The organism is Paraburkholderia sp. RHO2 (genome assembly GCF_050955445.1).
GTDB classification, from domain to species: Bacteria; Actinomycetota; Actinomycetes; order Mycobacteriales; family Mycobacteriaceae; genus Prescottella; species Prescottella agglutinans_A.
Window position 1 is genome coordinate 802,593 of record NZ_CP162617.1, and the last position, 115,343, is coordinate 917,935.

Genomic DNA, 115,343 nt, shown 5'->3' on the forward strand with positions numbered 1-115,343 from the left:
AACGTCACGATCATCGAGCGCATCCAGGGCTAGTTCTCCCGCTCGCGAATGCCCTGCCGTTTCGATATCAGACCGGCAGGGCATTCGTCGTCTCGGGACTCGTCACGATTGCCGGGTCGCGTCCCGGGCCCCACGTTTCGCGCATTTTCCGCGCGCCGGGCGGCCGAGGGACGCGACAAGTGCGCAAAACGCGAGTCAGGCGCCGAAGGGTGTGACGGCGTCGAGGTGTGGACGCGACGTCAGCTGCTCTCGGCGGCGGGTTCGGGTCGATCCCGGCTCGGGTCGATCGGTGCCTCGGTAGCCGTGCCCCGGCTGATCAGCCATCCGACGGCGGCAGCGGCCGGGAACATCACGACGCCGTAGACGGCGCCGGGGATCGCGATGTCGACGCTGTCGAGGACACTGATCGCGATCGCGATCGCGAGGGTGCTGTTGTGGACGCCGATCTCCATCGAGCACGCGATCGACTGGCGCTTGTCGGCGCCCAGGAGTTTCGGAATCCAGTAGCCCACGGTGAGACTGGCGATGCAGAACAGGATCGTGATCGCCCCGACGTCGGCGAGATAGCTGCCGACGTTCTCGCGTTCGGCGGCGATGGTGCCGACGATGACGAGCACCAGCACGACCGCCGACGCGATCCGGACGGGCTTGTCCATGCGGTGCGCGAAGTCCGCCCACCGCGCGCGCACGAACATGCCGACCGCGACCGGGACGAGCACGATGGCGAACACCTGCAGGACCTTGCCGAACTGCAGGCCCATCGTTGCCCCGGTGTCGGGGTCGAAGTAACCGAGCGCGAAGTTCGTGACGATGGGCAGTGTCGCGACCGCGACCACCGAATTGACCGCTGTCAGTGTGATGTTCAGGGCAACGTCGCCGCGGTAGAGGTGGCTGAAGAGGTTCGCGGTGGTGCCGCCGGGGGAAGCCGCCAGCACCATCATGCCGACGGCGAGCAGCGGCGACAGATCGAACAGCAGTACCAGTCCGAACGCGACCGCGGGCAGGATCAGCAGCTGGCAGGCGAGCGCGATCGTGACGATGCGGGGATGTCGTGCGACGCGGGCGAAATCGGTGACCGTCAGCGACAGGCCGAGCCCGAACATGATGATCGCGAGCGCGGCGGGCAGGGCCACGGTGGCCAGGGATGAGTCCATGTCGTTCGCCGTTTCTCGTGTGCGGATGTGACGCGCACAGTAGCGGCGCTTTCGAGGCCGGGTGTGTGGAATGTCCGAATGCGAAGAGTGCGAGGAGGTCCCGGGTCGGAAATGCTGGTGAGGCCGGCGAGGCGTCCGTCAGCCGCGTTTGCAGGCGACGCCGGCGATCTGGGAGTTGGCCGGCAGGAAGGGGGAGTGCAGCTGATAGGCCTCGATGGTCGTCTCGGCGAATCCGGCGGCCTCGATGGCTGCCTGCAGGTCCCGCTCGCAGGAGCAGCCCTCGAAGGTCCAGCTCCAGGGCCGGCGTACGGCCCGCTGCAGGCGGCGGAGCGCTGTCCGCTCCGGAGCGGCGACGTGTTCGAGGAAGGCGTACTGCCCGCCGGGACGCAGGATGCGGTGGATCTCGGTGAGCACGGCACCGGGGTCGGCCACGGTGCAGAGCACGAGGCTGGATATCACCGCGTCCACCGATGCGTCGGGCAGATCGAGTCGTTCGGCGCCGGTGGTGTGCAGTTCCAGATCGATGTGGGCGCGAGCGGCTCGCGCACGCAGGCGATCATGCATCGCCGGGTTCGGCTCGACGGCGATCAACCGGGTGCCGGCGCGGAGATAGCGCAGGTTGGCACCCACACCGGGCCCCAGTTCGACGATGGTGGCGGGAAGGTTGTCGAAGAGGGATCGCTTGTGCGACCGCAGCAGGCGATCCAGGTACCGGTCGAGGGCGGTGAAGAACAAGGCGTTGAACGGCCCACGGAGTGGATGGGGCCGGAAGGCGTCCGGTGTGGTCGGTGCAGGCTCCTTCGTCGCGAAGGGCAACACGTCGTGGCTGGCGTTCATGGCTGACGCTCCTGTCGGGGTTCGTGGTCGGTCGATATGACGACAAGCCTCGCGGAGGTGCGCACCGGCGGATAGGCGGGAATCACCCCTGCCGGTACCTCAATCCGGTACCCCGGCATCGCCGGCGGGACCGGGCGAGACGTGTCGAGCCCACCATGCGGCGACCTGTGCGCGGGACGTCACGCCGAGCCGGAGCCGGATGCGCTCGACGTGCCCCTCGGCGGAGCGCTCCTCGATGCCCAGCCGCTCCGCGATCTGCCGGTTGGTCATGCCGTCGGCGACGAGCGCCGCCACCTGGAGTTGCCGCGCGGTCAACTCGGCTGAGGTCGCGGACGGACGATCCGTCGCGGGCACGATGGGACTGCTCCCCAGGAATTCCAGGATCGCCCGCACGACGGCGGCGGCATCGCCGACGAACGGGAAATGGCTGCTGCCGGGCAGCGTGACCAGCCGCGCGCCCGGGATGGATGCCGCCAGCTCGCGGCCGGCGCGGTAGGGGATCGCCCGGTCCCCGCGCCGGTGCACCACCAGCGTCGGTGCGGCGACCTGGGCGACCAGATCGGTGACGTCGGCGTCGTAGCACTGCGCGAGCAAGTCGGCCGCGAGGCGGGGCGATGCCGCTTCCTGCTGCAATCGGGCGAAGAGGGCCTTGGTCTCGGCATTGCCGTCCGGCAGGAAGATGTCGGCCAGCAGCTCCGATCCCAACCCCCAGTGGGCCCGGATCATGCCCAGCATGGCGGTGCGAACTTCGGGCGTGGCGATGTCGGAGCCGTCGGCGTAACCGCCGTACAGGATCAGCCGGTCGACCCGTTCGGGGAAACGTGCGGCAAAGGCGACGGACACCGGGGCGCCCAGTGAGATTCCCAGCAGATCGACGCGCTCCAGGTCCAGGTGATCGGCAATGGCCCGGAGGTGCGCCACGTCGGTGTCCAGACCCTGGGCTTCCCGCCAGGGATCGGAAAGCCCGCAACCGGGCCGGTCGTACTGCACCACCGTGCGGGCCGCCGACAGCGGCGTGAAGAAGGCGCGGTAGGCCGGGTCCCGCCACAGCAGCTCCAGGTGGCTGATCCACGCGGCGGGAACCAGCAGCGCTTTTCCCCGCCCCATGGAGGCGTAGGCGATCCGCGCGCCGGTCGGGGCCGTGCAGAAGCGAACCGGGCGGCGCGGCTCGAGTGCCTCCCGCGAGAACGGTTGGCCCATGTGGGCCTCCAGTCTTCGACGACTACGCCAACACCATCATGCCCGAAGACATCGCGGTGCGGTGCGACGTAGCGTCGTTCATCCGCGATCGCGCGGACGAAGTCTCAATGTGAAGTCGACCGGCATGAGCGTCAGGCGCTCCTGGATGCGCAGCTGGTAATCGGGATCCGCGGAGAAGTCGTAGCGGCGCAGGATCGTCCCGAGCACGAGGACGGCCTCGTGGATCGCGAATTGCCTACCGATGCAGGCGCGTTCACCGGTGCCGAAAGGCTTGTAGATGTGCGGTGCCCGACCTCGCACGTGCTCGGGCGAGAAGCGGTCCGGATCGAAGCGTTCGGGGTCCTCGCCCCACGCCGGATCGCGGTGGAGCGCCGGAATGAGGACCAGGACCCAGTCGCCCGCCCTCATCGGGTACCGGCCGGCGAGCACGGTGTCCTCCCTCGCCTCGCGCGCGTACGCGGGCGCCGTCGGCCACAGGCGCAGCGTCTCGTCGAGGATGCGTCGGACGTAGCGCAGTTTCGCCACCTTCTCGAAGGCGGGTACCTCGTCGCCCCACACCGCGTCCACCTCGGTACGCGCCCTCGCCAGCACCTCCGGATTGCGGGCGAGGTAGTGCAGAGCAAAAGACAATGCGCCGGAGGTGGTTTCGTGTCCGGCCACGAGGAACGTCACCACCTGATTGCGAATGTTCACCTCGTCGAGGCGGTTCGGGTCGTCCTCCCGCGCCGCGCGCAGCATGATCTCGAGCAGATCCTCGGGGCCTTCCTCGGCGCTGTCCCGGCGCTGCCGGATCACCTCGTCGACCACGTGTGCCATGTACGCGGTGTCCGCCGCGTTCTGCTGATCGGACTTGCGGTACAAGAACTTCGAGACGAGCGGCACGTTGCGGAAGGTGCGGCGCTGCGCGTGCGTGAGGGCCCGGACCATCGCCTCGACGAACGGGTGCGGCAGCTCGCGGTGGAACGAGTCGAACGAATAGCTGAAGCCGGTGCGCCCGATGGTCTCGAGGGTCAGCTTCGTCATGTCCGACGACACGTCCACGGCCGCGCCACCGACCCGTGCGTCCCAGTGCTCGGTGAGTTCACCGGCCACCTGCACCATGATGTCGTGGTACGAGCGCATGGCGGCCTGCGTGAACGCCGGGCGCAGCAGATTGTGCGCCTTGGCCCAGTTCGGCTCCTCGTTGTACGCGGTGAACAGGCCGTCGCCGCCGATCCCGCGCAACTCCGCGATCCCGGGTGCGACATTCTTCGCGAAGCGGGACTCGTCGGACAGTTCCGCGACCATGTCGGCGCCGGACACGAAGACGAACCGGTGACCGAGCGCGTTGCGCTCGAAAATCGGTCCCAGCTGGCGTCCGAGCCGCATCGAGTCCTGGACCGGGGTATGAAGCGAGACCCCGAGGACATCGCCGAGCAGGGGCAGACGGCGCGGCGGATGGGGAATGGCCGTGGTGGCGGTGTTCGTGCTCTCTACGACGTGCATCGTGCCCCCCGCGGTCGCCGTCCGATGTCTGATACCGAAAGTACGCGGTACCCGTCCCGTGGAACAGCCTTTCGCGCCGACCGACACGGGGTTACCGTTCGAGGCATGTGCCGAAACATCACCGAGCTGCGCGGGCTCGAACCGGCAGCCACACCCGAGGAGATCGAGGCCGCGGCCCGACAGTACGTCCGCAAGGTCAGCGGTATCCAGAAGCTGTCCGACGCCAACCGCGACGCCTTCGAGAGGGCCGTCGAGGAGGTGACCGCGACGACGATGGAGCTGCTCGCCGCCCTGCCGCCGCGACGGCAACCACCCAAGACCGTCCCGCCGCTGCGGCGGCCCGAGGTGCGGGAGCGGATCGCCGCACGGGGCGCCGCCGCGCGTTCCTGACGGGTTTCGACGGGCACCGCTGGCGTCGCCGAGGGGGCCGGTCGATTCGGTCGGCGCGCCCGGGTACTATTTCGTTTCGCAATTGTCCGGCCTAGGGGATTTCGGTCGGCGGGGGAAGATCATCGAGATAGGGGCGGCATCGTTGCCGAGGGGGGTGCCGGGCGTTCGCGTGCCCGGGCGGGGGCGCTTCGACTGCCCGCCGCGTCCACATCCTCCTCTTCACGAACCAGCCGTACTTCTCTTCCCTTGTCGTGCCGCTGCCTTCGGGCCGGGTCGATCGTGACTTCGTTTCCGGACACCAAGGGGGATTTCGTAGATGGGTAAGCACCACAAGTCGCGCGTGGGGACGGTTGCGCGCGTTGCGATCGTTCCGTCCGCTGCCGCCGCCGTTCTCGTGGCCGCGTCGGGCGCGGCGCAGGCGGCACCGAACGAGCTGCCCTCGCAGGGTGGTGTCACCTCCGCTCCCTCGACGCAGGGCGGCGTGACGTCGGCGCCGTCCACGCAGGGTGGCGTCACCTCGGGTCCCGAGCAGCCCGAGCCGGTGTACTGGGTGGAGCCGCCGGCCCAGTACCAGAACATCGAGTACCAGCCACTCGAGAACTACGACTACGACACCAACACCTACGACGCGCCCGACGACTACTACGTCGCGCCGCTCCAGGTCCAGGACCTGCACCTGCCGACCTACGTCGAGCCCACCGCGCCGATCATCGCGCCGCGAGAGACGCTGCGTATCGGCGATTATCATCTTGCGCAGCCGAACTGGGTGACCGACGAGGATCTCGCGCGTACCAACAACACTTCCGCCGTCATCGAGGCCGAGGTATCGACATTCTGGCGGTCGATCGGCATCGAGACCACTCGCGCGAATCGTCTTGCCGCGGCACAGCTCGGTCTCGGTGCCGCTGGAGCAGTCAGTGGTGCTGCACTGGGTGCCATTCCGGGTGCGCTGCTGGGTGGCACCATCGGAGGTGTCCAGGGCGCTGCCATCGGCGGAGTCATCCCGCTACCGATCCCGGTCCTGCCCGAGGTCACGACGGGTGTTGCAGGCACCGCGGCGGGCGCCGCGATCGGCGGTGCAATCACTGCAGTTCCCGGTGCAGTAATCGGTGGGGCCCTGGGCGTCGCCAGCGGTACTGCGTTCGGAGCCGGTGACCTGGGTGAGCCCATCGAGGTCACGGTGCCCGACATCGACAAGCCGGCCATTGCGGCTTGGACGGAGGAGACCCTCGCGCAGTGGGAGACGAACCCCGCCGGTGGCGCCGCGGCGGCGGCGGTGCGTAACACGGTCGCTGCGGCGCCCGGAATCGACCGTCAGGCACGCGATTTCGTCGCCTCCCAGCCCGGCGGTGACCAGGCGCTCGATCAGGTGGATGCACGCCTGGCGACGTTCTTCGCCGATTCGACGCCCGGAGTCGCGTCGAACATGATCAGCGACGCCGTCGGAGACGGCATCCAGGTTTGAGACAGGGGTGGGGCGGGCTCGGACGCGGGCCCGCCCCACCAGCAGGAGGACACATGGCGACGGACAACCGGACCGAGCACCCGCTGTTCCCGGACGTGACCGAGCACTACGAACGGGAAACGGCTACAGCGGAATCCGCGCCGCAGCAATCTTCGCCCGTGCAGGTGGTCGAACCGGCCCCCGTTCCGACCGCCGAACCGGCGGTCGATCAGGCCCGGGTTCCGGTCCCCGAACCGGCCCGAGAAGCGTCACCGGGTGAGCTGCCGGCCGATGCCGTGCATCCCCATCCTGATGCCTCCCCGGAGCCGGATCCGGGGGCAGGCCTGCCTGCCGAATTCGACCAGATGCCTACCTGGTTGGTGTCACCGGAATCGCCGACTGCCGAGCCGAAGAAACGCAAGAAGCGCGACAAACGAGACAAACGCGAGAAGGCCGAGAAGCCCGAGAACGTCGAGCCGCTCGAGAAGGCTGAGCCGCTCGATAAGGCCGAGAAGGTCGAGCAGATCGAGCAGGCCGAGACGAAGGCGTCCGAGTCCGGCGGCCGGAAACCGCTGCTGATCGGTGGCGTCGCGGTCGCACTCGTCGCGATCGCGTCGGCCGCAACTGTGGTCGTCCTCCAGGGCGGCGACACGGCTACCGAGGGCACACCGAAACCAGTTGCCGCGGCGACGACGTCGGTAACGTCCTCGACGTCGACAAGTCCGGAGGCGGCCGCTCCAGCCCCTGTCTGGTGTGCGGAATCGACAGCCGACGGCCGCAGCGTCGGCCGCGGCCCAGGCAGTACATCCGACGGACCCGGCGTCATCCGCGCCTTCGACCACGCCTACTACGTCGAACGTGACGGCGCACGGGTCGCCTCGCTCATGGTCGCGCCCAACGCCGTCCCGGAGATCCAGAAGTTCATCGACGGTGTCTCCCTCGGCACCGAGCACTGCGTCACCATCGCCTCCACCCCGGATCCGAACGTCTACAACGTCGACCTCCTACTGCGCTCGCCGGGTGCCTCGGACGGCGTGATCCGCCAACGGATCACCGTTGCCCCCTCACCCGAGGGTTTCAAGATTGCGAAGGTGGAGGACATTAAATGAGCAACGTGGTCTCGCTCCGACGTGTGCCGAACATGCCGGAGCCCGAACGGGTGTCCGCAGTGGTCGTCGCGGGTTCGGGCGGCGCGGCCACCACGACGACCGCGTACGGCCTCGCGACCGCGCTGCGATTGGGTACCGGCAACGAGGTCTCGGCGGTCGATGCGACCAGCGACGGCGGAAACCTGCTCTCCCGAACGGGCTTCGAGATGGTGGACCCCGCGCGGTCGATCCGGCAGTTCGAGTCGCGCATGGCGTTGACGTCGGCCGGCGTCGTCGTGGTCGGCGGCAGCGACGGTCAGCCCAGCGACCCGGCGATCGTCGACGAACTCCTCGCGGCCCGTCACAGTGCCCGCATCCACGACGTCGGCACGGCACTGCGGTCGCCGCGGCTGGCGCCGCTGATCAGGTCCGGCGCTGCGGTGGTGATGGTGGCACCCGCCCGATCCGAGCCGCTCAGCCGTATGCGCGACGCGCTCACCTGGATCATGTCGACGTACGGCGCGCAGACACTCGGTGACGCGATCATCGTCGTCTCCCACCAATTGCCCGACGCCCCGGTCGATCTGGGGCCGATCCGGGATGCGCTGGCACCCCGCGTCGCCGGGTTCGTCGAAGTTCCGTTCGACTCGGCGCTCGCGCAGCCCGGTGTACTCGACCACCGCAGGCTGGCGCCCGCGACCCTCGATTCCTGGGCCGGCGCCCTCGACGTCCTCGGCGGGCTCCTGTCGCGTTCGGAGCAGGGAGCGAAGTCCGGCAGCGAACTCGCCTAGTCGGCGAGTTCGCGCGGTTCGTCAGAAAGTCGCGAGAGATCGTGGAGGCGTAGACTTTCCCCGGAGACAGAGTCGCCGGCAGGCGACAGTTCGGCGGTCCGACATGACGGTCAAGGCGGGCAACCTGCCGTTCGAACTGACCAGTTTCGTCGGTCGGCGGTCAGAGGTTATAGAGGCGCGGCGCCTCGTCTCGGAATCACGCCTGGTGACGTTCACCGGTCTCGGGGGTGTGGGAAAGACACGACTTGCGCTCCGCGTCGCGGAGGACGTGCGCAGGGGCTTCGACGGTGGGGCATGGCTCGTCGAACTGGGCGAACTGCAGGATCCAGCGCTCCTCGAACAGACTGTGATCAGTGCCCTCGGTATCCAGGACCGGTCGACCCGTGCACTGCGTGCCGTCCTGGTCGACCACCTGGGCGACGGTCGAGTCCTGTTGGTGCTGGACAACTGTGAGCATCTCGTGGCGCCCGTCGCGGACCTGACGGCGGAGTTGCTCCGGCACTGTCCGGGACTGAGCGTCCTGGCGACGAGTCGAGAACCGCTCGGCGTGCCCGGCGAGATCGTGATGCGGGTCCCGCCGATGGAGGTGCCCGGCGAATCCGGATCCCCGTCGTCTCCGGCCGAGTCATCGCACAGCGACGCGGTTGCGCTGTTCGAACAGCGCGCGCAGTCCGCGCTGCCGGACTTTCGGATCACCGAGGAGAACCGCGCCGCTGTCGAACGGATCTGCCGACAGCTGGAGGGCCTACCCCTGCCGATCGAACTGGCTGCCGCGCGGCTGCGCGCGATGTCGGTCGACGAGATCCTGAGCCGACTGGACGATCGCTTCCAACTGCTGACCCGCGGCAGCCGGAATGCGCCGAACCGGCAGCAGGCGCTCAAATTGAGCATCGACTGGGGCTACGACCTGTGCACTCCGCAGGAACAGTGGCTGTGGGCGCACCTCACCGTTTTCGCAGGCAGCTTCGATCTGGAGGCGATCGAGGGCATTCTCTCCGGCGAAGCGGTGTTCGGCGAACTGATCGACCTCGTGACGTCGCTGGTCGACAAGTCGGTCCTCATTCGCGAGGAGGCCGACGCGACCGTCCGGTTCCGCATGCTCGAGACGCTTCGCGACTACGGTCGCGGACTGCTGCGCGACGAGGAGTGGACGGCGCTGCAGCGTCGGCACCGCGACTGGTACCAGCAGGTGGTGCTCTGGGCGAGAGCCGACTGGATCGGGCCCCGGCAGCTCGAGTGGATGACGCGGCTGGACTGGGAGGCGCCCAACGTGCGGAGCTCGTTGGAGTTCAGCCTCACCGATCCCGATTCGGTCGGGGACGCACTGTGCGTCGCGAGTGCTCTGCACGACTACTGCCTTCCGCGCGGCCAATTCAGTGAGGGACGCTACTGGGTGGAGCGCGCCCTGGCGCGGGTACCGACGACCACCGTGGGCGATCTCGGGGCAGCCGTGATCGAGGCGGCGGTGACGGGCAGTCTGCTGGCGGCGCTCCAGCAGGACATCCCCGCGGCGACAGCCCTGGCCGAGGACGCACGTCGCCGCGCCGACGAGTTGTCCGACGAGGGTGCGGCGGCGTTGGCGACCTACGCGGTCGGATTCGTCGCCGTGGCCGGCGATGACCTTCCTCGCGGCGCGGAGCACCTGGAGCGGGCGATCCGGACGTTCCGGGCCGACGACGATATCGTCCGACTGGTTCCCGCGCTGTACTGGTTCGCGTTCGTGATCGACGCTCTGGGAGACGCGGACCGAGCCGCGCGCGTCTACGAGGAAGAACTTGCACTCACCGAGTCGCACGGCGAGATCATGTGGCGTGCAATGACGATGTCGGACTACGGTTCCGCGCTGTGGCGGTGGGGGAACCGTTCCCGAGGGACCGCAATGCTCGAGGATTCCCTCGGACTGCTGCGCCGACTAGGCAATCTCTTCGGCTGCGCGTGGTGCTTCGAGGAGCTGGCTTGGACGGCGGTGGAACGGGACCCCGAACTCGCGGCCGTCCTGATGGGTGCGGCCGACGCCCAGTTCACGGCCACGGGAAGCCCCATGGCGACGTTCGGCAGTCTGGTCACCTATCACGACGCGTGCATGGCGGCAGCACGTAACGCACTCGGGGACAGGGCAATCGAGAAGGCGCTTGCTCGGGGGAGGGCGCTGAGCCTGGACGCCGCGATCGCCCGCGCACTCGAGGAGCAGCCGCTCGACGAATCGCCGGCACCCACGGCGGCTCCCGTCTCGCTCACCCGGCGGGAGCAGCAGGTGGCCGACCTCGTCGCACAGGGCATGACGAACAAGGCGATCGCCGATCGACTCGTGATCTCGCAACGGACCGTCGAGGGGCACGTCGAGCGCATCCGCGAGAAGCTCGGCTTCACCTCGCGCACCCAGATCGCCACCTGGGTCGTCCAGCGGGACCCGGACTCCTGAGACTCGTCCGACCCTCGACGAGCGAAGGGACCCTCCACTGAACTGCTCCCCGGAAGTTGGACTGAGAAATTCGGTTCCGATGTCCGGGGAGCAGTTTTATGCGTGCACGAAGTTCACTGTCCGAGGATCAGCGGGTGGTGGCTGTAGCGTTGTTCGAGGTCGGTGTGGGTGACCGCACGGTCGCGACGAGGTTGGGCGTGGGTCGGCCAGCCGTCAGACGGTTGTATGACCGGTGGCGGGTTCGCGGAAGAGGAGTTCTGGTGGCCAAACCTCGGGACAGACGGTCGTTCTCGTTCGAGTTGAAACTCGACGTAGTGCGCCGCGCTATCGCCGGCGAGGCGAAGGTCGACCTCGCCCGCGAGTTCGACCTGTCCTCGCCGAAACTGATCGAGACGTGGGTGCGCAAGTACCGCAACGAGGGCGAGGACGGGCTGCGCCCGAAGCGGGCCGGGCGTCCCCCGAAACCCGCCGATCCCGGGCCGGACGAGGTCAGTGAGCTCGAGCAGCTGCGCCGCGAGAACGAGGTGCTGCGGGCGCAGGTCGCCTACCTGGGAAAATTACGGGCCTTGAGGGCGCAACAACGACGGTGAAGGTCGCTGCCGTCGTCTCCCTCAAGGCCGAACACCGCATCGATGTGCTGCTCGAGGCCACCGGGGTGGCCCGGTCGACGTTCTTCTATCACCAGGCGCGTCTGCGGGCACCGGACCCGAACGCCGAGTTGAAGGCCGCGATCACCGAGGCGTTCGTGCGCAGCCGCGGCCGCTACGGGCACCGTCGCATCCACCACGCACTGACCCGTGCCGGCTGGCGGGTGGCGAAGAAGACGGTGCTGACGCTGATGCGCACGCTCGGGCTGGCCTGCCGGGTCCGACGCAAGCGCAAGTACGTCGCCTATCAGGGCCAGGTCGGCACGATCGCGGCGAACCTGCTCGACCGCGACTTCACCGCCGACGCCCCGAACCGCAAGTGGGTCACCGACGTGACCGAGTTCCGCATCGGCGACGACAAGCTGTATCTGTCACCGGTCATGGACCTGTTCGACCGGCAGATCGTCGCCCACTCGATCGGCCCGTCACCGACGCTGCAACTGACCAACAGTTCGCTGCAAGCCGCGCTCGCGACCCTCGACGACGGGCAGGCCCCGCTCGTGCACTCGGATCAGGGATTCCAGTACCAGCACTCGTCCTGGCGACGGCTGCTCGCTGAAGCCGCTGCGACCCAATCGATGTCGCGCAAGGCCAACTGCTACGACAACGCCGTGATGGAGAACTTCTTCGGCCACCTCAAAGCCGAGCTCTTCGACCACACCCGATACCCCGACACCGAGGCGCTGACCACCGCGATCGACGACTACATCGACTGGTACAACACCGAACGGATCTCCACAAAACTCGAGGGCCTGAGCCCGGTGCAATACCGGACCCAGGCCCTCGCGGCTTAGGCTCCCACTTAGCCAGTCCAACAATCGGGGACCAGTTCACACGCGCTGGTGGCGCATGAAGGGTCCCTTCAGACGAAAACCCGGACCGATCAGGCCTTGAGGTCTCCAAGAGCATCGATGCGCGCCGTGGCGTCGGCCATGATGCGGTCGATCAGTTCCTTGCAGCTCGGCAGGTCGTCGATCATGCCGACCACCTGACCGGACGCGAGCACGCCGGCCTCCGTGTTGCCCTCGACCAGACCGGCCTTGAGCAGCATCGGGGTGTTGGCGGCCATGATGATCTGCTGCCACGTGCGGTCGCCCGCCTTCTTCATGGCGAGCCCGTCCTTGGCGAGGGTGGACCACTTCATGCCCGTCATCGCCTTGAACTTCATGGCGTTCTTGGTGGCCGCGACGAGCCCCTTTGCGTAGCTGGACTTCTCGAGTGCGTTCACCAGGTCGGTGTTGAGCACGCGGTGCGGCATGCCGTCGACCTTCACGGACACCGTGGTGTCCGTCAGGCTGCGCTTGAGGTACTCCTGCTTGACCGAGTCGGGCACCGCCGAATCGCTCGTGAGCAGGAAGCGGGTGCCCATCGCGACACCCGCGGCGCCGTACGACAGCGCTGCTGCCAGGCCGCGACCGTCGAAGAAGCCGCCGCCGGCGACGACCGGGATGTCCACGGCGTCGAGCACGGACGGCAGCAGCAGCGTCGTCGCGACACCGCCGGTGTGGCCACCGCCCTCACCGCCCTGCACGACCACCGCGTCGGCGCCCCACGAGGCCACCTTCACGGCGTGCTTGGCGGCGCCGATCGACGGGATCACGACGATCCCGTTGTCCTTGAGCTTGGCGATCAGGTCCTTCTTGGGCGCCAACGCGAACGAGGCAACCTTGACGCCCTCGCGGATCAGCAGGTCGCAGCGCTTGGCCGCGTCCGACGCGTCGGCACGCATGTTGACACCGAACGGCTTGTCGGTGAGCTGCTTGGTCTTCTTGATCGCAGCCTCGAGCTCCTCGTACGTCATCGTCGCCGAGGCGAGGATGCCGAGACCGCCCGCGTTCGCGGTGGCCGCGGTCAGGCGCGGGCCGGAGACCCAGCCCATGCCCGTCTGCACGATGGGATGCTCGACGCCCACCAGCTCGGTGAACGGCGTCTTCAGCACCTGGCTCACAGCGAGACCTCGCGGTCACGCAGGCTCTTCGGATCCAGGACCTCGCGGATGATGCGCAGTTCCTCGGCGGTGGGCTCGCGGGTGATCCCGACCGAATCCAGGCCCTCCACCTCGAACGAGGTGTTGGACGCGACGTCCTCGGCGGTGACGCCCGGGTGCAGCGACAGCGCGCGGAACGCGTGGTTCTCGCCACCGAAGTCGAAGACACCGAGGTTGGTGACGACACGATGCAGGTGCAGGTACTTGTACGCGGGGTTGTCCGGGTCGACCTTGTCGTAGCCGACACCCGAGACGACGTCGACCTTGTCGACGAAGACGCGCGCGGAGTGCTTGCCGACCCAGTAGCTGGTGGCGTGGTTGATCGTGTTGCCCGGGGCGCCGCGAACACCGAACATCTGACGGGTCGGCTGCTGCAGCGGGCCGAACGCCGACAGGTTCTGGTTGCCGTAGCGGTCGATCTGGTTGGCGCCCATGACGACGTGGCGGCGGCCGCCGGCGACGACGTCGAACACCTTGCGGAACGGCATCCAGCCCTCGATGGCGCCCTTCTTGCCGACCGCGGGGGTGTCCGCGAAGATCAGCGCCTCACCGTCGGTGATGAGCAGATCCGGCTCGGAGGTCAGACGCGCGAGGCGGGCGCCGATGAGCGGCAGCGTCGCCATCGGGCTGGCCATGATCTCGCCTGCGCCGGCGAAGATCTCGGCGCACGCGATCGCGCAGTACTCCGCCCGAGTGACCGTGCGAGTGTCGGTGTTTTCCGTGGAGGTCATGCCTGCTCCTCTGCGAACTTCTTGACGGCGGCCTGGTAGTCGTCCTCGGATCCGGACAGGAACCGGTCGACGAACGCCTGCCACGTCTCGGGGGTCTTGGCGGCGTCGGCGTAGTGACGCTGGAACTTCTCGTCGCGGCCGTAGCTCTCGCCGGCGAGGGTGAAGTGCGCGCCGCCCGGTGCCTCGACGACACCGTCGACCATCATGCGGTTGAGGATCAGCTGCTGCAGCGGAACCTCCTTGACGAGCTGCTCGGTCTCGACGACCTTCTCGACGGAGACGTAGCGCTTCTCGGCGGCCATGCAGTACAGGTCGTCGAAGTAGGGGTCGACGCCCTGGTAGCCGGCGTTGCCGTGCGCGTCACCGATGTTCAGGTGCACGAACGAGGCGTCCAGGTTCAGTGCCGGCATCGCGATGAGCGTCTCGGTCTTGCCGGACTCGTCCGCGTACGGCGAGGTGACCGTCTTCAGCTCGTCGCCCCAGAAGTTCAGGACGTCCGAGCCGAGACCGGCGCGGATCGGCAGGAACGGCAAGCGCGCCGCGGCGGCCTCGAGGCCGCACTTGACCATGCCCTCGTCCATTTCCCGAGATTCGATGCTGCCCTCGAGTCGACGCTTGGCGAACCACGGGTCGTAGAACGGGGCCGAGTCCAGGGACACGAAGCCGTAGTAGGCCTTCTTGACCTTGCCTGCCGAGCACAGCAGGCCCAGGTCCGGTCCGCCGTAGGTGACGACGGTCAGGTCCGTGATGTCCGAACGCAGGATTGCGCGGACGAAAGCCATCGGCTTGCGACGCGAACCCCAGCCGCCCAGGCCGATGGTCATTCCACTGCGCAGTTCGCCGACGACCTCGTCGAGCGACATCCTCTTGTCACGCATGTTGTTCACTCCCTACTTGTTCGCACGCGGCTTGCCGGTGGCGACGAACTCGTCGCGGTGCTCGTCGGCGATGCCGGCGAGGTTGAGCTCGAACGTGAAGCCCTGCTCGATCCGGTAGCTCGTGTGCACGTCCACCACGTCGATGCGGTTGATGGCTTCCTTGGCACGCCGGATGACCCGGGTGTCCTTGGCCGCGATCTCGCCGGCGATCGTGCGGGCGCACTCGTCGAGCTCGGCGCGCGGGACCACGTCGTACACGGAACCGAAGTGCTTGAGCGTCTGGGCGTCGACGTTCTTGGCCGTGTAGTACAGCGTGCGCATCATGTGCTGCGGAACCAGGCGGGCGAGGTGCGTGGCCGCACCGAGTGCGCCGCGGTCCACCTCGGGCAGGCCGAAGACGGCGTCGTCGGACGCGACGATGACGTCCGCGTTGCCGACCAGGCCGATGCCGCCGCCGACGCAGAAGCCGTTGACGGCGACCACGACGGGAACCTCGCAGTCGTAGACCGCGGAGAAGGCCGCTGCGCAGCCGCGGTTGGCGTCGATCAGGGCGCCGTGACCCTCGGTGGCCTGCATCTCCTTGATGTCGACGCCCGCGTTGAAGCCGCGTCCCTCGGCTCGCAGGATCACCACGTGGGTCTCGGGATCCTTGCCCGCCGCGACGATGGCGTCGGCCAACTCGAACCAGCCCTTGGAGGGGATGGCGTTCACCGGCGGGTAGTCGACGGTGACCGTGGTGATCCCGGCACCGTCCGAGGTCGAAGTGATGCCCATGGCATGTTCCTTACGTCTGTTGACCGAACCAAGCGATTGCTTGGTAAGTTATCACAGACGGGTGCGAATGGCCCGTGCCGCTTCAGGGAGGAACAACGTGGATCTCGGTCTCGAAGGCAAGGTCGTGCTGGTGACCGGTGGAGTGCGCGGAATCGGAGCCGGGATCAGCCGGTCGTTCCTGCGTGCGGGAGCAACGGTGGTCACGTGCGCACGGCGCCCGAGGGAAGACACCGCCGAGCCCATCGAGGTCGACGGTCGCGGTGTCGACTTCATCGCGTGCGACGTCCGGGACGCCGAGCAGGTGCAGTCGATGATCGATCAGATCGTCGCGAAGTACGGCCGGCTCGACACCGTGGTCAACAACGCCGGCGGTGCGCCGTTCGCGATGGCCGCCGACGCCAGTCCCAAGTTCCACTCCAAGATCGTCGAGCTGAATCTGCTCGCGCCCCTGCTGATCTCGCAGATCGCCAACGAGGTGATGCAGAAGCAGGAGGACGGTGGATCGATCGTCATGATCTCCAGCGTCAGCGGCAGTCGCCCCTCGCCCGGCACCGCGGCCTACGGCGCGGCCAAGGCCGGCATCGACTCGCTGGCGTCGAGCCTGTCCGTCGAGTGGGCGCCCAAGGTGCGGGTCAACTCGATCATCGTCGGCCTGGTGCAGACCGAGCTGAGCCACCTGCACTACGGCGACGACGCCGGTATCGAGGCCGTCGGCGCCACCGTCCCGCTGGGTCGGATGGCACGCCCCGAGGACATCGGCAACTGTGCGACATTCCTGGCATCCCCGTTGGCGGCCTACGTCAGCGGTTCCACCCTTACCGTCCACGGCGGCGGCGAGCGCCCGGCCTTCCTGGCCGCGGCTACTACAGAGGAGAACAAGTGAGCGGATTGCTTGACGGCCGAGTCGTCATCATCACCGGCGCCGGCCGTGGAATCGGTCGTGCGCACGCCCTGGCCTTCGCGGCCGAGGGTGCCAAGGTTGTCGTCAACGACATCGGTGTCGGCGGCGATGGCTCCACCACCGGCGAGACCCCGGCCGAGCAGGTCGTCGCCGAGATCAAGGCCGCCGGCGGCGAGGCCGTCACCAACGGTGACGACGTCGCGTCGTGGGAGGGCGCCCAGAACCTCATCCAGACCGCCATCGACACCTTCGGCGGGCTGGACATCCTGGTCAACAACGCGGGCTTCCTGCGTGACCGCATGCTCGTCGGCATGAGCGAGGAAGAGTGGGACGCGGTCATCCGCGTGCACCTCAAGGGCCACTTCGCCCCGCTGCGTCACGCCGCCGCGTACTGGCGTGCCGAGTCCAAGGCCGGACGCCCGGTCGACGCCCGCATCATCAACACCAGCTCGGGCGCGGGGCTGCAGGGCTCCATCGGCCAGGGCAACTACGCCGCAGCCAAGGCCGGCATCGCCGAGATGACCATCCAGGCTGCCGCGGAGCTGAAGAACTACGGTGTCTCGGTCAACGCGATCGCGCCCGCTGCCCGCACCCGTATGACCGTCGGTGCCGGCGGCGCGATGGCCGAGGCGATGGCCGCTCCGGAGGAGGGCTTCGACGCAATGGCGCCGGAGAACATCTCCCCGCTGGTCGTGTGGCTGGGCTCCGCCGAGTCGAAGAACGTCACCGGCCGCGTGTTCGAGGTCGAGGGTGGCAAGATCACCGTGGCCGAGGGTTGGCGCCACGGCCCCACCCAGGACAAGGGCGAGCGCTGGGATCCGAAGGAGCTGGGCCCGGTCGTCGCCGACCTGCTCGAGAAGGCCGAGACCCCCACCCCGGTCTACGGCGCGTAAGTCACGACAGCGAGAACGCCCGTGCGCACGATGCGCACGGGCGTTCTTCGTCCGGGGTCGTTCTATGCGGGCGTGCGGACGATCAGCGTCGTGCCGGGGAAGTAGGCGGCCAGCTCGCTGCGGGCCTGCTTGAGGGCGGCGGTGCCGTACCCCTGCTTACGGGAGTCCGGCGCCACCCAGATCGCGACGTCCACCTCGTTCCCGGTCAGTTCGCCGAATACCAGTCCGACGCTCTTCGGCTCGTCTCCGGTGGTGCACTCGGCGACGAACCACGCCGCGGACTCGTCGTCGATGCGCTTCAGACCGCTCCGGCGCTCCTGCTCGACGCGGTCCGGGCTCCACGGGTTGCCGGAGTCGTCGAGGCGCTCGGTGGAGCGCTTGCGGAACAATTCGGTGTCGGCGTCCGAATCCGTGAACGGGCGCAGGCGAACTCCCGCTCCCGTGCTGTACGGACGCTGCTCGGGCAGCCACTGGAGGGTCGCGTCGAGATCCTCGAGTTCGGTGCGAATCCGGTCGCGCTCCTTGACCGTGATCCGGTCGAATCGCAGGTTGAGTACCGCGTCGGCGCAGAACTCGGTGGTGTCGAGGAGTTCCCGCACCGCGGCCACGGCCGCCTCACGGTCCTTGCTCTCGACGATGGCGTCCAGGACCTCGTGGCGACGGTCGAGCGCCTTCAGCAGGGCCGAGGCGATCTCGCGCCGGTCGATCACCTGGTCGTGGTTCTTCACGGTCATGTCGCGACGTTCCTCCTCGAGAACCGGGGTGCCCGGCGTCGATGTGCCGGGCGTCGCCCACCATTATTCCCGCCCGAGGACCCGCGGGGGAGTGCCGCGCGCTATTCGCAGATGACGACGGGAATCTGCCGCTCGGTCCACGCCTGGTAGTTGTCGAAGTCCGCGTAGAGGTCCACCAGGCGCGGCCACAGCGCGGCACGCTCCTCGTCCGACGCGACCCGGGCCTGCATGGTCCGGACGGTCGACCGGATCTGGACGGTCACCTCGGGATTGGCTCGAATATTCAGGTACCACATCGGATTCTTCGGCAGACCGCCCTGGGACGCGACCAGCACGACGCGGTCGCCGTCCTCGAGGAACAACAGCGGGCTGGTCCGGGGCTGTCCGCTCTTGCGCCCCGTGGTGGTGAGCAGGCAGACGGGGATACCCCACGGGAAGGCGCTGCCCACCCGCCACTTGCCGCCGAGTCGCCCGCCGGTGGCCCGATACAGCCGCACGTTGATCCGCGACATCCACTTGATGATGTCGGCGGTGTACTTCGAGTCGAGCCCCGACGGGCGCACGGTGGTCATCGCGGAACTAGATCCGCTCGATGATGGTGCCGGTGGCGAGTGCGCCGCCCGCGCACATCGTGATCAGTGCGGTCGAGGCGTCGCGACGCTCGAGCTCGTGCAGCGCGGTCGTGATGAGGCGAGAACCGGTGCTGCCCACGGGATGTCCGAGCGCGAGGGCGCCGCCGTTGACGTTGACCTTGTCCATGTCGGGGCCGTGAACCTGCGCCCACGACAGCACGACGGACGCGAACGCCTCGTTGATCTCGAACAGGTCCAGGTCGCCGATCTTCATGCCGGCCTTCTCGAGCACCCGCGACGTGGCCTGCACCGGGCCGTCGAGGTGGAACTCGGGCTCGGCGCCGACGAGCGCCTGGCTGACGATGCGGGCACGCGGCTTCAGGCCCAGCGCGCGGGCACGGTCCTCGTCCATGAGCATGACGGCGGCGGCGCCGTCGGAGATCTGCGACGACGTGCCGGCGGTGTGCGTGCCGCCCTCGATGACCGGCTTGAGCTTGGCGAGCGCCTCCGCAGTGGTGTCGCGCAGGCCCTGGTCGCGGCTGACGACGTTCATCTCCGACGTCGGCTGCTTGTCCTCGCCGATGACCGGCGCGGTGACCGGGACGATCTCGCGGTCGAAGCGGCCCTCCGCCCACGCCTGCTTCGCGCGCGCCTGCGACTGCACGCCGAGCACCTCGAGATCCTCGCGAGTGAGGCCGCGGCGCTTGGCGATCCGCTCGGCCGCGTTGAACTGGTCGGGCATGTCGATGTCCCACGACGCCGGACGGCGCGGGCCGGCCTCGGTGCCGACGTTCGCCCCGAGCGGCACCATGCTCATGTCCTCGACACCGCACGCGATGCCGATGTCGATCGCGCCGGTCGCGATGAGTCCGGCGATGAGGTGGTTGGCCTGCTGGGCGGAGCCGCACTGGCAGTCGATGGTGGTGGCGCCGACCTGCCACGGCAGCCCGGCGGCGAGCCACGCGGTGCGGGTGACGTTGTTGGACTGCGCGCCGGCCTGCGTGACACACCCGCCGATGACCTGCTCGACCAGTGCCGGATCGATTCCGGCGCGGTCTACGATCCCCTTCTGTACGGCACCGAGAATCTCGGCCGCGTGCAGGCCGGACAGCCAGCCACCGCGCTTTCCGATCGGGGTGCGAACTGCCTCGACGATTACTGGTGTGCCCACGGTGGGATCCTTTCACTCACTTCTACGAAAAATAGAACAGGTTCTCCCCGTCAGGCAAGGCGTGGGAGGGTTGATTTTTGCCTAATCTTTCCCTGATCGACGCTCTGTGATTCAATGCATGTAGAACGTGTTCCACATCACTTCGCGCCTGGTCGCGAGGGCAGGAGACAGCAGTGGCACAGCCCAACATTCCCGCAGGGTTCGACTTTACGGACCCCGACATCTACGCGCACCGACTCCCGGTCGAAGAGCTTGCCGAGGTTCGCAAGACGCAGCCGGTGTACTGGGTCGAGCAGCCCGACGGCGTCGGCGGGTTCAACGACGGTGGCTACTGGTTGGTCACCCGACACGAGGACATCCGGGACGTCTCGATGCGCAGCGATGTGTTCTCCACCTGGGAGAACACCGCGATCCCGCGCTTCAACGACGACATGGAGCGCGCGCAGATCGAACTCCAGCGGTTCGTCCTGCTGAACAAGGACGCGCCCGAGCACACCAAGCTTCGCAAGCTCGTCGCCCGCGGCTTCACGCCCCGCGCCATCAACGGCCTCAAGGCCGAACTGAAGTCCCGTGCCGAGGCCATCGTCAAGGCCGCCGCTGCGGAGGGTAGCGGCGACTTCGTCACCCAGGTCGCGGCGGAACTTCCGCTGCAGGCCATCGCCGAACTCATCGGTGTGCCGCAGGAAGACCGGGGCAAGGTCTTCGAGTGGTCCAACCAGATGACCTCGTACGACGATCCCGAGTTCGCCGACATCGATCCGGCGGCCGCGTCGATGGAGATCCTCGGCTACGCGTACCAGATGGCGGAGGCGCGCAAGGCGAACCCGGCCAACGACCTCGTCACCACTCTCATCGAGGCGGACGTCGACGGTGACGTGCTCAGCCCGGAGGAGTTCGGCTTCTTCGTGATCGTGCTCGCGGTGGCCGGCAACGAGACCACCCGCAACGCCACCACGCACGGCATGAAGGCCTTCATGGACAACCCCGAGCAGTGGGAACTGTTCAAGAAGGAACGCCCGAAGACCATGGCCGACGAGGTCATCCGCTGGGCCACCCCCGTCGCGTCGTTCCAGCGCACCGCGCTCCAGGACACCGAGATCGGCGGCGTGCAGATCAAGAAGGGCCAGCGCGTCGTGATGAGCTACGTCTCGGCGAACTTCGACGAGGATGTGTTCGAGAACCCGCACACGTTCGACATCACGCGTGACCCCAACCCGCATCTGTCGTTCGGCGGCACCGGCGCCCACTACTGCCTGGGTGCCAACCTCGCTCGCATGGAGATCGAGCTGATCTTCAACGCGATCGCCGACTTCCTCCCGGACATCACCGAGGCCGGCGACACCCGGCGCCTGCGGTCCGGCTGGCTCAACGGCATCAAGGAGTACCAGGTCGACTACAAGACCTCTGGTTGCCCGGTCCAGCACTAGGCTCCGTCGCCTCACAGACGCGGTAGCGTCAGCGAGATCCCTCATCCCTCGCTGGCGCTATCGCTTTGTCCGGGGTCTTCAGACACAGACGACACATACACGGACACAACGAGAGTGGGGCGGTCACCGGAATCCGGTGACCGCCCCACTTTCTGGTTTCGAGACTCAGACCTTCTTCAGCGTCTTCATCGCGCGCTCGACCTCCCAGAAGGCCCGCAGCGACTGTAGCTTGCCCTCGGCATTGACGCGGTAGATGAACACGCCCTCGGCGTCGACCTGGTTGCCGGCGATGACGGTACGGATCGAGCCGATGTTGACGTTCTCGTCGCCGCACACCAGCGAGTCGTTCACGATGAACTCGAGCGAGTCGGTGTTGGCGATCGTCATGTCGTAGAACTTCGAGATCGCCTCGCGCCCGTGGTGGCCCTTGCCCTCGGGATCGAAGCCCGACGGGCCGACCGGGTCCTCGACCCAGCCGTCCTCCGCGAACAGGTCGAGCCACTCCTCCTTGCGCTTTCCGCTTGCGGCGGACTGCGAGGCCTTCGCGGCTATGCGCGCCGGATGATCGGTGTCGGTTGTCGTCATGCTCGGCTCCCTAATGGATGTACTGATCGGCGAATTTGCGCAGCGAGTCCTGTTTGGCCTCGAGCGGGGCGTCGAACCCGAGGCCGTCGAAGATCCACGGGACGACGATGTTGTCGGTGATGCCGGCCTCGGCCATCTGGGCGTAGCCGTCCTTGCCGAACCTGTCGATGCACACCGCCTGGATCTCGAAAGGCTCGTCGGCTCGGCCGTATTCGGCGCGGAGTTCCTTCAGGCGGGCCATCGTGGTGACGAGGTCGTCGAACTTCATCATCGCCGAGGTCCAGCCGTCGCCCACCCGGGCGGCACGCTTGAGCGCGACCTCGGTGTGGCCGCCCACGTAGAACGGCACCGGCTTGCTCGGTGCCGGGCTCATCTGCAGTCGGTCGAAGTCGAAGAACTCGCCGTGGTACTCGACCATGCCGCCGTCGAGGACGAGCTTGATGATCTCGATCATCTCGTCGACGCGGGCGCCACGCTTCTTGTAGGGAGCGCCGCACCACTCGAACTCCTCAGGTGCCCAGCCGATTCCGACGCCGAACCCAAAGCGGTTGCCGGTCAGATTCGCCACCGAACCCACCTGCCGCGCCAGCAGCAGGGGATTGCGTGAGCCGAGCTTGAGGACGTTGGTGTAAAAGCCGATGGTGCTCGTGACAGCGCCCATTGCGGCCGCCGCGATCAGCGGGTCCACCCACGGTGTCTCGGCATTCCACATGCGCGAGCCGTCGGGGGTGTACGGGTAGTCCGCGGCGGCCGTCTCCATGAAGAACAGGGAGTCGGGCAACGCGATGTTCGCGAAACCACACTCCTCAGCGGTCTGTGCCAGGGCGGTCAACTGGTCCAGCGGGCTCATCGCGATGCCGACTGTGAACTTCATGATGGGAACCTCTTCCTAGTTGGTCGGACGGTCGGCGCCGACCACCCACATCGCGAAGTACTGCGAGCCACCACCGTAGGCGTGGCCGAATGCCTTACGGACGCCGTCGACCTGGTGGCCACCGGCCCGCTCCATGACCTGCATCGCCGACTCGGCGTAGCGGATCATGCCGGACGCGCCGATCGGGTTGGACGAGAGCACGCCGCCCGACGCGTTGACCGGCAACCGCCCACCGATCGCGGTCTCGCCAGCCTCGGTGAACTTCCAGCCCTCGCCCTCGGGCACGAACCCGAGGTTCTCGAGCCACATCGGCTCGAACCACGAGAACGGCACGTAGATCTCGGCCTCGTCGATCTCGGTGAGCGGGTCGGTGATGCCCGCGGCCTTCCACAGTGCGGCCGAGGCATCGCGGCCGGCCTGCGGGTTGGCGACGTTGCGGCCGGCGTACGCGAGCGGCTCCGTCCGCATCGCAGTGGCGTGGATCCACGCGACCTTGCGGCCACCCGAGATGACTTCCTCCGCAGCGGCTTCGTTACCGATGACGATCGCGCAGGCGCCGTCCGACGACGGGCACGTCTCGTCGTAACGAATGGGGTCCCACAGCATCTGGGACGCCTGCACCGACTCGACGGTGATGTCGGGCTGCTTGAGGTGTGCGTACGGGTTCAGCGCGCCGTTGCGGCGGTCCTTGACGGCCACCATCGCGCCGATGTGGTCGGGTGCGCCCGAGCGGCGGATGTACGAGCGCACGTGCGGCGCGAAGAAACCGCCCGCGCCCGCACCCACCGGCATCGTGAACGGCACCGGCGTGGACAGGGCCCACATTGCGTTGGACTCGGACTGCTTCTCCCACGACACCGCGAGCACCCGCTTGTGCACGCCCGCCTGCACCAGGCTGGCCGCGACGTTGCCCGTGGAGGCGCCGACCGATCCTGCGGTATGCACGCGCAGCAGCGGCTTGCCGTTGGCGCCCAGTGCATCCGACATCGCGAGCTCCGGCATCATCGAGCCCTCGAACAGGTCGGGGGCCTTGCCGATGACGATGGCGTCGATGTCGTCCCAGCCGACGTGGGCGTCGGCCATCGCACGGTCGATCGCCTCGCGAACCATGCCGGCCATCGTGACGTCGTGACGCTTGGCGACGTAGTAGGTCTGGCCGGTGCCGAGGACGGCGGCGAGTTGCTTGGCCATATCAGTTGCGTCCTTCCATGACGGCGACCAGGTTCTGCTGCAGCACAGGGCCACTGGTGGCGTGGGCGAGGACGCGCTGTGCGTCGCCGCTCATGATCGAGCGGGCCGCGTGGCCGATGCGCTCGAGGCCGCCGGAGAACATCGGGTTGCCGGTGAGGGGGCCACCCGACGGGTTGATCGTGGTGGCGTCGGTCAGTCCGATCGCCTCGCGCAGGATGATCTCCTGGTGAGTGAACGGTGCGTGAAGTTCGGCGACGTCGATGTTCGACACGTCGCCACCCGTCGCGGCGCGTGCAGCCGACGCCGTCGACGGCGACGTCGTGAGATCGCGCGAACCGATGTTGGGGGAGTCGATCCGGTGTTCGATTCCGGTGATCCACGCCGGGCGCTCGCACAGTTCGCGGGCACGATCGCCACGGGCGAGGATGATCGCGGCCGCGCCGTCGGTGATCGGTGCACAGTCGTGGGCCCGCAGGGGGTCCGCGACGTAGTCGGACGCCAGCAGCGTCTCGATGTCGACGTCACCGGAGATCTGGGCGTCGGGGTTGGACTTCGCTGCGGCGCGGCTGCGCTGGGCGACCGCGGCCATCTCCTCGGCCGTCCACTTCCCGGCGTCGAGACCCAGGCGGGCCTGCAGGCCCGCGACCGAGACCGAGTCCGGCCACAACGGCGACACGAGGTACGGGTCCATCTGCATGGCGAGGATCTGGCGGAGGTTGCCCGCGGACGACTTGCCGAACCCGTACACCAGGGCGGTGTCGACCTCGCCGGTCATGAGCTTGACCCACGCCTCGTACAGCGCCCAGGCCGCGTCCATCTCGACGTGCGACTCGTTGATCGGCGGTACGGCACCGATCGAGTCGATCGCGGAGATGAACGAGAACGAGCGTCCGGCCAGGTAGTCGGAGGACCCGGAGCACCAGAATCCGATGTCGGACTTGGTGATTCCGAGAGTCGAGTACAGCTCCTGGAAACAGGGGACCAGCATCTCGACACCGTTGGTGGTGCCGGTGGTCTCGCGCACATGGGGGGCCTGTGCGAAGCCGACGACTGCAATGTCTGTCATGTTCTCGAGGCTCCTAGAGGTGGTGCTTGTAGCTGTCGTAGTCCGCGTCCGGCTCACCGCTCGGGCGGAAGTGGGAGATGTTCCGAAGCGAGTACTCCCACTCGTCCTTCGGCCGCCACACGGCCTCGACGCGCATGCCCATCCGGACCTCGGACGCGTCGATGTCGAGGATCAGGTGCAGGAACGGGATGTCGGCGCCGTCGAGCAGCACGTAGGCCGCGACGTACGGCGGCTTGATCTGCTGGCCCATGAACGGCACGTTGACGATGCAGAACGTGGTGATGGTGCCCTTGTCGGAGACCTCGACCTGCTCCTTGGTGGGAACACCGTCGGTGGGGTTGGCGCCGCGCGGCGGCACGTAGACCTTGCCGTTCGCGTCGGTGCGTCCACCGATGATCTTGCCCTCCATGAGGCCGAGTAGGTAGTACGTCTCCTCGAACGACGCGGTGTGCGTGTAGTTCAGGTCGATCGGGGTGACGATGCCGGTGACCGGTTCACCCGAGGTCGGCGCCGGAGCGGAATCGCTCTCGCCGGGCTCGAAACACGCGATGTCCTGGATGCGTCCGGTGCGATCGTCCGCCCAGCGGACCCGCACCCGCATCCCGGTGCTCATCGCATCCGGGGAGCCGGCGTCGACGGCATGCAGGATCGAGGTATCCGCGCCGTCGAGCTTGACCAGTGCCCACGCGAACGGGTGCGTCAGCGGCTGGCCCTCGATGGGCTCGGACATCCACGACCAACTGACGACCGTGCCGGTGTCCGAGACGCCCACGAAGTCGGTCATCGGTTCGTGGGTCGCCGGGTCGAACTCCGGTGGGGGAACGTGGATTCGACCGTCGGATCCGCGGGCGCCGATGACCTTTCGGTCACGCAGGCCGGTCACGAATGCGCCGATGGTCGGTCCCAGCGATCGGGTGTAGTCGAATTTCAGATTAAGTGGTGCTCTCAGTGGCTGCTCGGCCACTTGGCTCTTGCTCGCTGTCTTTCCTTGGGTCACAGAATCGAGTAGAACAGGTTCTTATTACTGTGGCAAGCGTCACTGCCGATATGGGAAAACACGGAGGCACGCAATGAAGCTGGGGTTACAACTCGGGTACTGGGGTGCGCAGCCTCCGTTCAATGCGCAGGAGTTGGTGAACGAGGCCGATGCCTCCGGATTCGACGCCGTCTTCTCCGCTGAGTCGTGGGGCAACGACGCCTTCACTCCGCTTGCGTGGTGGGGTTCGAGCACCGAGCGCATCAGGCTGGGCACATCGGTGGCGCAGATGTCCGCGCGGACCCCGACGAACTGCGCGATGCACGCGCTGACGCTCGATCACCTCTCCAGTGGACGCGCGATCCTGGGACTGGGCGTGTCGGGCCCTCAGGTCGTCGAGGGCTGGTACGGGCAGCCGTTCCAGAAGCCGTTGGCCCGCACCCGCGAATACGTCTCGATCGTGCGTCAGGTCCTCGCCCGCGAGGGCGCGGTCCGCAACGACGGACCGCACTACCCGCTGCCGTACAGCGGCCCGGGCTCGATGGGGCTCGGGAAGCCGCTCAAGCCGATCACACACCCGCTGCGCGCGGATCTGCCGATCTGGCTCGGCGCCGAGGGGCCCAAGAACGTTGCACTGACGGCGGAGATCGCGGATGGTTGGCTTGCGATCTACTACACCCCGCGCCTGGCGCCGATGTACAACGAGTGGCTCGACGAGGGCTTCGCGCGTCCCGGCGCACGCCGCAGTCGTGAGGACTTCGAGATCGCCGCGACGTGCCAGGTGGTCGTCACCGACGATCGCCAGGCCGAGATCGACAAGCTCCGCCCGATCACCGCGCTGTACGTCGGTGGCATGGGCGCCGCCGAGATGAACTTCCACGCCCAGGTGTACACCCGGATGGGATACGGCGAGGAGGTCAAGGAGATCCAGCGGCTGTTCCTGTCCGGTCGCAAGGAGGAAGCGGCCGCGATCGTTCCCGACCAGATGGTCACGGACACAATGATCATCGGCAATGTCGACGAGGTCCGCACCCAGGTCAAGGAGTGGGAGGACGCCGGCGTCACGATGCTGCTGGTGACGTGCCGCAGCGTCGAGCACATGCGTCAGCTCGCGGCGGCGGTCGGCACCGCCTGATCCATTCCATTGCACGAACGGCGCGGGCCGTGGTGGCGAAATCCCACCACGGCCCGCGCCGTTCCTGAGCGCCTGTCGGGCGCCCGCCGTAGTACTACCTACTTACCGGTGAACTTGGGGGCGCGCTTCTCGGCGAACGAGCGCGGGCCCTCCTTGGCGTCGTCGCTCTTGAAGACCGCCATGCCGATCTGGGCCTCGAGCGCGAAGGCCTCCTCCTCGTGCATGCCCTCGGTGACGCGGATGGTCTTCAGGATTGCCTGCACCGCGATGGGGCCGTTGGCCGCGATCTGTTCGGCGATCTCGAGCGCCTTGTCGAGCGCCTGGCCGTCGGGAACGACGTGGCCGATCAGGCCGAGCTCCTTGGCCTCGGGCGCGGGCACCGTCCGGCCGGTGAGCAGGATCTCGGCGGCGAGGGTGTAGGGCATCTGGCGGACCAGTCGGACCGCCGAGCCGCCGAGCGGGAACAGGCCCAGGCGCGCCTCGGAGACGCCGAAGCGGGCGCTCTCACCGGCGACACGGATGTCGGTACCCTGCAGGATCTCGGTGCCGCCGGCGATGGCCGGACCCTCGACCGCGGCGATGAGCGGCTTGGTGAGGCGGCGGCCCTTCAGCAGCGCCGGCAGTCGCGTCACGTCCATGCCGCCCGAGAACTTGTCGCCCGGTGCGTTGCGGTTCATCTCCTTGAGATCCATTCCGGCGCAGAACGTGCCACCCGCGCCGGTCAGGATCGCGACCCGGATGTCCGGATCGGAGTCGATCCGGTCCCAGGCCTCGACCATGATCTCCATCATCTCGCCCGACAGTGCGTTGCGCGCCTCGGGGCGGTTCATCGTCACGATCAGGACGTGGCCCCGCTTCTCGACCAGGCAGTGGGGCGATTTCGCCGAAACGTCGGATTTTTCGGTGGTTTCGGTGGACACTTGGAACTCCCGAGATGTGTGTGAGTTGAGTCTCAGATTGGGTCTTGTCAGCGACAGTAACACGTTCTACTTTGTTGACGTGGCCATTAATATCGCAGACCTTGTAGAACACTCGATCGACCTCAACCCGGATCGCATCGCACTCGTGGACGCCGAGCGTGAGGTCACGTTCGCGCAACTGGAGGAGCAGGCCAACCGACTGGCCAACTACCTGCGGGATCAGGGCGTCGAGCCGGGCGACAAGGTGGGTATCTACAGCCGCAACACCATCGAGGCGATCGTGACGATGGTGGCGGTGTTCAAGGCCCGCGCCATCATGGTCAACGTCAACTACCGCTATGTCGAGAACGAGTTGCAATACATCTTCGAAAACTCGGACATGGTCGCGCTCGTCCACGAGCGCCGCTACTCGGACAAGGTCGCGGGCGTCCTCCCGAACACGCCGCTCGTGAAGACGGCGATCGTCGTCGAGGACGGAACCGATCTCGACTACTCCTCGTACGGTGGTGTCGAGTTCGAGCAGGCGCTCTCCCAGGGCTCGCCCGAGCGCAATTTCGGCGAGCGCAGCCCCGACGACATCTTCATCCTCTACACCGGTGGCACCACCGGCATGCCCAAGGGTGTCATGTGGCGCCACGAGGACTGGTGGCGCGTGCTGGGCGGCGGCGTCAACTTCGTCACCGGCGAGTACCTCCAGGACGAGTGGGAGATGGCGAAGCTCGGTGCCTCCAACCCCGCGATGGTCCGCTTCCCGATTCCCCCGATGATCCACGGTGGGTCGCAGTCGGCCGTGTTCCACAGCCTCTTCGGTGGCGGCACGCTCGTGATGCACCCCGAATTCGACGGCCACGCGGTGTGGCAGGTCATCGACCGCCACAAGGTCAACCTCATCTTCATCACCGGCGACGCGATGGCTCGCCCCATGATCGATGCCCTGATCGCCGGAAACCCGGAGACCGGCGAGCCGTACGACCTTTCGTCGTTGTACGTCATCGCCAGCAGCGCGGCACTGTTCTCGCCGGCGCTCAAGGAGCAGTTCCTCGAGCTGCTGCCCAACCGCCTGCTCACCGACTCGATCGGCTCGTCCGAGACAGGGTTCGGCGGCCTGGCCACCATCACCAAGGGCTTCGAGCACACCGGTGGCCCGCGCGTGAAGATCGACGCCGCGACCGTCGTCCTCGACGACGAGGGCAACCCGATCGAGCCCGGATCGGGCAAGGTCGGCATGCTCGCGCGCAGCGGCCACATTCCCCTCGGCTACTACAAGGACGAGGAGAAGACCAAGGCGACGTTCAAGGTCTACAACGGAATTCGCTACTCGATCCCGGGCGACTACGCCTCGGTCGAGGAGGACGGCACCGTCACCATGCTCGGCCGCGGCTCGGTCTCGATCAACAGCGGTGGCGAGAAGATCTACCCCGAGGAGGTCGAGGGCGCCATCAAGCTGCACCCCGACGTGTTCGACGTCCTCGTGGTCGGCGTGCCCGACGAGCGCTGGGGCAACCGTGTCGCGGCTGTCGTGGCGCCGCGTCCCGGCACGCGTCCGAACCTGGCCGACATCGTCGACGCTGCCCGCAAGGAGATCGCCGGCTACAAGGTGCCTCGCAGCCTGTGGCTGGTCGACGAGATCAAGCGTTCGCCGGCAGGCAAGCCCGACTACAAGTGGGCGACTGCGCAGACCCAGTCCCGCGACGCCGACGACCATCTCACCAACGGCAAGGACGCTTGATGCGCACCGATCTCGCCGAGAAGTTCGGTATCGAGTACCCGATCTTCGGGTTCACCCCGTCCGAGCATGTGGCCGCGGCGATCTCGCGGGCCGGCGGACTCGGCGTCCTCGGCTGCGTCCGATTCAACGACCCGGACGAGCTCGAGGCCACCCTCACCTGGATGGACGAGAACACCGACGGCAAGCCGTACGGCGTCGACATCGTGATGCCGGCCAAGGTGCCCACCGAGGGTGCCGCGGTCGATCTCGACAAGCTCATCCCGGCCGAGCATCGCGCGTTCGTCAACCGCACGCTCGACGAACTCGGTGTCCCGCCGCTGTCCGACGACGTCGAGCACGCGACCGGCGTCCTGGGTTGGCTGCACTCGGTGGCCCGCTCGCACGTCGACGTTGCGCTGAACCACCGGATCGCGTTGATCGCCAACGCGCTCGGCTCGCCGCCGAAGGACGTCATCGACCTGGCGCACGAGAAGGGGGTGCCGGTCGCGGCCCTCGCGGGTGCGGTCGAGCACGCGCGCAGCCACGTCGAGAACGGCGTCGACATCGTCATCGCTCAGGGCTACGAGGCCGGTGGGCACACCGGTGAGATCGCCTCGATGGTGCTCGTGCCCGAGATCGTCGACGCGATCGGCGACACCGCCGGCGTCCTCGCGGCCGGCGGGATCGGCAGCGGCCGTCAGATCGCCGCGGCCCTCTCGCTCGGCGCGTCCGGCGTGTGGATGGGCTCATACTGGCTCACCACCAGCGAGTACAAGCTCGGCAGTGCAGCCGACGGTCCGTCGTCGATCCAGCGTGCGCTGCTGCACGCGTCGTCGGCGGACACGGTCCGTTCGCGGATCTACTCCGGCAAGCCGGCACGACTGCTCAAGACCAAGTGGACCGACGCGTGGACCCAGCCGGATGCGCCCGAGCCGCTCCCGATGCCGCTGCAGAACATCCTCGTCAGCGAGGCGCACCAGCGCATCTCCGCTGGCAACGACCCCGAGGTCGTCGCCATGCCGGTCGGTCAGATCGTCGGCCGGATGAACGAGATCCGCCCGGTCGCCGAGATCATGGCCGAGCTGGTGGAAGAATTCGAGTCGACCGTCGCGCGCCTCGACGGCCTGAAGTAGAGCGACCTCGAATCGAGCTCGCGCCCGGAACGGATCGTTCCGGGCGCGAGCTCGATTCGTGTGATCAGGCGTCCGCCGTCTGACGCTCCAGGGTGAGCGCGAGTTCCGGTGTGAGGAGCTGGAACTCGTCCTGACCGCGCTCGCGCACCCAGACCGGGTCGGCGCAATGCCAGCGCTCGGCGCTCAGGGTGCGGGTGACCACCTTGAAGGTCGCGGTCCGCGGGAACTCGCTGCACACGCGCACCAGCGTAGGCCGCTGCTTGGGGCCGAGATCCGGCTGTTGGTCCAGGAAGCGCGCGAACGCGGCGGGGTCGAATCCGGTGACGTCGCCTGTGGGAATCACGGCGGCCATCACCCGGTCACCGACCTCCCGATCCGGCACGGCGTACACGGACACCTGGGCGAACCCGGGATAGCGGACGAGGATGCGCTCGATGGGGGCGGCGCCGAGGTTCTCGCCGTCGACTCGCAGCCACCCGGAGCTGCGACCCGCGAAGTACACGAACCCGTCGACGTCCCGGTACGCCTGGTCGCCGCTCCAGTACATGCCGTCGCGCAGGCGCTCGGCGTCGGCGGTGGGATTCTTGTAGTAGCCGGCGAATGCCCCGGCGCCCGCCACGTTGACCATCTCGCCGGTCGCTTCCTCGGCGTTGACGAGACGTCCCTGCGCATCGAACTCGGCCGGGGGACAGATGGTTCCGGTCTCAGGATTGCGGATCTCGATGTGCGCGGGCAGGAGGCCGAGGGCGCCGGCCGGGGCATCGGGGTGCGCCGAGATGGACACGCCGCCCTCCGTGGACCCGAAGCCGTCGACCACCCGGGTCCCGAAGCGGCGGGCGAACTCCCGGACCACCGGCGCGGAACCCTCGTTGCCGTACATGATCTTCAGGGTGTTGTCGGCGTCGTCGGGGCGTTCCGGTGTGGCCAGGATGAACGACAGCGGCTTGCCGACGTAGTTGGCGTACGTGACCCCGTAGCGGCGCACGTCGGGCAGGAATCCCGAAGCGGAGAACTTGCGCCGGAACGCAATCCCGGTGCGGCCGTGCAGTGCGACGGCCCACGCGGCCATCATCGCGTTGGAGTGGAACATCGGCATCGCCATGTACACGACATCGTCGGATGTGAGGCCGAACCGGTCGGCGAGCATCACACCCGGGTCGGCGATCTTGCGGTGTGTGCAGCGCACGGCCTTGGGGTCGCCGCTGGTACCGGAGGTGAAGATGAGCATCAGCAGGTCGTCGGGCTGCGCCGACGCCGCGATGGCCGGGCTGCCGACGAACGGCGCGAGCATCTCCGTCCAGTCCGGTGAGTCGACGTTGACCACTCGGACACCGTCCAGGTCCAGCCCCTCAAGCAGATGGGCCTGGCTGTCCTCGGTGAAGACGATCTGGCAGTCGGACAGGGTGATGTCGCGCGCGAGCGCTTCGCCGCGGCGGGTGGTGTTCAGGCCGGCGAGAACGGCGCCGGAGAAGGCGGCCGCCCCGACGAGCGACGAGAACTCCGGGACGTTGTCCATCAGGACGCCGAAGTGTCGCGGACGCTCCGGATCGAGCACCGCATTCAAAAGTGCCGCACGGTCGTACATTCCGTGGACGTGATCCGTCCACGGAATGTACGCATCCTCGAAGCGGATTCCGTGCGTGTCGACGTCGCGGAGCTGTTCGAGCAGGTCCGCAACGGTGGGAGTCACTGTCATGCTCCCATCATGACGGGTGTGACGCCCGTCATGTTTGCCCATTTCACTGTATGGGACTTCCTGTGTCCGAGTCGCTTACGCGGGCGTCGCGGCCAGCTCGGCACCGAGACGGCGGAGTTGATCGGTCGCGGAGCCCAGGAGGAACTCCTGGCGCTTCGCGGCGAGGAAGTACCGGTGGACCGGGTGGTCCTCGTCGAGCCCCACGCCGCCGTGGACGTGCACCACGGTGTGCGCCACCCGGTGACCGGCGTCCGCCGCCCAGAACTTCGCGGTCTCGATCTCGCCCTCGATCGGCAGCCCCTCGGCCAGGCGGAAAGCGGCCTGCCACAGCGTCAGTCGAACGCCCTTGACGTCGATGTAGCCGTCGGCGAGACGCTGCGCCACGGCCTGGAAGCTGCCGATCGGGCGGTCGAACTGAACCCGCTCACGGGCGTAGTCGGCCGTCATCTTCAGCGCCTGGTCGAGAACACCGAACTGGAAGGCGCTCGAGCCGACGGCGCCGCGGCCCAGGATCCAGTCGACGATCTCCGTGCCGCGCTCGACCGAACCGAGCACGCGGTCGTCGCCGACACGGACGTCGGTGAACTCGACGATGCCGGTGGATCCGAAGTCCGTCGTCTGCTGGCGGGTCACCGTGACACCGGCGTCGCCGGCCTCGACGAGGAACACCGCGGTGCCGTTGTCGGTGGCAGCCGGGACGAGGAACAGGTCCGCGACCGGCGCCCCGTCGACGACGATCTTGGTGCCGCGCAGGGTCCACCCGTCCGACGTCCGCTCGGCGCGGGTGACGGGCGCAGCCGGGTTGTCGTTGAGCTCCTCGGCGAGCGCGACGGCGAGAACCTTCGAACCGGCGCCGGCCGGTGCCGCCCACTCTGAACGCTGTGTGTCCGAACCGAACTCGGCGATGGCGCCAGCCGCCATGACGATCGACGTCAGGTACGGCACGGGAGCGACGCCGCGCCCCAGCTCGATCAGGATGCTGGCCTGCTCGAGGACGCCGAAGCCGTCCCCGCCGACCGACTCGGGCAGGGCCGCGCTCAGCACGCCGGACGTGGCGAGCGCGTCCCAGAGCTTGCGGTCGAAGCGGTCGTCGGCCGAATCGAGCTCGCGCAGACGCTCGTTCGTGACGATGTCGGAGACGATGCCGCCCGTGAGACCGGCCAGATCGTTCTGGGCCTCGGTGAGAGTGAAGTCCATGTGTCGTCGTCCTTCCTTATCGCTTCGATGCGGGCTGGCCGAGGGCGGTCATCGCGATGATGTCGCGCTGGACCTCGTTGGTGCCGCCGCCGAAGGTGAGGATCAGTGCGGAGCGGTGCATCCGCTCGAGTCGTCCGCGGAGCAGGACGCCGGCCGAGTTCTGGCGGATCGTGGCCGACGGGCCCAGGATCTCCATCAGCAGCCGGTACGCCTCGGTCGCGAACTCGGTACCGAACACCTTGTTGGCCGATGCGGCCTCCGGTCCGGGGGCGTGGTCCTCGGCGGACGCGATCTCCCAGTTCATGAGCTTCAGGTACTCGGTCTTGGCGTGGACGCGGGCCAGATTGATCTGCACCCACTCCTGGTCGATCACCCGCCGGCCGTCCGCCAGCTTGGTGTTCTGCGCCCACTCGCGGACTTCCTGCAGCGCCGTCATGATCGGGCCGGCGGAGGTGAGCGCGACGCGCTCGTGGTTGAGCTGGTTGGTGACGAGTCGCCAGCCGCCGTTCTCCTCGCCCACGAGGGAGCTCTGCGGGACGCGGACGTCCTGGTAGTAGGTGGCGCTGGTGTCGGGGCCGGCCATCGTGTGGACCGGGGTGAACGAGAAGCCCTCGGCCGTAGTGGGCACGATGAGCATGCTGATGCCGCGGTGCTTCTTGGCGTTCGGATCGGTGCGGCACGCGAGCCACACGTAGTCGGCGTACTGGATGAGGCTCGTCCACATCTTCTGGCCGTTGATGACGTAGTCGTCGCCGTCCTTGACCGCGGACGTGCGCAGCGACGCGAGGTCGGTGCCGGCCCCGGGCTCGGAGTAGCCGATCGAGAAGTGCAGCTCGCCCGCCGAGATCTTGGGGAGGAAGAACGCCTTCTGCTCGGGGGTGCCGAAATGCATGATCGTCGGCGCGACCGAATTGATGGTCAGGAAGGGGACCGGAGCGCCCGCGATCGCGGCCTCATCGGTGAAGATGAGCTGCTCCATCGCCGACCGCTCCTGGCCGCCGTACTCCTTGGGCCAGCCCAGCGTCAGCCAGCCGTCCTTGCCCATCTGCTGGACGACCTCGCGGTAGACGTTTCCTTCGCCGTATTCGCCGGTGGTGGCCGCGAGCGCCTCGCGACGTTCCGGAGTCATCAATTTCGCAAAGTAGCTTCGCAATTCCTCCCGCAGCTGCTGCTGCTGCGGGGTGTAGGTGATATCCACGTTGTTTCTCCGTTCCAGAGCTATCGTCGGCGCTGCTTCGTCCGATAGGGGACCGGTATCTGGAATGATCGCGAGCACGGCTGATCTGGTTCGAGGCTGTGGCAGCGGCCGTTCCGTCACCGGGGCCGATCGTGCGGTCGGCGCGTCGAGGATGGTTGTCCGAATCATTGCACAGCAGTGAAACGGGTTCTAGTCTTATGGCGGAAAGTCGTGGCACCACAGCCCGGTGCACCGTGCTTCCGTCGAGTCTTTCGAGCGAATGTGAAGTGAGGAGTTGTCATGGAGGTCAGGGTCGACAGGGACCGCTGCGAAGCGAACGGCGTCTGCGTCGGAATCGCGCCCGACATCTTCGATCTGGACGATGACGAGCAGCTGATCATCTCGGCGGCCGTCCCGCCGGCCGACCGTGAAGCGGATGTTCGTTCGGCTATCGCGCAGTGTCCGCGCGCGGCTCTCACCGAGCACTAGCGGCGCCCTTGCGGCCAATGTAGAACGCGTTCTACATTGGCCGCGTCGCCGACAGCCGCGGCGATGAGGCACCGACCGGCACGAGGCCGGTCGACGTCACGGGTTACGGGAGTGTGCGTTCATGAGTGCAGACAGCAGCCGCGAGGTCAGCTTGGAGGGCAAGGTCGCGATCGTGACCGGGTCGGGATCTGGTCTCGGCCGGGCCGAGGCGATCGGTCTCGCGCAGTCGGGCGCCGCCGTGGTCGTCAACGACCTCGCGGTGAACGACGCGGTCGAATCGACGCTCGACGAGATCCGCACCCTCGGGGGCAAGGTCGAATTCGTCGCCGGTGACGTCGGCGAGCGGTCCACCGCGGACGCCCTCATGGCGGCGGCGCAGGGACTGGGCGGCGTCGACATCGTCGTCAACAATGCGGGCATCGTCCGCGACCGCATGCTGTTCGGCATGTCCGACGAGGAGTGGGATCTCGTCCTCAAGGTGCACCTGCGCGGTCACTTCCTCCTCTCGCGCAATGCCGCCACGTTCTGGCGCGACAAGTCCAAGGCGGACGGCGCCCCGGTCTACGGGCGTCTGATCAACACGTCGTCCGAGGCGGGTCTCCTCGGTCCGGCCGGGCAGCCGAACTACGGCGCGGCGAAGGCCGGCATCACGGCCCTGACCCTGTCGGCGGCACGCGGCCTGTCGCGCTACGGCGTGCGGGCCAACGCGATCTGCCCGCGGGCCCGGACCTCGATGACGGAATCCGTGTTCGGCGACGCCCCGACCGGCGAGGTCGATCCGCTGTCGCCCGAGCACGTGGCCGCGCTGGTGTCGTACCTGGCGTCGCCGGCCGCCGACAACGTCAACGGGCAGGTTTTCGTCGTCTACGGTCCGATGGTCGCGCTGATGGCGGCTCCGGTCGTCGAGCAGCGTTTCGATGCGTCTGCCGCCCAGTGGACGCCGTCCGCGCTCGCCGACGAGATGGGTGCCTACTTCGACGATCGTGACCCCGAGCGCATGTTCTCGGCGTCGGAGGCCCTCAAGAGCCTCGGCTGACCGAGGCGTCTCCACCTTTCCTCACGATCGGGGCAAATCCCGCAATCTACCTGTGTAACGGGAGATTGCGGGATTTTCGATACATGCAGGACGAAACCCAACGATGATGGGGCGAACGCGCAGCGTGTCGGCCCGGGGTGAGGGGTGCGGCCGAGGGGTCGGGCACCCGCAGCAATTTCGCTGTACTGGTGTCTAGAACGCGTTCCAATTTTGCGAGCTGCCTGAAGGTCGAGTGACGCGGCGTTCGCGCGGCGGTTCGGTGTCCATCCCGCGCCCGTGTGGATGGGTGCGGCGTCGTGCGCGCCCGTCGGTCGGCCCATTCCTCGGCGGTCGACTCCCCGTGCTGATCTTTTTGAAAGTGCTGCTCAGAAAGGTTTGGCACTCTGCCGTCGTTCGCTGTGCGGCGGTTCGAGCGGTGACGCGGTCCGGCTGGTTCAATGTGTCCCGGTGCGGGCCGCGGTCGGTGACATGTGAGGCCTCGGTGACTGCGTGGAGGTCGCCGAGCGGAAGCCTTTGACAGGTGAACACGTTCTAGTTAATATGACCTGGGTCACAGGGCATTTGTGCTGTTCGGGCGCCCTGGGGGACGCGTCGTGTCGCGAAAGCGGCCCGGCGCACGGTGATCAACCATGACGAGTTCGGTGAGGAGGAAACGTGGTCGACCTCCTCGAGGTCCCGCTGCGGGCCGCCGGCGGCTTCTTCGCAATGTCGGCAGACACCCTCAAGGCTGTCTTTTCGCGCCCGTTCCAGCGGCGCGAGTTCATCGATCAGGCGTGGTTCGTCGCGCGGGTCTCGATGATTCCGACCGTGCTGGTGGCCATCCCGTTCACCGTTCTGGTGAGTTTCACGATCAACATCCTGCTTCGTGAGATCGGCGCCGCCGACCTCAGCGGTGCGGGCGCGGCCCTGGGTGCGGTGACGCAGGTCGGGCCGATGGTCACCGTGCTCATCGTGGCCGGCGCCGGTGCCACCGCCATCTGTGCAGATCTCGCCGCGCGGACCATCCGCGAGGAGATCGACGCGATGCGTGTGCTCGGTATCAATCCGATCCACCGGCTCGTGGTGCCACGCGTGCTGGCGTCCACGGCCGTTGCACTGCTGCTCAACGGGCTGGTCTGCACGATCGGTATCCTGGGCGGCTTCCTCTTTTCGGTGTACGTCCAGGACGTCAATCCGGGGTCGTTCGTCAACGGCATCACACTGCTCACCGGATTCGGCGAGCTGATGCTCTCGATGCTGAAGGCCGGCCTCTTCGGCATGATCGCCGGGCTGATGGCCTCCTACCTCGGTCTCAACGTCAAGGGCGGTGCCAAGAGCGTCGGCGACGCCGTCAATCAGACCGTCGTGTTCTCCTTCATGGCGCTCTTCGTGGTCAACGTGCTCGTCACCGCCGTCGGCGTCAAGCTGACATCCGGGTGAGTGGCAGGGGGGTGAAATAGATGGCTCTGGTGGCATCGGGGCGATTCGTCCGCACTCGGCGGCGTCTCGCACGGGCATCACGCTCGGTGGACCAAATCGGCGAGCAGGCGCTGTTCTTCTGGCGCGCGCTCGTATGGGCGCCGCGCGCGCTCGTCCACTACAAGAAGGAAGTGCTCCGGCTGATCGCCGAGATCAGCATGGGCACCGGCGCGCTCGCGGTGATCGGCGGCACCGTTGTCATCGTCGCCTTCCTGACGCTGTTCACCGGCGGCACCATCGCCGTCCAGGGCTTCAGCTCGCTCGGCAACATCGGCGTCGAGGCCCTTACTGGCTTCTTCGCGGCGTTCATCAACGTGCGCATCGCCGCCCCGGTGATCGCCGGCATCGGCCTGGCCGCCACCATCGGCGCGGGCTCGACCGCCCAGCTGGGAGCCATGCGGGTCTCGGAGGAGGTCGACGCACTCGAGTGCATGGCGATCCCGTCGATCCCGTACCTCGTCTCCACCCGGGTGATGGCCGGCATGATCGCGATCGTCCCGCTGTACTCGCTTGCGGTAATCGCGTCGTTCGTGGCCAGCCGCTTTGCGACGGTGTTTCTCTATGACCAGTCGCCCGGCATCTACGACCACTACTTCTCGACCTTCCTGATACCGACGGACATCCTGTGGTCCTTCGCGCAGGCCATCGTGATGGCGTTGGCCGTCATGCTCATCCACACCTACTACGGCTTCACCGCCAGCGGCGGCCCGGTCGGTGTCGGTGTCGCGGTGGGCAACGCGGTTCGCACGTCGCTCATCGCGGTCGTGACCGTGACCCTGTTGATCTCGCTGGCCATCTACGGCCAGTCCGGCAACTTCAACCTTTCGGGATAAGGCGGAGGAACGATGCCCGAAGCAAGGTGGAAGACGAGTCTCGCTGCGGCCGTGATGGTGTTCGGCCTGGTGGCGATCGTCGTGGTCGCGCTGACGATGTTCGTCGGCGGTTTCACGAAGAGTGAGCCCGTCGTCGTGACGGCGCCGCGCGCGGGTCTCGTGATGGCCCCCGACGCCAAGGTGAAGATGCGCGGAGTGGAGGTCGGCAGGGTCGCCTCCGTGTCCTACACGAACGAGGACGCCGAACTGAAGCTCGACATGGACCCGTCGATGATGTCGAAGATCCCGGCGAACGCCACCGTCGAGATCGACTCGACAACGGTGTTCGGCGCCAAGTTCGTCAACTTCGTCGTTCCCGAGGACCCGTCGTCGAACTCGCTGCAGCCCGGCGCCGTGATCGGCGCCGACAGCGTGACGGTCGAGTTCAACACGCTGTTCCAGCACCTGACCGATGTCCTGGACCAGGTGCAGCCTGAGAAGCTCAACGCGACGTTGGGTGCACTGGCCTCCGCGCTGCGGGGTCGGGGCGAGGATCTCGGGATTCTGCTCGAGCAGGGCGACCAGTACCTGAAGACGATGAATCCGACTCTGCCGCAGCTGGAATACGACATCAACGCGACCGCCGACGTCTCGAACGTCTACGCGGACACCGCCGAGGACCTGCTGAAGATCGTCGACAACGCGACCGGCACGAGTGGATCGATCGTCGAGGAGCAGGCCAATCTCGACCTGCTGCTCATGAATGTCACCGGGCTCGCGAACACCGGCAACGCCGTGCTGCGGGAGAACGAGGCCAACGTGGTGACCGCGCTCGACTCGCTCACAGACACTACGACGCTGCTGGCCGAGTACTCGCCGGAACTCACGTGCTTCATCACCGGTCTGAATGCGGCCCGGATCAAGTTCGAGCCGATGACCGGCACCGGCAAATACTCCTCGATCATGCTCAGTACCAACTTCATGCTGGGTGCGGAAGCCTACAGGGCACCGGAGGAACTCCCCAAGGTTGCGGCCTCGGGTGGCCCCAACTGCTACGGCCTTCCGGATTTCGACCCGAAGAGGGACGGTTTCGCGCCGTTCGCCGTCGCGAACACGGGAGCCAAGCCGTACGTGCCGAGCGAACAGGCGAGGCTCTCGGTGCCGACGATCTTCCGGTTCCTGTTCGACGGCTACACCGAGGCGGACGAGTGACATGAGAGCCACAACAGTCAAGCTCCTGATCTTCACCACCGTGATGGCGTTGATCTTCGCCGGCCTGGCAATCGTGTTCAGCCAGTTCCGATTCAGCAGCACGGAGGGCTACCACGCGACGTTCGCCGACGCGTCCGGGCTCAAGTCCGGAGACAAGGTGCGCATCGCAGGCGTGCCGGTGGGATCGGTGAAGTCCGTCGGTGTCGACGATGACAACCATGCCGAGATCAAGTTCTCGGTCGACTCGCAGTACACGCTCCTCGAGAGCACCAAGGCGACGGTGCGGTACGAGAACCTCGTCGGCGACCGGTATCTCGAACTGCTCGAGGGACAAGGGTCCGTGGAGCCGCTCGGTTCGGGTGGCTCGATTCCTCTCGAGCAGACTGCGCCGGCCCTCGATCTGGATCTCCTGCTCGGCGGTTTCAAACCACTGCTGCGTGGGCTGGATCCGAAGCAGGTCAACGACCTGTCGGCCGCGCTGCTGCAGGTGTTCCAGGGACAGGGCGGAACACTGGTGTCGTTGCTCGGCAGCACCAGTTCCTTCACCAACACGCTCGCGGACCGTGATCAGCTGATCGGCGAGGTGATCACGAACCTGAACACGGTGCTCGGCACGATCGACGACAAGGGCGATCAGTTCTCCACCACGATCGATCAGCTGCAACAGCTCGTCAGTGGGCTCGCGCAGGACCGTGGCGCGATCGGCGAGGCGATTCCCCAGATCGCCGGCGCCACCGGCTCGCTCGCGAGCCTGCTGCAGGGGACTCGCCCGGACATCCAGGCAATGATCGAGCAGACGAACCGGGTTGCGAATCAGGTGGTCCTCGGCCAGGACGACATCGACACGTCCCTCTCCCGCCTGCCGACGGACTACAAGAAGCTCATCCGCGTCGGTTCGTACGGTGACTTCTTCCAGTTCTTCCTGTGCTCGAACATCTTCAAGTTCTCCGGCCCGGACGGTTCGACGATCATCCTTCCCGGCGCGGAGCAGACCACGGGAAGGTGTGCAAAAGTCGAATGAGCCCACATCGCGAACGAAACTTGGTGCGGATCGGCATCATCGGCGTGGCGGTTTCCGGCGCGGTGGTGCTGGCGACGCTGCAGTACGACCAACTCCAGTTCCTGTCCGGCGGTGCCCGCTACTCGGCGGCCTTCGAGGATGCCGGCGGCCTGGTCGTCGGTGACGACGTGACCGTTGCTGGTGTCGACGTCGGACAGGTCGACAAGGTCGAACTGGACGGGCAGCAGGTGCTCGTGACCTTCACGGTCGCAGACGGCATCGTGCTCGGCGACGCCACCGGCGCCGACATCAAGACAAACACGGTGCTCGGTAAGAAGTCGCTCGCGGTGACCCCGGAGGGATCCGGGACGCTGCGCGTCGGCGACACGATTCCGATCGAGCGCACGAACTCGCCGTACTCGCTCACCGACGCGCTGGGTGATCTCGGCACGTCGATCTCCGAGCTGGATACCGGGCTGGTCGACAAGTCTCTCGATGCGGTTTCCGATGCGCTGGAGGACACCCCGCCGGAGCTGCGTGCGGCTCTCGACGGTGTCACCCGCTTGTCGCGGAGCATCAACGAGCGGGACGAGAGCCTGCTCGAACTGCTGAACCGCGCGGAGGGCGTGACCAAGGTCCTGTCGGACCGCAGTGATCAGATCAACGCCCTGATCGTGGACAGCAACGACCTGTTCGCCGAGCTGGAACGGCGCCGCGACGCGATCAACGAGCTGATCGTCAACACGTCGGCCGTGTCGCGGCAGTTGTCCGGCCTGGTTCAGGAGAACGAGGCCCAGATGGGGCCGACCCTCGACAACCTGAATCAGGCTGTCGCGGTGCTGCAGCGCAACAAGCAGAACATCGCGGACGCCCTTGATGGTCTCGGTCCGTACATCGGTGCGCTCGGTGAAACCGTCGCAAGTGGCCCCTACTTCAAGGCGTACGTCGCCAACATCCTGCCGAGTACGTGGTGGAAGACAGCGTTCGATGCCGGATTCGCGCCGGAGCAGTTGCCGCAGGATATGCAGGATCTCGTTCCTGAAACCAAGCCTTACACGAGGGGACCGGGAGAATGATCTACGACTCGACGGGCCCTTCGGAATCGACAGCGGCCGAGGACGACGACGTGAACGCGTCGTCGGGGTCCACGGCTCCGTCGGAGGCGATCGAGGTCGCCGAGACCGGGCGGCCCGAGTGGCGCAAGTGGTTGGTGCCCGGTCTCGTGATCGCGCTCGTGGCAGCGGTGGGGATCGGTGCCGCAATGTTCCTGCTGCCGGGCCTCGGGAAGAACACCGTGTACGCGCACTTCGTCTCCACGACGGGCTTGTACGAGGGTGACGACGTCCGGGTACTCGGTGTCAAGGTCGGAACGGTCGAGAAGATCGAGCCCGGCGAGACCGATGCCAAGGTGACCATGCACGTCGACAACGACGTGCGCATCCCGGCCGATGCGAAGGCCGTAATCGTCGCGCCGAACCTCGTCTCGTCGCGCTTCGTCCAGCTGACCCCCGTGTACAGCGGTGGTGACGAAATGTCCGACGACGCAACCATTCCGGTCGATCGCACTGCCGTTCCGGTGGAGTGGGACGAGATCAAGACCGAGCTGACGAAGCTCTCGACGGCACTCGGGCCGGAAGGGCTCGACGACCAGGGCTCGTTGGCTCGATTCATCGACACCGCAGGCGCGAACCTCGAGGGGAACGGGGACGCGCTGCGGCGGACGCTGCGTGAACTGTCGGACACGATGCACACGCTGTCGGAGGGGCGCACCGACCTCTTCTCGACCATCCGTAACCTGCAGGCGTTCGTGTCGGCGCTGTCGTCGAGTAACGAGCAGATCGTCCAGTTCGGTGGTCGGCTCGCATCCGTGTCGGATCTCCTCGCGAGCAGTTCCGACGAGTTGGGGACCGCGCTCAGCGATCTCAACCTCGCCGTGGGCGACGTGCAACGATTCGTCGCGGACAACCGTGACGGGCTCTCGGAGTCGGTGCAGCGCCTCGCCGATGCGACCCAGGTGCTGGCGGACAAGCGTCCGGAGATCGAGCGTGTCCTGCACGCGGGCCCGACGTCGCTCGCGAACTTCTACCAGATCTACAAGCCCAAGCAGGGAAGCCTGACCGGCGCGATCGCACTGAGTAACTTCCGGAATCCGGTGAACTGGATCTGCGGTTCCATCGAGGCCGCGGCGACGCCGACGGCCGAACGCAGCGCAGATCTGTGCAAGCAGCAGCTGGGGCCCGTCCTCGAATCGATGACGATGAATTACCCGCCGATCATGACGAACCCGGCTATCGGGGAGTTCGCGCAGCCCGGCGATATCGAGTTCACGGAACCGGGACTCGAGCAGGCGGCGGCCGGCGGTGCGCCCGTTTCCGCCGTCAAGAGTCCGCTCGATGCGGCGCCCACCGCGACGGTGCCGAAGGATCTGACCGGGCTGATGCAGCCGGGAGGTGGACGATGACCACGTTCTCAACCGCACGCAGGGTCGTTCTCACTGCGGGACTGCTCTCTGCGACCCTCGTGCTCTCCGGCTGCGAATGGACGGGTCTGAACTCTGTGCCGTTGCCCGGTACGCAAGGGCGCGGTGACGATGCCTACGAGATCGAGATCCAGATGCCGAACGTGACGACTCTGACCGAGAATTCACCGGTCCTCGTGGACGACGTGACGGTCGGCAGCGTCTCTAAGATCGAGGTCCAGGGCTGGCACGCACTGGTCACCGCCTCGCTCAACGGCGATGTCGACCTGCCGGAGAACTCGACCGCCAAGATCGGGCAGACCAGCCTGCTCGGTTCAGCGCACCTTCAGTTGGCACCGCCCGTCGGGGAGGCGCCGAAGGGCAAGCTCGCCGACGGCGACGTGATACCGCTCGAGCGCGCGGGCGTGTACCCGACGACCGAACAGACCCTGTCGTCGCTGTCGGTGGTGCTCAACGGTGGTGGGCTGGCGCAGCTGCAGGACATCACGTCGGAACTGAACAAGGCGCTGGACGGTCGTGAGGACTCGGTGCGGGACCTGTTGCCGCAGCTGGACACCCTCGTGGGCAGCCTCGACCGGCAGCGTGACGAGATCGTGTCGGCGATGGAGGGAATCAACCGTCTGGCGGGTACCGCCGCGAAGCAGACGGAGACGATTTCGAAGGCGTTGGACGCCATTCCGCCTGCGCTCGAGGTGCTGGTCGATCAGCGGCAGGACATCACCAACGCGATGGTGTCGCTCGGCCAGCTGAGCGAGGTCGCGAACCGTCTGATCAAGGAGAGCGGCGAGGATTTCGAGACGAATGTACGCGCGCTCATCCCGACCCTGACGGCACTTGCGAACTCGGGCGAGAGTCTCACCCAGGTTCTCGGTGTGCTGCTGACCTTCCCGTTCCCGCAGGCCGGTCTGAACAATGTCATCCGTGGCGACTACGCGAACCTCGGCATGACGATCGACCTCACGGTGCCCCGCCTGGAACTGAACTTCCTGTCGGGCACGCCGATGGGAGCACGCCTCGGCAGCCCTGAAGGCATCCTGGCGAAGGATGCAGGGGTGGCCGGCCAGGCTCAGGATCCGCTGCGCGCACCGTTGCAGACACCGGCCGCGAAACCCGCCGAGAAGCCGAATCAGGCTGCGGGGGGCGGGATCCAGATTCCGGGCTTGCCCCCGATCAACATTCCAGGTCTACCGTTGGGGGAGCCGGCACCATGATGCTCTCGAAGTTCGTCAAGGTTCAGTTGGTGATCTTCTCGATCCTGACCGTGATCGGTCTGGTCGTGATGGCCACGCAGTACGTGCGGTTGCAGGACATGGTCGGCATCGGCCGGTACAAGGTGACCGTCGAGCTTCCGTCGACAGGCGGCCTGTACCGCAACGCGAACGTCACCTACCGCGGCACCACGGTGGGCAAGGTCGAGGAGGTCACACTCTCGGACACCGGTGTCGAGGCGGTGCTCAACGTCGACTCCGGCTTCGACATTCCGGCAGACGTCAACGCCGACGTCCGGAGCGTGTCGGCGGTCGGTGAGCAGTTCGTCGACCTGGTTCCGCCGGAGGACGCCGACACCAGCAATCAGCTCTCAGGCGGCGACGTCATCCCGGTGAGCCGCACCAGCGTGCCGCAGGATGTCGGCGCGATGCTCGACCAGGCCGACTTGTTGTTGGCGAGCATCTCGGACACGAGGCTCCGGACCGTGATCGACGAATCGTTCAAGGCGTTCAACGGTTCCGGACCCGACCTGCAGCGGCTGATCGACTCCGCTCGGCTGTTCGTCGAGGAGGCGAACAAGAACACCGACGCCACGAAGACGCTCATCGATCAGGCCGGCCCGCTGCTGGACACGCAGGTGGTGAGCAGCGATGCGATCCGATCGTGGACAAGGGATCTGGTGACATTCACGAACCAGCTCCGCGTCAGCGACCCGGATCTGCGGGCGGTGATCGAGAAGGGTCCGGGCGCCGCGGAGGAAGCGAATGCGCTTCTGCAGGACCTCCAGCCGACGTTGCCGCTCCTGCTGGCCAACCTTGTGAGCGTCGGCGAGGTGGGGGTTATCTACAACGCCGGCATCGAACAGATTCTGGTGCTGTACCCGCCGTTGACGGCTGCGCTGGCGACGGCCGCCGGATCGGGGCCGATGGAGGACGGCGCACTCGTGAACTTCCACATGGAGCTCAACGATCCGCCGCCGTGCACCACGGGCTTCCTGCCGCCGGACCAGTGGCGATCGCCGGCCGACGAGTCTCTGGTCGATACGCCCGGGGACCTGTTCTGCAAGGTCGACCAGTCCGACCCGAACGCGATCCGCGGTGCGCGCAACCTGCCGTGTATGGAGTACCCCGGCCGGCGTGGACCGACCCCGGATGCGTGTCGTGACGGCTACGTCCCGGTGGGCACCAACCCGTGGCAGGGCCCGCCGCAGCCGGTCGCTTCCGCGGCCGACAAGCCGGTGCCGGGTCCCGTCACGACAGGTGCCACGACCGCGGCACGTCGGTACGATCCGGTGACGGGCACGTACATCGGCCCCGACGGAAGGACTTACTCGCAGCCGAATCTCGGTGGCAACGCGGGTCAGTCGTTGGAGGATCTTATGAAGGGCCAGCAAGGGCGATGACGATCGACAAGGCTGCCGAACGCGAGGACGGCGGGCGGCAGGCCCGCCGACGCGCCTCGCGTCCGGCGGGTCCCTCCGGGGCCGAGCCGACCACTTCGGAAGTGACCGCACCGACGACCACGACTCCGGCGCAGACGGTGCCGGAATCCGCAAGGACGTCGGCGAAGACGGCACCTCCTGCGCCGGTGCAGGAAGCCGAGGTCCGCGCGGCCGACGCGCCGTCCAGCGAGGCGGGAGCGCCCACCGCGGCGGAGAAGAAGGCGGCGTCGGCGGTCGAGGCCAGTTCGTCGGACAGTTCGCTCACCGACGAACCGCCGGCGAAGCGTTCGACGGCGCAGTTGCTTCTGGGCGTGCTGGCGGGTGTCGTGATCGTCGCGCTCGTCGCAACGATCACCGTTCTGCTGATCGACCGTAAGCAGGCTTCCGACCTGGCGGCCGAACGGGCGAAGTACGTGGACATCGCCCGCGCCACGGCGATCAACATCAGTACGCTGCGGTCGGACTCGGCCAAGGAGGACCTCGACAAGCTGTTCGAGGGCACCACCGGCCCACTGCGGGCGGACCTCGAGGCTCGGCTGGACGACTTCGCGGGTGTGGTCTCCAAGCTCAACGTGAGCACGACCGGTGAGGTCGTCGAGGCTGGACTCGAAAGCGAGGACGGCAACTGCAAGACGTCGCTCGTCGCGGTGAAGGCCAACCAGAAGAACGCCGACGAGGCGCCGGTGGACAAGTCGTTCCGCCTCCGGGTCGTGATCTGCGACGAGGGCGGCAAGCTGCTCGCATCGAATGTGGAGTTCGTGCCGTGAAAAGTAATGTGACGCAACTGCAGAAGATCCTGACGATCGTCGTCGCGGTCACCATCGTGGCACTGGCAGGTGTGGCCGGCTGGCTGTACTGGGGCCCGGGTGGGATGCGTGAGACCGATGCGACGGAGCAGGCGCGCAGCGAGGTTCTCGACGTCGTCGACAGCAAGGTCGTCGCGATGCTCGCCTACAACCACGACACCGCCCAGGACCAGTTGCACGCGGCCGCAGACGGACTCACCGACGGCTACAAGACCGAGTATCTCAAGCTGGTGGACGAGACCATCGCCCCCGGGGCGAAGGAGAAGGCCATCGATGTCCAGGTGACGTCGTCGGCCAAGTCGGTGGTCGAGGCGAGCCCGGACCGCGTGGTAACCCTGCTCTACCTCAACCAGATCACCACGAGTTCCGAGTCGCCCGAGGCCGTCAGCAGCGGCAGTCGCGTCCGGGTCGAGATGGTCAAGGACGGCGACGACTGGCTGATCAACTGGCTGACGCCGATCTGATCGAGATCGACACCGAGAACCGAAATGGGCTCCCGCGCAACGCGGGAGCCCATTGTCGTTCGTACTGCGGCTACTCGGCGAACTCGCCCTCGGGCGGCAGCAGTGCGGATCCGGCGACGCCCTGCTGGTCGAGGGCGTCGAGGAAGGAGCGGGCCCAGCGGTCGACGTCGTGGGCGAGGACCTGGCGGCGCAGGGCGCGCATGTGGCGTCGGCCGTCCTCGCGGTTCTGCTGGAGGGCAGCCTCCATCTTGTCCTTGACGTCGTCGAGGTCGTGCGGGTTGCACAGGAAGGCCTGGCGGAGTTCGGCTGCGGCACCGGTGAATTCGCTCAGCAGCAGCGCGCCGCCGAGGTCGCTGCGACAGGCCACGTACTCCTTGGCGACGAGGTTCATCCCGTCGCGCAGCGGCGTCACCAGCATGACGTCCGCGGCGACGAAGAACGCGATCAGGTCGTCGCGGCCGATGGGGCGGTGGATGTAGTGCACGACCGGCCGGCCGACCTCGGCGTACTCGCCGTTGATGCGGCTGACTGTCTGCTCGATCGCGCCACGCATCTGTACGTAGCTCTCGACGCGCTCGCGGCTCGGGGTGGCGAGCTGGACCATGACGGTGTCGGCCGGGTCGACCCGGCCCTCCTCGAGGAGTTCGTACAACGCGTCGAGTCGGACGTCGATGCCCTTGGTGTAGTCGAGGCGGTCGACGCCGAGCATGATGTGCTTGGGATTGCCGAGTTCCTTGCGGATCTGCTTGGCGCGGTCCCGAATCGACTTGCGGCGCGAGATCTCGTCGAGCTGGCCGGAGTCGATCGAGATGGGGAAGGCGCCGACTCGCACGGTTCGGAATCCGACCTGGACGATGCCGAGCTTGGAGCGGACACCGACGGTGCCACGGGAGGTCTGCTGTCCGGCGAGCCGCCGGGCGAGATACATGAAATTCTGTGCGCCGCCGGGCAGATGGAAGCCGATGAGGTCGGCCCCGAGGAGGCCCTCGACGATTTCGCGCCGCCACGGCATCTGCATGAACAGCTCGACCGGCGGGAATGGGATGTGCAGGAAGAAGCCGATTGTGAGATCGGGGCGCAGCATCCGCAGCATCTTGGGGACCAGCTGCAGCTGGTAGTCCTGAATCCACACGGTCGCGCCCTCGGCCGCGGCCTTGGAGGTGGCCTCGGCGAACCGGCGGTTCACCTCGACGTAGGCATTCCACCACTCGCGCCGGTACTCCGGCTTGACGATGACGTCGTGGTACAGCGGCCACAGGGTGGCGTTGGAGAAGCCCTCGTAGTAGTCCGCGACTTCCTGGGAACTCAGCGGCACCGGGTAGAGGTCGAGGCCGTCCTCGACGATCGGGTCGAGATCGACGTCCGCGACACCGGGCCAACCCACCCACGCGCCCTTGTTGCTGCGCAGGATCGGCTCGAGGGCGGTGACGAGCCCGCCGGGGCTACGCTTCCAGCGGGTCGTGCCGTCGGGCAGCTTCTCGAGATCGACGGGTAATCGGTTCGCGACGACAACGAAGTTGGACCCGGGGAGTTCGGCGCCCTCGGAATCCGCGCCCACCTCGCCCTCGGAACTCGTCGATGATCCCGAGCGCGCAGCCACGGATCTCCTTACCTTTCCCTGTTGTTCTTCGTCAGTCGAGCTTGGTGTTCGGGCCGATGCCGAGCATCGAGAGCAGCATCCGGCATTCGTCGGCGTCGGCGGCGTACGCAGCGACGACGCGCTGGGCCTGCCGGGCAGTCTCGTCGGCTACGGGCTCGAGGTCCTCGTCCGCGATGTCGTTCTCGGTGGTCGTCTTCGCGGCCATCTTGTTCCTTCCGGCTTGCTCTACTACGGCGCAGGTAGTTCTTACTGCGACTCTATGAGAACCGCCCCGGTAAGCGCCACTCACCATCCGGTTAGGGTCTACTTACCTAACTGGATTCGAGGGCTGGAGGATCGATGACCGGTGGTATCGCGGTTCTGCGGCGGACACTTGCACGCAACCGTGCGCGTCTGCTCGCGGGCACCGTCCTGGTGAGCGTGCACCAGGTCGCGGAAACCGCCGTGCCCATCGCGATCGGTGTCATCGTCGACCGGGCGATCGAGACCGGCGACGTCACGGCACTCGTGGTGTGGCTGGCGGCGCTGGCGGTCCTGTTCGTCGTGCTGACGTCGTCGTGGCGCATCGGCGCGCGGTTCATCGTGGCCGCGGTCCAACAGGAGGCGCACCGTCTGCGCGTCGAGGTCGCCGGCCGGATCCTCGATCCGCGCGGCGTTCGGACCGAGCTGCGCGCGGGTGAACTGCTGACGGTCTCGACGTCGGACGCCGACAAGGAGGCGTGGATCCTCGACGTGGTGCCGCGAGTCGCGGCCGCGCTGACCGCGATGATCGCGTCGGCGATCGCGCTGTTGTGGATCGACGTCCCGCTCGGCCTCGCCGTGCTGATCGGCACGCCCGTGATGCTCGGACTGCTGCAGCTCGCGGCACCGCTGATCACCCGGCGCGCGACCGCGCAGCAGGAGACGTCGGCGCGCGCGGCCGGGATGGCGACAGATCTGGTGAGCGGACTGCGGCCGCTGCGCGGCATCGGGGCCGAGGAGACCGCGGCGCAGCGGTACCGCGCCGTCAGCCGCGAGGCGCTCGCCGCGACGATGCGGGCCGCGAAGGCCACGGGGGCGTTCGTCGGGGTGTCGATGACGGTGAGTGCGTTGCTCGCGGTCTCGGTTGCCGGGTTCGCGGGCTGGTTCGCGCTCGACGGGCGGATCTCGGTGGGCGAGCTCATCACCGTCGTGGGTCTGTCGCAGTTCATCGTGGAACCACTGGGCATGCTCGCGCGCGTGCCGAGCCTGTACGCGAACGCGCGGGCGTCGGCGGATCGGCTCGCCCTCGTGCTGGACGCCGAGCCGCTGCTGCCGGCCGGGACCGCGGTGCCGTCGGGCGCGAGCGACGTGGAGCTGCGGTCGGTCGCCTACCGGTCCCTCGCCGACGTCACCCTCAGTGTCGCGCCCGGCGAGCTGCTCGGGGTCGTCGCGTACCGGCCGGAGGACGCCGAGGCGCTGGCCGAGGTGCTGTCCGGGCAGGTGCCGCCCGACCGGTACAAGGGAGAGGTCCGGATCGGCGGCGTCGAGTCGGCCGACCTCGGGCTTACTCACGCGCGCCGCACGGTGCTCGTGGAACCGCACCACACCGACCTGTTCGCCGGGACCGTCCACTCCAACGTGACCGCCGGTGCGCCGGACGCCGACCACGGTGCGGTGCAGTCGGTCCTGACCGCGTCGGCCGCCGCGGACGTCGTCGACGCGCATCCCGCGGGTCTCGACCACGAGGTCACCGACCGCGGGGCCAGCCTGTCCGGTGGGCAGCGGCAGCGGGTCGCGCTGGCCCGTGCGCTGGCCGCGCAGGCGCCCGTGATGGTGCTGCACGATCCCACCACGGCCGTCGACGCCGTCACCGAACACGCCATCGCCGAGGGCATCGCGTCCGCGCGGCACGGTGACGATCGCACGCACGCGACGGTGCTCATCACCAGCAGCCCAGCCCTGTTGGCGGTAACGGACCGCGTCGTCGTCCTGGGCGACGGCCGGGTCGTCGCCGAGGGCACCCACGCCGACCTGTCCGCCACCGACGTGAACTACCGGAAGGCGGTGCTGCGATGAGCGCACGCCGCGAACACCTGCTGCCGATCGCGTCGGCGTCGGAGAGTTGGCGTTGGCTCGGCCGAGAGCTGGGCCAGCGCAAGGGACTGACCGCGGCGACGCTCGCCGTCGGCCTGGTCGCGGCCGCCGCGGCGGTGGTCCCCGTGTACGTGTTCGGTTTGCTCGTCGACCGGGTGCGGGAGGGCGCCCCGGCGTCGACGATCGTCGGGGTCGTCGCGGTCATCACCGTGGCCGCGATCGTCGCCGGTGCGTTGACCGGTGTCGGGTCGTACCTCATCGCGCGGCTCGGCGAGGGCACGCTCGCCGGGCTGCGCGAGCGGGTGGTGGCACGGGCACTGCGGCTGCCGATCTCGACGATCGAACGGGTCGGCAAGGGCGACTTGCTCTCCCGTGTCGGCGACGACGTCTCGGTGATCGGCAAGGCCGTCGCCGACGTCGTGCCGAGCGTGATCTCCGCGCTGCTGCTGGTGCTGCTGAGCATGGCCGCGATGGTCGGTATCGATTGGCGCCTGGGTCTGGCGGGGATGGTGGCGCTGCCGATGTACGCGCTGGCGCTGAAGTGGTACCTGCCGCGGTCGGGGCCGCTGTACGCGCAGGAGCGCGTCGCGATGGGGCGCCGTTCGCAGGCCCTCATCAGCAGCATGCAGGGTGTCCGGACGGTCCGTGCGTACGGGCTCGAGGACCGGCACCTCGCCGATATCGACCGGGCGTCGGCCGACGCGCGCAATCTCGCGGTCGGGGTGTTCGGGCTGTTCACCCGGTTCGCCGGACGCGGCAATCGGGCGGAATTCGTCGGTCTGGCGGTCATTCTCGCGGTCGGCTTCGCGCTCGTGGACGCCGACGCGGTCACCGTCGGCCAGACCACCGCGGCCGCGCTGCTGTTCCACCGCCTGTTCAATCCGATCGGCGCGCTGCTGTACACGTTCGACGAGGTGCAGTCCGCCGGCGCGAGTCTCGCCCGGTTGGTCGGTGTGCTCGGCATCCCCGAGACCGCTGAGCCCGAGGCGCGCGCGGTGCCGGCCGACGGGTCGCTCGAGCTCGAGAACCTGCGGCACAGCTACGACGGCGGTCACGAGGTGCTGCACGGCATCAGTCTGCGCATTGCACCCGGCGAGCGGGTGGCGCTGGTCGGCTCGACCGGCGCCGGCAAGTCGACGCTGGCGGCGCTCGCGGCGGGGTCGCTGCCGCCGACGTCGGGGACGGTGCGCATCGGCGGTGTGCCGCTGGACGAGTTGGGCGCCGAGTCGCTGCGCCGGAACGTCGCGATCGTCAGCCAGGAGGTCCACGTGTTCGCCGGACCGCTCATCGAGGACCTGCGGCTGGCGCGCCCCGACGCGACGGTCGACGACGTCACCGCAGCCCTGGACACGGTGGGCGCGCTGACGTGGGTGCGGGCCCTCGAACACGGCCTCGACACCGTCGTCGGGGAGGGCGGTCACGCGCTCACCGCCGCGCAGGCGCAGGAACTGGCGCTGGCCCGCCTGGTGCTGGCCGATCCGGCGGTGGCGGTCTTCGACGAGGCGACGGCGGAGGCCGGCAGCGCCGGGGCCCGCGAACTCGAGCGCGCCGCCGACGCCGCGACCCGTGGCCGGACGACGCTCGTCGTCGCGCACCGGCTCACGCAGGCCGCGGCCGCCGACCGCGTCGTCGTGCTCGAGCACGGACGGATCGTCGAACAGGGCACGCCCCTCCAGCTGGTCGCTGCGGGGGGACGCTACGCCCAGCTGTGGGCGGCGTGGGAAGGGTCGGGCGAGCGGATCGATTCCCTGCGAATCTGACTCGCCCGGACGTCCTAGCGGTCGTCGGCCGAACTCAGGTGGTCCACGAGGTCGTCGAGCGACGCGAACTCGACGACCTCGACGTCCTTCTCGTCCACGACGACACCCTCGACGTCGAGATCCTCGTCGAGTTGGGCCCGGATCCAACTGTCGGGGAACTGTTTCGGTGCGGCGAAGGAAAGCAGCACCGCGTCGTGGAAGACGGCCATTGACGTGAGGGCCAGATCGTCGCGCAGATCGGTCGCCTCGATCACGCTCTGATCGCCGACCGCCTCCTCGATCTCCTCGGCGACCGAATCGACGATCCGACCCCATCGTTCGTCACCGACCGTGAGCACCCGTTCGACAGCGGCAAGAAGCACGCCGGTATCCAGGTCGGACCGGTCGTCGAGTTCGGGGTCGACGTTGACGTTGACGTCGGTTCCGACGGCACCCATCCGAGCGGTCCCGAAGACGAATCCGTCATCGGCCCGTGGCGCCGTCAGCAGTCCCGTCCGAGCGATTTCTTCCCTGAGCCGGTCGATCGGGTCCATCGGGCGATGCCTTTCCGAAGAGGACGCGGGTCAGACGAGCAGGCGAGCCCGCAGGGTGTCGATGAGCTGCTGGTCGACTCCCAGACCCTTGCGCACGTAGTTGTCGACACCACCGTACAGCCGGTCGACCTGAGCGAAAGCGGCGTCGAGCCAGGACTTCTCGACGGCCTTGTCGCGCCCGAGGTACGTGTTGCTGGCGAGGAAGTCCTCGTACACCGTCTCCTTCGGGACTCCCAGCAGGGTCAGCAGGATCGCGGTTCCCCAGCCGGTGCGGTCCTTGCCGGCGCTGCAGTGGTACACGGTGGCGCCGTCGGTGTTGCCGGCGATCGCCGTGAGCAGGTCGCGGAAGGCGACGTCGGAGCCACGGTAGGTGACCATGAACGGGTAACCGATGGACTGGCCGATGTCGGACGACCCGTTCACCGCGGCGTCGATCAGCGCGCGGCCCAACGTGAGCGGCACGAACTCGTGGAACGCGATGCCGTGCTCGAACGAGACGACGTCGGCCACCTGGTAGCGGACCCCCTCGGGGATTCGGTCCGGATCCTCCTTGCGCTCCCACATGTTCCGCAGGTCCACGTCGAGGGTGACGTTCGCTGCCGTCAGCGCGGCCTGGTCGGCGTCGGTGAGCGAGCTGAGCTTGTTGGAGCGGAACACCAGCCCGGTGCGGACCTGCCGGCCGTCCGACGTCTCGTAGCCGCCGATGTCGCGGAAGTTCTTCGCGCCCTCGAGGCGAATCGCAGTGGTGGGGGTGGTTGTGGTGGCGGTGTCCGTCGCGGGCTCGGCACTCGCGAGCGGGGCGGCGACCACCGGGGCGACCAGGGCGAGCACGCCCACGATCAGCAGGAGCAGACGATTGAATGCGGTACGTGTCGATCCCATGGGTCCTCGCGAGTCGCGGCGGTCGCGGGCGGCCCGGCGCCGCCGCGGTTTCGCAGGCAGGCTAGCCGTTCGCGGTCGGCTGTGTCCGGCGAATCGCAAGGTCGCGACTATCGGTCCGCACGGATCAATCGGATTCCCGCTGCCGAGAGCACGGCGGCCGCGGTCGGACCGACGACGACGCCGAGCGCGGGAAAGACCAGCCACGGTGGGCCGAAATCGACCGGATAGATCCGTCAGGGCGCGCAGTCGAACGACGCCCCGGTCGTCACGCGTCGGGACACCGCCGTCAGGCATCCGGTATCCCGAACTCGGCGCGGATGGCGGCGAAGAGATCTCGGGCGTCGGCGCTGTAGGTCGCCGCCGAGTCGACGAGCGCCCCCATTGCGGCATCGAGCGCGTCGGGGTGCTGCGCGCTGAAGATCGCGTTGATCGCGAACGATGGCCGGTGGACGGGTCGGCCCCAGTCGAACGGGTTGTATGTGATGTCGTGCGTTCGGTGGACGATCGAAGCCTTGACGGTGACGCCGGCACCGTCTGGATAATCGTCCTCGGACAGGCGGGCGTGTGCGGCCAGCGGGTCGTGGAACGGTTCGGGCAGATCCTCTCCGGATGCGAGTGCGGCGAGCGCCCGTGCCACCCAGGGACGTTCGGTGAGCCCCGCATACGCGTACACGGTGCCGACACACCACCGCGCGAGCCGGCGTAGATCGGTCTCGCTCATGGCAGCGATCGACTCCGCGAGCGCGCGGTCCAGCCGGGTGATGTCCTTGCCGTGGAAGAAACGATCGAGTTCGGGTACCGGATCGCCGCCCCAGGCTTCACGCTCGGCGGCTTCCGCTTCGGCGCGCAGTTCGTCGACGTGGACTGTTCGTGATGGTTGGCCGGAGCCGCCGAAAACCGTGATCCACTGCGGGGCGAGTTCAATCGGTCGTTGCAACATCCCTGATCCTGGAGGGTGTTGCAGATGGTGTGGATCGGTCGGCCGCCGGCGCCGGCGCATGCTCGGCTGAAGTTCTGGCAGTGCCGTAGCGAGGGCGCGTCGACGGCAGCGGCCGCGGGTGCGGCATCGGTGGCGTATTCGACGGCGCAGCGGTGGCTGGTGGCGTCCGGTGGGGTTCGTCCCCGCCGGACGCCACCACCGTCGGGCCGGTACCTGTCCCTCGAGGATCGTGAGACGCTCTCCGAACTGCTGCAGGCCGGAAAGAAGCAACACGAGATCGCCGCGGCGTTGGGGCGGTCCCCGTCGACGATCAGCCGAGAGATCGCCCGGGGCACGAACAAGCGTGGCTACTACATCGCCTCCACAGCGCACCGGGCCGCCCAAGCGCGGGCGAAACGACCGAAACCAGCGAAGCTGAACTCGTGCGAGCGGCTGCGGACGTTCGTGCAGTCCCGGCTCGGGAAGAATCATTCTCCGGAGCAGATCTCACGCGCCTTGGTGCGTGAGTTCCCCGACGATCCGGAGATGCGTGTGTCCCACGAAACGATCTACCTCTCGCTCTATGTCCAGGCCCGCGGAGGACTCAAACGGGAACTGACACAGCATCTTCGGACCGGAAGGGTGTTGCGTCAGGGTAGCCGCAAGCCCGACGAGCGGCGGGGCCGGATCCCCGACATGATCAACATTTCCGAGCGTCCCGCCGAGGCCGGGGACCGGGCCGTGCCCGGCCACTGGGAGGGCGATCTGATCATGGGTGCCGGCAACCGGTCCGCGATCGGCACCCTGGTCGAACGTTCCACCCGGTTCGTGATGCTGCTGCACCTGCCCGACGGTCACTCCGCCGAACACGTCAACGTCGCGATGGCCGCCAAGATCCGGGAACTGCCCGCTGCACTGGCCCGCTCGATCACCTGGGACCAGGGCACCGAGATGACCCGGCACGCCCAGTTCACCGTCGACACCGGCGTCCAGGTCTACTTCTGCGACCCCCGCTCACCCTGGCAGCGCGGCTCGAACGAGAACACCAACGGACTGCTGCGCCAGTACTTCCCCAAGGGCACCGACCTGGCCGTTCACACCGCCGAGCGCCTGCAGTTCGTCGCCGACGAACTCAACGAACGGCCCCGCAAGACGCTCGACTGGCATACTCCAGCCGAGCGTCTCGACGAGGCCCTCGTTGCAACGACCGCATGAATCCGCCCGGCTCTTCTGGTTCGGAAGGCGCATCGTTCTTCTCGGAGATCGGTACGTTCTCGGGAACGCCGTAGCCCGGCATGTTCCACTGCACGGGTGGCCGCAGCGCGCTGCCGTCGGCGGGCCACAGGCGGAATCGCCATTCGTCTCCGGGCGTGGTGGTGCCGGGCCAGCCGTAGTTGACGAAACCCCGGCCGGAGACCTCGATCACGTACTCGCCCTCCGGGACCGGAATCGGGTCGGAGCCGGCACCGGTCGGCGAGTCGTAGTACAGCGAGGCATTCGGTCCGACCTGCAGCTGGGATTCGCTGACCTGCTGCCATTCGTCGCGGTCGTCGTCCGGTCGGGCGGTCCATACCTCGACCCGGACCGGCATCTCGAAGTTGTTCTGGTGCGGGCACAGGATGACGACTGTCTTCCCGTCGCTCGCTGCCGGATGGTTTGCCATCGCCAGCTCGACCAGGTCGAAGGCGTCCTCATCGTCCCCGACACCGCCGTGGATGTAGAACTGTCCGTAGTCCATCCAGAGTGTCAGCGACTGCGCGCTGACCATTCCCGCCCCTGTAGTCATGTTTTCGATCGTGGCACGGAATACCGACAAATCGGTGGTCCGTGCAGACGGCCTGGATGCCGTTCGGTTCGAACGGAATCCAGGCCGCAGGCGCCGCGGGGGCGGAGTGAGGCTCAGCGCCCCAGGTACCCGCCCCCGTGCGGGAAGAACTCCTTGCCCGACATCTCGGTGCCGTCGTCGAGTCGCACGCGCTCGATGACGAGACCCTTGTTCTGCCCGGTGCGGGCGTCGGGGCCGGCGACGATGACCATGCCGTCGCCCTCGTGGATGAAGACGCGGCCGGGGGTGCCGCCGTAGTTGCCCCGCGACACCGACGACTGCAGGACGCGGATCCGCTGTCGCTTGAACGTGGTGAACGCGTTGGGGTACGGGTCGGACTGGGCGCGCACGAGGCGCTCGATCGCGTCGGCCGGCCACGTCCAGTCGATGCGGCTGTCTTCGTCGGAGCGCTTGTGGAAGAACGTGGCCTGCGTGCGGTCCTGCGGTGTCCAGTCGGTGCGGCCGGACTCGATGAGTGCGAGCGCGTCGAGGGTGATGGGGCCGATCATGTCGACGGTGCGGTGGAACAGGTCGGTGACGGTGTCCTTCGGGCCGACCGGGGTGGCGCGCTGCAGGACGATGTCGCCGGCGTCGAGCTCCTCGTCCATCAGGTGCGCGGTGAGGCCCACCTCCGTCTCGCCGTTGATGAGCGCCCAGATCAGCGGCGAGAAGCCGGTGTACTTGGGCAGCAGCGAGTCGTGGATGTTGAGGGTGCCGTAGCGCGGGGCGTCGAACACGTCGCGCGGCAGCCACGTGCGCCAGTTGTTGGCGACGATGATGTCCGGCTCGGCGGCCTTCAGCGCGGCCTTGAAGTCCTCGTCGGGCTTGTTGGCGATGTGGACCGGCACGCCGTGCTCGGTGGCGAGGTCGGCCACGGAGTCGGCCCACATCTTCTCGTACGCGTGGTCGCTCTTGGGATGCGTGATGGCCAGCACCACCTCGTGATCCGAATCGAGGACGGCCTGCAGGGTACGGTGGCCCCAGGTTTGGTAGCCGAGCGTGGCGACTCTCAACGCGATCCTCCTGGACGGGTTGTGTCGGTACAGCCGTCACGCGCGACGACCACAGCGAATTAGGTTACCCAACCCTATTCGACGTAGTGAACGCAGCACGAGGAAGGCCGACATGCCCATCGCCACCATCAATGGGATTCCTCTGAACTACCAGGTCAAGGGCGAGGGTGACCTCGTCGTGCTGATCATGGGCACGGGAAGCCCCGGCCGCGTGTGGGACCTGCACCAGGTGCCGGCGCTGGTAGCCGCGGGCTACCGGGTGTGCACATTCGACAATCGCGGCATCGCGCCGTCGGGGGAGAGCGTCGACGGCATCACGATCGAGGACATGGTGGCCGACACTGCGGGGCTGATCGAGCTGCTCGGCGGCCCGGCGTACGTCGTGGGCACGTCGATGGGCGCCCGCGTCGCGCAGGAGTTGGCGCTTGCGCGCCCGGAACTCGTCCGCAAGGCGGTATTTCTCGCCGGTCACGCTCGCATGGACCAGTTTCAGCGCACCCTCAACGAGGGGGAGCGCGCGCTCGAGGAGTCCGGCATCGAGCTGCCCGTCAAGTACCGCGCCGCGGTCACCGCGGTGATGAACCTGTCGCCGGCCACGCTCGCCGACCAGCACGCGGCCCGCGACTGGCTCGACGTGTTCGAGTTCTCCACCGGTAAGGCGTCGCCCGGCGTGCGCGCCCAGCTGGCGATGGACCGCGACTTCGATCGGGTGCACGCGTACCGCGGCATCACCCGGCCGTGTCTGTCCGTCGGATTCGCCGACGACCGCATGATTCCGGCGTACCTGTCGAAGGAGGTTGCCGACGCGATCCCCGGCGCGGTGTACCAGGAGATCCCCGACACCGGCCACTACGGCTACCTCGAGCGTCCCGAGGCTGTGAACAAGGTGGTCCTGGACTTCCTGGCCGGCTGATCCCGCCCGATCCCTTGTCCCCGCGTTTCGCGCACTTATCGGTGTTTCGAGGCGTCGCTCCGCACCGATAAGTGCGCGAAACGCGGAACGGCGGTGGGCGGGTTCTGCCGGAGGGGTGGGTTAGCCTATCCTAAAGTCCGACTCATTCTGCGTCCGTCTCGCACGGCCGCCACGACGGACGATCGGATTTGTATGTCTGCGGACCACTTGCCGGCTGCCCCCATGCTCGACGCGTCCGTCGCGGGTCTACCCATCACCGCGGCGCAGTCCGAGATCCTGGTCGCTCAGCAGTTGGATCCGCAGAGCACCGTCTACAACCTGTCGCTGGTCGTGGAGGCCACCGGGCCCATCGACGTGGACCGCGCGGTGGCGGCGATCCGCCGGACGGTCACCCACGCAGAGGCGCTGCACGTCCGGTTCCGGGTCGGCGAGGACCGCTCGGTGCGACAGGTGTCGGCGCCGTCCGACGCGTGGCCGCTCGAGGTGGTCGACGTGCGCGACGCCGACGATCCGGAGGCCGCCGCGCAGGCGTGGATGGATCGGGACATGGCGACCGTCGTCGACGTCACCGGCGACGATGCGCTGTTCGCGCACGCGCTGCTCCGGCTCGCCGACGACCACACCCTCTGGTATCAGCGCTACCACCACAGCATCATCGACGGCTTCGGCATCTCGCTGATCGTCGCCGACATGGTCGCGCGCTACGACGACCCCGATCTCGAGTCGAAGGCGGGGGAGTGGGCGCTGCGCGACCTCGTCGACGCCGACGTCGACTACCGCGGCTCGGCCCGGTTCGAGGCCGACCGCGACTACTGGCTCGCCGAGATCCTCGACGCGCCGGAGCCGCCGCAGATCTGCGCGGGCGGCGCCGACGCCTCGCAGACGCCCGAGTCCACGACCGTCACGATCGACGCCGCCATCGCGGACGCGCTGTACCAGTTCGCGTCCGCCGCCGGTATCCGCCGGACCCGGCTGCCGATGGCGCTCATCGTCGCGTACCTCCACCGCGTCACGGGCCTGCGTGACCTCACGGTCTCGGTGCCGATGGCCGCCCGCGTCGGCCGCGCGATGCGCCGCACGCCCGGCATGGCGTCGACGATCCTGCCGGTGACGTTCCACGTGGATCCGGACGCCACCGTCGGCGACCTGGCGTGGGCGATCGACGCGCGACTGGTGGCGACGCTGCGCCACGGGCGTTTCCGCGGTGAGGACCTCGCCCGTGAGGTGCGCGCCCTCGATCCCGACCGGCGCGTGTTCGGTCCGGGCATCAACTCGATGATGTTCGAGCACGTGCTCGAGTTCGCCGGCCACCCCGCTCACATTCGCGGCTCGGTCACCGGCCCGGTCCAGGATCTCGACTTCTCCATCCAGGGCGGCGAGGACGGCGAACCGATCCGCATCGACCTGCGCGCCCCGGCCGGGCAGCGCGAGGAACTGCTGCGCCACGAGGAACGGTTGGCGCACTTCGTGTCCCAGTTCCTCCGGCACCCGATGGCCGCAGTGGGCGCGCTCGAGCCGATGACCGACGACGAGCGCCGCCGCGTTCTGGTCGACTGGAACGACACCGCCGAACCGCAGTCGTCGCACACCGTCCCGGACGTGTTCGCCGACGCCGTCCGCCTCGATCCCGACGCGGAGGCCCTTGTGGCCGGTGATCGCCGCCTGACGTACCGGGAGCTGTCGGAGCGGGTCGCCCAGCTCGCGCACCACCTGGGCGAGCGTGGCCTCGGGCCCGAAGAGGTTGTGGCCGTGGGGCTTCCGCGGTCCGCCGAGATGGTCGTCGGTCTGCTCGCGGTGCTGTGTGCGGGCGGGGCGTTCGTGCCGCTGGACCCGTCGTGGCCGCAGGAGCGGCGCGACTCCGTCCTCGCCGACGCCGGGGCCCGCCTGGTACTCACCGGTCCGGGCGGGGTCGACGCCGGAGCCGACTCCGTGCACGTCGATCTCGACGACTGGGCGCACGCCGACGGGCCCACCGCCCTGCCCGAGGGTGAGGTGGACGGCCGCCGTCTCGCCTACGTGATCTTCACGTCCGGGTCGACCGGACGGCCCAAGGGCGCGATGATCCGCCACGAGGCGATCTGCGCGCGCCTGCTGTGGCAGCGCGAACGAGTCCTCGGCTTCGGTGCGGACGACGCGTCGCTGTTCAAGGCGCCGCTGTCGTTCGACATCTCCGTCAACGAGATTCTGCTGCCGTTGATCTCGGGCGGACGCGTGATCGTGACCGAGCCCGGCGGTGAGCGCGACCCGCAGTACCTCCTCGATCTCATTGCGCGCGAGCGGGTCACGTTCGTCTACCTGGTGTCGTCGATGCTCGACGTCCTGCTCGACCTGGCTCGCGGCACCGATCTGCTGTCGGGGCTGCGCCACGTGTGGTGCGGCGGCGAGGTGCTGACCCCGGACCTGTTCGATCGGTTCCGGCGACAGTTGTCGACGACGCTGTACCACGGGTACGGCCCGGCCGAGGCCACGATCGGCGTCTCGCACGTGATCTACCGCGACGACGCCGCCCGGATCGCGACGTCGATCGGCCGCCCCAACCCCAACACTCAGCTCTACGTACTGGATTCGCAGCTGCGCCCGGTCCCCGAGGGTATCGGCGGCGAGCTGTACGTGGGCGGCTACCTGCTGGGCCGCGGCTACGTCGGCGCACCCGGGCTGACGGCGTCGCGCTTCGTCGCGAACCCGTTCGCGGACGACGGTTCCCGCCTGTACCGCACCGGCGACCTGGCGCGGTGGAGCGCCGACGGCACCCTCGACTTCCTCGGTCGTGCCGACAATCAGGTCAAGATCCGCGGTATGCGCCTCGAACTCGAGGACGTCGAGGCCGCGCTCGCGTCCAACCCGGACGTGCGGCACAGTGCCGTCCTGGTCCGGAAGACGCCGGCCGGGGCGAACTACCTTGCCGCGTACGTCGTTCCGACCGGCGGCACAGCGCCGTCCGCGGACACCCTTCGGGGGTGGGCGTCGGAGAAGCTCCCGGAGTACATGGTGCCGTCGGCGTTCGTCGTCCTCGACGAGTTCCCGCTCACCCCGAACGGCAAGATGGACCGCCGGGCGCTGCCGGAGCCCGACCTGGCCGCGGCGAGCGAGCACGTTGCGCCGCGCACCGCGCTCGAGTCGACGCTGTGCGCGATGGTCGCGGGTGTGCTCGGGCTCGAGCAGGTGGGCGTCACCGACGACTTCTTCGCCCTCGGCGGCGACAGCATCGTCGCAATAGCGCTGGTCAATCAGGCTCGGCGCGAGGGTCTCTCGATCAGCGCGCGCGACGTGTTCCACCTACGGACCGCCGGTGCACTCGCGGCCGCGGTGGACGGTCGCGTCGCGGACGCGGCGGACGCCGACGACGTCGCGGTGGGCGAGGTCCCGACCACCCCCGTCGTGGCCCGCGTGTGCGCCGCCGGCACCGACGTGCGCACCTTCCACCAGTGGGTGTCCGTGCAGATCCCGGCCGGGCTGGACGAGGCCACCGCGACGGCGGCCCTGCAGGCGGTGGTCGACCGGCACGACGCGCTGCGCGCGCGGTGGAACCGGGAGAACGGCACGCTCGCGGTCCCGGCGACCGGTGCGCCGGTGACGGTCCACGTCTCCGACCTGCCCGGCGGCGACATCGATGCCGCCGTGGCCGCCGATCGCGAGGCCGTCGTCGACCTGCTCGACCCCGAAGCCGGAATCATGCTGCAGGCCGCGCTCTTCCGCTCCGACGACAGACCCGGACGGCTGCTGCTCGTCGCCCACCACCTCGTTGTCGACGGGGTGTCATGGCGGATCCTGTTGGAGGACTTCGCGCGTGCCGCCACCGCGATCCTCGCCGGCGCCGCCCCCGATCTGCCGCCGGTCGGGACGTCGCTGCGCCGGTGGGCGCAACTGCTCGGTGAGCGCGCGCGAGCCGGCGCGTTCGACGACGAGCTCGGCTACTGGCGGTCGGTGACGGCGCCCGGGGCGCTCGAGATCGCTTCGCGTGCATTGGATCCCGCGATCGACACGTGGGCCTTCGCGGACACCACGACGGTCGACACGGCGTCGGACATCGCCGCCTCGCTGCTCATCGACGTGCCCGCCGCGTACCACGCGGGCGTCGGCGACGTCCTGGTCACCGCACTGGCACTCGCGCTGCGGCGCTGGCGTGGCGGTGACGCGGACGTCCTGGTGGACCTCGAGGGCCACGGCCGCGAGGAACACCTCGTCCGGCGGGCGGGCACGGCGCTGGACGCCACGCGCACGGCCGGTTGGTTCACCAGCGTCTACCCGGTCCGACTCGACGTCACACCGCACGACGTCCCGTCGGCACTCAAGTCGGTCAAGGAACAGCTCCGCCGTGTTCCGAGCAGCGGATTCGGCTACGGCGCACTGCGATACCTCGCCGAATCCGGTAGTGAGCTCGAGGCCGGCACCACACCGCCGGTCCTGTTCAACTACCTCGGCCGCGTCGCGTCCGGTGCCGGTGTCGACTGGCTGCCCACCGCGACCGGCGGCGCCAGCGATCCGGCGATGCCGATCGGACACGCCCTCACCGTCGACGTGATCGCCACCGACGGTCCGGACGGGCCGACCCTCCGCACCACGCTCACGTGGGCCGCGGGAGTCCTGTCGCGGGCCGAGGTCGGCGAGTTCGCCGACCGGTGGAGCGCCGCGCTGCGCGAGATCGCCGCCGCCACGTCCGACGGCGGTCACAGCCCGTCGGACTTCCCGCTGGTGCCGCTGGCGCAGGTCGACGTCGACCACGTCGCGGAATCCACGCGGACGTTGGCCGACATCCTGCCGACCACCCCGCTGCAGGACGGCATCTACTTCCACAGCGTCTACGAGCGCGACGGCGTCGCCGACACCGAACCCGACCCGTACGTGGTCCAGCAGATCGTCGAGCTGACTGGTGAGGTCGACGCGGTCGCGCTGCACCGGGCCCTGCAGGGCGTCGTCGACCGGCACGACGCGCTCCGGGCGGCGCTGCGTCCGCTCGCCGACGGCCGAGTGGTGCAGGTGATCTCGGCGCGAGCGGACGTCCCGATGACGGTGCTCGACCTGTCCGGCGATCCCGACCTGTCGGGCACGATCGATCGGATGCTCGCCGCGGACCGCCTGCGCGGCTTCGATTTCGAGCGCCCGCCGCTGGTGCGCTACACGCTGGTCCGGATCGAACGGGCGAAGTTCCTACTGCTGCAGTCGATCCACCACGTCGTCGCCGACGGCTGGTCGGTGCCGGTGATGCTGCGGGAGTTGATGGCGCTCTACAGCCCGGTCGGCACCCCGCTCGCGCTGCCCGCGCCGGCGCCGTACCGGAGCTACCTGGGATGGCTGGCGTCCCGCGACCGCGACGCGTCGCTCGAGGTGTGGCGCCAGGCGCTCGCCCTCGCCGACGAACCGCCCACCCTGCCGGGCGCCCCGGTGGCGGGCGCGGCGGGGGTGCGCGGCGTGACGGTCTCGCTGTCGGCCGCTGCCACCGAGGCGTTGGACCGGCTGGGCCGGGACCGCGGGCTGACGGCGAGCACACTGGTGCACGGCGCGTGGGGTCTGCTGCTGGCGCGCCTGACCGGGCGCCGGGACGTGCTGTTCGGCTCCACCGTGTCGGGCCGCGGCGGCGACCTGCCCGGCATCGAGTCGATGGTCGGCCTGTTCATCAACACCGTGCCCGCCCGGCTGCGGCTGCGCCCCGCCGAGACGGCCGCGGACGTCCTGGCGCGCTGGCAGTCCGAGCAGTCGGCGCTGCTCGAGCACCAGTACGTGGGGCTCGGTGAACTGCGCCGCCTCACCGGTCTGCAGGAACTCTTCGAGACGCTCGTCGTGGTCGAGAACTACCCGATCGGGAACACGGCCATCGCGGACCCGTCGGGCACCGTCCGGCTCACCGGTATCCGGTTCGACGAGCACCCGCCGTACCCGCTGACGCTCATCGCGGTGCCGGGCGACCGCCTGCGGTTCGAGGTCAAGTACGACGCCGCCCGCGTCGGCGACTCGACCGCCGCCCAGATGGCCGACGGACTCGTCGCCCTGTTGTCGGCGCTCCCGGAGGTGATCGACCGACCCGTCGCGGCGCTCGCGCTCGCCGACCGGCCCGCGCCGGCGCCGCGCGCCGAGTTCCCGGACACGACCGTGACGGCGCTGCTCGCGGAGCAGGCCGCGCGCACGCCCGAGGCCACGGCGGTGGTGTTCGAGGGACGGACGCTCACCTACTCGCAGCTGCACGATCGTGCGAACCGATTGGCGCACATGCTGATCGAACGTGGCGTCCGGCCGGAGACCAGGGTTGCGGTCGCGCTGCCGCGGTCGCTCGAGCTCATGGTGGCGCTGCTCGCGGTGGGCAAGGCCGGCGGCGCGTATGTGCCCCTCGACACCGGCTACCCGGCCGAGCGACTCCAGTACATGCTCGAGGACTCGGACCCGGTGTGCGTGCTGACGTCCGCGGACGTCGCTGCCGGTCTGCCGCGGTGCGCGGTCGAGACGATCCACGTCGACGACGTCGACCTGGAGGCCTACCCCGTCGAGCGGCCCGAGGTGACGCTGTTCCCGCAGCACCCGGCGTACGTGATCTACACCTCCGGCTCCACCGGACGACCCAAGGGTGTCGTCGTCCCGCACACGGGCGTGGTGAACCGGCTGCTGTGGATGCAGACGTTCCGGCCCATCCTCGCCACCGACCGTGTGCTGCAGAAGACCCCGTCGAGCTTCGACGTCTCGGTGCCCGAGTTCTTCGGTCCGCTCCTCGCCGGTGCGACGCTCGTGCTGGCGCGACCCGACGGCCACCGCGATCCGGAGTACCTGGCCGAGCTCATCGTCGACCAGCGGATCACCCGCGCCCACTTCGTGCCGTCGATGCTCGAGTTGTTCCTCGCCGAGCCCAAGGCGCGGGCCTGCGCGGGCCTGCGCGTGGTCGCGGCCAGCGGCGAGGCACTGCCGCTGTCGGTGGCGCGGCGGTTCGCCGACGTGCTGCCCGCGGCCGTGCTCGACAACCTGTACGGCCCGACCGAGGCGTCGGTGGAGGTCAGCTTCGCTGCGGCCGTCCAGGACCTGCCGGTCGACGCGACCGCCGTCCCGATCGGTCTCCCGGTCGCGAATACCGGCCTGTACGTGCTCGATCCGTACCTGCAGCCCGTCGGCGACGGTGGCACGGGAGAGCTGTACCTCGCGGGCCCGCAGCTGGCCCGCGGTTACCTCGGCCGCGCCGACGTCACCTCCGACCGCTTCGTCGCCGATCCGTTCGGCGCACCCGGCGATCGCATGTACCGCACCGGCGACGTCGTGCGCCGGGGCGTCGGTGGTGCGGTCGAGTATCTCGGTCGCGCCGACGACCAGGTGAAGCTGCGCGGCTTCCGCATCGAGCTGGGGGAGATCGAGGCGCAGTTGGCCTCGCACCCGGACGTGGCCCACGCGGTCGCGGTGATCCGGGAGGACATCCCGGGCCACCAGCAGCTCGTCGGCTATCTCGTCGCCGACCCCGCCATCGACACCGAGGCCGTCCGCCGGCAGGTCGCCCGAGCGCTGCCCGAGTTCATGGTGCCGACGGCCTTCGTCGTCGTGGAGGCGCTTCCGCTGAGCCCCAGCGGCAAGCTCGATCGCCGGGCGCTGCCCGCACCCGTCGCGGAAACCTCCACGAGCACAGTCGGTTCGGTTTCGAGCGGCCGCTTCTCCGTGGTCGCTCGCCTGGTCGCCGAGGTGCTCGGGCGCGACACGGTCGGTGAGGACGACGACTTCTTCGCGCTGGGCGGGGACAGCATCCTCGCGATCCGACTGGTGAATCTCGCTCGCCGCGAGGGCATCTCGATGACCCCGCGGCAGATCTTCGAGCAACGCACGGCGCGGGCGCTGGCTCGGCTGATCGGCGACGCCGACGCACCCGCCGCCGGGGACGCGCCGACGCGCGCGCCGCTCGTCACCACCGGCGACGCCCTGCCGATGCCGGTCGTGCACCGGCTCTCGGAGTGGAGCGGCGGCACCGACCGCTTCAACCAGGCGGTGCTGCTGCACAGCCCCGCCGGAGCGACGGTCGAGAACCTCACGACCGCACTGCAGTCCGTCCTCGACCACCACGACGGGCTCCGACAGCGCCTGACCCGGCATGCGCCGGGAGTGTGGTCGTTGCACATCGCCGAGCGCGGCACCGTCGCGCCGTCGCTGCGCCGCGTGGACGTCGCCGGCCACGACGATGTCCAGTTGCGTGCGGTCATCGCGGCCGAGTCGGCCGCCGCGGCCGACCGCCTCGATCCCACGTCGGCGAGCCGACCGGACGGCGCAGCCGGCGCGATGGTCGAGGCCGTCTGGTTCGACGCGGGCGAGGACGAACTCGGACGGCTGCTGCTGGTCGCCCACCACCTCGTCGTCGACGGCGTCTCGTGGCGGGTGCTGCTCGAGGACCTGCCGATGTCGTGGGTGGCGGCCCGCTCGGGTCTGCCCGCCGCGCTCGACCCCGTCGGCACCTCGCTCAAGGAGTACGCCGAGCTCGTCACCGCGCACGCCCAGCAGCCGATGCGGCTGCGCGAGCTGGCGCACTGGACGGAGATCACCACACCGGGCGCCGAACTGGTGCCGTCCGCGCAGGGCGACGCCACGATCGGCACCGGATCGAGCCGCACGGTGCGGCTGTCCACCGTCGACACCGAGGCCGTGCTCACCGCGGTACCCGCGCTGGCGCACGCCGACGTCACCGACGTCCTGGTGACCGCGCTGCGCGTCGCCGTGACCCGCTGGTTCGCCGAGCAGGGCCGCGCCTCGGACCTGCTGATCGACCTCGAGCGGCACGGCCGCGAGGAACTGGCGGCGGGGGTCGACCTGTCCCGCACCGTCGGCTGGTTGACCAACATCACCCCGGTGCGCCTGCCCGGCGGCACCGAGGGTCTCGACGCGCTCAAGTCCGTCAAGGAGGCGCTGCGCGCGGCGCCGGACGGCGGCATCGGCTACGGCATGCTGCGGTACGCCAACGCCCGCACCGCCGGGCTGCTGGCCGCGGGCGCGTCGGCGCAGGTGCTGTTCAACTACCTCGGGCGGATGCCCGGCGGGCTCGTCGGGCCGTGGACCACCGCGCCCGAAACGGACGCGCTGGCAACCGCTCCCGACGCGGACATGGGCGGGCCGTACCGTCTGCTCGTCAACGCGGTGTGCGAGGACACCCCAGACGGCCCGGTGCTCGGCGCGGTGTTCGGTTGGTCCGAGCCGGACCTCTCGGAGGCGGACGCGCGCGCCCTGAGCGACGGCTGGGTGGCCGCGCTGCGCGAACTCGTGGCGGCCGCGTCGAACCACTCCGGTCCGGCCGCGCTCACCCCGTCCGACGTGCCGCTCGCGGCGCTCACCCAGGCCGAGATCGACACCGTGATCGCCGCAGCGCCCGAGGGCGTCGAGACCATCTGGCCGCTGTCGCCGCTGCAGGAGGGCCTGTACTTCCAGGCCGGCATCGCCGACGGCGCCGACATCTACACCGCCCAGTTCTCGCTCGACTTCGACCGGCACCTGGACCTGGAACGGTTGGCCGCCGCGATCCGCACGCTGCAGCGCCGCAATGCGACGCTGCGCGCCGGATTCGTCAGCGCCGGTCTGTCCGCGCCGGTGCAGTTCGTCAGCGCCGGCCTCGACGTCCCGATCACCGAGGTGGACCTGCGAGGCCTCGACGACGCCACCCGCGAGGACCGGGCCGCGCAGGTGATGCTCGAGGACCGGCTCACCCCGTTCGACCTCGCCGCGCCGCCGCTGTGGCGCGCGCTGGTGCTGCGTCTGGGCGAGGACCGCGACCGGCTGGTGATCAACCGCCAGTTCCTGCTGTGGGACGGCTGGTCCAACGGCCTCGTCGTCGGCCAGCTCCTGGCGCTGTACGACACCGGCGGCGACGACACCGGATTCGGCACGCCCGAAGGCGGATTCGACACGTATCTGTCCTGGCTCGCGGACCGCGACGGCGACGTCGCCCGCGCCGCGTGGGCGCGGACGTTGTCCGGGCTCGAGGAACCGACGTTGCTGGCCCGGCGCACCGGTGAGCCCGCGGGGCTGCCCGACCGCCGCGACGCGGTGCTGTCCCGCGAACTCGGCGAGCGCCTGCGCGCGCAGGCCGCGCGGGTGGGCGTGACGTTCAACGCGATCCTGAACGCGGCGCTCGGGCTGGTGCTCGCCGGTGCGACCGGTCGCAGCGACGTCGTGTTCGGCACGACGGTCGCCGGCCGGCCGCCGGAGGTGCCGGGGATCGACTCCGTGGTCGGCATGTTCCTCAACACCGTGCCGGTGCGGATGTCGTTGCGGCCGAACGAGTCCGTTGCCGACCAGATGCGGCGCACCCAGTCCGAGCGGCTCGAGCTGACGCCCCACGACTACCTCGGCCTCGCCGCGATCCAGCGGACGAGCGAGCACCGCGAACTGTTCGACGTCCTGTACGTGCTGCAGAACTTCGTCGACGAGAACCAGGTGTCGGCGCTGCACGCCGCGCACGACATCCGCGGCGGCGACAGCATCGACCACACGCACTACCCGCTCACGGTGGTGGTCACCCCCGGCGTCGAGACCAAGGTCAAGTTCGAGTTCCACCCGGACAAGGTGTCCGCGGCGGACACCGAGCGGATGCTCGCGGCGTTCGTGCGGCTGCTCGAACAGTTCGCCGACGACGTCGACCTGCCGGTCGGGGGCACGGACGCGTTCGCCGCGGACGACCGTGCCCGCCTCGACGCGCGTCTCACCGAGACCGCACGCCCGGTGCCGGAGCAGACCATCGCGGACCTGTTCGCCGAGACCGCGCAGCGGATCCCGGACGCGACCGCGCTGGTGTTCGGGGACGACGCCGTCACCTACGCCGACCTCGACGCCCGGATCAACCGGATGGCGCGGGTGCTGCTCGCGCACGGCGCCGGTCCCGAGCGGATCGTCGCGCTCGCGCTGCCGCGGTCCGTGGAGACCGTCGTGGCACTGTTCGCGGTCCTGCGCACCGGTGCCGCGTACCTGCCGCTCGAACTGGACCACCCGGCGGAGCGTCTCGTCGGGATGCTCGACGACGCCCGTCCGGTCACGATGGTGACCACCGGTGCGGTCGCCGGAACCCTCTCCGCGGCAACGGTGGACGTGATCGTCCTCGACGACCCGGCGGTCCTCGGCACGCTCCGCGACACCGACGGTGCGGCTCTCGACGCCGCCGAACTCGGCGGCTTCGCGCCCGGAACCCCGGGCCGCATGGACCACCCGGCCTACGTGATCTACACGTCCGGCTCCACCGGCCGCCCCAAGGGCGTCGTGACGCCGTACCGAGGCCTGACGAACATGCAGTTCAACCATCGCGAGGCGATCTTCGAACCGGTCGTGCGCGGTGCGGGCGGCCGCACGCTGCGCATCGCGCACACCGTGTCGTTCGCGTTCGACATGTCGTGGGAGGAGCTGCTGTGGCTCGTCGAGGGCCACGAGGTGCACATCTGCGACGAGACGCTGCGGCGTGACGCGCAGGCGCTGGTCGCGTACGGCGACGCGCACACCATCGACGTCGTGAACGTGACCCCCACCTACGCGCGGCACCTCATCGAGGAGGGCCTGCTCGACGACGGCCCCGGCCGGCACCGGCCGCCGCTGGTCCTGCTCGGCGGCGAGGCCGTCTCCGACCAGGTGTGGGACGCGTTGCGCGACACCGACGGCACGTGCGGCTACAACCTGTACGGGCCGACCGAGTACACGATCAACACGCTCGGCGGCGGCACGCCCGACAGCGCGACCCCCACCGTGGGGCGCCCGATCTGGAACACCGTCGCGCACATCCTCGACGGCTGGCTCCGGCCCGTCGCCGACGGCGTGCCGGGCGAGCTGTACATCTCCGGTGTCGGGCTGGCGCGCGGCTACCTCGACCGGTTCGGGCTCACCGCCGAGCGGTTCGTCGCCGACCCGATCGTCGGCGGCGGCGCGCGCATGTACCGCACCGGCGACCTGGTGCGGCGCGGCGCCGACGGCAACATCGACTTCCTCGGGCGCACCGACGACCAGGTGAAGATCCGTGGCCACCGCGTCGAGTTGGGCGAGGTGGAATCGGTCCTCGCCGCACACGAGTCGGTGCGCCAGGCCGCGGTGATCGCCGACGCCGGACCGGGCGGGATCAAGCGACTGGTCGCGTACGTGGTCGGCGCCGGCGCGCCCGTGCGCAACGGCGGCGAGCCGCCCATGAGCGCAGTCGGTGGCCAGGACCTCGCAAAGTACGCACGGGCAGTACTGCCCGACTACATGGTTCCCGCCGCCGTCATCGCGGTCGACGAACTGCCCATGACCGTCAACGGCAAGCTCGACGTCCGGGCGCTGCCGTCGGCCGAGTCGGTGCTCGGGCAGGGCAGCGGGGAGTCCCGGGAACCGCGCAACGCCCTCGAAGGGACGCTGTGTCGCCTCTTCGCCGAGGTGCTGGAGTTGGAGGTCGATCTCGGGATCGACGACAACTTCTTCGACCTCGGCGGTCACTCGCTGCTCGCCACCCGACTCATCAGCCGGGCCCGCGCGGAGCTCGCCGCCGAACTGACGATGCGGGACCTGTTCGAAGCGCCCACCGTCGCCGAACTCGCACAGCGGATCTCCGGGCGCGACGAGTCGACCCGGCCGGTCCTGGTGGCGGGGGAGCGGCCCGAGCAGCTGCCGCTCTCCCCGGCGCAGCAGCGGCTGTGGGTGATCCAGCAGATCGAGAACGGCGCCGCGGGCACGTCCAGTGCCTACAACTTCCCGAACGTGCTGCGCCTGCGCGGCGACCTCGACCCGGCCGCGTTCACCGAGGCGCTCGCCGACGTCGTCGCCCGGCACGAGGTGCTGCGCACCGTGTTCGGCGAGCACGACGGCGAACCGGTCCAGGTGATCCTCGCCGACGCGCGGCCCGAGGTGACCGTCGTCGACGCCGGCCCGGACGAGGCGCCCGCGCTGGTGGCCGCCGCGGTCGGGCGGCCGTTCGACCTCGCCGCCGAGATTCCGGTGCGTGCCACGGTGATCCGCGTCGGCGAGGGCGAGCACGTGCTCGCCCTGGTCCTGCATCACATCGCCACCGACGAGTGGTCGGACCGGCCGTTCCTGCGCGACCTGATGGTCGCGTACGCGGCCCGCACGCAGGGTGCGGCGCCGGAATGGGCGCCGCTGCCCGTACAGTACGCGGACTTCACGCTGTGGCAGCGGGCGCTGCTCGGGGACACCTCCGATGCCGACTCGCTGATCAGCCGCCAGCTCGACTACTGGGCCGGTGTCCTCGACGGCGCACCCGAAGAGCTGGTGCTCCCGGCCGACCGCACCCGGCCGGCACGGCCCAGCTTCGTCGGTGGCGCAATCGAACTCGACCTCGACGCCGACACGACCGTGGCGCTGCGGGCGCTGGCCCGCGAGCACGGCGCGAGCATGTTCATGGTCCTGCACGCCGCGTCGGCCACCCTGCTGCAGCGGCTCGGCGCCGGCGACGATCTGCCGTTGGGTGCGCCGGTCGCGGGGCGGTCCGAGCAGGGGCTCGACGAGCTGGTCGGCTTCTTCGTCAACACGGTGGTGCTCCGCACCGACATCTCGGGTGACCCGACGTTCGCGGAACTGCTGGCCCGGGTCAAGGATCTCGACCTGGCGGCGTTCTCGCACGCCGACGTGCCGTTCGAATCCGTCGTCGAACGCCTCAATCCGGCCCGCACGCTCGCCCGGAACCCGCTGTTCCAGGTGATGGTCGGCTACCACAGCCGCACCGCAGACCCGGCGCCGTCGCCGGACCACGCGCTCGCTCCGGTGTCGATCGAGGAACGCACCGCCAAGTTCGACCTGGTGTTCAACTGGACGGAGTTCCTGGACGAGGACCGCGTGCGGCTGCGCCTGGAGTACAGCGCCGACTTGTTCGACCGGGACACCGTGGACCGCATGGCCCGCCGGCAGGCCGCGGTTCTCGGGGTCGTCGCCGCGGCTCCCGCGACCCGGGTGTCCGACGTCGACGTGTTCCTGGCCGGCGAGCGCGATGCGGTACTGCGCGAATTCAACGACACCGCCCGCGCGGTCGACGAGCTGACGCTGCCGGAGGCGTTCGACCGATGGGTGCGCGAGACCCCCGCTGCGGTGGCCGTCGCGGACCGGGACGGCGAGGCCACGTTCGCGCAGCTCGACAAGCGCTCCCGGAGCATCGCGGCCGTCCTCGCGGCGCGCGGGGTACGCACCGAAAGCGTGGTGGGCCTGGCCGTTCCGCGGTCGATCGACATGGTCGCGTCGGTGCTCGGCGTGCTGCGTCTGGGTGCGGCGTACCTGCCGCTCGACCTCACGCATCCGGCCGACCGCATCTCGTACATGCTCGAGGACTCGGGGGCGGACGTCCTGCTGACGACGTCGTCCGAATCGGCGCGCATCGCCGGGCCGGACCTCGAACGGGTCCTGCTCGACGATCCCCTCGTGATCGCCGAAACCTACGGCCGCGCAACGGATGGGCTGCCGACGCCACCGCCCGGACTCGACCACGCCGCGTACGTGATCTACACCTCCGGCTCGACAGGACGGCCCAAGGGCGCGGTGCTGCCGCACGAGGGCATCATGAGCCTGGTCGCCACGGCCGAGGACCGGATGAGGCTGACGACCGGGTCGGTGGTCATGCAGTTCGCGTCCGTCGGTTTCGACGTCGCAGTGTTCGAGCTGTCGATGGCGCTGTGCACCGGGTCGACGCTGGTGATCATCCCGGAGGAGGCGCGGGTCGCCGGTCCGGAACTCACCGACTTCATGCACGACCGGAACGTCACGCACGCGATCCTGCCACCGTCGCTCATGGCCGCGCTGCCGCCGGGATGCCTCGTGCCGGAGGGCTGCACGGTCCTGGTCGGCACCGAGACGGTGCCGCCGGACCTGATCGGGCGGTGGGCCGAGCGGTTGAACCTGCTGGCCGCGTACGGGTTGACCGAGGCCACCGTGAACAACACGCTGTGGCAGGCGCAGCCGGGGTGGACGCAGTCGGTGCCGATCGGCATCCCCGACCCCAACGAGCAGGCGTTCGTGCTCGACGACCTCCTGCGCCCGGTGCCCCCGGGCGTCGCGGGCGAGCTGTACATCGCCGGCCGCGGCCTGGCCCGCGGCTACCTCGGCCGGTCGGCGCTCACGGCCGGACGGTTCGTCGCGAACCCGTTCGGTCCCGGACGCATGTACCGCACGGGTGACCGTGCGCGGTGGCGCACGGACGGGAACATCGACTTCCTCGGGCGCGTCGACGACCAGGTGAAGATGCGCGGATTCCGGATCGAGCTCGGCGAGATCATCGCCGCCCTCGCGAGCCACCCCGGGGTCAGCCAGGCCGCGGTGGTGGCCGATCGCGACGGCGGCATCACCCGACTGGTCGGCTACGTGTCGCCGGAGTTCGTCGACGGATCGGATGCCGTGCATCCCGTGGACGCGTCGGAGGTCCGTGCCCACACCGCGCGGGCGCTGCCGGACTACATGGTGCCGACGATGGTCGTGGTGCTGCCCGGCGCGCTGCCGCTCACCCCGAACGGCAAGCTCGACCGCAAGGCACTGCCCGCGCCGGACTGGGCGACCCTCGCCGGCGACGGTAGTCCACGCGACGACGTCGAAACCGCACTGTGCGAACTCTTCTCGGAGATCCTGCACCTGCCCGCGGTCGGCATCCACGACGGGTTCTTCGACCTCGGTGGGCACTCCATGGCGTCGATGAAGCTCGTGGGACGGGTCCGCTCCGTGTTCGGGTGCGAGATCACCATCCGCGACGTGTTCGACGCCCCGACGGTGGCCGAACTGGCCGACGTCGTCCGCCGCGGCAACAACCCGGCGCGGCTCGCGCTGGTCGCGACCGGCGACACCGGTCCCGTGCCGCAGGCCCCGGCCCAGCGGCTGCACTGGCTGCGTCACCGCGCCGCCGGATCGTCCGCGCGCGCCGACCACGCGCTGGCGCTGCAACTGCGCGAGAGCATCGATCCCGAGGTGCTGGCGCGGGCACTCGACGACGTCGTCGACCGGCACCTCCCGCTGCGGACCGTGTTCGCACCGGACGGTTCCGAGGTGTTCGCCTCCGACGGTCCGCGTCCGGGCGTCGACGTGATCGACGTCGGCGACGACGACCTGCACCGGCGGGCCTACGAGCTGGCACAGCTACGGATCGACCTCACCGGGGAGGCGCCGCTGCGCGTGCACCTGGTGAGCGACGACGCCGGACGTCAGGTGCTGCTGCTCACGATGCACTATCTCGCGGTGGACGAGTGGTCGGTGGTGCCGCTGCTCGGCGACCTGTTGTCCGCCTATGCGGCTCGCGCCGGCGGCGGTGAGCCGCAGTGGGAGCCACTCGCGGTGGAGTACTCGGACTACGCGCGTTGGCAGCAGCGGCTGCTCGGCGACCCCGCCGATCCGTCGAGCCGGCACGCCCGTCAGCTCGGGTACTGGCGTGACAGGCTGTCCGACATGCCCTTCCGGCTCCACCTGCCCGCGGCGGCGGGGGTGCGTGAGGCCCGGCGCGAGCTGGTGGCGGTGGGGATCGACGCCGACCTGCACGCCGGGATCGACCGGCTCGCCGTCCGTACCGGGACGAGCATGTTCATGATCCTGCAGGCGGCGTTGGCCACGCTGCTGACGAGGAGCGGTGCGGGCTGCGATATTCCGATCGGCTCGCTCGTCGCGGGCCGGACCGAGGACGCGCTCGCCCCGATGGTCGGCTGCTTCTTCAACGTCGTCGTGATGCGGACCGACACGAGCGGAACCCCGAACTTCGAGGAACTGCTCGCCCGCGTGCGCTCCTCCAACCTGGAGGCGCTCGATCACCAGGACGTCGGATTCGCCGATGTCGCAGCCGAACTCGACGGCGCCGGTGTCGGCGGCCGCTACCCGCAGGTGATGCTGGTCCACCACGAGCAGGCCCGCTTCGATGCGCTCGAGGGCGTGCTCGACAGCTTCCTGCCGGTGCCGGTCGGGCTGCCGACGGCCGAGCTGACGCTGAGCTTCTACGAGCCGGTGGGTGCGGGTCCGGTGCATGCCTACTTCGAGTTCTCCACCGGCTCGCTCGACCGCGACGCGGTCGTGGGGTGGGCGCGGGAGCTGTCGTCTCTGCTGGCGTCGGTCGTGGACGGGGAGGTGCGGCCTGACGCGGATCGGCTGTGACGAGTCACACGCAGGTCCCGGTATTGGTAGCCTCCCCTAATGAGGGTAGCCTTTGCTATCTTTTGCGAACGGAAGATGCGGGGACCCAGCAGCGGTCGGAGCCACGAGGACGGACATGAGCGATGACTGACAGTCAACGAATCGGCGGTGAGGTAACGCTCGATGTGGTCGGGATCGGGTTCGGTCCTTCGAACCTCGCGCTCGCGATCGCGATCGAGGAGCACAACGCGGAGTGCCACCCGGACGAGCGGATCGCCGCCCGCTTCTTCGAGAAGCAGCAGGAGTTCGGCTGGCATCGGGGCATGCTCCTCGACGGTGCGACCATGCAGATCGCGTTCCCCAAGGATCTGGTCACGTTCCGCAACCCGCGCAGCGGATACAGCTTCTTCTCGTACCTGCACGATCGCGGACGGCTGGTGGACTTCGTGAATCACCAGACGTTCTTCCCGACGCGGGTCGAGTTCCAGGACTACCTGCAGTGGGCCGCCGCGCGCGTCACCGCCGACGTCCGGTACGGCACCACCGTCGACGGGGTCGAGGGCATCGACGACGGCGGGGCGGTGGACCGGTTCGCGCTGTCGCTCTCGGACGGCACCGTAGTCCGCGCCCGAAATGTCGTGGTGGGTGCGGGATTGCGGGAACGGCTGCCCGAGTGGGCAACGCCGTCGGCGCGGTGTTTCCACAACCACCAGTTCCTCTTCCGCATCGCGGAGATGCCGGAGCCGGTGCATCAGCGGTTCGTCGTCCTCGGTGCCGGTCAGAGCGCGGCCGAGGTGGTGCAGTACCTCCACGCCAACTATCCCGAGGCCGAGGTCCACAGCGTCTTCTCGCGGTTCGGGTTCAGCCCGGCCGACGACAGCCCGTACGCGAACCGGATCTTCGATCCGGGCACCGTGGACGAGCTGCACGCCGCACCCGCGGCCGAGCGGGAACGCCTCCTCGAGCTGCACCGCGGCACCAACTACTCGGTGGTCGACATCGAACTGATCAACGAGCTGTACGCCACCGAGTACCAGGAGCGGGTCCGCGGCGAGCGACGGCTGTTCATGCGCCGTGCGTCCGAGGTCAGTGCGGTGCGCGAGGACTCCGACGGTATCGAGGTGTCGGTGCACAGTGCCCTCGACGGCCTCACCGACACCCTCGTGTGCGACGCGCTGGTGTTGGCCACCGGATTCGCGGCCACCCCACTCGACTCGCTGTTCGGCGAGGCCTTTCCCGGTATCGGGCCGGACCGCGGCATCGGCCGCGATTACCGACTCGACGCCGGACCGGACGTCCACGGGGGCATCTACATGCAGGGCGGAACGGAGAAAACACACGGTTTGACGGCGTCATTGCTGTCCAATGTCGCGGTGCGTGCGGGGGAAATACTCAATTCGATTCTCGCTCATCGAGATATCGGTGGCCGCCTTGCTAGGCTGAACGGAGACAACCCGTACGCGACAAGCGAGGTCAGATGAGCACCAATCCGTTCGACGACGAAGACGGCCGCTTCTACGTGCTGGTCAACGACGAGGACCAGCATTCCCTGTGGCCCACGTTCTCCGAGGTCCCGCAGGGCTGGAGGATCGTCTTCGGTGAGGATTCGCGTCAGGCGTGCGTCGAATACGTCGAGAAGAACTGGACCGACATGCGGCCGAAGAGCCTGCGTGAGGCCATGGAGCAGGACAAGAAGAACGCCGAGAAGTAATCCGTCCGGTGCCGGCTACGTGACGCTCCGGGTCACGGAGTCGGACACGGAATTGCTCATCACCACGCTGCGTCGCCCGAACCTCGGGCGGCGCAGCGTCGTGTTTCGGCGCGATGCCGCATTGGGGCGCCGCGGCGGGCGACGCAACGTCCGGGCACCCCATTCCCCGAGCGTCACTCCCGCCGCCAACGCGCACCCGACACCGAACGCGCCCAGCAGCGCGGTGAGGCCCACGATCACCTCGTCGTTCAGCATCGCGTACAGGCCGCGATACAGGGACAGACCCGGCAGCAGCGGCGTGATCCCTGCCACCGCCACGACGAGCGGCGGCGTCAGGGCCCGCCGGGCCATCAGTCCACCCGCGAAGCCGACCACGGTCGCCGCGATCGCCGACGAGATCACCGGGCCGATGCCCATGCTCTGCGCCAGGACGAAGAAGAGCAGGCCCGCGGCGCCGCCGAGGCCGGCGGCCGTGAGCGCGCGCCGCTCGGCGTAGCACGCGAGCGCGTAGAACATCGACGCCAGCGCCCCCGCGATCACCTTCACCGGAAGCTGCGTGATGTCGGGCGGTGCGGCGTTGCTGATCAGCGGCAGGTCCGCACCGAGCGCGCCCGCGACCCGCAGGGACAGCGCCACACCGGCGATGATGCCGCCGGTCATCATCACGACCTCGAAGAACCGTGCGGACGCGGTGATCGGCGCGCCGGTGATCGCGTCCTGTACCGAACCGACCAGCGAGAGCCCCGACAGCAGCACCACGACCCCCGCCGCGATGATCAGTGACGGCCGGACCACCACACCGAGGTGGTCTTGGACCGTGTACAGCGCCGTCGCGGGTGCGGCCGCGATCAGCCCGCCCACCATCTGCTGGAAGAAGTAGGGCAACCCGAATCGGTTGAGGACTCGGTTCACGCGGTCGATCACCACGGTCGTGAGAAACGCGACCATCGTGATGAACGGTCCCGCGCCGAGCAGGACGGCGACCGCGGCGGCCAGTCCCGCCCAGCCGAGTGTCGCCACCCACCGGTTGTAGGGGTGCGGCGCGGAGACGATGGCATCGAGGGCGGCGTGCGCCTGCGCCGGGGTGATCGCCTCCAGCCGGATCCGCCGCGTGAGGCGGTCGGCGGCGGCGAGGCGGGTGAAGTCCATCGACCGGTAGTGCACGATGCGCATCGTGCTCGCCGGCGGGATCAACGGTCCGCGGTGCGCGGAGAGCACGATCGAGTTGTAGGTGACGTCGACGTCACACTGCGCCAGCCCGTACGTCGCGGCCACGAACCGCACCTGCGTGGCCGTGTCCACGGCGGAGGTGCCCGACGCCAGCAGCAGGTCCCCGATGCGGACCGCGAGGTCGAGTACCTCGGCGACGCGGGCGTCGTCGGTGAGGTCGATCGGCTGCAGCGGTGTGGGCGCCGCTGTGACCGTGTCGACCGTCGCCCGACGGTCCTTGACGAGACTGCCGATCGACGCCGCGAACCTGCGCACGTCAGATGTCGGTGACGAGATCCTTCTCGGTGAGATCGGTGGCCTCCAGTGCCGATTCGAGGGTGTCGTGCCGGAAGACGGCGGTCACCTGGTCGTTGACGACACGGAAGGCGGTGCCCACGGTCCGAGACTCGTTCGGCTGCGCCGTCCAGGTGGCCTGCTCCTCGACCACGAGAACGCCGTCGTGCATGAACATCCGGCCGGGGACCAGTGTAAGTCCCGCGGAATCGGCCCATTCGCGCAGCGCGGTCAGGCCCTGAGCGGCTCCTTCCGAACCGCCGAGTTCGATGTCGTCGCTCGAGACAGCCAAGAGCGTGTCGATGTCGGACGAGTTGAGGGCGTCATGCCACGCCAGAACAGTGGCGATCTCCGAGATGCGCATGGGACAACGCTAACCAAAACGGGCGGTCATGGCACGGGTACGCGCTCCACCGTCGGGTATGGATATGATGAGCGCGCTCGACTGCCTCCTTAGCTCAGTGGTAGAGCACTCGCCTTGTAAGCGAGCGGTCGTCAGTTCAATCCTGACAGGGGGCTCCGAAGAAGGACCCTCGCCGGCATTTCGTCGGCGAGGGTCCTTTTCTCTTCCTACGAGCTCGCGTCACATGCCCAGGCTCCGCCCGCCCGGCGGACGGCAGACGCAGAACGGATGCCCGGCGGGGTCGAGAAGAACACGGCACTTGTCGGGGGCGAATTGCACGTGGATCATCGGCGTCCCGCCGGGGGGCCTTCAGTCCCACGAACGTCTCGCTGGAGTGGGGATACTGCCGCCCAGGTCATCGAACCCAAATGTCCAATGGCCATTCCCGTACGTTACCGAGAACCTATTTCCTCCTCGCGGAACAAACGGTGAAAATTCGCCGGTTCGCCACCGGGTATTCCCTCACAGGGCGAAGCCGTCCCCCGATTTCGCGTCGGCAATTGTGAAAATCGGGTACTTCTCGCCCGCGTCCTGCTTCAGGAGTTGGACGCGGATCCCGGACCCGCCCCGGCGTCGTCCGATGATCCTGCCGAAGCACCAGTCGCCGCTGTCGAGTGCGATCAGTGTCTTGCGTCCCCGCCGCATCATGAGTAGTTCTCCTCGGGTTTCGAACCGACCTACTCCAGATTGCCGCGTACGGTGCCCGAGTGCACCGTCAGAACTACCTGTTCCGTCCCCGTGCACTACCTGTTTTCGCGGCGCCTGCGGGCCGGGCCGCGGCGGGGCACCGGATCAGCCCGCGCGGTGCGCCCGCACGACCGAATCGTGGATGGTGACCTCGTGGTCGCCGTGCGTGACGGTCCGCGACGCGGCAGTGGCCGTGTCGACTGTCCATTCCCGTGGATCGAGCAGCGCCACAACATCTTCCGGGACGAAGAACAGCTCCGGGCGGGGCGGGCGCGGGATGCTTGTGTCCAGGTCCGACGGGTGGTGGCCGACGATCAGCAGGGTGCCACCGGGGGCCACGAGGTCCGCGAGGCGCCGGTACAGCACCTCGCGCGGGCCCGACGGCAGGTGCACGTACTGCGAGGTGACCAGGTCGTACCGCGTGGTGTCCGGATTCGACTCGAGCAGGTCCGCGTGCTGCCAGGTGATCCGCTCGGCGATGCCGTCGCCCGCGTCGGCCGCGTGTGCGGCGGCGCGCTCGATCGCGACGCTGGACAGGTCGATCGCGGTCACCGTCCAACCGCCCCGGGCGAGCCAGATGGCGTCGGCGCCCTCGCCGCAGCCGACGTCCAGTGCCGTCGCCGGCGCCAGATCCGAAACCTCGTCCACCAGATTCGGATTCGGGTTCCCGCTCCACAGGCGGTGGCTCGAGCGGTAGCGCTGGTCCCAGAACTCCTCGTCGAACACCTCGGTCATGTCGGTCATTCTCAGGCTCCCTTCTGCTGCCGTGCCCGGAGCTCGGCCACGGCACGGTTCGTGTCCTCGGCGATGAGATCGTTGTTCAGCGCGGTGGCGGCCAGCGCGGCCCCCGCGGCGGCCCCCATCACCTGCGCCTTGATGTCGGTGACATTGCCCGCGACCCACACCCCGGGCACTGTGGTCAGTCCCGACCAATCGGACGGTACGAACTGGCCGCCGGACATCGGCTCGAGTTCGGTGTCGAGGCCCAGCGAGGCGAGGGCGTCGACACGGGCCATGAAGCGCGGTGCCACCACCAGCGCCCGACGCTTGACGACCGTGCCGTCCGCGAGCCGGACGCCGGCGAGGCGGTCGTGCTCGATCACCAGCGAGTCCACGACACCGTCGACGACGGGGATCCCCCGCGCCTCGAGCTGTTCGCGCTCTTCGGCGGTCGGTTCGGGTCCGGTGTGCCGGAGCAGGACGACGTCGTCGCTCCACTGTCGGAACATCAGCGCCTGGTGCACCGACATCGGTCCCGTGGCGAGCACGCCGACCGGCTGGTCGCCGATCTCCCAGCCGTGGCAGTACGGGCAGTGCAGCACGTCGCGTCCCCAGCGCTCGCGGATTCCGGGAACGTCCGGCAGCTCGTCCACCAGGCCGGTGGTCACGAGGAGACGGCGCGCGCGGATGGCCGAGCGCCCGGAGATCGACACCGCGAACCCGTCGTCGAGCCGGCGGGCGTCGGTCACGGTCCCCGCGACGATCTGGCCACCGTAACGGCGGACCTCGTCGCGTCCGAGCCTTGCCAGTTCGGCGGGCGGGACGCCGTCGCGGGTCAGGAACCCGTGCACCCCGGCGGCCGGTGCGTTGCGGGGCTCACCCGCGTCGATCACCAGCACGCTCCGGCGCGCGCGGGCCAGCATCAGGGCCCCCTCCACACCGGCGGCGCCCCCGCCGATCACCACCACGTCGTATTCGTCGGACATTCGATCGCTCACTTCGGCCTCCCTGCTCTCGTCCGGGACACCACCATGCCGTCGGTCGGCGACAGTGAGCAAGGAAATTTGCCGAAATGGCAAGCTGGAGGCATGGCAGAGGACACGGATCGAATACTGGACGCGGTCGGTCCCCGGCTGCGGGCGCTACGACAACTGCGGGGAGTGACGCTTGCCGACCTGTCCGCGGACACCGGGATCTCGGTGAGCACGCTGTCGCGGCTCGAATCGGGTCAGCGCAAGCCCAATCTCGAACTGTTGTTGCCCCTGGCCAGGGCGTACGGGGTGCCGCTCGACGAACTCGTCGGGGCGCCGCCGACGGGGGATCCTCGGATCCACATGCGACCGATCCGGCGCGGCGACCGGACGATCGTGCCGCTGACGCGCCGGCCCGGCGGAATCCAGGCGTACAAGCACGTGCTTCCGGGTGCGACGGGGGTGCAGGATCCCGACGTGCGTGTGCACGAGGGTTACGAATGGCTCTACGTGCTCAACGGGCGCCTGCGGTTGGTGCTCGGCGACCAGGACCTCGTGCTGGAGCCCGGCGAGGCCGCCGAGTTCGACACCCGGCTACCGCACTGGTTCGGTGCCGCCGGCGCCGAACCGGTCGAGTTCCTCGGCCTCTTCGGCCGCCAGGGGGAACGCGCGCACATCCGAGCGCGTCCGGCCAGGGACGAGACGAGGGAATGAATCGGCAAGGGCGAGGCGAGGCCTCACTTGTCCTGGGTGGCGGCGGGGGCGTCTCCGAACATTGCCGCGATGCGGGACTTGATCTCCTCGGTGCTGATCGCTCCGGTGCGGAGGCCGTTCGCGGTGGTCTGGCGGTTGTTCGAGATGTGGTTCATTCGACTTCTTCCGTGCCTTCCAGGTACGTCCGTTGCCGTCCGGCGTCGTCGACACCGATGTAACCGGCGGTGCGGTCTCCGGGACGGAGCAACCGCAGCCAAGGGCCAGGCTAGCGACGCGAAGGACCCGGGGAAGCGTCTGCGCGGAAGTGGTTATACAAACGGAATCAACACCTCCCAACACTGGTGTAATCGTTACGAATTCCCGGTTCGATCGGGACCGAAGGCCCTGGTGTGTGCATTGTCAGGCGGGGTCGAGGGGCAGATCGCTGCCGCGCCCGCCCTTGAGCCAGCGTCCGGGGAGGCGCCCGGCCAGGTCGCCGAGCGGTCCGACGGCCGCGCTGAGCACGCCGACGGTGTCCTGCAGCAGATCGATGCTCGCGCTCATCCGCTGCAGGTTCGGCGCCAGCGCCGTCAGCGTCTCGGACAGCGCGACGATCTGATCGAGCGGGCCTCCTTGGGCGATGAGTCGCTCGAACGCGCCGTCCTCCGCGAGCAGCGTTTCGAGGATGCCGTTCTCGGCGAGCGCCTTGTCGACGATGCCGTCCCTCTTCGTCAGCCGCTCCACGGCGCCGTCCTCGGCGGTGAGTCGCTCGAGCGGCCCGTCCTCGGCAGTGAGGCGATCGAGGAGGCCGCCCGGCGCGAGTAGTCGTTCGAGCGGTCCGTCCTCGGACAGGATCCGGTCCAGTGGTCCGTCCTCGGCGAGCACCCGGTCGAGGGGACCACCCGGCGCGAGCACCCGGTCGAGAGGTCCGCCGGGTTCGAACAGCCGCTCGAGGGTGCCCCCGTCGGAGGTGAGACGGTCGACGACGCCACCCGGCGCCAGCAGTCGGTCGAGGGGGCCGCCGGGACGCAGCGCCTGGCCGAGCGGGCGTTCGTCGGCCGCGAGCGCCGCGATCTGCTGGACCAGTTGCAGCGGTCCGCGTGGGTTGGCGAGTGTCGCGGCGCTGACGCCGGTCAGCGTCGGGCTGGTCAGCGCCATCCGTGTCGTCGCGAGCGCGGTCTCGGCAACCTCGAGCGCCGAATCCGCGATGGCGAGCCCGGCCCGGACCGGAAAGGTGATCGCTGACACCAGGTTCATCCGGTAACTGTAACCCTCGCCACACAGTCAAACAGGATGTTCGGTCCGTGGGGGCGGCGGTCAGGTCAGTGCAGCGCCTTGAGTCCGATCACGCAGCCGACGATGCCGAGGATCAGCAGGATCTTCACGAGCGACGCGCTCTCGGTGCCGGTGACCATCGCGTAGCTGACGGTCAGTGCCGCGCCGATGCCGACCCACACCGCGTACGACGTACCGATCGGAAGGGTGCGCATCGCGTACGCGAGACCGGCCATGCTGAGCACGATGCCGATGCCGAAGACGATCGAGGGTCCGAGTCGGGTGAAGCCCTCCGACTTGCCGAGGGCGGTGGCCCACACGGCCTCCAGGACGCCGGAAATCACGAGCACGATCCAAGCCATGGTGTTTCAACTCTCCAAACACCGTCTTGTCGCTGGCCGGGTACGGTGTGCTCGTCCGGATGTCAATTGACTGGTACCAGGGTACCGAAATCTCTCGCGGCTGTGCCGGCCGCGTGGCGAAGGCCACCCCCCGACGACCCGCCCCACCTCCTCGGCGACCGGCCGGCGGAGAGCACCTTTGGGGCGGCAGGGCATTCACAGGAACTTCCCAGCGAATGCCCAGCCTGTCTCCAGTTCGCTGGAAGACTCTGATGGTGTGAACGAAACGCCGCAGGTCCGGGTGCTGATCGTCGACGACGAGCCGACGCTGGTCGAACTGCTCTCGGTCAGCCTCCGCTTCCAGGGGTTCGAGGTGGAGTCCGCGACGAACGGTGCGGAGGGACTCGACCGGGCACGGACCTTCCGGCCGGACGCGCTGATCGTCGACGTCATGATGCCGGGCATGGACGGATTCGGGATGCTGCGGCGGCTGCGAGCCGACGGTAGCGATGCGCCGGTGCTGTTCCTCACGGCGCGGGATGCGCTGGAGGACAAGGTGACCGGACTGACGATCGGCGCCGACGACTACGTCACCAAGCCGTTCAGCCTCGAGGAGGTGGTCGCGCGGCTGCGGGTCATCCTGCGCCGGGCCGGCCACGGGGGTCGGGACACGCAGTCGTCGCGAATCCGGTTCGCGGACATCGAACTCGACGACGACACCCGTGAGGTGTGGAAGACGGGCGAGTTGGTGCCGTTGTCGCCCACCGAGTTCACGTTGCTGCGGTACTTCATGGTGAACGCCGGTACCGTGCTGAGCAAGCCGCGGATCCTCGACCACGTGTGGAGCTACGACTTCGGCGGCGAGGTCGGCGTGGTCGAGTCGTACGTCTCGTACCTGCGTCGCAAGATCGACACCACCGAGCCGCGCCTGATCCACACATTACGGGGCGTGGGCTACGTGATGCGCGAACCCCGGTAGGTGGCGACGATGAGGCGCCTGCGTGCGTTGCCGCTGCGGATCACGCTTGTCGCGGCGCTGCTGCTGCTGGCCGCGGCCGGGCTGCTGGCGTCCGGGATTGCGGTGACCTCGGCGATGGAGCGTTCACTGCTGGATCGCACCGATCGACAGTTGTCCGACGCCGCCCACGGGTGGGCGAAACCGCGGGACCCGCGGGTCGGCCCGCCGCTGGCCGAGCCGGGCCCCAATCGTCCGCCCAGTCCGTTCTTCGTTCGAATCACCGAACCGGACGGCACGGTCCGGATGGAAGTCAACGACGAAAGCACCAACGCCACACCGGAACTCGTCGCCGATCCGGGTCCGGTCACGGTGGCTTCGGCCGGCGGTGGTGACATCCGGTGGCGGGAGATGTCGGTGACCAGTGCCGCGGGCACGACGACCGTGGCGATGAAGCTCACCGACATAGACGAGACGGTGGACCGACTCGTGGTGCTGCAGGTGGCGATCGGTGCGGCGGTCCTCGTCGTCCTCGGTTTCGGGGCCCACTTCGTGGTTCGGCGCAGCCTGCGACCGTTGCGTGAGGTCGAGGAGACCGCGGCCGGGATCGCGTCCGGCGATCTGCATCGGCGCGTGCCCGTATGGGACCAGCGGACCGAGGTGGGCAGGCTGTCGTCGGCGCTGAACGGCATGCTCGCACAGATCCAGTCGGCCTTCGCCGCCACCGCCGCGTCGGAGGAGTCGGCGCGCCGGTCGGAGGAACGGATGCGCCGGTTCGTCGCCGACGCCAGCCACGAACTGCGCACGCCGCTCGCGACGATTCGCGGCTTCGCCGAGCTGTATCGACAGGGCGCCTCGACGGACCCCGAGATGGTGATGAGCCGAATCGAGAACCAGGCCACCCGAATGGGTCTGCTGGTGGAGGACCTGCTGATGCTCGCCCGCGTGGACGCGCAGCGTCCCTTCGAGCGTCATCCCGTGGATCTGCTCACGGTGGCCGCAGACGCGGTCCACGACGCGCGCGCCATCGCGCCACAGCGTCGAATGACGCTGGAATTCCTACCTGATTCGGGTCCCGCCGAGGTGATGGGCGACGACGCGCGGCTGCGGCAGGTGGTCGGGAACCTGATCGGAAATGCACTCGAGCACACCCCGGACGCGGCGTCGGTCACGGTGCGCGTAGGAACCGCGGGAGAGGACGCGGTCCTCGAGGTGTCCGACACCGGGCCCGGGCTGAGCGACGCGGATGCGACGCGGGTCTTCGAGCGGTTCTACCGAGCCGACGAATCGCGGACCCGGGCGAGCGGGGGCAGCGGACTGGGCCTGTCGATCGTCGCGGCCATCGTCGCGGCGCACGGTGGCGCCGTCACCGTCGACAGCGCACCCGGTCGGGGGGCAACCTTCCGGGTGCGACTGCCGCGGGGGTGAGGTCGATCAGGCGGGAACGAACTGGTCGTTGCCGAGTTCGCGCAGCGCGGCCTTGATCTTGGCGGCGGCCTCGTCGAGGGACTCAGCCGAGGGGTTGGGGTCGGCGCCGCTGATGTCGAAGTTGCCCATGGTGTACGCGGGGAACACGTGCATGTGCAGGTGCGGCACCTCGAGGCCGGCGATCAGGAATCCGGCGCGCGGCGCGTCGAACGCCTTGCGCACGGCCCGGGCGATCTTGCGGGAGACGGTGGTGCACTTGTCGAACAGTTCGTCGTCGACGTCCTGCCACTGATCGACCTCCTTGCGGGGGACGACGAGCGTGTGACCCTGGGTCACGGGGGCGATGGTGAGGAACGCGACGACGTCCTCGTCCTCCCACACGAAACGTCCGGGCAGGTCTCCGGCGATGATGGCGCTGAACACTGAAGGCATACCGCGAGGATAGGTGCCTCGCGCGGTGGCCGGTACTCCGCCCGGGTTCGCACGCGGCGGAAGCGTCGTGACCGTGGAATATCGCGGAACGCGCCGCGAGATCAGGCTCGTTGGTCCACACTGATGGGCGATCGCAGCATTCGGTCGGGGGACCGTTACTTCGAGGGGGAGTTGCATGTCCTTGTTTTCGTTGCCCCGACGGATTCTCTTTTCGACAGTCCTCGCCGCCGCCGCAGTCGGATTGGCGATCCCCGGTCAGGCCAGTGCCGAATCCTCGCTCGACATAGTCGATGCGCTCTCGCCGACCACCCTGGTCAACGGCGCGCTCTCCGTGGTCGGGGGATGCCAGACCCCGGACCGGGACCGGATCGTGAGCTGCACCCGGCTGGAGACGCTGACCACGCAGGTTCCCGTGATGCTGGCCCTCAGCCCGTTCACCACCAACATTGTCGTGCTCGGGGCGGGCCTGTACCCGGACGGGACGATGCGACCGCTCCTGGTCTCCCGACTGCAGGCGGCTCTCCAACTGGCGCAGCGCTTTCCGGTCGCACCGATCATCGTGACCGGTGGCGTGCCTCAGTCCGGCGTCACCGAGGCGCAGGCGATGCGAGAGTGGCTCGTCGCCAACGGAATCCCGCCGTTCCGCATCACCGAGGAGAACACGTCGCGGTCGACGGTCGAGAACGCCCGGAACACGAACGCGATCCTCGCACAGCGGGGTGCGAGCGGTGCCGTCGTCGTGACCAGCCCCGACCACCTGCAACGAGCGATGGTCGACTTCCGCGTCGCCGTCGCCGGCCGCATCCCGATCGCGGGTGTCGTCGCGCCGTTCTGACCGCGAAAGAGTGCGACCGCGAACTCTTCCCGCCGTCTCCGGACGATTCCGGTGATGGTCGAGAACTCTGACAGCAACCTCACAGCGGGACCGCAGCCGGCTCGAAGCCGGGCCCCACACGCTGGGGTGCATGACGACCGGATCCCCGCCCTCGGTTGACGTGCCGCGGCCCGAGACAGTGACCGCTGCACCTGCCCTCGACATCGTCGTGCCCGTGTACAACGAGCAGGCGGCACTCGCGGCGTGCGTGCGGCGCCTGCGGAGCTATCTGTCCGTCGACGTCCCATACACCGCCCGAATCACGATCGCCGACAACGCCAGCACCGATCGCACCCTCGACATTGCGCGGGCGCTCGCCGACGAGTTCGACGACGTCCGGGTCCTGCACCTCGACGAGAAGGGGCGGGGCCGGGCCCTGCGGGCGGCGTGGAGTCGCTCCGACGCGCGGGTGCTGGTCTACATGGACGTCGACCTGTCCACGGGGCTCGAGGCGCTGATGCCGCTGGTCGCCCCGCTGCTGTCGGGGCATTCGGATCTCGCGATCGGGTCCCGGCTGGCGCGCTCGTCCCGCGTGGTGCGCGGCCCGAAGCGTGAATTCATCTCCCGCAGTTACAACCTGATCCTGCGGGGGACGCTGCACGCGCATTTCTCCGACGCCCAGTGCGGGTTCAAGGCGGTGCGCGCCGATGTCGCGCGGGCGCTGCTGCCGCTGGTCGAGGACGGAGGCTGGTTCTTCGACACCGAACTGCTGGTGCTCGCCGAGCGCACCGGGATGCGGATCCACGAGGTACCGGTCGACTGGGTCGACGATCCGGACAGCCGGGTCGACATCGTCGCGACCGCCCTCGCCGACCTCCAGGGTGTCGCGCGAGTGGGGCGGGCGCTGGCGACCGGCGCCCTGCCGCTCGCGTCGCTCCGCGAGAGCCTCGGCCGCGGCGCACCGGCGCCGGGGTCGGCGCCCGCGATGCTGCGGCAGCTGGTGCGGTTCGCCGTCGTCGGCATCGCCAGCACCGTCGCGTACGCGCTGCTCTACCTCACGCTGCAGGGCGGTCTGGGGGCGCAGGGGGCCAACGCCGTCGCGCTGCTGCTGACCGCGATCGGGAACACCGCGGCCAATCGGGCGTTCACCTTCGGTGTCCGCGGCCGCCGAGACGCGGCGCGGCACCAGTTGCAGGGGCTGCTGGTGTTCGCGTTCGGCCTCGCCCTCACCAGTGGGTCGCTCGCGGCGCTGCACCGCTTCGCGCCCGGCACATCCCCGCACCTCGAGCTGGCGTTCCTCGTCGGGGCGAATTTTGTTGCCACACTGACCCGTTTCATCGGTCTGCGCTGGGTGTTCCGGCGCGGCGCCACGGAAGGAGCTACCCGGTGAGCCTCAGCATCGATCGGCGCGTGGAGACGTCGCCGCCGACCGTCACGCCGTCTCGGCGAGGCGAATACTGGGCGTTGGCCGCGCTGCTCGTCGGGACCGCCGCCGCGTACCTGTGGAACCTCGGCGCGTCGGGCTGGTCCAACGCCTTCTATTCGGCTGCGGTGCAGGCGGGTTCGGTGTCATGGAAGGCGTTCTTCTTCGGTTCGTCCGACGCCGGCAACTCGATCACCGTGGACAAGCCGCCGGGGTCGCTGTGGGTGATGGCGCTGTCGGTGCGTGTGTTCGGGCTGAACTCGTGGAGCATCCTGGTTCCGCAGGTGCTGATCGGGGTGGCGTCGGTCGCCTTGCTGTGGGCCACCGTGCGGAGGTACTTCGGCGCCGCCGCCGGACTGCTCGCGGGCGTGGTTCTCGCTCTCACACCCGTCGCGGTGCTGATGTTCCGGTTCGACAATCCGGACGCGCTGCTGGTGCTGCTGATGATCGCGGCCGTGTGGGCCACGCTGCGCGGTGTCGAGGACGGGCGGACCCGGTGGATGGTGCTGACCGGCGTCTTCGTCGGACTCGGCTTCCTCACCAAGCAGTTGCAGGTGATGCTGGTGGTGCCGCCGCTGGCGCTGACCTACCTGCTCGCCGGGCCGCCCAAGCTGGGTAAGAGGATCCTGCAGTTGTTCGCGGCCCTCGGCGCGCTGATCGTCTCCGCCGGGTGGTGGCTGCTCACCGTCGAGCTGTGGCCGGCCGATTCGCGGCCCTGGATCGGCGGTTCGCAGGACAACTCGATTCTCGAACTGACTTTGGGCTACAACGGTTTCGGTCGGCTCAGCGGCGACGAGCGGGGAAGTGTCGTGCCGGACGGGGGAGGCGCAGCGGGCGGCTTCCCGGGTGGCGGGATGTGGGGCAGCACCGGGATCACTCGACTGCTCGAGCCCGCGCAGGGCGGTCAGATCTCCTGGCTGCTGCCGGCCGCGCTGATCCTGGCGGTCACCGGGATCGTGCTGTGCGGGCGCTCCATTCGAACCGATCTGCGACGCGCGTCGTTCGTGGTGTGGGCATCGTGGCTGGTCGTCACCGGCCTGGTGTTCAGCTTCATGGCCGGCATCTTCCACGCGTACTACACAGTGGCGCTGGCGCCCGCCGTCGCGGCGCTCGTCGGTGCGGGTGCGGTGATCCTGTGGCGGCGCCGCGAACAGCTGGGTGTGCGGATCGTCGCGGCCGCGACCGTCGCAGTCACGGCGCTGACGGCGTGGATGCTGCTCGGGCGCAGTTCCGATTTCGTGCCGTGGCTGCGGTGGGCGGTCGTCGTGGTGGGCGCACTTGCCGCGGTCGCGATGCTCGCTTCGGCGTCGGTGCGCCGGTGCGGCGCCGTCGCGCTGATCGCCACGGTGCTGTTCACCGGCCTCGCGGGGCCCACGGCGTACGCGGCCGACACGATCGCGACGCCGCACACCGGTTCGATCCCGTCGGCCGGGCCGCGCGTGGACGACGAGATGGGCCCTGGAGGGTTCCGAGGTCCCGGAGGCATGCGCGACGCGGGGGCACCGCCGAACGGGATGCCGCTGCCCACGCCGGACCGCCGCGGCGGTTTCGGTGCCATGGCCGTGGGGCCCGGTGGCGGCGCGGGCGGTGGGTTGCTGTCCGCGAGCACTCCTGGCGACGAGCTGACCGCCCTGCTGCGCGCCCGCGCCGACGACTTCACGTGGGTGGCCGCCGCGATCGGCTCCAACACCGCGTCCGGCTACCAGCTCGCGACCGAGCGTCCGGTGATGCCGATCGGCGGGTTCAACGGCAGCGACCCGTCGCCGACCCCCGAACAGTTCCGGCAGTACGTCGCGGACGGGCGGATCCACTACTTCATCGCGGGTGGCATGGGCGGCGGTCGCGGTGGCGGCGGGGGCACCGGATCGCAGATCTCCGAGTGGGTGCAGGCGAACTTCACCGCCACCACGGTGGACGGGATCACGATCTACGACCTCACCGCGCAGCGGTGACGGACCCTGCCGGGCGGTGGTCGAGGACGCCGACGCCGGGCCGTAGGCTGACACCTGTGCGCGTACTCGTGATCGGCTCCGGAGCCCGTGAACATGCCCTCCTGTTGGCCCTCGCCCGCGACCCGGGCGTCGACAAGCTGATGTGTGCCCCCGGCAACGCCGGCATCGCCCGCGTCGCCGAGACCCACGCGGTCGACGTCGCGTCGGGTGACGCCGTCGTCGCGCTCGCGAAGTCGGAGGCCGCCGACCTGGTCGTCATCGGCCCGGAGGTTCCGCTGGTGCTCGGCGTCGCCGACGCCGTCCGCGCGGCCGGGATCGCGTGCTTCGGCCCGTCCGCCGAGGCCGCCCGCATCGAAGGCTCCAAGGCGTTCGCCAAGGACGTCATGGCCGCGGCCGGTGTCCGCACCGCGCACAGTGAGGTCGTCGACAACCCGGCGGACCTCGACGCCGCCCTCGACCGCTTCGGCCCCAACTGGGTCGTCAAGGACGACGGGCTGGCCGCAGGCAAGGGCGTCGTCGTCACCACCGATCGCAGCGCCGCGCGCGACCACGCCGCCGAGTGTCTCGAGATCGGGCACCCCGTGCTGCTCGAGTCGTTCCTCGACGGCCCCGAGGTGTCGCTGTTCTGCCTGGTCGACGGTGAGACGGTGGTCCCGCTGCTGCCCGCGCAGGACCACAAGCGCGTCGGCGACGGCGACACCGGCCCCAACACCGGCGGCATGGGCGCCTACACGCCGCTGCCGTGGCTGCCCGCCGAGGCCGTCACCCAGATCGTCGACGACGTCGTCAAGCCGGTCGCGGCCGAGATGGTGAAGCGGGGCTGCCCGTTCACCGGCCTGCTGTACGCCGGTCTCGCGATGGGCAAGAACGGCCCGGCCGTCGTCGAGTTCAACTGCCGCTTCGGCGACCCGGAGACCCAGGCCGTGCTGGCGCTGCTCGAGAGCCCGCTCGGTGAGGTCCTGAACGCTGCCGCGACCGGCACCCTCGCGTCGATCCCGCCGCTGCAGTGGCGCGACGGCGCCGCGGTCACCGTCGTGCTGGCCGCCGAGAACTACCCGGCGACCCCGCGCACCGGTGACGTCATCACCGGTTCCGAGGCCGAGCGCGTCCTGCACGCCGGCACCGCCGCCCGCGAGGACGGCACCATCGTCTCCGCCGGCGGCCGCGTCCTGAGCGTCGTCGGTGTCGGCGCCGACCTCACCGAGGCCCGCGAGGACGCGTACGCGCGCCTGGCCGAGGTCAAGCTGCCCGGTGGGCACTTCCGCAGCGACATCGGTCTGGCCGCGGTCGAGGGCCGGATCTCCATCTGACCTGCCGCTCCGTTCTTCGCGACGCCGCGTTCCCGATCGGGGGCGCGGCGTCGCCGTTTCCGGAGCGGCAGTGGTGCGGCACCCGTTTCGGGCGGCGGTGTTCTGCGCGCTAACGTCGAAGTCGTGCGTACCGAATCCCAGCGATCGTCCATCCCCGCCTTCCACGTCATGGATGTGTGGAAGGCCGCCAACGAGCGCCAGCGCACCCACGGCGACGTGTTGTCGCTCGCGGCCGGTCAGCCGTCCACGCCCGCGCCGGCACCGGTGCTGCGCACGGCTCGGGAATCGCTCGACAACCACCTGCTCGGTTACACCGAGACGTTCGGGATCGAACCGCTGCGCGAGGCCATCGCCGACTACCACGCCCGCCGGTCCGGGATCTCGGTCCACGCCGACGAGGTCGTCGTCACCACCGGTTCGTCGGGTGCGTTCACGCTGCTGTTCCTGGCCGCGTTCGACGCCGGCGACACAGTGGTCGTGGCCCGCCCGGGATACCCCGCCTATCGGAACACGCTGACGGCCTTGGGCTGCAACGTCGTCGAGATCGACTGCGGTCCGGAGACCCGCTTCCAGCCGACCGTCGCGATGCTCGACGCCATGGACACCCCGCCCGCGGGACTGATCGTCGCGAGCCCCGCCAATCCCACCGGCACGGTCATCGATCCGGCCGAACTCGCCGCGCTGGCCCGCTGGTGCGAGGAGCACGACACGCTGTTGATCTCGGACGAGATCTACCACGGCATCGAGTTCGACCTCGGCGGTGCCGAGAATCGCGATCGCGGGCAAGTCACCTCGTGCGCGTGGGAGACCTCGCGCTCGGCCGTCGTCGTCGGATCGGTGTCGAAGTACTTCTCGATGACCGGCTGGCGGATGGGCTGGATGCTGGTGCCCGAGCACCTGCGCCGGGCGCTGCAGCGGCTCGCGTCGAACATGACGGTGTGCCCGCCGGCGATCTCGCAGTACGCGGCCGTCGCGGCGTTCTGCGACGAGTCCCGCGCCGAACTCGACGGCCACGTCCAGCGGTACGCCGTGAACCGGGAGCTGCTCCTCACGGGCCTGCCGAAGCTGGGGCTCACCGAGCTGGCGCCCGCCGACGGTGCGTTCTACGTGTACGCCGACATCGCCCACCTGACCGACGACTCGACGGCGTGGTGTGCGCGGCTGCTCGCCGACACGGGGCTGGCCCTGGCCCCGGGCATCGACTTCGACACCGCGCACGGTGACCACACCGTGCGGCTGTCGTTCGCCGGTTCGACGGCCGAGATCCAGGACGCCCTCGTCCGCCTGGAGCGCTGGCTGCCCCACTAGTCGGTCGTTAGTCGGACCGCTGCCGACGAGGGCGGTTTCGCACTCTTCGCCGAATCCGCCCTGACCCGGGGGATCCGGCTGGCACGATGAGGGGATGACTTCCGCCGCGACCCCCAAGGGCGAGAGGCGACGGCAGGCGCTGGTCACCGCCGCGGCGGATCTGCTGCTCGAGGGTGGTTTCGACGCGGTCCGGCACCGTGCCGTGGCATCGCGAGCGGGTCTTCCGCTCGCATCCACCACGTACTACTTCAGTTCGCTCGACGAGTTGGTGGCGTTGGCCGTCGAGCACAACGGCAATCGCGAACTCGACGCGATGCGTGACCGCATCGACGACGTCACCCAGCGCCGTCGCGGCGTCGAGGCCACGGTCGACCTGATCGTGGACCTGCTGGTGGGACCGGACGACGCGGGCGACGGCGGCCGCGAACGGCTCATCGCGCGGTACGAGCGGTTCGTCGCCTCCGCCCGCCACCCCGAGCTGCGCGACGTCCAGCTGCGGCTGCGGGCGCAGCTCGACGACCTGCTCGCCGAGGTGCTGCGCCGGTCCGGGCGCGCCGTGCGGGAGCAGCAGCTGCGCCGGCTGGTCGCCGTCGTCGACGGCGTGGTCGTGGGGGCACTCAGCGAGGTCGACCCCGATCCGCGGGCCATGGCCCGGGCGATGCTGCTCGACCTGATCGACGACCTGGCGCCGCCGACTATGCGCTGACGAGGGCGTCCAGGTCCGGCCGTAAACTGGGATCTCGTGAGCCGCATCCCGAATGTCCTTGCCAACCGTTACGCCAGCCCCGAACTGAAGGAGCTGTGGTCGCCGGAGCACAAGATCGTGCTCGAGCGCCAGCTGTGGCTGGCGGTGCTGCAGGCGCAGGCAGAGCTCGGGATAGACGTTCCCAAGGAGGCCGTCGCCGACTACGAGCGCGTGCTGCACCAGGTGGACCTCGACTCGATCGCCGAGCGGGAGCGGGTCACCCGTCACGACGTGAAGGCCCGGATCGAGGAGTTCAACGCCCTCGCCGGCCACGAGCACGTCCACAAGGGCATGACCAGCCGCGACCTCACCGAGAACGTCGAGCAGCTGCAGGTGCTCCGCTCGCTCGAGCACGTCTACGACCACGGCATCGCGATCGCTGCCCGCCTGGGCGAGCGGGCCGCCGAGTACACCGGCATCGTGATGGCCGGCCGCTCCCACAACGTCGCCGCACAGGCCACCACCCTCGGCAAGCGCTTCGCGTCCGCCGCCGACGAGATGCTGGTGGGACTCACCCGCGTGCGTGAGCTCATCGACCGCTACCCGCTGCGCGGCATCAAGGGCCCGATGGGCACGGCTCAGGACATGCTGGACCTGCTCGACGGCGACGCCGCCAAGCTCGAGCAGCTCGAGTCCAAGGTCGCCGAGCACCTCGGCTTCGCGCACGTGTTCACCAGCGTCGGCCAGGTGTACCCGCGCTCGCTCGACCACGACGTGCTCTCAGCGCTGGTCCAGGTCGGTGCCGCGTCGTCGTCGATGGCGCACACCATCCGCCTGATGGCGGGCCACGAGCTGGTCACCGAGGGCTTCCAGCCCGGCCAGGTGGGCTCGTCGGCGATGCCGCACAAGATGAACACCCGCTCGTGCGAGCGCGTCAACGGCCTGCAGGTGGTGCTGCGCGGCTACGCGTCGATGGCCGCCGAGCTGGCCGGCGCGCAGTGGAACGAGGGCGACGTGTTCTGCTCCGTCGTCCGCCGCGTCGCGCTGCCGGACGCATTCTTCGCGATCGACGGCCAGATGGAGACCTTCCTGACGGTGCTCGCCGAGTTCGGCGCCTACCCGGCCGTCATCGAGAACGAGCTGAACCGCTACCTTCCGTTCCTCGCCACCACCAAGGTCCTCATGGCCGCGGTGCGTGCCGGCGTCGGTCGCGAGACGGCGCACGAGGCCATCAAGGAGCACGCTGTCGCCGTCGCACTCGCGATGCGCGAGGAGGGCAAGGAGCCCGATCTGCTCGATCGCCTCGCCGCCGACGAGCGCCTGCCGCTCGACCGCGCCGCGCTCGACGAGGCCCTGGCCGACCGCACCGCGTTCGTCGGTGCCGCCGGAGCGCAGGTCGACTCCGTGGTCGCCGAGGTCCAGAAGCTCGTCGACGCCAACCCCGACGCTGCCCGCTACACTCCCGGTTCCATTCTGTAACAACGGGTTTCCGGTCGAGGCGCGGACCGTTGCGGTCGGCGCCTCGACCGCGCGCGGCTCAGTCGGACATCGGCGGAGTCAGGGTGCCGTCGACGACTTCGGCGGCAACGTCGTGGAGCGGTCGTCCATGGGTTCGGGCGTAATGGCGGAGGGCTTCGAATGCCACGGCCGGGGTGCATCCGGCAGATTCGGCGAGCATTCCCTTGGCTTGCTCGATGATGATCCGGCTGGTCAGCGCCTGTCGCAGTTGAGCGGCCTCTTCCTGCGCGATGCGCGCGGCGCGCTCGTGCAGCAGACCGATGGTGGCGATCCGTGCCAGCGCCCGGCTCGTGTCGATGTCCTCCGCCGGGAGACTGCCGGGGGCGACGCAGAACATGTTCAGCGACCCGATCACCTGGGTTGCCAGCTGCAACGGAACGGCATGGACGGCCCCGAAGCCGATCTCTCCGGACAGGTGCTGAAACCGTGGCCAGCGCGCCGAGGCCGCGTCGCGGCCGAGGTTGACGATCGGACGCCCCGTGGTGAAAGAGTCGTAGCAGGGGCCACGCGCGTTCGTCATCTCCAACTGTTCGAGGTTGTGCACCGGCTCGGTGGTGGACGCGACCGAAGCGAGGTGCCCGTGTTCGTCGGCCAGCAGGATGCCGGCGGCGTCGATCCCAACCAGTTCCACGGTTCGATTGGTCAGGGTGCGTAGAAAGTCGACGGTGTCGAAGCCGGGTACGAGGGCGTCCGCCAGTTCCTCGAACACATGGGCCAATCGTCGTTCGCTCATGGGCTTCAGGTCTCTCCGGAGGCTCGTCGCCGCAGTCGCCTCCAGGTTAGCCACGTCGGGCGTCGTTGGCACGGGGCACTTCGGTAGGTTGGCGCGCTTCGAGTTGCTCTGGCAGGATGGATGAGCGGCCACCGAGTGGCCCTGGACGCGGTAGGCGTCATTTCACCACCCCGGACCCGGTGGCGCGGTCGGCACGTTCGAGCGAGAAGAATCCACCGCTGCTCCGTTACCGAGCACTCGCCGAGCACGTCGGCATCATCGTGCGTCGACCGGTTCGCCCTCGGGACGTGCCGCCTGTCACGACCAGATTGCACTCCGCTGGCCGAGCACGCGGAGCCGACGTGAACCGGATTGGGAACGTTTCTTATGGAAGTTGCTGCATCGGAACCGTTTCCGTTGTCGTCGGCGCAGTACGAGGTCTGGCTCGCGCAGCAACTGGCCCCACACCTTCCGTACTGCATCGCGCAGTACGTGGAACTCCGCGGAGACCTCGATCTCGACCTGTTCCGACAGGTGGCCGTGGCCGCGGGGCGCGAGGTTCAAGGCGCCTTCCTCCGGTTGATCGAGGTCGACGGGGAGCCCAGGCAAGTCGTTGACCCGTCGTTGGACAATTCGGTGGGTTTCATTGATTTTCGCGGCGAGGATGATCCCGTGGCGACCGCGGATGCGTGGATGCGCGAGGACCGGTCGCGTCCGGCGAACCCCATGCACGACCTGGGCGTGTCGACGATCTTGCAGGTCGGTGATGCGCAGTACCTGTGGTACACCCGGGTGCACCATGTCGCGTTGGACGCGTATGCCGCGATGACGATGGTGAACCGCATCGCGGCGCTGTACTCCGCTGCGGTGTCTGGCCGAGAACCGGAACCCAGCCGTGCAGCCGATCTGCGGACGCTGTACGAACTCGACTGTCGGTACCGCGCCTCGAGCCGGTTCGAGGCGGACCGTGCGTACTGGATCGAGCGGTTGCGGGGGCTGCCTGCGCCCGTGAGTCTGGCCGAGCGAGACGGTCCCCCGGTGGCCCGCGACATGCTGGTGACCACAGCGCTCGACGAAGACACGGCCGCCCGGCTCGAGGACACCGAGGGTGGGGCGAGCCGAACGTCGGCTGCGGTGATCATCGCGGCGTTCGCCTGCTACCTCGCGCGGATGACGGGCCGGCAGGAGGTGCGCGTGGACGTCCCGGTCTCCGGGCGGACCACCGCGGTGTTACGCCATTCCGGTGGGATGTTCGTCAACGTGGTGCCGCTTCGGATTCGGGTCGGTCCCGCCGACACGGTGGGCGAACTGGTCGAGCGGGTGGGTCTGGAACTGATCGGCGCATTGCGTCACCAGCGCGGCAACCTCGCCGAGATCGTGCGGGAGCCGAGTGTCGGTGTCGAGGCTCACCGGACCGCTGCGCCCATCGTCAACGTGATGCTCTTCCGTCAGGAGCTCGAGTTCGGTTCGGTGACCGGCGAATTTCATGTGCTCACCTCCGGTCCGATCGCGGACCTGCTGATCAACGTCTATCAAAGAGGCACCCCTGCAAGGACGTTCGTCGAGTTCCGGGGAAATCCGGTCCGCTACCGTCTCGACGACCTGAGGATTCACCAGCAGCGGTTCGTCGGTGTGATCGAGGATTTCCTGTCGTCCGGTCCAGCATCGCCGCTGGCGACGATCCACAGTGAGAGTGCGAGGGAAGGAGAGCGTCGGCGGGCGGAAGCGCTTTGCCTGGACTATTGGCAACACGCGCTGGCGGGGATGCCGGTCCGGCTCGGGCTGCCGACGGATCGGCCGCGACCGAAACGGCGGTCCGCAGAGTCCGGGAGCCTGCAGATCAATCTCGGTGCGGAACTGCATCGCAAGCTGCAACTACTCGCTCGCGAGCACGACTCGACGATGTTCACGACGATAGATGCGGGGCTGGCGGCACTGTTGGCCCGCGTGAGCGGCTCCGACGACGTCGCGGTGGGTACGCCGATTGCCCGCCGGGCCGACGCCGCGCTCGACGGTGCGGAGGCGGTCGTCGACACCGTGGTGTTGCGGATCCACGTGGACTCGGGACGGTCGTTTGCGGACCTCCTGGACCGGGTGAAGCAGTGCCAACACGACGCCTTCTCGCATGCGGGGGTGTCGTTCGGCCGGGTGGTCGAGGCCGTCGCCCCGGACCGCGCCCCGGACAGCCCGCCACTGGTACAGGTGGTTCTCGGCCCCGATCGTCCCGAGCGGACTGCGGTGACCGACGTATCGGTCACGGCACCCGACGACTGCTGTCCCGAGCTCTGTGATGTGCAGATGACCGTCGGTGAAAGCTTCACCGACTGCGGTCGACCGGCAGGACTGTCGGTCGATCTGGCGTTTGCGGCCGATTTGTTCGACGCAGCGACACTGCAGGCCTTCGCGGATCGGCTGCTGCGGATTCTCGAGTACGCGGCAGCAGCTCCGTCGGCCCCGGTCGGCGACGTCGATGTGCTTGCCCCTGAGGAGCGCGATCAGCTGGTGCCGGTGTCCGGCGCGGAGGCGTTGCCCGCGACGACTTTGCCGGGGTTGTTCGCCGCATCGGTGGGCACGGACCCGAATGCGATCGCGGTGGTGTACGGCGACCGGAGTTGGACGTACGGGGAGTTGGACGAGCGGTCGAATCGTTTGGCGCGGTGGTTGATCGGTCGGGGTGTGGGGCCGGAGTCGTGTGTGGCGGTGGGTGTGCGGCGGTCGCTGGAGTCGGTGTTGGCGGTGTGGGCGGTGACGAAGGCTGGTGCGGCGTTCGTTCCGTTGGATCCGGGGTATCCGTCGGCTCGGCTCGAGCACATGTTGACCGATTCGGGTGCGGTGTTGGGGTTGACGACGCGGGGCGTGGCGGGTGAGTTGCCGGGGATTGTGCCGTGGGTGGTGCTCGATGACGAGTCGGTCGAGGTGGAGGTGGCGGGGTGTGCCGCGGCGGTGGTGTCCGATGGTGAGCGGACCGCTGCGTTGTCGCCGGATCATCCGGCGTATGTGATCTACACGTCGGGGTCGACGGGGGTCCCGAAGGGGGTGGTGGTGACGCACCGGGGGATGGCGAACATGGCCGCCGAACAACGCGACCGTTACCCCGCGGGACCCGGTGCGCGGGTCCTGCACTTCGCCTCCCCCAGCTTCGATGCGTCGGTCTTCGAGCTGGTGTGGGCGTTCGCGTCGGGCGCGTGCCTGGTCATCGCACCACCGACGGTCTACGGCGGCGACGAACTGTCCGCCCTGCTCGATCGTGGCCGCGTCACCCATGCGGTCCTGACACCGTCGACGTTGTCGTCGGTCGATCCCAGGGGGCACAGCTGCCTGCGGTATCTCGAGGTGGCAGGTGAGGCATGTTCTCCTGAGCTGTTGGCGCGGTGGGCACCTGGGCGCTCGATGTTCGACGGCTACGGCCCGACGGAGGCGACCATCATGGCGAACCTCGGCGATATCGGGTCGCCGGGGGAACCGGTGACAGTCGGCGGCCCGATCCGGGGTGTCGAGGAGTTCGTACTCGACGGGCGTCTGCAGCCGGTGCCGGTCGGTGTGGCGGGGGAGTTGTATCTCACCGGTGCGTCGCTGGCACGTGGGTATCGGAATCAGGCGGGCCTGACGGCAGCTCGCTTCGTCGCGGATCCGTTCGGTTCACGGGGACAACGCCTTTACCGCACCGGGGACGTGGTCAGATGGCGGCGCGATCGGAAGGGAGACCTGCAGCTCGAGTACGTGGGCCGCACCGACTTCCAGGTCAAGATTCGTGGCGTCCGGACCGAACCCGGCGAGGTGGATGCGGCTCTGATGGCCCACCCGTATGTGCGATTCGCTGCCACACTCAGCCGTGCGGGACCGGCCGGCGACCCGGTCCTGGTGTCCTACGTGCTCCCCGCCGCCGGGCACGTCCCCGATCCCGCCGAGCTGACGGCACAAGTCCGTGCGTCGGTACCGAACCACATGGTGCCCGCGGCGATCACGATGCTCGACGAGATTCCGTTGACACCGGTCGGCAAGCTCGATCGCGCCGCTCTACCCGTGCCGGACTTCGGGACCAGGCGTACCGAGTCCCGGCCACCGCGAACACCGACCGAGGAGGCAATCGCAATCGTCTTCGCCGAGGTGCTTGCGGTGGACCACCTCGGCGTCGATGCGCACTTCTTCGACCTCGGCGGAAACTCTCTGGTCGCGACCAAGGCAGTCGCCCGGATCAACTCGGCGCTGGGTCGGAACATCGATATCCGTGACCTGTTCGAGGCGCCCACCATTGCCGCGCTCGCGGCCCGGCTCGAGGGCATCGACGGTCAATCGTCGGCCCGGCCGGCACTGACCGCGGGCACGCGGCCCGACAGTGTTCCGATCTCCCTCGCCCAGCAGCGAATGTGGGTCGTGAACCAACTCGATACGTCGTCGCCCGCGTACAACATTCCCATCGCGCTTCGGCTGTCGGGCAACCTGGACATCGATGCGCTGCGGTTGGCGCTTGCCGACATCATGGACCGACATGTCACGCTCCGGACCGTCTATCCCGAGTCCGCGGACGGACCCCGCCAGGTGGTGGTGCCGATGGGGCAGGTACATCCTGACCTCACGCCGGTATCGGTCTTCGGGGAGGCGGAGCTGCGTGCGCACCTTGTGCGGCGTGCCGCCGCCGGCTTCGACGTCACCGACGAGATACCCCTGCGGACCGCGCTGTTCCGGATCGGTCCGGATGAGCACGTGCTGGCGATCGTGATGCACCACATCGCGGTTGACGGTTCGTCGATGGTGCCGCTCGCCAGGGACGCGGCGGTGGCATACGCCGCCCGTCTGCATGGACGGCCTCCGGACTGGGCGCCATTGCCAGTGCAGTACGCCGACTACAGCCTGTGGCAGCGACGGATGCTCGGCAGCGAGTCCGAGGCCGATTCGCTGTTCGCGCGCGAGTTGACGTACTGGCGGTCGACGCTTTCGGGGATGCCGCCGTGCATCGAGTTGCCGATGGACCGACCACGCCCGGTGTGGCGGTCGACGCAGGGAGGCAGCGTTCGGTTCGAGATCGGCGCGCATCTACATCGACGACTACACGACCTTGCTCGCGAACATCATTCGACCATGTTCATGGTCATGCACGCGATGCTCGCCGTGCTGCTGAGCCGATTGAGCGGGAGCACCGACATTGCGGTGGGCACACCGACGGCGGGACGCGGCGAGGCCGCGCTCGACGACGTGGTGGGTATGTTCGTCAACACCGTCGTGTTGCGGACACCGGTGGAGCCCGGGGGCTCGTTCACCGACCTCCTCGGTGACGTCAGCACATGTGATCTCGATGCCCTCGTCCACGCGGAGGTCCCATTTGAACGAGTCGTCGAAGCTGTTGCGCCCGTGCGGTCGACGGCGTATTCACCGCTGTTCCAGGTGATGCTGGAGTTCCGGAACGTCGAGCCGCCCGACCTCGCCCTGCCGGCGCTCACGGTCGAGCCCGTCGATGTCGGCCTCGACATCGCCCGTTACGACCTGCACCTGAGCCTTTCAGAGGAGTTCGACCCCGTCGACGACGCACCTCGCGGGATGGCGGCCTCCTTCGGCTTCGCGACCGACATCTTCGACTCGGACACGGTGCAGCGCTTCGCGGACCGCTTCCTCCGCATTGCCGAGGAGGTGGTCTCGTCGCCTTCGACACGGGTTGGGGAGATTGAGCTGCTGTCCCCGGCGGAGCGTCGGGAGTTGATGTCGATGTCGGGTGGGCCGGGGGTCGCGGGGAAGGTGCTGCCGGAGTTGTTGGCGGAGTGGGCGGCACGCGATCCGGGCGCGGTGGCGGTGGTGTGCGGCGACCGGCGTTGGACGTATCGGGAGTTGGACGAGCAGTCGAATCGTTTGGCGCGGTGGATGATCCTGCAGGGTGTGGGTCCGGAGTCGGGTGTGGCGGCGGCACTGCCGCGGTCGCTGGAGTCGGTGGCGACGGCGTGGGCGGTCGCGAAGTCCGGTGCGGCGTTCGTGCCGGTGGATCCGTTGTATCCGGTTGGCCGGATCGAGCACATGTTGTCGGATTCGGCGGTGACGGTGGGTGTCACGGTCGCGGAGTGGCGGGATCGCTTGCCGGGGTCCGCGCGCTGGCTGGTGCTCGATGATCCGGCCGTCGAGGCGGAGGTGGCGGGATTCTCCAGTGCCGTGGTGACCGCCGGTGAACGGACCGCTGCGCTGTCTCTCGACCATCCGGCGTACGTCATCTACACCTCGGGGTCGACGGGCGTCCCGAAGGGTGTGGTGGTGACGCATCGGGGGTTGGCCAATCTGGTGACGGAGCAGTGCGCACGGCTCGGGGCGGGTCCCGATGCACGGATACTGCACGTTGCGTCGCCGAGTTTCGACGCGGCGGTGTTCGAGCAGATGATGGCCTTCGGTTCGGGTGCGCGGCTGGTGATCTCCCCGCCGACCCTGTACGGCGGCGAGGAGCTGTCGCAGCTGCTCGATGCCGAGAGTGTGACCCACGCGGTGCTCACCCCTACGGTGCTGGCATCGTTGGACGTAGCCGCGACGACGCCGAGTTCCACGGATACAACAGGATTGGAGTCGCTGCGAAATCTGATGGTGGCCGGCGAAGCCTGCCCTCCGGAGTTGGTGAATCGATGGGCCGGGGGTCGGTCGATGTTCAACCTGTACGGGCCGACCGAGACGACGATCTGGGCAAATGTCAGTGCCCGCATGGCGCCGGGTGATCGGGTGACGGTTGGTGGTCCGATTCGTGGTGTGGGGGAGTGTGTGTTGGATGGGTGGTTGCGGCCGGTTCCGGTTGGGGTGGTGGGGGAGTTGTATTTGGCTGGTTCGGGTTTGGCGCGTGGTTATCGGAATCGGGCGGGGTTGACGGCGGCGCGGTTTGTTGCGGATCCGTTCGGGGGGTCGGGGCGGCGGATGTATCGGACGGGGGATCTGGTGCGGTGGGTGCGGGTGTCGGGTGGGGGGTTGGCGCTCGAGTATGTGGGTCGTTCGGATCTGCAGGTGAAGGTTCGTGGTTTTCGGGTGGAGTTGGGGGAGGTGGAGTCGGTTCTGTCGGCGTGTGTGGGGGTGGCGCGGGCGGTGGCGGCGGTGTGTACGGACGAGGGGGTCGGTGATCGGTTGGTGGGGTATGTGGTGCCGGAGGGGGGTGTGGATCTGGATGTGCGTGAGGTTCTCGGGTTCGTGGGGGATCGGTTGGCTCCGCATATGGTTCCGGCGGCGGTGGTGGTGGTTGATGCGGTGCCGGTGACGCCGAACGGGAAGGTTGATCGGGCGGCGTTGCCGGCGCCGGACTTCGCGGCGGCCAGGAGCGAGTTCCGGGCACCGGGCACGGAGATCGAGAAGGTACTCACGGAGCTGTTCGGGGAAGTGCTCGGTCTCGACCGGGTGGGCGTGGAGGATTCGTTCTTCGCGCTCGGTGGCGACAGCATCATGTCGATCCAGTTGGCGGCGCGAGCGAAGGCGGCGGGCGTGGTGTTCTCGCCGCGGGACGTGTTCGAGTGCAGGTCTGTGGCACGGCTGGCGGAAGTTGCCGTCCGTGGGGACGGCGGCTCGGCCCCGGTGCTGGAGGAACTCGCCGGTGGTGGCGTCGGAGAGGTGCCGTTGACGCCGATCATGCGGTGGCTGCTCGAACGGGGAGCATCCGGGTTCGGCCGTTTCTCGCAGGCGCTGATGCTGGGTCTGCCGCCGGGGACCGACGCGAGAACATTGGCAGGCACGGTGCAGGCGGTGCTGGATCGGCACGACATGCTACGTGCACGGGTGCGACCGGTGCCTGGTGGGGACTGGGCGTGGGAGGTGCTGTCGGCCGGAGCGATTCGGGCTGCCGATGTCATCCACCGCGTCGCGATGGCGCCGAACCACGGCAGCGCTGCGTTCCACGAGCGGGCGGCGGCGGAGCTGAACGATGCCGCGGACCGGCTCGACCCGGTGGCCGGAATCGTCATCCAGGTGGTCTGGTTCGATCCCACCGACGAGGCGGGCCGGGGCCGCGTCCTGGTGGTGGTTCATCATTCGGCGGTCGACGGGGTGTCCTGGCGGGTGCTGGTCACGGATCTGGCGGCAGCGTGGTCGCAGATCGCGACTGGGCTACAGCCGGAACTTCCGCCTGTCGGGACGTCGATGCGGAGGTGGGCGCACGGGCTGGTCGAGGCGGCCCACCGGCCGGAACGTGTTGCCGAACAGGCAATGTGGCAGGCGATGGCTGCGGGGGACGATCCGGTGATCGGGGCCCGGCCCCTCGATCCCACGATCGACGTGCACTCGGCGGTGGAGAGTGTGTGCGTCGAACTGCCCGGCGACGTCACCGAGGCGCTGTTGACCACGGTGCCGGCGGTCTTCCACGGCGCGGTCGGGGACGCTCTGGTGGCCGCGTTGGCGATCGCGGTGACGAGATGGCGCCGGGGGCGCGCCGCCGCGTCGCGGGAACCCGTGCCGGGCGAGGCCTTCGTCGCGTTGGAAGGTCACGGGCGCGAGGAGGGCGTGGTCCCGGGCGCGGACCTGACCCGGACTGTCGGGTGGTTCACGACGAGTTACCCTGTCCGACTGGATTTGTCCGGTATCGACCTCGACGATGCGTACTCGGGCGGGCCGTCCGCGGGAGCGGTGGTGAAGACCGTCAAGGAGCAGCTTCTCGCCGTCCCGGATCACGGGATCGGCTACGGACTGCTGCGCTATCTCAACGAGGACGCCGCGTCGGTGCTGCGCCACCTGCGGGTGCCGCAGATATCGTTCAACTACCTCGGCCGGGTCGCCGGCGCTGTTCCGGTCGGCGGACGTGAGGCCGGTTGGATTCCCGTCGAGGACGCCGACGACCTCTCGGGTGCCCAGGATCCGAGCATGCCGGTGTCGGCAGTGCTGGACATCAACGCCCTGACCGTCGGCAGTGCCGGCGACCCGAGGCTGCGCGCGACGTGGACGTTCCCGAGTGGAGTGCTGACCGCGGCCGAGGTCCGCGAGCTGGCGGAGTCGTGGTGCGCGATGCTGGAGACGTTGACCGCGCATGCCCACGCGCCCGGGGCAGGTGGACGGACACCGTCGGATTTCGACCTGGTCACGCTCCGGCAGTCGGAGGTCGAACGGCTGGAGAACCGGTATCCGGACATGACGGACGTGTGGCCACTTTCCCCGCTGCAGAAGGGATTGCTGTTCCACGCATCGGTGTCCGAGCAGTCCGCCGACGCCTATGTGGTGCGGCTGATGCTCGAGCTGCGTGGAGACGTCGACGCCGCGCGCCTGCGGCGCGCGGGACAGGTGCTGCTGGATCGGCATCCGAACCTGCGGACCGCGTTCGTGGCCGATACCGCCGTCGGGCCGGTGCAGGTGGTCCAGGAACACGTCGTGGTGCACTGGACGAAGATCGATGTCTCCCAGCAGGACGAGAGCACGCGCCGGACCGAGTTGGACCGAATACTGCGCGCAGACCGGGCGACCCGGTTCGACCCGGCTCGCGCCCCGCTGTTGCGCTGGATGCTCATCACTACCGGACCCGAGCGTCACCGACTGGTATTGACCAGTCATCATCTGCTGCTCGACGGCTGGTCGACGCCCCTGCTCATGCGTGAACTGCTACTGCTCTACGGCACCGACGGAGATGCTGCGGTGTTGCCGAGGGTGTACCCGTACCGGGACTACCTGGCGTGGATAGGGGAGCAGGACGCCGACAGGTCACTCGAGATGTGGGCTCGCGTGTTCGACGGGGCCGACGAGCCGACGCTCGTGGCGTCGGCCGATCCCGGTCGTCGATACTCCGACTCGAGCGAGGTGGTCGGCGGGCTGACCGAGGAACGGACGGCCGCACTCATCTCGCTTGCGCGTGCGCGCGGGATCACCGTCAACACGGTGCTCCAAGCGTCGTGGGCGATCGTGCTGGGCGCGTTGACTTCCCGAACCGATGTAACGTTCGGCACGACCGTGTCGGGGCGGCCCCCGCAGCTCGAGGGCATCGAATCGATGATCGGCTTGTTCGTCAACACACTGCCGGTGCGCGTCCGGGTGGACAGCGGAGAGAGCGCGGGGCAGCTCCTCGACCGGATCCAGGCGGAGCAGGCAGCGCTGCTTGATCACCACTACGTGAGCCTGGCCGACATCCAGCGGGTGGCCGGGCCCGGGGCGGTTTTCGACACGATGTCGGTGTTCGAGTCGTATCCGGTTGATCGAACCGGAATCGCATCGGAGACCGACGTCGCCGGGATGCGGGTGGTCGATGTGCACGGGGCCGACGCCTCGCACTATCCGATCGGCGTGGTGGCGGACATCGACACGCGCCTGCGCCTGCGAATCTCCTACCTGCCCGAGCTCTTCGACCACGACACGATGGAGAGGACCCTCGAGCGGGTCCTGCGGGTGATCGACACCGTCGTCGCCGACCCCGACCTGCCGCTGGCCCGGCTGGATCTGCTCTCCCCGGCCGAGCACCGGGAGCTGGTGTCGGTGTCGGGTGGGGCGGAGGTGGCCGGGAGGGTGTTGCCGGAGTTGTTGTCGGTGTGGCCGGCGCGAGACCCGGGTGCGGTGGCGGTGGTGTGTGGCGACCGGCGTTGGACGTACGGGGAGTTGGACGAGCGGTCGAATCGTTTGGCCCGGTGGTTGATCGGTCGGGGTGTGGGGCCGGAGTCGTGTGTGGCGGTGGGTGTGCGGCGGTCGCTGGAGTCGGTGTTGGCGGTGTGGGCGGTGACGAAGGCTGGTGCGGCGTTCGTTCCGTTGGATCCGGGGTATCCGTCGGCTCGGCTCGAGCACATGTTGACCGATTCGGGTGCGGTGTTGGGGTTGACGACGCGGGGCGTGGCGGGTGAGTTGCCGGGGATTGTGCCGTGGGTGGTGCTCGATGACGAGTCGGTCGAGGTGGAGGTGGCGGGGTGTGCCGCGGCGGTGGTGTCCGATGGTGAGCGGACCGCTGCGTTGTCGCCGGATCATCCGGCGTATGTGATCTACACGTCGGGGTCGACGGGGGTGCCGAAGGGGGTGGTGGTGACGCATCGGGGGTTGGCCAATCTGGTGGTGGAGCAGGGGGAGCGGTTCAGGCTCGGCCCGGATGCGCGGGTGTTGCATGTTGCGTCGCCGAGTTTCGACGCGGCGGTGCTCGAGCAGTTGTGGGCGTTCGGGTTCGGTGCGCGGCTGGTGGTGGTGCCGCCGGCGGTATTCGGCGGAGCCGAGTTGGGTCGGATCTTGCAGCGCGAGAGGGTGACTCATGTCGCGTTGACGCCGACACTGTTGGGGACGGTCGATCCGGTGGGCCTCGACGATCTGCGGACCATCGTGGTCGGTGGTGAGCGGTGTCCGCCAGAGCTGTTGACGCGGTGGGCGTTCGGCCGGCGGATGTTCAACACGTACGGTCCAGCGGAGGCGACGATTCAGTCCAATGCCAGTGCCCGCATGGCGCCGGGTGATCGGGTGACGGTTGGTGGTCCGATTCGTGGTGTGGGGGAGTGTGTGTTGGATGGGTGGTTGCGGCCGGTTCCGGTTGGGGTGGTGGGGGAGTTGTATTTGGCTGGTTCGGGTTTGGCGCGTGGTTATCGGAATCGGGCGGGGTTGACGGCGGCGCGGTTTGTTGCGGATCCGTTCGGGGGGTCGGGGCGGCGGATGTATCGGACGGGGGATCTGGTGCGGTGGGTGCGGGTGTCGGGTGGGGGGTTGGCGCTCGAGTATGTGGGTCGTTCGGATCTGCAGGTGAAGGTTCGTGGTTTTCGGGTGGAGTTGGGGGAGGTGGAGTCGGTTCTGTCGGCGTGTGTGGGGGTGGCGCGGGCGGTCGCGGCGGTGTGTACGGACGAGGGGGTCGGTGATCGGTTGGTGGGGTATGTGGTGCCGGAGGGGGGTGTGGATCTGGATGTGCGTGAGGTTCTCGGGTTCGTGGGGGATCGGTTGGCTCCGCATATGGTTCCGGCGGCGGTGGTGGTGGTTGATGCGGTGCCGGTGACGCCGAACGGGAAGGTTGATCGGGCGGCGTTGCCGGCGCCGGACTTCGCGGCGGCCAGGGCAGGATATCGGGCACCGAAGGAAGGCTGTGAATCCGCCGTGGCGGCCGCGTTCGCGGCCCAGCTCGGTGTCGAGAGAGTCGGCGCGGACGACAACTTCTTCGCACTCGGCGGCAACTCGTTGACGGCTACCGGGGTGGCCGCGCGACTGCGGGAATCGATCTCCACGGAGGTGCCGGTCGAGTGGATCTTCACACATTCGACGCCCGAGTCGCTGGCGCACCGGATCGAGACGCGCGAGGCGGAGACCGTCGAGAACGACGCCGCAGGTTCGGCGGTCGCCGTTCTACTTCCGCTGCGTGCCAACGGAAGTAGGACCCCACTTTTCTGCATACACCCGGCCATCGGCCTCGCCTGGTGTTTCAGCGGCTTGGTGCAGTACATCGACGACGACCGGCCGCTCTACGGAATCAACTCACCCGCGCTGACCGATCCGAATGTACGTTTCGAGTCGCTCGACGCCCTTGCGCACCGCTACGTCCGGGAGATCCGGGCTGTGCAGCCACACGGTCCCTATCACCTGCTCGGCTACTCGGTCGGCGGCCAGATTGCGCACGCGATGGCGGTCCAACTTCGCCGAGACGGTGACGACGTGCTCACCCTGTCGATGATGGACACCCGCGTGCCGACCGATGCGGCGTTCGACGATGAGGTGCCCACTGTTGCAAGCCTCCTCGCCGAGTTCGGCGGCGTGGAGGCGGTCGATGACGGGGAGTCGACCATCACGGCCGATCAGGCAGCTCGGCTGCTGCGTGCGAAGGGCGGACTGTTCTCATCACTGACTCCCGATCACCTCGAGACCCTCTACCGGGAATACCGCGAGCTCGTTCATGCCGCTCGCGCGCATCGGCCGTCGACCCTCGAAGGTGCCGCGGTCGCCTACTTCAGCGCGGCAAGGGATCCGCTCGACGATCACGATCACGATCACGATCACGATCACGATCATGAGACCTGGGCGGCCGACTGGACCAAGTACAACATCGGTGAAATACGCGAGTACCGCATCCCGACGAGGCACGAGCAAATGACAAGTCCGGAAGGACTTTCGGTCGTGGGCCCACTCCTCAACCGGCACCTGAATCTGGCCGATCGAGCGCGCGCGCCCGAGTAGTGCGCCGCAGAATACGGACCACGCATTCGTTGCTCGACTCCACGGCGTGGACTACCGTGGAGGCGTCGGGCGGGTCGAACGGACGTGAGGTCGCGCTCGACGATCCCCCGGCTGCCCCGGACCCGGTAGTCCCATTGGAGGACAGCGCTTCCGAGAGGGTTCCCTCAGGACTTCAGCTACTCGCGGCACTCGTCGGACACCACGCTCCTGCATCTGGCGCGCAGAGCCGCCGGTTTCTTCCCTCTCGCGGCACCTTCCCGCGTCGGATGAGCGTGCGATGCGAAACGGGTAGGAGGAGAAGTGACCGCGGTTCCACTCGAGAAACTGTTCGGCACGGGCACGGGCACGGGCACGAGCGCGGGCGCGGGCGCCGAGCACCGGTGCTCGGAGGTGCTCCGTAGGTGGGTGTGTGACTATCTGACCCGACCGCATGCAGATCTCGGCAGATCGGGTCCGGTCTGCCCGTTCACCCATCCGTCGATCTCACGGGGATTGTTCTGGGTCGGATTCATCGATGGCCGCGACGTCGGTCGTCAGCAGATGACGGAGGCCGTGGACGAGGTATTCGGTGCCTTTCCCGAGTTGCCGCCGGTTGACGGCGACGATGCGCTCCTGAAGGCCGTGCTCCTCGTGTTTCCCGACGTCTCCGACTACTCGCTGATCGAGGAGGCGCAACGAGAAGGCAAGTCCAAGTTCGTGCGGGAGGGACTCATGCTCGGGCAGTTCTATCCGGGATGCACCACGCCCGGGTTACGGAACACGGCGTTCCCGGCACTGGATGCGCCCCTTCCGATTCTGGCGGTGCGCAATATGGTCGGCTCCGATTTTCCGTTCCTGGCGCAGGAGAGCGAATGGGTCGACGCCTACCTGAAGAAGTTTGCGAACCGGATCCCCGGTCCGGTCAGGAGCAGCATCACGGAGATGATTGCCGGCGAGTTCGCCACGGACCCGAGTCCGGAGCGGTAGACAGAACAGTTCGCGACAGTCACTGCCGCGACGCGGTGACCGGGCGCAGTCCCGGTCACCGTCCACTGCCCGCCCCGGCCGCGACCTCCTGTAGTTCGGCGGACTCTTCGGTCTTGTGCGGTAATGCGAGGGCCGTGCCGATGGCCACCGCCGATGCCGCGTCCGCGATAAGGAAGCCGATCGTGATGCCGGTGTCCGAGTAGAAGTCCTGGCCCTCGAGTTCAATCGCGATGTGCGAGTTGAGCACAACGAAGGCGACGACCGGGAGCACTGCGGGCAGGATGTTCTGCGAGACGGATGCCAGTGCGCCCGTGGTTGCCTGCAGCGACCGAGGAACGGTGACCTGCCGCGGACAGCACGGCGCCGCCGGCGAGGTAGGCGAGGGTGCTCGGTGCGGTCCATCCTCAGTCCGGTCCGAAGCTGATGCCCACGAGCACGCCGCCGATGCCGGCGCCGAGCAGGACCGCACCGACCAGATCGAGTCGTGAGTGCAGCCGTAGATTCGACTCGGCGGTGGTGAGCAGGATCATCGGTGCGAGGACAGCCAGGCAGATCAGGGTGAACCAGGACAGGCTGCGGAATCCGGTGCTGTCGATGAGCCAGCGGGCCAGAAACGGTGCGGGGATCGCCACCAGGCCCATGCCGCTGATGACGACACTCACCGACATCGTGACGGTGCGCGCCGGGAACACGTCACGGATGAGCGTGGGGACCGGCGTGTTCGTCGCCGAGGAGGGCGGCGCCCTCGCCGGGTTCGCGATGACGTCCGAACCCGGCGTGGTCGCCTCGGGTCCGCCACGGTTGGCGGTCGAGGCGTTGTCGAGCGTGTTCAGACTCGGCCGAGTTCGCGGCCTGCCCAACCCCTGAACTTCCGATCAGCTGGAGGCGCAGGAGCTCTCATACGATCGACAAGAACATGTTTCGTTTGTGTATGTGTTTTTCTCAACGGTGCGGGAACGCCAGTGCTTGTTGACTGATCTCCGACATTCAGTCGCCAAGTCTTGGAAGGAACGCTATGTACTCCACTGCCACCCTTCGGTCCCGCCGGAAGCTCTCGGCCGCGCTACTCGCGGTTCCCGTGCTGGCCGTCATGGTGTCGGCCTGCACCAAAGCCGGTCCGCCCTCGACCGAGCCATCGACGGTGGCGGGAGCGAGCAGTGCGACGACGCGCGATGAGTACGACTTGCAGCTGGCCAAGTGTCTACGTGATGCGGGCTTCGATGTGAAGGATCCTGCACCGGGACAGGGGATCACCGAATCGAGTCCGGAGATCATGGAGGCCGCCCCCGCCTGTATGCGGAAGCTCGGTAATCCACCGGTGCAGGAGTCGTCTCTGAGCGATACCGAGAAGCTCGACCTCGGGTTGAAAGCGGCCGCCTGTATCCGTGACAAGGGTTTCCCCGACTTCCCTGATCCGACCCTCGAAACGCCCATCTTCCTCCCCGTCGAGGTTCCATCGGAGAAGGTCGAAGATTGTTTCAAGGACTTTCCCGCCGAATAGCCGCGCCACCTGATGTCCTGGGAAGCAAATACTTGGCCCTGCAAGGAAATTACAGGATGAGATCACAGAAGGATGCCGCCCCAGAATTGGACGCGGGATATACGAGCGAATCCGGTCAGACCGATCCGTTGTCGGAGGTCGGCGAATCTCGCGGCAGGTCGCGGCGTCGTCGCGCAGTCGTTGTGTCGGTGGTTGCTGTTGCGGCTTCTGTTGTGGCCGGGATCGGGCACTATTCGTGGACCCCTGTTCAGGAAGAGCGAGCGGACGACCCTGCGACGTTGACCACTGTGCCGGTGACCACCGGCGATCTCGTGCAAGAGGTGGCTGCCAACGGAACTCTGCAGTACGCCGATGAACAGCCGGTGCTCTCGGGGCCGGCCGGCACCGTCACCGAGCTTCCATCGCCGGAGAAGGTAGTCCCGCCGGGCATGGCCCTGTATTGGATCGATGCCCGTCCAGTGATTCTGCTACGTGGTGACACCCCTGCGTGGCGCACCTTCGAGTTGGGTATGACCAACGGCGAAGACGTACGCCAACTCGAGGAGAATCTCGCTGCCTTCGGCCTGTTCGGAGGCGGGATCGATACGCAGTTCACCACCAAGACGGCCGACGCCATCCGGGCCTGGCAGAAGAGCCTCGGCCTCGAACCGGCAGGCGTTCTTGCTCATACCTCCATCCTCTTCTCTCCCATCGACTTGCGGGTCGGCACCTTGTCTGTCCGGCTCGGCGCACGGGTCGAACCCGGGACGGAGATCCTCAAAGCGACCTCGACCGTCAAGGTCGTCACCGTCGATCTGAAGTTGTCCGACCAAAATCTCACCAAGCCCGGCGCATCCGTCACGGTCATCCTGCCGGACGGCAAGAAGGTGCCCGGCAAGGTCCTCGCTGTCGGCACACCGACGGAGAAGCCTGCACCGGATGCGAATGCCGCTCCCGCCATTGGTATCCCCGTCGCTGTCGACCTCTCCGACCGAGCTGCCGCAAGCGAATTCGTAAGGGCGAGCGTGACAGTTCGGTTCCCGTCCTCCACCGACCGAGGAGTGCTGACCGTTCCGGTCGACGCACTGGTCGCGACAGGACCGGACTCGTTCGCCGTCGAAGTTCCGGAAGGGGAGGGGACTACCAAGATCCCGGTTACTCTCGGCAGTTTCTCTGCGGGTCGAGTCGCGGTGTCCGGTGCGGGTATCAGCGCTGGAACCAACGTGGTGGTGCCGAGACGATGACGGAGATCATTCGCCTCGTGGGGGTCACCCGCACCTATGGGTCACCCCCGGTCCGCGCACTTGCCGGCGTGGATCTGCGAGTCGACCACGGCGAGTTCGTCGCCGTGGTCGGGCCGAGCGGGTCCGGGAAGTCAACGCTACTGAACGTCGTCGGCACGCTCGACCTTCCCAGTACCGGTGTCGCGTACATCGACGGAACCGACGCCCGAAACATGTCCGATGCACAGCTCTCCGCCCTACGCGCACACCGAATCGGGTTCGTGTTCCAGCAGTTCCATCTCAGTGAAGGCGTCACGGCACTCGACAACGTGGCAGACGGATTGCTCTATCTCGGTGTTCCCCGGCGCGAACGGCGGGTCCGGGCACGAGCGGCGCTCGAGCGAGTCGGTCTCGGTCACCGAACAGAACATCACCCGAACCAGATGTCGGGTGGCGAGCGGCAACGGGTCGCCATCGCCCGCGCCGTCGTCGGTGATCCCCCGCTCCTCCTCGCCGATGAACCCACGGGGAACCTCGACAGTGCATCGGGGGAGAGCATTGTGCAGTTGCTGCACGAACTCAACCGAAGCGGCACAACCATCGTCGTCATCACCCACGATCCCGCGCTCGCGGCCCGTCTTCCCCGGCAGATAGCAATCTCCGACGGACGGATCATCTCCGACAGCGCATCTTCCGAAACGCGAATCGCATGACACCACAGACACCCGTCCCCACGAACCCACCACGTGCCGAGGAGCTCTCCTCACGGCTGCTGGGCCGCGATCTCGCGTATCTCGGATCGGCAGGTCTACGCGCCCGTCCGATGCGAGCGGTGTTGTCGGCGTTGGGAATTGCCATCGGGATTGCAGCGATGATCGCCGTCGTCGGCTCCTCCGCATCGAGCCAAGCGCGTCTGAACAGCCAACTCGCCGAACTCGGAACGAACCTTCTCACCGCAACCCAAGCCTCCGGTGCCGGCAGCACACCGCCGCCCCCGCTCCCCGCGAATGCCTCGGCCAGAGTCGAACGCATCCCCGGAGTGCTCGAGGCGGCATCCGTCGCCGATCTCGAAGACACACACATCTACCGCAATGCGGAGATCGACAGTGAACGCACCGGTGGCCTTGTCGTCACCGCCACGGAGTTGAACCTGCCTGCGGTGGTCGGGGCGAGCATCGGTGAAGGGCGATGGCTCAACGAGGCCACGGCGTCCCTCCCGGCAACGGTTCTCGGGGCCACGGCCGCTGAACGGCTCGGAGTCCGAGAGTCGGGCCAGTTGGTGTGGTTGGGTGAGCGCAACGCTGTTGTCGTCGGCATCCTGGAACCGGTTTCGCTTGCTCCGGAACTCGACATTGCAGCCCTGATCGGCGTCCCCGTCGCTGAATCCGTCTACGGATACGGTCCCGCACCGACGCGAGTTTACGAACGCTCGACCGATCGGACCGTGACCGAGGTACGGCAGATGATCGCCCCGACGATCCAACCCGAACAACCCGGCAGCATCGCGGTCTCGAGACCTTCCGACGCGCTGGCGGCGGCGAACGCCGCCTCGGATTCCTTCACGGGCTTGCTGTTGGCGCTCGGGGCGATCGCCCTCATCGTCGGTGGCATCGGTGTCGCCAACACGATGATCATCTCTGTACTCGAACGTCGTCGCGAGATCGGTCTGCGCCGCGCTATCGGCGCAACCCGCGCGCACATTCGCCT

At 68.5% G+C, this 115,343-nt stretch carries 89 protein-coding genes, 1 tRNA gene, 1 pseudogene and 1 riboswitch (2 of these 92 cut by a window edge); of the genes and pseudogenes, 52 read left to right on the forward strand and 39 right to left on the reverse strand.

All coding sequences use genetic code 11. From position 1 onward, the window contains the following. A protein-coding gene (locus ABTV10_RS03635) for an acetyl-CoA C-acetyltransferase (RefSeq protein WP_499032636.1) crosses the window boundary here: on the forward strand, nucleotides 1-33 show its 3' end. Its footprint begins 1,122 nt before the window's first position; only the last 33 of its 1,155 coding nucleotides appear in the window; its start codon lies beyond the left edge, outside the window; it ends in the stop codon at nucleotides 31-33. A gap of 206 nt (nucleotides 34-239) precedes the next feature. On the opposite strand, the gene ABTV10_RS03640 is transcribed toward ABTV10_RS03635, so the two are convergent. From ABTV10_RS03640 to ABTV10_RS03655, 4 genes are all read right to left on the reverse strand, one after another. Further along, a complete protein-coding gene (locus ABTV10_RS03640) occupies nucleotides 240-1,154 on the reverse strand; it encodes a bile acid:sodium symporter family protein (protein ID WP_499032637.1) in 915 nt (304 codons plus the stop codon). Between the two features lie 138 nt (nucleotides 1,155-1,292). After that, a complete protein-coding gene (locus ABTV10_RS03645) occupies nucleotides 1,293-1,991 on the reverse strand; it encodes a class I SAM-dependent methyltransferase (protein WP_499032638.1) in 699 nt (232 codons plus the stop codon). Between the two features lie 99 nt (nucleotides 1,992-2,090). Next, entirely contained in the window at nucleotides 2,091-3,191 is a 1,101-nt protein-coding gene (locus ABTV10_RS03650) for an alpha/beta fold hydrolase (protein WP_499032639.1), read from the reverse strand. 78 nt (nucleotides 3,192-3,269) lie between these two features. Further along, on the reverse strand, nucleotides 3,270-4,676 hold the full coding sequence (locus tag ABTV10_RS03655; RefSeq protein WP_499032640.1) for a cytochrome P450: 1,407 nt from the start codon (nucleotides 4,674-4,676) through the stop codon (nucleotides 3,270-3,272). Between the two features lie 105 nt (nucleotides 4,677-4,781). On the opposite strand from ABTV10_RS03655, the gene ABTV10_RS03660 reads away from it, so the two are divergent. The 8 genes and pseudogenes from ABTV10_RS03660 (at nucleotide 4,782) to ABTV10_RS03695 (ending at nucleotide 12,252) form a co-directional block, all read left to right on the forward strand. Further along, nucleotides 4,782-5,066, forward strand: coding sequence for a DUF2277 domain-containing protein (locus ABTV10_RS03660; RefSeq protein ID WP_499032641.1), 285 nt, complete (start codon nucleotides 4,782-4,784; stop codon nucleotides 5,064-5,066). A gap of 316 nt (nucleotides 5,067-5,382) precedes the next feature. Beyond that, a complete protein-coding gene (locus tag ABTV10_RS03665) occupies nucleotides 5,383-6,531 on the forward strand; it encodes a hypothetical protein (protein ID WP_499032642.1) in 1,149 nt (382 codons plus the stop codon). 53 nt (nucleotides 6,532-6,584) lie between these two features. Continuing rightward, a complete protein-coding gene (locus ABTV10_RS03670) occupies nucleotides 6,585-7,619 on the forward strand; it encodes a DUF8176 domain-containing protein (protein ID WP_499032644.1) in 1,035 nt (344 codons plus the stop codon). Then, nucleotides 7,616-8,389: a hypothetical protein gene (locus ABTV10_RS03675; RefSeq protein WP_499032645.1), complete on the forward strand. Its 774-nt coding sequence runs from the start codon at nucleotides 7,616-7,618 to the stop codon at nucleotides 8,387-8,389. Before ABTV10_RS03670 ends, ABTV10_RS03675 begins: the two co-directional genes overlap by 4 nt. Nucleotides 8,390-8,492: 103 nt before the next feature. Continuing rightward, complete coding sequence (locus tag ABTV10_RS03680) at nucleotides 8,493-10,811, forward strand: ATP-binding protein (protein WP_499032646.1); 2,319 nt, start codon at nucleotides 8,493-8,495, stop codon at nucleotides 10,809-10,811. Between the two features lie 98 nt (nucleotides 10,812-10,909). Then, nucleotides 10,910-11,038, forward strand: a pseudogene (locus ABTV10_RS03685) (hypothetical protein); the annotation flags it as partial. Nucleotides 11,039-11,071: 33 nt separating this feature from the next. Then, entirely contained in the window at nucleotides 11,072-11,401 is a 330-nt protein-coding gene (locus ABTV10_RS03690) for a transposase (protein ID WP_499035126.1), read from the forward strand. After that, nucleotides 11,398-12,252 (forward strand): IS3 family transposase, encoded by an 855-nt coding sequence (locus tag ABTV10_RS03695; protein ID WP_499028888.1) that lies wholly within the window; start codon nucleotides 11,398-11,400, stop codon nucleotides 12,250-12,252. The genes ABTV10_RS03690 and ABTV10_RS03695 overlap by 4 nt, the downstream gene beginning before the upstream one ends. Before the next feature lie 89 nt (nucleotides 12,253-12,341). Here ABTV10_RS03695 and ABTV10_RS03700 read toward each other — a convergent pair whose 3' ends face one another. The 4 genes from ABTV10_RS03700 to echA20 are packed head-to-tail and all read right to left on the reverse strand — an operon-like array spanning nucleotide 12,342 to nucleotide 15,828. Further along, nucleotides 12,342-13,406: an NAD(P)H-dependent flavin oxidoreductase gene (locus tag ABTV10_RS03700; protein ID WP_499032648.1), complete on the reverse strand. Its 1,065-nt coding sequence runs from the start codon at nucleotides 13,404-13,406 to the stop codon at nucleotides 12,342-12,344. Continuing rightward, nucleotides 13,403-14,176, reverse strand: a complete 774-nt coding sequence (gene ipdB / locus ABTV10_RS03705) for a cholesterol ring-cleaving hydrolase subunit IpdB (RefSeq protein ID WP_433609906.1) — start codon at nucleotides 14,174-14,176, stop codon at nucleotides 13,403-13,405. Before ipdB ends, ABTV10_RS03700 begins: the two co-directional genes overlap by 4 nt. Then, nucleotides 14,173-15,063, reverse strand: coding sequence for a CoA transferase subunit A (locus ABTV10_RS03710; RefSeq protein WP_499032650.1), 891 nt, complete (start codon nucleotides 15,061-15,063; stop codon nucleotides 14,173-14,175). Before ABTV10_RS03710 ends, ipdB begins: the two co-directional genes overlap by 4 nt. Nucleotides 15,064-15,066: 3 nt before the next feature. After that, nucleotides 15,067-15,828, reverse strand: a complete 762-nt coding sequence (gene echA20, locus ABTV10_RS03715) for a (7aS)-7a-methyl-1,5-dioxo-2,3,5,6,7,7a-hexahydro-1H-indene-carboxyl-CoA hydrolase (protein ID WP_499032653.1) — start codon at nucleotides 15,826-15,828, stop codon at nucleotides 15,067-15,069. Between the two features lie 97 nt (nucleotides 15,829-15,925). Between echA20 and ABTV10_RS03720 the strand changes: the two genes are divergently transcribed. Next, nucleotides 15,926-16,711 (forward strand): SDR family oxidoreductase, encoded by a 786-nt coding sequence (locus ABTV10_RS03720; protein WP_499032654.1) that lies wholly within the window; start codon nucleotides 15,926-15,928, stop codon nucleotides 16,709-16,711. Then, nucleotides 16,708-17,622, forward strand: coding sequence for an SDR family oxidoreductase (locus ABTV10_RS03725; RefSeq protein WP_433609914.1), 915 nt, complete (start codon nucleotides 16,708-16,710; stop codon nucleotides 17,620-17,622). The genes ABTV10_RS03720 and ABTV10_RS03725 overlap by 4 nt, the downstream gene beginning before the upstream one ends. Before the next feature lie 62 nt (nucleotides 17,623-17,684). On the opposite strand, the gene ABTV10_RS03730 is transcribed toward ABTV10_RS03725, so the two are convergent. The 3 genes from ABTV10_RS03730 to ABTV10_RS03740 all read right to left on the reverse strand — a co-directional run bounded on the left by ABTV10_RS03730 (nucleotide 17,685) and on the right by ABTV10_RS03740 (nucleotide 20,099). Beyond that, entirely contained in the window at nucleotides 17,685-18,356 is a 672-nt protein-coding gene (locus ABTV10_RS03730) for a GNAT family N-acetyltransferase (RefSeq protein ID WP_499032656.1), read from the reverse strand. Nucleotides 18,357-18,457: 101 nt separating this feature from the next. Then, nucleotides 18,458-18,928 (reverse strand): nitroreductase family deazaflavin-dependent oxidoreductase, encoded by a 471-nt coding sequence (locus ABTV10_RS03735; protein ID WP_499032658.1) that lies wholly within the window; start codon nucleotides 18,926-18,928, stop codon nucleotides 18,458-18,460. Between the two features lie 7 nt (nucleotides 18,929-18,935). After that, nucleotides 18,936-20,099 carry a steroid 3-ketoacyl-CoA thiolase gene (locus tag ABTV10_RS03740; protein WP_499032660.1) on the reverse strand — a complete coding sequence of 388 codons (1,164 nt, stop codon included), beginning with the start codon at nucleotides 20,097-20,099 and terminating at the stop codon, nucleotides 18,936-18,938. 173 nt (nucleotides 20,100-20,272) lie between these two features. Here ABTV10_RS03740 and ABTV10_RS03745 point away from each other — a divergent pair, with 173 nt between their 5' ends. After that, entirely contained in the window at nucleotides 20,273-21,526 is a 1,254-nt protein-coding gene (locus ABTV10_RS03745) for a cytochrome P450 (RefSeq protein ID WP_433609922.1), read from the forward strand. 165 nt (nucleotides 21,527-21,691) lie between these two features. On the opposite strand, the gene ABTV10_RS03750 is transcribed toward ABTV10_RS03745, so the two are convergent. The 5 genes from ABTV10_RS03750 to ABTV10_RS03770 are packed head-to-tail and all read right to left on the reverse strand — an operon-like array spanning nucleotide 21,692 to nucleotide 26,125. Next, entirely contained in the window at nucleotides 21,692-22,111 is a 420-nt protein-coding gene (locus tag ABTV10_RS03750; protein WP_433609924.1) for a nuclear transport factor 2 family protein, read from the reverse strand. A gap of 10 nt (nucleotides 22,112-22,121) precedes the next feature. Then, complete coding sequence (locus ABTV10_RS03755; RefSeq protein ID WP_433609926.1) at nucleotides 22,122-22,985, reverse strand: TIGR03619 family F420-dependent LLM class oxidoreductase; 864 nt, start codon at nucleotides 22,983-22,985, stop codon at nucleotides 22,122-22,124. 15 nt (nucleotides 22,986-23,000) lie between these two features. Further along, on the reverse strand, nucleotides 23,001-24,176 hold the full coding sequence (locus ABTV10_RS03760) for a thiolase family protein (protein WP_499032662.1): 1,176 nt from the start codon (nucleotides 24,174-24,176) through the stop codon (nucleotides 23,001-23,003). Nucleotide 24,177: 1 nt separating this feature from the next. Then, entirely contained in the window at nucleotides 24,178-25,242 is a 1,065-nt protein-coding gene (locus ABTV10_RS03765) for a thiolase family protein (protein ID WP_499032664.1), read from the reverse strand. A 13-nt stretch (nucleotides 25,243-25,255) separates the two neighbouring features. After that, a complete protein-coding gene (locus ABTV10_RS03770) occupies nucleotides 25,256-26,125 on the reverse strand; it encodes a Zn-ribbon domain-containing OB-fold protein (RefSeq protein ID WP_499032666.1) in 870 nt (289 codons plus the stop codon). 187 nt (nucleotides 26,126-26,312) lie between these two features. Here ABTV10_RS03770 and ABTV10_RS03775 point away from each other — a divergent pair, with 187 nt between their 5' ends. Then, nucleotides 26,313-27,353, forward strand: coding sequence for an LLM class F420-dependent oxidoreductase (locus ABTV10_RS03775; RefSeq protein WP_499032667.1), 1,041 nt, complete (start codon nucleotides 26,313-26,315; stop codon nucleotides 27,351-27,353). 98 nt (nucleotides 27,354-27,451) lie between these two features. Here the strand turns inward: ABTV10_RS03775 and ABTV10_RS03780 are convergent, their stop codons facing one another. After that, on the reverse strand, nucleotides 27,452-28,273 hold the full coding sequence (locus tag ABTV10_RS03780) for a crotonase/enoyl-CoA hydratase family protein (RefSeq protein ID WP_433609934.1): 822 nt from the start codon (nucleotides 28,271-28,273) through the stop codon (nucleotides 27,452-27,454). Between the two features lie 79 nt (nucleotides 28,274-28,352). Between ABTV10_RS03780 and ABTV10_RS03785 the strand changes: the two genes are divergently transcribed. Together ABTV10_RS03785 and ABTV10_RS03790 are read left to right on the forward strand one after the other, a co-directional pair. After that, nucleotides 28,353-30,002, forward strand: coding sequence for an acyl-CoA synthetase (locus tag ABTV10_RS03785; protein WP_499032668.1), 1,650 nt, complete (start codon nucleotides 28,353-28,355; stop codon nucleotides 30,000-30,002). Continuing rightward, nucleotides 30,002-31,114 (forward strand): NAD(P)H-dependent flavin oxidoreductase, encoded by a 1,113-nt coding sequence (locus ABTV10_RS03790; RefSeq protein ID WP_499032670.1) that lies wholly within the window; start codon nucleotides 30,002-30,004, stop codon nucleotides 31,112-31,114. Before ABTV10_RS03785 ends, ABTV10_RS03790 begins: the two co-directional genes overlap by 1 nt. Before the next feature lie 64 nt (nucleotides 31,115-31,178). Here the strand turns inward: ABTV10_RS03790 and ABTV10_RS03795 are convergent, their stop codons facing one another. The 3 genes from ABTV10_RS03795 to ABTV10_RS03805 form a co-directional block, all read right to left on the reverse strand. Beyond that, nucleotides 31,179-32,810, reverse strand: coding sequence for a long-chain-fatty-acid--CoA ligase (locus ABTV10_RS03795; protein WP_499032671.1), 1,632 nt, complete (start codon nucleotides 32,808-32,810; stop codon nucleotides 31,179-31,181). A 75-nt stretch (nucleotides 32,811-32,885) separates the two neighbouring features. Beyond that, a complete protein-coding gene (locus tag ABTV10_RS03800) occupies nucleotides 32,886-34,007 on the reverse strand; it encodes an acyl-CoA dehydrogenase family protein (RefSeq protein WP_499032673.1) in 1,122 nt (373 codons plus the stop codon). A 16-nt stretch (nucleotides 34,008-34,023) separates the two neighbouring features. Further along, nucleotides 34,024-35,205, reverse strand: coding sequence for an acyl-CoA dehydrogenase family protein (locus ABTV10_RS03805; RefSeq protein ID WP_499032674.1), 1,182 nt, complete (start codon nucleotides 35,203-35,205; stop codon nucleotides 34,024-34,026). Nucleotides 35,206-35,484: 279 nt separating this feature from the next. Here ABTV10_RS03805 and ABTV10_RS03810 point away from each other — a divergent pair, with 279 nt between their 5' ends. From ABTV10_RS03810 to ABTV10_RS03865, 12 genes are all read left to right on the forward strand, one after another. Next, on the forward strand, nucleotides 35,485-35,673 hold the full coding sequence (locus tag ABTV10_RS03810) for a ferredoxin (RefSeq protein WP_433609946.1): 189 nt from the start codon (nucleotides 35,485-35,487) through the stop codon (nucleotides 35,671-35,673). A 121-nt stretch (nucleotides 35,674-35,794) separates the two neighbouring features. Then, on the forward strand, nucleotides 35,795-36,709 hold the full coding sequence (locus tag ABTV10_RS03815; RefSeq protein ID WP_433609948.1) for a 3-oxoacyl-ACP reductase: 915 nt from the start codon (nucleotides 35,795-35,797) through the stop codon (nucleotides 36,707-36,709). A 654-nt stretch (nucleotides 36,710-37,363) separates the two neighbouring features. Then, entirely contained in the window at nucleotides 37,364-38,128 is a 765-nt protein-coding gene (locus ABTV10_RS03820) for an MlaE family ABC transporter permease (RefSeq protein WP_433613224.1), read from the forward strand. Between the two features lie 86 nt (nucleotides 38,129-38,214). Next, on the forward strand, nucleotides 38,215-39,000 hold the full coding sequence (locus ABTV10_RS03825; protein WP_499032677.1) for an MlaE family ABC transporter permease: 786 nt from the start codon (nucleotides 38,215-38,217) through the stop codon (nucleotides 38,998-39,000). A 12-nt stretch (nucleotides 39,001-39,012) separates the two neighbouring features. Then, on the forward strand, nucleotides 39,013-40,191 hold the full coding sequence (locus tag ABTV10_RS03830; RefSeq protein ID WP_499032678.1) for an MCE family protein: 1,179 nt from the start codon (nucleotides 39,013-39,015) through the stop codon (nucleotides 40,189-40,191). Nucleotide 40,192: 1 nt separating this feature from the next. Beyond that, entirely contained in the window at nucleotides 40,193-41,212 is a 1,020-nt protein-coding gene (locus tag ABTV10_RS03835) for an MCE family protein (RefSeq protein ID WP_433609954.1), read from the forward strand. Next, nucleotides 41,209-42,267, forward strand: a complete 1,059-nt coding sequence (locus ABTV10_RS03840) for an MCE family protein (RefSeq protein ID WP_499032679.1) — start codon at nucleotides 41,209-41,211, stop codon at nucleotides 42,265-42,267. The genes ABTV10_RS03835 and ABTV10_RS03840 overlap by 4 nt, the downstream gene beginning before the upstream one ends. Continuing rightward, the gene (locus ABTV10_RS03845; RefSeq protein ID WP_499032681.1) at nucleotides 42,264-43,652 is read left to right on the forward strand and encodes an MCE family protein; all 1,389 of its coding nucleotides are present in this window, start codon (nucleotides 42,264-42,266) and stop codon (nucleotides 43,650-43,652) included. The genes ABTV10_RS03840 and ABTV10_RS03845 overlap by 4 nt, the downstream gene beginning before the upstream one ends. Then, nucleotides 43,649-44,881 carry an MCE family protein gene (locus ABTV10_RS03850; RefSeq protein ID WP_499032682.1) on the forward strand — a complete coding sequence of 411 codons (1,233 nt, stop codon included), beginning with the start codon at nucleotides 43,649-43,651 and terminating at the stop codon, nucleotides 44,879-44,881. The genes ABTV10_RS03845 and ABTV10_RS03850 overlap by 4 nt, the downstream gene beginning before the upstream one ends. Then, a complete protein-coding gene (locus tag ABTV10_RS03855; RefSeq protein WP_499032683.1) occupies nucleotides 44,878-46,281 on the forward strand; it encodes an MCE family protein in 1,404 nt (467 codons plus the stop codon). Before ABTV10_RS03850 ends, ABTV10_RS03855 begins: the two co-directional genes overlap by 4 nt. Beyond that, nucleotides 46,278-47,087, forward strand: coding sequence for an Rv1363c family protein (locus tag ABTV10_RS03860; protein ID WP_499032684.1), 810 nt, complete (start codon nucleotides 46,278-46,280; stop codon nucleotides 47,085-47,087). The genes ABTV10_RS03855 and ABTV10_RS03860 overlap by 4 nt, the downstream gene beginning before the upstream one ends. After that, a complete protein-coding gene (locus ABTV10_RS03865) occupies nucleotides 47,084-47,590 on the forward strand; it encodes a hypothetical protein (protein WP_499032687.1) in 507 nt (168 codons plus the stop codon). Before ABTV10_RS03860 ends, ABTV10_RS03865 begins: the two co-directional genes overlap by 4 nt. Before the next feature lie 70 nt (nucleotides 47,591-47,660). Here ABTV10_RS03865 and ABTV10_RS03870 read toward each other — a convergent pair whose 3' ends face one another. Together ABTV10_RS03870 and ABTV10_RS03875 are read right to left on the reverse strand one after the other, a co-directional pair. Further along, nucleotides 47,661-49,190 carry an alpha,alpha-trehalose-phosphate synthase (UDP-forming) gene (locus ABTV10_RS03870; protein WP_499032690.1) on the reverse strand — a complete coding sequence of 510 codons (1,530 nt, stop codon included), beginning with the start codon at nucleotides 49,188-49,190 and terminating at the stop codon, nucleotides 47,661-47,663. 31 nt (nucleotides 49,191-49,221) lie between these two features. Then, entirely contained in the window at nucleotides 49,222-49,395 is a 174-nt protein-coding gene (locus ABTV10_RS03875) for a hypothetical protein (protein ID WP_433609968.1), read from the reverse strand. 134 nt (nucleotides 49,396-49,529) lie between these two features. Between ABTV10_RS03875 and ABTV10_RS03880 the strand changes: the two genes are divergently transcribed. After that, nucleotides 49,530-51,227: an ABC transporter ATP-binding protein gene (locus ABTV10_RS03880; RefSeq protein ID WP_499032691.1), complete on the forward strand. Its 1,698-nt coding sequence runs from the start codon at nucleotides 49,530-49,532 to the stop codon at nucleotides 51,225-51,227. Further along, complete coding sequence (locus ABTV10_RS03885) at nucleotides 51,224-53,005, forward strand: ABC transporter ATP-binding protein (protein ID WP_499032693.1); 1,782 nt, start codon at nucleotides 51,224-51,226, stop codon at nucleotides 53,003-53,005. The genes ABTV10_RS03880 and ABTV10_RS03885 overlap by 4 nt, the downstream gene beginning before the upstream one ends. Nucleotides 53,006-53,019: 14 nt before the next feature. Here ABTV10_RS03885 and ABTV10_RS03890 read toward each other — a convergent pair whose 3' ends face one another. The 3 genes from ABTV10_RS03890 to ABTV10_RS03900 all read right to left on the reverse strand — a co-directional run bounded on the left by ABTV10_RS03890 (nucleotide 53,020) and on the right by ABTV10_RS03900 (nucleotide 55,360). Further along, entirely contained in the window at nucleotides 53,020-53,538 is a 519-nt protein-coding gene (locus tag ABTV10_RS03890) for a hypothetical protein (protein WP_499032695.1), read from the reverse strand. 30 nt (nucleotides 53,539-53,568) lie between these two features. Next, nucleotides 53,569-54,420 (reverse strand): tyrosine-protein phosphatase, encoded by an 852-nt coding sequence (locus tag ABTV10_RS03895; protein WP_499032696.1) that lies wholly within the window; start codon nucleotides 54,418-54,420, stop codon nucleotides 53,569-53,571. Nucleotides 54,421-54,706: 286 nt separating this feature from the next. Beyond that, nucleotides 54,707-55,360 (reverse strand): hypothetical protein, encoded by a 654-nt coding sequence (locus ABTV10_RS03900; protein ID WP_499032698.1) that lies wholly within the window; start codon nucleotides 55,358-55,360, stop codon nucleotides 54,707-54,709. Nucleotides 55,361-55,384: 24 nt separating this feature from the next. Here ABTV10_RS03900 and ABTV10_RS03905 point away from each other — a divergent pair, with 24 nt between their 5' ends. Next, complete coding sequence (locus ABTV10_RS03905; RefSeq protein ID WP_499028866.1) at nucleotides 55,385-56,554, forward strand: IS30 family transposase; 1,170 nt, start codon at nucleotides 55,385-55,387, stop codon at nucleotides 56,552-56,554. On the opposite strand, the gene ABTV10_RS03910 is transcribed toward ABTV10_RS03905, so the two are convergent. Together ABTV10_RS03910 and ABTV10_RS03915 are read right to left on the reverse strand one after the other, a co-directional pair. Further along, on the reverse strand, nucleotides 56,472-57,125 hold the full coding sequence (locus ABTV10_RS03910) for a hypothetical protein (RefSeq protein ID WP_499032699.1): 654 nt from the start codon (nucleotides 57,123-57,125) through the stop codon (nucleotides 56,472-56,474). The two genes, ABTV10_RS03905 and ABTV10_RS03910, sit on opposite strands and share 83 nt — an antisense overlap. 113 nt (nucleotides 57,126-57,238) lie before the next feature. Next, nucleotides 57,239-58,177, reverse strand: coding sequence for a methionyl-tRNA formyltransferase (locus tag ABTV10_RS03915; protein WP_499032700.1), 939 nt, complete (start codon nucleotides 58,175-58,177; stop codon nucleotides 57,239-57,241). Between the two features lie 112 nt (nucleotides 58,178-58,289). Between ABTV10_RS03915 and ABTV10_RS03920 the strand changes: the two genes are divergently transcribed. The 4 genes from ABTV10_RS03920 to ABTV10_RS03935 all read left to right on the forward strand — a co-directional run bounded on the left by ABTV10_RS03920 (nucleotide 58,290) and on the right by ABTV10_RS03935 (nucleotide 77,796). Further along, nucleotides 58,290-59,090, forward strand: coding sequence for an alpha/beta fold hydrolase (locus tag ABTV10_RS03920; RefSeq protein ID WP_499032703.1), 801 nt, complete (start codon nucleotides 58,290-58,292; stop codon nucleotides 59,088-59,090). Between the two features lie 192 nt (nucleotides 59,091-59,282). Then, nucleotides 59,283-76,106, forward strand: coding sequence for an amino acid adenylation domain-containing protein (locus ABTV10_RS03925; protein WP_499032704.1), 16,824 nt, complete (start codon nucleotides 59,283-59,285; stop codon nucleotides 76,104-76,106). Between the two features lie 122 nt (nucleotides 76,107-76,228). Further along, entirely contained in the window at nucleotides 76,229-77,566 is a 1,338-nt protein-coding gene (locus ABTV10_RS03930) for a lysine N(6)-hydroxylase/L-ornithine N(5)-oxygenase family protein (RefSeq protein ID WP_499032705.1), read from the forward strand. Beyond that, nucleotides 77,563-77,796, forward strand: coding sequence for an MbtH family protein (locus ABTV10_RS03935; protein ID WP_433609988.1), 234 nt, complete (start codon nucleotides 77,563-77,565; stop codon nucleotides 77,794-77,796). Before ABTV10_RS03930 ends, ABTV10_RS03935 begins: the two co-directional genes overlap by 4 nt. 15 nt (nucleotides 77,797-77,811) lie before the next feature. On the opposite strand, the gene ABTV10_RS03940 is transcribed toward ABTV10_RS03935, so the two are convergent. Both ABTV10_RS03940 and ABTV10_RS03945 read right to left on the reverse strand, forming a co-directional pair. After that, the gene (locus ABTV10_RS03940) at nucleotides 77,812-79,281 is read right to left on the reverse strand and encodes a threonine/serine exporter family protein (protein WP_433609990.1); all 1,470 of its coding nucleotides are present in this window, start codon (nucleotides 79,279-79,281) and stop codon (nucleotides 77,812-77,814) included. Between the two features lies 1 nt (nucleotide 79,282). Continuing rightward, the gene (locus ABTV10_RS03945) at nucleotides 79,283-79,663 is read right to left on the reverse strand and encodes a nuclear transport factor 2-like protein (protein ID WP_499032706.1); all 381 of its coding nucleotides are present in this window, start codon (nucleotides 79,661-79,663) and stop codon (nucleotides 79,283-79,285) included. An 83-nt stretch (nucleotides 79,664-79,746) separates the two neighbouring features. Between ABTV10_RS03945 and ABTV10_RS03950 the strand changes: the two genes are divergently transcribed. Then, nucleotides 79,747-79,818, forward strand: a tRNA-Thr gene (locus ABTV10_RS03950). Nucleotides 79,819-80,164: 346 nt separating this feature from the next. Here the strand turns inward: ABTV10_RS03950 and ABTV10_RS03955 are convergent. From ABTV10_RS03955 to ABTV10_RS03965, 3 genes are all read right to left on the reverse strand, one after another. Further along, complete coding sequence (locus tag ABTV10_RS03955) at nucleotides 80,165-80,350, reverse strand: hypothetical protein (RefSeq protein WP_499032707.1); 186 nt, start codon at nucleotides 80,348-80,350, stop codon at nucleotides 80,165-80,167. A 144-nt stretch (nucleotides 80,351-80,494) separates the two neighbouring features. Further along, entirely contained in the window at nucleotides 80,495-81,133 is a 639-nt protein-coding gene (locus tag ABTV10_RS03960; protein WP_499032709.1) for a class I SAM-dependent methyltransferase, read from the reverse strand. 2 nt (nucleotides 81,134-81,135) lie between these two features. Beyond that, nucleotides 81,136-82,107: an NAD(P)/FAD-dependent oxidoreductase gene (locus ABTV10_RS03965; protein ID WP_499032710.1), complete on the reverse strand. Its 972-nt coding sequence runs from the start codon at nucleotides 82,105-82,107 to the stop codon at nucleotides 81,136-81,138. Nucleotides 82,108-82,197: 90 nt separating this feature from the next. Here ABTV10_RS03965 and ABTV10_RS03970 point away from each other — a divergent pair, with 90 nt between their 5' ends. Continuing rightward, the gene (locus ABTV10_RS03970) at nucleotides 82,198-82,794 is read left to right on the forward strand and encodes a helix-turn-helix domain-containing protein (protein WP_499032711.1); all 597 of its coding nucleotides are present in this window, start codon (nucleotides 82,198-82,200) and stop codon (nucleotides 82,792-82,794) included. Nucleotides 82,795-82,817: 23 nt separating this feature from the next. On the opposite strand, the gene ABTV10_RS03975 is transcribed toward ABTV10_RS03970, so the two are convergent. The 3 genes from ABTV10_RS03975 to ABTV10_RS03985 form a co-directional block, all read right to left on the reverse strand. Next, on the reverse strand, nucleotides 82,818-82,949 hold the full coding sequence (locus ABTV10_RS03975; protein WP_433610002.1) for a hypothetical protein: 132 nt from the start codon (nucleotides 82,947-82,949) through the stop codon (nucleotides 82,818-82,820). A gap of 244 nt (nucleotides 82,950-83,193) precedes the next feature. Continuing rightward, entirely contained in the window at nucleotides 83,194-84,030 is an 837-nt protein-coding gene (locus tag ABTV10_RS03980; RefSeq protein WP_499032712.1) for a hypothetical protein, read from the reverse strand. A gap of 65 nt (nucleotides 84,031-84,095) precedes the next feature. Beyond that, nucleotides 84,096-84,410 (reverse strand): DMT family transporter, encoded by a 315-nt coding sequence (locus ABTV10_RS03985; protein WP_433610006.1) that lies wholly within the window; start codon nucleotides 84,408-84,410, stop codon nucleotides 84,096-84,098. Nucleotides 84,411-84,425: 15 nt separating this feature from the next. Next, nucleotides 84,426-84,486, reverse strand: a riboswitch (guanidine-III (ykkC-III) riboswitch). Nucleotides 84,487-84,666: 180 nt separating this feature from the next. Between ABTV10_RS03985 and ABTV10_RS03990 the strand changes: the two genes are divergently transcribed. Both ABTV10_RS03990 and ABTV10_RS03995 read left to right on the forward strand, forming a co-directional pair. Then, nucleotides 84,667-85,368: a response regulator transcription factor gene (locus ABTV10_RS03990; RefSeq protein WP_499032714.1), complete on the forward strand. Its 702-nt coding sequence runs from the start codon at nucleotides 84,667-84,669 to the stop codon at nucleotides 85,366-85,368. Nucleotides 85,369-85,377: 9 nt separating this feature from the next. Next, nucleotides 85,378-86,772 carry a sensor histidine kinase gene (locus tag ABTV10_RS03995; protein WP_499032716.1) on the forward strand — a complete coding sequence of 465 codons (1,395 nt, stop codon included), beginning with the start codon at nucleotides 85,378-85,380 and terminating at the stop codon, nucleotides 86,770-86,772. 6 nt (nucleotides 86,773-86,778) lie between these two features. On the opposite strand, the gene ABTV10_RS04000 is transcribed toward ABTV10_RS03995, so the two are convergent. Beyond that, complete coding sequence (locus ABTV10_RS04000) at nucleotides 86,779-87,204, reverse strand: HIT family protein (RefSeq protein WP_499032718.1); 426 nt, start codon at nucleotides 87,202-87,204, stop codon at nucleotides 86,779-86,781. Between the two features lie 175 nt (nucleotides 87,205-87,379). Between ABTV10_RS04000 and ABTV10_RS04005 the strand changes: the two genes are divergently transcribed. From ABTV10_RS04005 to purB, 7 genes are all read left to right on the forward strand, one after another. Then, nucleotides 87,380-88,039 (forward strand): YdcF family protein, encoded by a 660-nt coding sequence (locus ABTV10_RS04005; RefSeq protein WP_433610014.1) that lies wholly within the window; start codon nucleotides 87,380-87,382, stop codon nucleotides 88,037-88,039. A gap of 130 nt (nucleotides 88,040-88,169) precedes the next feature. Beyond that, nucleotides 88,170-89,408: a bifunctional glycosyltransferase family 2/GtrA family protein gene (locus tag ABTV10_RS04010; RefSeq protein ID WP_499032720.1), complete on the forward strand. Its 1,239-nt coding sequence runs from the start codon at nucleotides 88,170-88,172 to the stop codon at nucleotides 89,406-89,408. Then, the gene (locus ABTV10_RS04015) at nucleotides 89,405-91,393 is read left to right on the forward strand and encodes a glycosyltransferase family 39 protein (protein ID WP_499032721.1); all 1,989 of its coding nucleotides are present in this window, start codon (nucleotides 89,405-89,407) and stop codon (nucleotides 91,391-91,393) included. The genes ABTV10_RS04010 and ABTV10_RS04015 overlap by 4 nt, the downstream gene beginning before the upstream one ends. A 56-nt stretch (nucleotides 91,394-91,449) precedes the next feature. Then, nucleotides 91,450-92,703 carry a phosphoribosylamine--glycine ligase gene (gene purD, locus ABTV10_RS04020; RefSeq protein ID WP_499032724.1) on the forward strand — a complete coding sequence of 418 codons (1,254 nt, stop codon included), beginning with the start codon at nucleotides 91,450-91,452 and terminating at the stop codon, nucleotides 92,701-92,703. A 123-nt stretch (nucleotides 92,704-92,826) separates the two neighbouring features. Further along, entirely contained in the window at nucleotides 92,827-94,011 is a 1,185-nt protein-coding gene (locus tag ABTV10_RS04025; protein WP_499032725.1) for a pyridoxal phosphate-dependent aminotransferase, read from the forward strand. A gap of 94 nt (nucleotides 94,012-94,105) precedes the next feature. Next, entirely contained in the window at nucleotides 94,106-94,717 is a 612-nt protein-coding gene (locus tag ABTV10_RS04030) for a TetR/AcrR family transcriptional regulator (RefSeq protein WP_433610024.1), read from the forward strand. 36 nt (nucleotides 94,718-94,753) lie between these two features. Continuing rightward, nucleotides 94,754-96,175, forward strand: coding sequence for an adenylosuccinate lyase (gene purB, locus ABTV10_RS04035; RefSeq protein WP_499032726.1), 1,422 nt, complete (start codon nucleotides 94,754-94,756; stop codon nucleotides 96,173-96,175). A gap of 58 nt (nucleotides 96,176-96,233) precedes the next feature. On the opposite strand, the gene ABTV10_RS04040 is transcribed toward purB, so the two are convergent. Continuing rightward, a complete protein-coding gene (locus ABTV10_RS04040; protein WP_499032727.1) occupies nucleotides 96,234-97,079 on the reverse strand; it encodes an ANTAR domain-containing protein in 846 nt (281 codons plus the stop codon). Nucleotides 97,080-97,313: 234 nt separating this feature from the next. Between ABTV10_RS04040 and ABTV10_RS04045 the strand changes: the two genes are divergently transcribed. Further along, a complete protein-coding gene (locus ABTV10_RS04045) occupies nucleotides 97,314-109,967 on the forward strand; it encodes an amino acid adenylation domain-containing protein (RefSeq protein ID WP_499032728.1) in 12,654 nt (4,217 codons plus the stop codon). A gap of 300 nt (nucleotides 109,968-110,267) precedes the next feature. After that, a complete protein-coding gene (locus tag ABTV10_RS04050) occupies nucleotides 110,268-110,933 on the forward strand; it encodes a DUF6875 domain-containing protein (RefSeq protein WP_499032730.1) in 666 nt (221 codons plus the stop codon). 55 nt (nucleotides 110,934-110,988) lie between these two features. On the opposite strand, the gene ABTV10_RS04055 is transcribed toward ABTV10_RS04050, so the two are convergent. After that, a complete protein-coding gene (locus tag ABTV10_RS04055) occupies nucleotides 110,989-111,204 on the reverse strand; it encodes a hypothetical protein (protein ID WP_499032731.1) in 216 nt (71 codons plus the stop codon). 133 nt (nucleotides 111,205-111,337) lie between these two features. Next, a complete protein-coding gene (locus ABTV10_RS04060) occupies nucleotides 111,338-111,595 on the reverse strand; it encodes a hypothetical protein (protein WP_499032733.1) in 258 nt (85 codons plus the stop codon). Here ABTV10_RS04060 and ABTV10_RS04065 point away from each other — a divergent pair. From ABTV10_RS04065 to ABTV10_RS04085, 5 genes are all read left to right on the forward strand, one after another. Beyond that, nucleotides 111,582-111,800, forward strand: a complete 219-nt coding sequence (locus tag ABTV10_RS04065; RefSeq protein ID WP_433610034.1) for a hypothetical protein — start codon at nucleotides 111,582-111,584, stop codon at nucleotides 111,798-111,800. The two genes, ABTV10_RS04060 and ABTV10_RS04065, sit on opposite strands and share 14 nt — an antisense overlap. A 148-nt stretch (nucleotides 111,801-111,948) precedes the next feature. Beyond that, complete coding sequence (locus tag ABTV10_RS04070) at nucleotides 111,949-112,434, forward strand: hypothetical protein (protein ID WP_499032735.1); 486 nt, start codon at nucleotides 111,949-111,951, stop codon at nucleotides 112,432-112,434. A gap of 56 nt (nucleotides 112,435-112,490) precedes the next feature. Next, nucleotides 112,491-113,657 carry a peptidoglycan-binding protein gene (locus tag ABTV10_RS04075; protein WP_499032737.1) on the forward strand — a complete coding sequence of 389 codons (1,167 nt, stop codon included), beginning with the start codon at nucleotides 112,491-112,493 and terminating at the stop codon, nucleotides 113,655-113,657. Then, nucleotides 113,654-114,349, forward strand: coding sequence for an ABC transporter ATP-binding protein (locus ABTV10_RS04080; RefSeq protein ID WP_433610040.1), 696 nt, complete (start codon nucleotides 113,654-113,656; stop codon nucleotides 114,347-114,349). Before ABTV10_RS04075 ends, ABTV10_RS04080 begins: the two co-directional genes overlap by 4 nt. Continuing rightward, a protein-coding gene (locus ABTV10_RS04085; protein WP_499032739.1) for an ABC transporter permease crosses the window boundary here: on the forward strand, nucleotides 114,346-115,343 show its 5' portion. Its footprint extends 232 nt past the window's final position; the window shows 998 of its 1,230 coding nt (coding positions 1-998); it begins with the start codon at nucleotides 114,346-114,348; the stop codon falls past the right edge of the window. The genes ABTV10_RS04080 and ABTV10_RS04085 overlap by 4 nt, the downstream gene beginning before the upstream one ends.

Coding starts and splice junctions, on each gene's coding strand:
- ABTV10_RS03815 (WP_433609948.1), top strand. CDS start 35,795: ATGAGTGCAGACAGCAGCCGCGAGGTCAGCTTGGAGGGCAAGGTCGCG.
- ABTV10_RS04010 (WP_499032720.1), top strand. CDS start 88,170: ATGACGACCGGATCCCCGCCCTCGGTTGACGTGCCGCGGCCCGAGACA.
- ABTV10_RS03670 (WP_499032644.1), top strand. CDS start 6,585: ATGGCGACGGACAACCGGACCGAGCACCCGCTGTTCCCGGACGTGACC.
- ABTV10_RS04075 (WP_499032737.1), top strand. CDS start 112,491: ATGAGATCACAGAAGGATGCCGCCCCAGAATTGGACGCGGGATATACG.
- ABTV10_RS03655 (WP_499032640.1), bottom strand. CDS start 4,676: ATGCACGTCGTAGAGAGCACGAACACCGCCACCACGGCCATTCCCCAT.
- ABTV10_RS03840 (WP_499032679.1), top strand. CDS start 41,209: ATGAGCCCACATCGCGAACGAAACTTGGTGCGGATCGGCATCATCGGC.
- ABTV10_RS03890 (WP_499032695.1), bottom strand. CDS start 53,538: ATGGACCCGATCGACCGGCTCAGGGAAGAAATCGCTCGGACGGGACTG.
- ABTV10_RS03835 (WP_433609954.1), top strand. CDS start 40,193: ATGAGAGCCACAACAGTCAAGCTCCTGATCTTCACCACCGTGATGGCG.
- ABTV10_RS03985 (WP_433610006.1), bottom strand. CDS start 84,410: ATGGCTTGGATCGTGCTCGTGATTTCCGGCGTCCTGGAGGCCGTGTGG.
- ABTV10_RS03880 (WP_499032691.1), top strand. CDS start 49,530: ATGACCGGTGGTATCGCGGTTCTGCGGCGGACACTTGCACGCAACCGT.
- ABTV10_RS03730 (WP_499032656.1), bottom strand. CDS start 18,356: ATGACCGTGAAGAACCACGACCAGGTGATCGACCGGCGCGAGATCGCC.
- ABTV10_RS03735 (WP_499032658.1), bottom strand. CDS start 18,928: ATGACCACCGTGCGCCCGTCGGGGCTCGACTCGAAGTACACCGCCGAC.
- ABTV10_RS04065 (WP_433610034.1), top strand. CDS start 111,582: ATGACGACACTCACCGACATCGTGACGGTGCGCGCCGGGAACACGTCA.
- ABTV10_RS04045 (WP_499032728.1), top strand. CDS start 97,314: ATGGAAGTTGCTGCATCGGAACCGTTTCCGTTGTCGTCGGCGCAGTAC.
- ABTV10_RS03645 (WP_499032638.1), bottom strand. CDS start 1,991: ATGAACGCCAGCCACGACGTGTTGCCCTTCGCGACGAAGGAGCCTGCA.
- ABTV10_RS03665 (WP_499032642.1), top strand. CDS start 5,383: ATGGGTAAGCACCACAAGTCGCGCGTGGGGACGGTTGCGCGCGTTGCG.
- ABTV10_RS03930 (WP_499032705.1), top strand. CDS start 76,229: ATGACTGACAGTCAACGAATCGGCGGTGAGGTAACGCTCGATGTGGTC.
- echA20 (WP_499032653.1), bottom strand. CDS start 15,828: ATGGGCATCACTTCGACCTCGGACGGTGCCGGGATCACCACGGTCACC.
- ABTV10_RS03935 (WP_433609988.1), top strand. CDS start 77,563: ATGAGCACCAATCCGTTCGACGACGAAGACGGCCGCTTCTACGTGCTG.
- ABTV10_RS03995 (WP_499032716.1), top strand. CDS start 85,378: ATGAGGCGCCTGCGTGCGTTGCCGCTGCGGATCACGCTTGTCGCGGCG.
- ABTV10_RS03660 (WP_499032641.1), top strand. CDS start 4,782: ATGTGCCGAAACATCACCGAGCTGCGCGGGCTCGAACCGGCAGCCACA.
- ABTV10_RS04080 (WP_433610040.1), top strand. CDS start 113,654: ATGACGGAGATCATTCGCCTCGTGGGGGTCACCCGCACCTATGGGTCA.
- ipdB (WP_433609906.1), bottom strand. CDS start 14,176: ATGACCTCCACGGAAAACACCGACACTCGCACGGTCACTCGGGCGGAG.
- ABTV10_RS03790 (WP_499032670.1), top strand. CDS start 30,002: ATGCGCACCGATCTCGCCGAGAAGTTCGGTATCGAGTACCCGATCTTC.
- ABTV10_RS03925 (WP_499032704.1), top strand. CDS start 59,283: ATGTCTGCGGACCACTTGCCGGCTGCCCCCATGCTCGACGCGTCCGTC.
- ABTV10_RS03960 (WP_499032709.1), bottom strand. CDS start 81,133: ATGACCGACATGACCGAGGTGTTCGACGAGGAGTTCTGGGACCAGCGC.
- ABTV10_RS03765 (WP_499032664.1), bottom strand. CDS start 25,242: ATGACAGACATTGCAGTCGTCGGCTTCGCACAGGCCCCCCATGTGCGC.
- ABTV10_RS03830 (WP_499032678.1), top strand. CDS start 39,013: ATGCCCGAAGCAAGGTGGAAGACGAGTCTCGCTGCGGCCGTGATGGTG.
- ABTV10_RS03975 (WP_433610002.1), bottom strand. CDS start 82,949: ATGAACCACATCTCGAACAACCGCCAGACCACCGCGAACGGCCTCCGC.
- ABTV10_RS03775 (WP_499032667.1), top strand. CDS start 26,313: ATGAAGCTGGGGTTACAACTCGGGTACTGGGGTGCGCAGCCTCCGTTC.
- ABTV10_RS03750 (WP_433609924.1), bottom strand. CDS start 22,111: ATGACGACAACCGACACCGATCATCCGGCGCGCATAGCCGCGAAGGCC.
- ABTV10_RS03955 (WP_499032707.1), bottom strand. CDS start 80,350: ATGATGCGGCGGGGACGCAAGACACTGATCGCACTCGACAGCGGCGAC.
- ABTV10_RS03875 (WP_433609968.1), bottom strand. CDS start 49,395: ATGGCCGCGAAGACGACCACCGAGAACGACATCGCGGACGAGGACCTC.
- ABTV10_RS04000 (WP_499032718.1), bottom strand. CDS start 87,204: ATGCCTTCAGTGTTCAGCGCCATCATCGCCGGAGACCTGCCCGGACGT.
- ABTV10_RS03850 (WP_499032682.1), top strand. CDS start 43,649: ATGACCACGTTCTCAACCGCACGCAGGGTCGTTCTCACTGCGGGACTG.
- ABTV10_RS03680 (WP_499032646.1), top strand. CDS start 8,493: ATGACGGTCAAGGCGGGCAACCTGCCGTTCGAACTGACCAGTTTCGTC.
- ABTV10_RS03810 (WP_433609946.1), top strand. CDS start 35,485: ATGGAGGTCAGGGTCGACAGGGACCGCTGCGAAGCGAACGGCGTCTGC.
- ABTV10_RS03675 (WP_499032645.1), top strand. CDS start 7,616: ATGAGCAACGTGGTCTCGCTCCGACGTGTGCCGAACATGCCGGAGCCC.
- ABTV10_RS03650 (WP_499032639.1), bottom strand. CDS start 3,191: ATGGGCCAACCGTTCTCGCGGGAGGCACTCGAGCCGCGCCGCCCGGTT.
- ABTV10_RS03910 (WP_499032699.1), bottom strand. CDS start 57,125: ATGACTACAGGGGCGGGAATGGTCAGCGCGCAGTCGCTGACACTCTGG.
- ABTV10_RS03845 (WP_499032681.1), top strand. CDS start 42,264: ATGATCTACGACTCGACGGGCCCTTCGGAATCGACAGCGGCCGAGGAC.
- ABTV10_RS03980 (WP_499032712.1), bottom strand. CDS start 84,030: ATGAACCTGGTGTCAGCGATCACCTTTCCGGTCCGGGCCGGGCTCGCC.
- ABTV10_RS03795 (WP_499032671.1), bottom strand. CDS start 32,810: ATGACAGTGACTCCCACCGTTGCGGACCTGCTCGAACAGCTCCGCGAC.
- ABTV10_RS03970 (WP_499032711.1), top strand. CDS start 82,198: ATGGCAGAGGACACGGATCGAATACTGGACGCGGTCGGTCCCCGGCTG.
- ABTV10_RS03800 (WP_499032673.1), bottom strand. CDS start 34,007: ATGGACTTCACTCTCACCGAGGCCCAGAACGATCTGGCCGGTCTCACG.
- ABTV10_RS03920 (WP_499032703.1), top strand. CDS start 58,290: ATGCCCATCGCCACCATCAATGGGATTCCTCTGAACTACCAGGTCAAG.
- ABTV10_RS03895 (WP_499032696.1), bottom strand. CDS start 54,420: ATGGGATCGACACGTACCGCATTCAATCGTCTGCTCCTGCTGATCGTG.
- ABTV10_RS04030 (WP_433610024.1), top strand. CDS start 94,106: ATGACTTCCGCCGCGACCCCCAAGGGCGAGAGGCGACGGCAGGCGCTG.
- ABTV10_RS03855 (WP_499032683.1), top strand. CDS start 44,878: ATGATGCTCTCGAAGTTCGTCAAGGTTCAGTTGGTGATCTTCTCGATC.
- ABTV10_RS03760 (WP_499032662.1), bottom strand. CDS start 24,176: ATGGCCAAGCAACTCGCCGCCGTCCTCGGCACCGGCCAGACCTACTAC.
- ABTV10_RS03640 (WP_499032637.1), bottom strand. CDS start 1,154: ATGGACTCATCCCTGGCCACCGTGGCCCTGCCCGCCGCGCTCGCGATC.
- ABTV10_RS03905 (WP_499028866.1), top strand. CDS start 55,385: ATGGTGTGGATCGGTCGGCCGCCGGCGCCGGCGCATGCTCGGCTGAAG.
- ABTV10_RS03860 (WP_499032684.1), top strand. CDS start 46,278: ATGACGATCGACAAGGCTGCCGAACGCGAGGACGGCGGGCGGCAGGCC.
- ABTV10_RS04005 (WP_433610014.1), top strand. CDS start 87,380: ATGTCCTTGTTTTCGTTGCCCCGACGGATTCTCTTTTCGACAGTCCTC.
- ABTV10_RS03945 (WP_499032706.1), bottom strand. CDS start 79,663: ATGCGCATCTCGGAGATCGCCACTGTTCTGGCGTGGCATGACGCCCTC.
- ABTV10_RS03755 (WP_433609926.1), bottom strand. CDS start 22,985: ATGAAGTTCACAGTCGGCATCGCGATGAGCCCGCTGGACCAGTTGACC.
- ABTV10_RS03885 (WP_499032693.1), top strand. CDS start 51,224: ATGAGCGCACGCCGCGAACACCTGCTGCCGATCGCGTCGGCGTCGGAG.
- ABTV10_RS04070 (WP_499032735.1), top strand. CDS start 111,949: ATGTACTCCACTGCCACCCTTCGGTCCCGCCGGAAGCTCTCGGCCGCG.
- ABTV10_RS03900 (WP_499032698.1), bottom strand. CDS start 55,360: ATGTTGCAACGACCGATTGAACTCGCCCCGCAGTGGATCACGGTTTTC.